Origin of the sequence: Streptosporangium sp. NPDC000563, from assembly GCF_040299985.1 — a bacterium.
Classification (GTDB): Bacteria; Actinomycetota; Actinomycetes; order Streptosporangiales; family Streptosporangiaceae; genus Streptosporangium.
Window position 1 is genome coordinate 400,613 of the sequence record NZ_JBEPDA010000003.1, and the last position, 84,344, is coordinate 484,956.

Here is an 84,344-nt window from a genome sequence, read left to right on the forward strand (position 1 = left end):
GAAACGCGTTCTGACGGAACAGGGACCCGCCGGGACGTGATCGCTCGCCTCCCCTCACCTCCGCCTCCGACGGCGGGCGACCCGCTGGGGCGGAAGACGTGGGACCACGCGAGGGAAGACGATCACCCTCCGTACCGCCTCGGGAGGCCCTGGAGCTGTGGCGGGGACCCGCGCTCGCCGACGCCGCGGACGCCACCTCCGTGCGGGCCCTGGTCCCGCGACCGGAGGAGCGCGGGCTCGGCGCCCCGGAGGACCGCATCGAGGCCGACCCTTCAGCGGGGCGAGCACCGGGCCGCGGTGCCCGAACCGCGGGAACCGGCCCCCGCGGGCGGCGACCACCGCGCATGGCCTCCTCGTACGAGTACGAGGAGGCCATGCGCGAGTACGCGGCGGGATGCCGGGGGCGGGCGACGGGGTGGGCAGGTGGGTGGTCCCCCGAGAGCCGGCTCATGGCCTGGTTCGTCGGCCAGAACCACAAGCTTCCGCCCTGCGTGCCGTGGAAGGGCCTGATCGCCAAGGGCATCCGGCGGACGGCGAACGCCATCACCCCGAAGGACTACGAGCGCCGACCCGGCCGGACCACGCACCGCCGCGAACATTTCCGTTCGCGATGGACTCCGGCCGGGTGAGCCGCTCCGGGATCGTGCGGCGGCAGTGTGGCCTCGTCAGGAGGCGGTGGCGCGGGCGGCGGCGTCGATGAGGTCGGCGACGGCGGCGGGCTGGGAGACGGTGACGGCGTGGGAGGCGTCGATCTCGACGGTCGTCGACCCCGCCCTCTTGGCCATGAAGCGCATGGATTCGGCGGGAATGGCCAGGTCCTGGGTGGTGACCATGGTCCAGGACGGGATGGTCTTCCAGGCAGCCCTGGTCGCCTTGTCCGCCAGCGCGTTCGCTTCGATGGGCCGCTGCGTGGCCGCCATCAGCGCGGCCGTCCCCGGGTCGACGTCGGCGGCGAACACCTCGCGGAACCCGTCCTGCCGGATGTAGAGGTCGGTCCCGGTGCCCCCACCGGCCGCCGGGTACGGCACCTGGTACAGGGCGGGGCCGAGCTCACCGCCGGGGAACCTGGCCGCCAGCTCGCCGGTGCTCTCGCCGACCTCGAGGTTGAAGCTGGCGATGTAGACGAGCGCGACGACGCCGTCGGCGCCGTCGGCGGCCTCGCTCATCACCGATCCGCCGTACGAGTGGCCGGCGATCACGATCGGGCCGGTGAGGCTGTCGAGCACGCTGCGCAGGTAGGCGGCGTCCTCCCGCAGTCCGCGCAGCGGGTTGGCGACGGCGATGACCGGATAGCCGCGGCGCCGGAGGTCGGCCACCACGCCGTTCCAGCTCGCGGACTCGGCGAAGGCGCCGTGGACCAGGACGACGGTGGGCTCGCGGGACGTGGTGCTCATCGGGATTTCCTCTCGATAAGGGGGCGACGGCTGCCGCTCATGAGGGAAATATGCAATATATTGCTAGCACCGTCAACCTCGCGGCCCGGTTTGAAGTTTCCCGCTCGGTGTGCGCAATATATTGCATGCCCATCCCGCACAACACGCCCGCCATCGACCGGCATCTCCTGCGTGACAACGTCTACCAGCGCCTGCGCGACGCCATCGTCGACGGCAGCCTCGCGCCGGGCGAGCAGTTACGCGACGTCGAGCTGGCGGCCTGGCTCGGGGTCAGCCGCACCCCTGTCCGCGAGGCGCTGCTGCGGCTCGCGGAGGCCGGGCTGGTCGTGGCCCAGCCGGGACGCTCCACGACGGTGAGCTCGCTGAACCTGCGCGACATCCGTGAGGCCCGCGACGTGGTGGCGGCGATGCACGAACTCGCCGTCCGTGAGGCGGTGGGCGGTCTCACCGAAGCCGACCTCGACGCGATGCGCGAGGCCAACGACCGGTTCCGCGCGGCGATCGAGCAGGGCGACATCGAGGCGGCCCTGCTCGCCGACGACGAACTGCACGGCATCCCCGTGCGGGTGGCCTCGAACCGGGCCCTGACCTCGGTCCTCGACCAGTTCACGCCGGTGCTGCGCCGCGCCGAGCGGCTGCGCTTCTCCTCGCTGGGCGGGCGTGCATCCCTCACCCGGCACGACAACCTCATCCGGCTCTGTGCCGCCGGAGACGCGGACCAGGCGGCGGCGATCGCCTTCGACACCTGGCACACGCTGCCCGCCACCGAGGAGTGAACATGCCCCTGTCCGATTTCCCCGCCACCGTGGAGCGAGCATGACCCTGTCCGATTTCCCCCGCCACCGGCTGACCTTCGGGCCGAGTCCCGTCCATCCGCTGCCGCGGCTCACCCGGCATCTCGGCGGGGCGTCCATCTGGGCGAAGCGCGAGGACTGCAACTCCGGGCTCGCGTACGGCGGCAACAAGACCCGCAAGCTCGAGTACATCGTCCCCGACGCGCTCGCCCATGGTGCCGACACACTGGTGTCGATCGGCGGATACCAGTCCAACCACACCCGCCAGGTCGCCGCCGTCGCCGCGTCGCTGGGGTTGAAGGCGGTGCTGGTGCAGGAGAACTGGGTCGACTGGCCCGACTCCGTCAACGACCGGGTCGGCAACATCATGCTGAGCCGGATCATGGGCGCCGAGGTCAGGCTCGACCCGGCCGGCTTCGGCATCGGCTTCAAGGACTCGTGGAACCGGGCGATCGAGGACGTGAAGGCGCGCGGCGGCACGCCGTACCCGATCCCGGCGGGCGCCTCCGACCACCGGCTCGGCGGACTCGGGTTCGCGAACTGGGCGTACGAGGTGGCGGAGCAGGAACGCGAGCTGGGCGTCTTCTTCGACACCGTCGTGGTCTGCGCGGTCACCGGCTCGACCCAGGCCGGCATGATCGCCGGGTTCGCCGCCCTGGAGGAGGCCGGCGGCCGGCCACGCCGGGTGATCGGGATCGACGCGAGCGCGAAGCTCGAGGAGACCCGCGACCAGGTGGCCCGGATCGCGAGGGCCACCGCCGAGCTCATCGGCGTCGGCCGCCCCCTGAGAGAGGACGAGATCACCATCCTCGACGGGTGGGCGGGCGACCTGTACGGGATCCCCGTCCGGTCGACCCTGGACGCGATCCGGCTCACCGGTGAGCTGGAAGGCGTGATCATCGACCCGGTCTACGAGGGCAAGTCGATGGCCGGCCTGATCGACCTCGTCACCGGCGGGGAGATCCCCCGTGACTCCACCGTCCTGTACGCCCACCTGGGCGGCCAGCCGGCGCTGAACGCCTACAGCGCCCTGTTCACCCACACGGGCCCGGTCACCTGACCCCGCTCACGGCTCGCGCTCGGACGTCTCCTCGACGTCGTGGACCGCGCGGCTCAGCTGAGGCCGCCGTTGGCCTGGAGGTTCTGGCCGGTGAGCCAGCGGCCGTCGGGTCCCACCAGAAAGGCCACGACGTCCGCGATGTCCGAGGGCGCGCCGAGGCGGGAGAGCGGGGTGAGCGCGGCGATCTCGGTCAGGACCTTCTCCGGGTTGGTACCGCGCAGCAGGTCGGTGTCCGTCGCGCCCGGGGAGACCGTGTTGACGGTGATGCCCCGCCCGCCGAGCTCGCGGGCCGCGACGGCGGTCAGCTGTTCGAGCGCGCCCTTGCTCGCCGCGTAGGGGGCGATACCGGCTGCGGGGCGGACGGTGTTGAGAGTGGAGATGTTGACGATGCGGCCGCCGTCGCGCATGTGCCTCGCGGCGTACCGGATGGTGAGGAAGGCGGCCTTGGCGTTGACCGCCATGGCGCGGTCGTACAGTTTCTCGCTGGTCTCCGCGATGGAGATCGGGGTGAAGCTCAGCGCGGCGTTGTTCACCAGGATGTCGAGGCCGCCGAGGACCTGCCCGGCGGTCTCCATCAGCCACTCCGCGGCGCCGCGCCTGGCGAGGTCCACCTGGACGGCGCGGGCGCTGCCGCCCGCCTCCTTGACGGTCTCCTCTACCTCGCTCGCGGACACGGCGGCGTTCGCGTAGCCGAAGACGACGTCCGCCCCGTCGCGGGCGAGGCGCTCCACGATCGCCCGGCCGATGCCCCTGGACCCCCCGGTGACCACCGCCGTCCTGCCTTCGAGCACCGCCATACCGGCCTCCGCCTCTCCCGTGAACTCCACGACCGTGCCTTCGCGTCCGCTCCCCGTCCGCGCCCCTCGGCTTCCCGCGAATCTATGATCAACCGGCGTGCCTGTCGATGTCTCTCCGCCTTTCGGACAGCCGTGCCGGAGCCCGCGCACCGGATGGGAGCGGGAGCGGTTCCCTGGCGCGTTCCAGATCCGTAATACTCCGGCCCTGGCGGAATTTCGGTCCCGCGACCTAATCTGCCCACCATGACCACCGATGGGCGCTCGGCGCGCATTCTCGACGTCCTCATCACCGAGTTCGGTGACTCCATGAAGCGCGACCCCGCCGCCTTCCGGCGCAAGTTCCGGAAGATGGCCGCCTCGCCCTTCGCCTTCTACCGGGGCAGCGCCTGCCTGTTCTACGCGGACATGACCGGCGAGTTCGCCGACGACACCTTCCTCGACGACCAGACGCGACGCGTCTGGATCCACGGCGACCTGCACGCCGAGAACTTCGGCACCTACATGAACGCCTCGGGCGTCCTGGTGTTCAACGTCAACGACTTCGACGAGGCCTACGTCGGCCCGTACATCTGGGACCTGCGGCGGTTCGCGGCCAGCGTCGCGCTCATCGGGTACGCCAAGGCGCTGTCGGACGACGTCATCGGTGAGCTGGTGACCGGGTTCGCCCACTCCTACCTCTCCGAGTTGCACGGCATCTCGGAGGGCGGGGACGACGCGATCGGCTCGCTCACCCTGGAGACCACCACCGGCGTGCTGCACCGGGTGCTGCAGCACGCACGGCTGAACACCCGGGTGGCGCTGCTGGAGCTGGAGACCACCATCGAGAACTTCGACCGCAGGTTCGCCGTCATGGACGGCCGCTACCCGGTGGACCAGGAGACTCGCGAGGCGGTGGAGGTGGCCTTCCGCGACTATCTGACGACCCTTCCCACGGTCTCCGAGATCGAGCACACGATCAAGGACTTCGCGCTGCGCACCGGCATCGGGATCGGCTCGGCCGGGCTGCCCTCGTACAACATGCTTCTTGAGGGCCACACCCAGGCCCTGGAGAACGACGTCATCCTCTACATGAAGCAGGCCCAGGTGCCGGCCGTCGCGCGGTACATCACCGACGAGAAGGTGCACGGCTACTTCAAACACCAGGGCCACCGCACCGCGGAGTCACAGCGGGCCCTGCAGGCGTACGCCGACCCGTGGCTCGGCTACACCACGCTGAACGGCGTCGGCCAGATGGTCGCCGAGGTCTCCCCCTACTCCGCCGACCTGGACTGGGGCGACGTCAACGAGCCGGACGAACTGTCCTCGGTCATCCGCGACCTGGGCCGGGCCGTGGCCAGGATGCACTCGGTGGCCGACGACGAGTCCAGCCACGACCTGGTCGACTTCTCCACCGAGGACGCGATCGTGGCCGTGATCGACGGCGACACCGAAGGCTTCACCCGCGGCCTCGTCGAGTTCGCCCACACCTACGGGGCGCGGGCGAGGGCCGACCACGGTCTCTTCGTCGACCTGTTCAGGAACGGCCGCCTCCCCGGTCTGTGACCTCTCCCGGTCACCGTCTCCCGTTTTCGACCTCCACCCCTCGGCGGGCCTCGGCGTGGTGGCAGGCGACCTGGGCCTCGGCCGAGGAGGGCAGGACGGGCAGCGGCCGTGACGCGCACAACCCGTCGACCCCCGCCTCGGCCGCCGCGCCCGAGGCGAGGACCTGGCAGCGCGGATGGAAGCGGCAGCCCGGCGGGACGCGGGTCGGGTCCGGTGGCTCGCCGCCCAGCACCACGGGTGACGGCGACTCCGGCAGGACCGAGAGCAACGCCTGGGTGTACGGGTGCGACGGCGCGGTGAGGATCCGTTCCACGGGTCCGGCCTCGACGATCCTGCCGAGATACATCACCGCGACGCGGTCGGCGATGTTCCAGGCGAGCCCGAGATCGTGGGTGACGACCAGCGCCGACAGGCCGAACTCGTCGCGGAGGCGGAGCAGCAGGGCGAGGATCTCGCCGCGCACCGACGCGTCCAGCGAGGCCACCGGCTCGTCGGCGACCAGCACCCTGGGCTCCAGCGCGAGGGCTCCCGCGATGACGACGCGCTGGCGCTGGCCGCCGGACAGCTCGTGCGGGTAGCGGCCGAAGAACCGTTCGGGGGGTCGCAGCCCGGCGCGCGACAGCGCGGAGGCGACCCGGTCCGCCTCCGCGGGCAGCCGGTGGATGCGCGGCCCCTCGGCCACCGCCTCGTAGACGGTGTGCCGGGGGTTGAGCGATCCCGTGGGGTCCTGGAGAACGAGTTGCACCTCGCGCCGATGGGCCCGCAGCGCGCGTGAGGAGTAGGCGAGCGGCGTCCCGCCGTACCGGACCGACCCCGAGGCGGGCCGCTCCAGGCCGAGCAGGGTGCGGGCCAGCGTCGTCTTGCCGCAGCCGGACTCGCCGACCAGCGCGACGATCTCCCCCTCGCCCACGGCGAGGTTCACCCCGTCCACCGCGCGGGCGCGGCGCCCGCGCGAGGCGAACTCCACGCGCAGGTCCCGCGCTTCGAGCAGGGTCATCGGGCCTCCTCGGGAACGCCGTGGACACACGCGTCGCGCGGGATCATCGGGCCTCCTCGGGAACACGGGACGCGGACGAAGAACTCCGCGCCCCGCGTTTCCGGCGGGGTCATCGGGTCTCCTCGGGGACGTGGACGCACGCGGCGGTGTGCGGCACCTCGGCGCCACCCGGTCCGGTACGGCCCACGACCCTGAGCTCGACCGGCTCCGACGCGCACGAGACGAGCGAGACCGGGCAGCGGGGATGGAAGGAGCACCCCGCGGGCAGGTGGGCCGGGTCGGGCGGGTCACCGCCCAGCCCTCTCGGCGCCATCCTGGAGGCGGGGTCGCCGACGGTGGGGAACGCCTCGGCCAGCGCGTGGCCGTAGGGGTGCCTCGCGTCCAGGAAGACCTCGCGCGAGGGACCGGACTCGACCACGCGGCCCGCGTACATCACCGCCAGCCGGTCGCACGTCGCGGCGAGGACCGAGAGGTCGTGGGAGATCATGATGAGGCCGATCCCGTGTTCGGCGATGAGCGAGCGGATGAGCGAGAGCACCTGCGCCTGGATCATCACGTCCAGCGCCGTGGTCGGCTCGTCGGCGACGATCAGGCGCGGGGAGCAGGCGAGCGCCATGGCGATCATCACGCGCTGGCGCTGCCCGCCGGACAGCTCGTGCGGGTAGCCGCGCGCCCGCCAGGCGGGCAGGCCGACCTGTTCCAGCAGTTCCGTCGTCCTGCGCCGCGCCGCCGCGCCGGTCGCCATGCCGTGCACCCGCAGCGGCTCGGCGATCTGGTCGCCGATCCTGCGCACCGGGTTCAGGGCGTGCTGTGCCCCCTGGAAGACCAGGGAGGCCGACGCCCACCGGACCGCGCGCAGCCGCCCCCAGCTCATCGTGAGCACGTCCTCGCCGTCCAGCAGGATCTCCCCGGACACCAGCGCGTTCTTCGGCAGCAGCCGCAGCAGCGACATGGCGAGCGTCGACTTGCCAGAACCCGACTCACCCGCCACGCCGAGGGCCTCGCCCTCCGCCAGTCCGAGCGAGACCCCGCGCACCGCGGGGACGTCTCCGGTCGCGCTCCGGTAGGTCACCGCCACGTCGCGCAGTTCGAGCAGGCTCACGAGACCTCCGGAGACCATCGGTCGAGTACGGTCACGAGACCCCCCGAAGACGTGGGTTGAGTACGGTCTCCAGAGCGCGCCCGCAGAGGGTGAACGCCAGGACGACCAGGATGATGCACAGACCCGGCGGCAGCACGTACCACCAGGCGCCCGAGGTGGCCGCGCCCCAGTCGTAGGAGGCGCGCAGCATGCCGCCCCACGACACCTGGCCGGAGTCGGCGCCGAGGAAGGCGAGGGTGGACTCGGTGACGATCGCGCCGGCGACCGTGAGGGTGGTGTTCGCCAGGACCAGCGGGGCGACGTTCGGCAGCACGTGCCGGGTCATCACGTGCCAGTGCCCGGCGCCCAGCGCCCTGGACCTCTCGATGTAGGGCCTCGCCTCGACCGCGAGCGTCTGCGCCCGGATCAGCCTCGCCGTGGAGGCCCACGAGGTCACCCCGATCGCCAGGATGATCGTGGAGGTGCCGCCGCCGAGTACGGCCGCGAGCACCAGGGCGAGGACCAGGGCGGGCAGCACCAGGAACCAGTCGGTGACACGCATCAGCACGGCCGAGACCCAGCCGCGGAAGTGCCCGGACGCGATGCCGAAGACCGTACCGATCACCATGCTGAGCAGCGCGGACATGAACCCGATGAGCAGCGAGACCCGCGCGCCCCACAGGAGCATGAGCAGGACCGAGCGACCGGACTCGTCGGTGCCGAGCGGGAAGCCCGCGCTCGGCGGAGCCATCTTGGCGCCCGTCGCCCTGGTCACGTCCAGGCCGGACGGGTCGGTGACCAGCGGCGTGACGAGGGCCGCCAGGACGGCGACCAGCAGGATCGCCGCGCCGTACAACCCGGCCCTGTCGCGGCCGTACGCGCGGCGGAACCGCGCGAACGCGGCGCGGCGGCGCGTCCTGGCGATCGCGCGCCGAGTCGCGGAGTCGTCATCGGCGGTTCGCGACGTCATGGCGGCTCCCTCGGCGGTTACCGGTGAGGCCGCCTCGCCTGCCCGCTTGCCGCTCGTGTCCCTCGTGTCCTCCTTTTTCGTGCTCACGCCGACCTCACCCTCGGATCCAGGACGTGGTAGACCACGTCGGCCAGCGTGTTCATGACGATCACCGCGACGCAGACGAGCATGAAGGTCCCCTGCATGACCGCGTAGTCGGGTCCCCTGATCGCCTCGACGAACAGCAGGCCGAGACCGGGCCAGGAGTAGACGAACTCCACCGAGACCGCGCCGCCGACCACGAAGCCGATCTGCATGAACACCAGGGTCACCGTCGGCAGCAGCGCGTTCGGCACCGCGTGGCGCCGCCGCACGTCGTCGTCGCGCAACCCCTTGGCGCGGGCGGTGGTCACGTAGTCCTGGCCGATCTCGTCCAGCAGCGAGGAGCGCATGACCAGCAGGTACTGCGCGTAGACGACGGCGACCAGGGTGAGGCACGGCAGCACCAGGTGGTGGGCGACGTGCAGGAGGTAGAGCGGCCCGTCGGGCGCGTCGACGTCCCGCATGCCCCGGGTGGGGAACAGGCCGGGTATCGGGCCCGCCCCCGCGGCGAGGACCATGAGCAGCAGCAGCCCCAGCCAGAAGGTCGGCACCGACCACAGGGTGAGCGCGGTTCCCGTGGAGAGGCGGTCGAACCGCCCTCCGTGCCGCCAGGCGGCCCTCGTGCCCTGCCACATGCCCAGGCCGACCGCGACGGCGAGCCCGGTGCCCACCAGCAGCAGTGTGGGCCCCACCCGCTCGCCGATGAGTTCGGCGACCGGCCTGCGGTACTCGTACGAGGTGCCGAGGTCCAGCCGCAGGGTTCGCAGCACGAAGTCCAGGAACTGCTCGCCCAGCGGCCGGTCCAGGCCCATCTGCCGTCTGAGCAGGGCGAGCTGGTCGGGGGTGACGGGCACGTCGCGGGTGTAGGCGATGGTCGGGTCGCCGGGGATCAGGCGGAACAGGAAGAACGTCGCGACGATCACCAGCCCGATGCCGAGCAGCGCCCCGCCGAGCTTGCCCAGCGCGTAGCGGACCACGGCCCGGCGGGCACCGCCCTCCTCGATGCCGTCCCTCATCCCCTGCGGTGTTGTGAGCATCGGCCGCTACTCGCGGTCGTCGACGGAGGCTCGGCGGCGCCGCAGGAGGAAAACCCCGGCGCCGAGAGCCAGTACGACGGCCGCCGCGACGGCCACCACGGTGCCGGTTCCCGAACCGCTCCCTGCCGGGGCGGCGACGCGCTCCACCGCACGCAGCGAGTAGACCGGCCAGTAGCTGCTCCCGCCGTACAGGATGCCCCTGTCCTCGGGGATCGGGGTGATGGCGGCGATCCGGTCCTTGCGGTAGCCCTCCAGGTTGTTGGGATAGTAGAGCGCGACGACGGGGGCCTCGGTGTAGAGCCGCTCCTGCATCCGCTTGATCAGCTCGACCCTGGCGGCCCGATCGAGTTCGGCCAGCTGGGCCTGGTAGAGCCGCTCGTACTCCTTGTCACAGAAGAACGACTCGGTGCCGCCGCCCTGGCCGCTCGCGGTGGGCCTGCGGCTGCACAGGTGGGTGGCGAGGACCTCCTCCGGGTCCGGGTTGACCGACCAGCCGCTGATCGCGATGTCGTAGAGGGCCGTGCTGCCCGTCTCCTCGGTGAACTTGTTGGAGTCGAGCTTGCGGGTGGTGACCTGAATGCCGATGTCCTTCAGCCAGCCGGTGAGGAACTGGGCGATCTTGTCCTCGACGGGTTCGTCGGTGTGGATGCTGAAGCGCATCTCCAGCCTGCGTCCGCCGTCGGGCATGGTGCGGATGCCGTCCGCGCCCTTGGGGTAGCCGGCTTCGTCGAGGATGCGGTTGGCCTCCGCCAGGTCGAAGGCGACGGCCGCCTCGCCCTCGGCCTTCCAGAAGAACTCCTGGTACATCGGCGGGACGATCGAACCGTCCGCGGGTACGGCGAGACCGTTCTGCGCCTGCTCGACGAGGGTCTTCTTGTCGATCGCGTGGTGGATGGCCCGGCGCACCCTGACGTCCTTCAGCGCGGGGTGCCCGTCGCCGATCGGCTCGCCGTCGGCCGTCGCGGCGCCCGGGTTGAACTGCAGGTAGGCGGCCCGGCGGCCCTGGGTGTTCCACTGCGTGATGTTCGCGTCGTTCGCGAGGGCCTGGAACTGCGGGCCCTGCAGGCGGCCGATCCAGTCGATGTCGCCCTTCTTCAGACCGGCGATCGCCGCCTCGGGATTCTCGTAGAAGACGACGTGCAGCTCGTCGATGCCGGGAGCGCCGCGCCAGTACGACGGGTTGGCCTTGAGCCTCACATAGGCGTTCTTCCTGTGCTCGACGGCGATGTAGGGGCCGCTGCCGACGGCGGGATAGGTCTCGTTCTCGTAGGTGCCGATGTCGGGGACGCTCTCCCAGACGTGCTTGGGCATGATCGGGATCGGCAGCTCCAGCATCGATGCCTGAGGCTTTTTGGTGGTGATGACCAGGGTCCGGTCGTCGGACGCGGTCACGGTGTCGAAGTTCTCCACGGCGGGGCCGTTGGCCGTCTTGGCCCCGTCATCCGTCATGATCTTGTTGAAGGTCCACGCGGCGTCCTGGGCGGTGACGGGCCTGCCGTCCGACCAGGTGGCTCCGGCACGCATGGTGAAGGTCCAGGTCAGCTTGTCCGGTGAGGTCTCCCACGACTCGGCGAGGTCCGGGCTGGGCTTCAGGGTCTTGGAGTCGGGCACCGTGAGGAAGCCGTACATCCAGCGGTGAATCGACGTGGAGACCACCCGGACCGCCAGGAACGGGTTCATCGAGTCCACGCTCTGCGTCGCGCCCAGCCGGACGATCCTCTTCTGCGGCTGTGGCTGCGACTGCGACGCCCGCGCGGCGGAGAGAGTGAGGGGCTGGGGAGAGGGAGGGCGTTCAGGAGGTGGGGGGAAGTGCCTTGGAGACGACGGGAGGTGCACCGGGAGTTCCGGGGGTTCCGGGGGTGAGGCGTGCGCCATGGGAAGTGCCGTTGTCGAGAGTGCCATTGACAGTCCCAGGCTCAGCGCCGCCAGGCGCGCACCCCTTCTGAGCATGCCGTACCCACCTCCGGATCGGTGACTCCCTGACAACGAAGGCACACCATACAAACAGTGCGTGTCAACGGGCGGTGGAAGATTGTTTCACTCTCGTTTTATTTGGCGACATTATTTTTCAGATTCCCTGGGACGAATGCCGACAAAAGGGATTTTCATTCGAGAAAAGGGCGGCCGATGCGCTGCACCGACCGGCTGGTATGGACGAGGTCGGCGGGGTACGGCATGCTGCGGAACATGACTCTGTTCTCGGTGGAAGGCAAGACGGTCGTCGTCACCGGCGGATCCCGGGGAATCGGCCGGATGATCGCGTCCGGGTTCGTCGACGCGGGGGCCACGGTCTACATCTCCTCGCGCAAGGCGGCCGAGGTCGGCAAGACGGCCGCCGAGCTGGGGTGCACCGCGATATCCGCCGACCTGTCCACGCAGGAGGGGGTGTCCACGCTGTTCGAGGCGGTCGCGGAGCGGGAGTCGCGGCTCGACGTGCTGGTCAACAACGCCGGGGCGACCTGGGGAGCGCCGCTGGAGGAGTATCCCGAGCACGCCTTCGACAAGCTCTGGGGGATCAACGTCAAGGGCGTGTTCCACCTCACCCAGCGGTTCCTGCCGCTGCTGCGCGCCGCCGCGAGCCCGGAGGACCCGGCCAGGGTCATCAACATCGGCTCGGTGGACGGGCTCCGGGTCCCGGCGATGGAGAACTACGCCTACTCTGCGGCGAAGGCGGCCGTGCACATGCTCACCCGGCACCTGGCCCAGCGGCTCGCGGGAGAGTCGATCACGGTCAACGCGATCGCTCCCGGGCCGTTCGAGTCGAAGATGATGGCCTTCGCGCTCGACGACCCGGCGATGCGCGCGGCCGTCGCCTCGCACGTCCCGCTGGGCAGGATCGGCAGCCCGGAGGACATGGCCGGCACCGCGATCTTCCTGTCCTCACGCGCCGGCGCCTACCTCACCGGGACCGTGATCCCCGTCGACGGCGGCATCTCCGGCTGCGCGTAGTTTTTGTCAGATCGCCTTGGCCAGGGCGGTCGCCAGGTTCGCGGCGGCGTCGGGCGCGTAGCACAGGAACAGGTAGGGCTCGGCGAGCTCGATCTCGATGAGCGCCGGGCTGCCGTCGGCCAGCCGGACCAGGTCCACCCGGGCGTAGAGCAGTTCGGGAAACTCGCCGAGCACCTGCTCGGCGAGCGCGAACTGATCGGGATCGGGGGTGCGGAGCTCCCCGTGACCGTCGCCCTGTCCCGGCCTGGTGGCGTTCTCGGTCAGCATCGGGCTGCGCCGGACGGCGTGGCTGAACCGGCCGCCGAAGTAGAGCAGCGAGGTCTCCCCCTCGCCCTCGACCATGTCCAGGTACGGCTGGATCATCGCGGTCCGGCCGTTGGCGGCCAGCTTGGCGGCATGCTCCTCGGCCAGTGCACGGTCCGTGGTCCTGATCGTGTCGCGGGCTCCGGCCGAGATCGACGGCTTGACCACGTACTCGTCGAGGTGCGGGAGGTCCGCGGTCTCGCCGGGCGCGACCCAGGAGGTGGGGATGATCGGCGCCTTCAGGTCTTTCAGATAGACCTTGTCGGTGTTGCGTTCCAGCACGGCGGCCGGGTTGAGCAGCCGGGTGACGGACTCCACGTGGCGCGCCCAGTCGAGGAATTCCGTACGCCTCGTCACGTAGTCCCAGGCGGTGCGGACCACGACGGCGTCGAACGCGGCCCAGTCGACCTCGGGGTCGTCCCAGCGCACGATGTGACCGGTGATCCCTTGATCGGCCCAGGCGGCGACGGCGATTCCCTTCTCGTCATCGACCTTGTCCGGATCCGTGAAGGTCACGTACGCCACGGAAGCAGGCATGGGGTATCCCCTTATGTCAGTATCAATTGGACATAAGGCACCTTACCTATGGCCGTGTTGTCGGCTGCGGGCCGGTCTGGGTCGTGTTCTTGGGTGGCGGGTGGGTTGGGTGTGCGCTGCGGCTGTTTTCCGGCTGATCCGAGGTGCGCGCTCCGGTGGGCGGGTGCTCCGGCCGGCCGTCTCAGTTGCTCCCCGGTGTTTCAGGCCTCCGGCCTGCTCGGGCGCGACGGTTGCGGGCTTTTATACGCCGGCCGGAGCACCCACCCACCTCCGCGCTCCCCCACCCCGCCGTACCGCGTGCGGACCGTAGTCGCTCACTCTCCGGCCGCCCAGTGCCCTCTCCGATGCTGAAGCCCTCACGACGGGACCACCCAGAGTCGACCGCCGTAGCTGACGCGTGTCTCACGCACCACTTCAGGGTCGATCAGGTACGGGCAACATGGTCGATGTCGTCGGAGCAGGCGAAAGACGCAGACCGGACCGGCCCGCTGTGGAACTTTGGTTGCGCTATGGCCTACGCGCCGTTTTTCAGGTCGGTCACGAATGCCGCCCAGGTGTTACGGGCGAAGACGAGCTTGGGGCCTTCGTGGTCCTTGGAATCCCTGACGGCCACTGCATCACCCAGGTCCGCGACTTCGACGCAGTCTCCGTTGCCTCCGCTGAGCGAACTCTTTCGCCACACGGCTTTGGTCGGGTCTACCGGGTCGGACATCGCACGGCCCTTCCGCTGGACACTCACACCAGGTTGTTTGACGCGTTCATCAGCATAACCGCCGTATCCGCCGGACTGAGTGCCGCTGCTCTGAGGTAGTCGAACACCCCGACGTAGCGCCGGGTTCCCCCGGTAGTCCGGCAGGCAATGCGCCGTCGAGTCCGGCGCTCGTGCCCCTTGTGAGGCAAGGGGCACGTCTTGCGGGGGCGCCGACTGCGGTCCCTGGCCGGGCTAACCCGCAGGCGATGTCTGTCCTCCGAACCGGCCTGTCCCTAGAGCCGGTCTCGGTAACCGCTCGAATCACGGATTGGCCCGGACTCAGGCGCCGGCGCCGCCGTCCACCGGCACGATCGCGCCGGTCACCATCGAGGCCCGGTCGCTGAGCAGCCACGCCGCCACCTCGGCGACCTCGCGAGGCTCGGCCATCCGGCCGAGCGGGATGCTCGCGTTGATGCGCTCGACGACACCCGGGGACACCGCCTCCCACTCGTCGATCATCTGCGTCGCGGTGCCGCCGGGGGTGATGCCGTTCACGCGGACCCCCTGCCGTCCCCAGGTCACGGCGGCGGTCTCGGTGATGCTGTTGAGCGCGCGCTTCATCGCGCCGTACGCGGGGAGTTCCGGGTTCGCGCGGCGGCTGCCGATGCTCGATGTGTTGACGATCGCCCCGCCACCGCCCCGGCGCATGAGCGTGGCCTCGGCTGTCATCGCGGTCCAGTGCGCGCGGAAGTTCACCGCGAACTGTTCCTCGATGTCCTCGTCGCTCGTCGTGTCGAGCGGTCCAGGCTGCTGGATCGCCGCGCCGTTGTTGAACGCGCCGTCGAGCCGGCCGTGCAGCTTCTCGACGTGGTCGACCGCCGCGCGGATGCTCGCCCGGTCGGCGAGGTCCACTGTCACGGCGTCCGCGACGCCGCCGTCGGCGCGGACCTCGGTGACGATCCGCTGGAGGGCATCGGCGCTGCGGGCGGCGAGCACGACGGCGGCCCCCTCGGAGGCGAAGAGCCGGGCCGCGGCCGCCCCGATGCCGCGGCTGGCGCCGGTGATGAACACGACCTTGCCGGTGAGCAGGCCGATGGGTGCGATGTCGATGGTGTTCGTCATGACGGCAGTGTCAGGTCGGCCACCAGGTCGGATACAGGCACAGGCAGTACCAGGATCGGCCGCCGCGCGGCGTGCAGACTGGGAGTCATGGACAAGCAGGAGCTCGGAGCCTTCCTCCGGAGCCGCCGCGAGCGACTCCAGCCGCGTGACGTCGGCCTGCCCTCGGGCTCGCGACGCCGGACACCGGGTCTTCGCCGCGAGGAGGTGGCGGTCCTCGCGCACATCTCCACGGAGTACTACGTCCGGCTTGAGCAGGGCAGGGCACCGCGCCCGTCCGGCGAGGTCCTCTCCGGGATCGCCGGCGCGCTGCGGCTGACCGACGCCGAGTCCGATCACCTTCACGTCCTGGCGGGCACCGCGCCAAGCCGTAGCGGACTGCACCGGCGCGACGTCCGCCCGAGCATCCTCGCGCTCCTCGAACGGCTGCCGCAGACGGCCGCTTTCGTGACATCCGCCGTGTTCGAGGTACTCGCGTGGAACGACCTCATGGCCGCGCTCATGGAGGACTTCTCCGCGCTCGACCCCAAGGACCGCAACCTCGCGCGCAAGGCGTTTTTCGGATCGGCGCGCGCCGACGCGGCGCTGTACGGGGTCTCCGACGCCACGGAGTTCCGGCACCACGTCGTCATGGGACTTCGATCCGCCCTCGCCCGGTACCCGTCCGACCCCGCGGTGATCGAACTCGTCGACGAGCTCCGCGACGGCAGCCCCGAGTTCGCCCGGCTCTGGGAGCGGCACGACGTGCAGGCCGCGCCGACGCTCACGAAGACCTTCCGGCACCCGGTCGTCGGAGAGGTCACCGTCGACTGCGACTCGCTCACGCTCGCCGACCGTGACCAGAACCTCGTGCTCTACAGCGCGCCGCCGGGATCCCGTGACGCCGAGATTCTCGCCCTTCTGAATGTATTGGGAGCCGAGAGCTTCAACGCGAGCAGATAGCGCAGATGACTCTGACGAAGCCGGAAGTCCAGGCGTTCGTTCGGTGTGCACGGTCGACCTCCTGTCAGCTCTTGGGAGGAGGCGCGGCGTCTGGTCGAGGCTCGCCGATTCCCGCTCGACAAAGGTCGGGTGTCACGGCTCCAGGTGGGTGCGGTCGAGGTCGGCCAGCCGGTCGGGGTCGGAGAGGATGTCGATCGCGGCGATCCTGCCGTCGGAGACGGTGAAGCTCATAACGGAGATCAACCGGTCGTCGATGGTGTTGACCAGGCCTGCGAGGCCGTTGACGAGGACGGGATGAGTGGCGGCGCTGGTGGCCATGCGTTGGAAGGTGGCGAGTTGTCCGGCCACGGCCGCGACGCCGCGGATGACCTTCATGCCGGTGAGCGGGCCGGCGTCGGCGCGAAGCACCACGTCGGGGTCGAGGATGGACACCAGCGCGGTGAAGTCGCCGCCACGTGCGGCGGCGAGGAAGGCGTCCACCACTCGTCGCTGACCGCTCAGGTCGGGGTCGGGCTTCGGGGCCGTGTCACGAACGCGCCGGCGGGCGCGGCTGGCGAGCTTCTTGGCCGTCGCCGGCGTACGGTCCACGATGGGCGCGATCTGCTCGAACGGCAGCCCGAAGACGTCGTGGAGCACGAACGCGAGCCGTTCGGCCGGGGTGAGGGACTCCAGCACGACCAGCAGCGCCAGGCCCACCGAGTCGGCCAGCAGCACTTCCCGCTCCGGGTCGGCGGCATCCGCGCGGCTGATCACCGGATCGGGCATACGCCCCTCCAGCGACTCCTCACGCCGGGACCTGCGGGCGCGGAGCATGTCCAGGCAGACACGGCCGACCACCGTGGTCAGCCAGCCACCGAGATTGCCGATGTCACCCGAGTCGGAACGCGCCAGCCTCAGCCATGCCTCCTGGACCGCGTCCTCGGCCTCGCTCAGCGAGCCGAGCATCCGGTAGGCGACCGCCTTCAGGTGAGGGCGGTGCTCCTGGAACCGGTCGGCCAGAAATTCATGGGGAGTCATGGTCGTGTTCCTCTCGTCTCGGTCATGTCAGATCGCTGACGCGGCGGAGCGGTGAAAGGTGACCGCGAACGTACCCGGTCACCTTCGCCCCGTGCGATCCGTCAGAGCGGCGTTCCACCATTCGAATCCGGAAGGAAAGCCCACTGTGACCACCGAGTCGCGTCTGCCCAACCCCGTCCTGCTCGTTCCCGAACTCAAGGACGTCGGCGGCGCCCTGTACAGGGCGATCGGGAACGGCACGGTCCCGCCGACCACCATCGGCCTGGTGCAGCTGCGCGTCGGCCAGATCGTCGGCAGCACGTACCTGACCGTCCTGCACACCGGCAACCTCCGCGAGACCGGCGCCACCGAGGAGAGCATCGCCGCCGTGGCCTCCTGGCGGGACGCCCTCTGTTTCACCGATGCCGAACGCGTCGCGCTGGAACTGGCCGAATCCGTGCTCACCCCGAACCTGTCGGGTGAGCGCGTCTCCGACGAGCTGTACGCCCGGGCGTCCGAGCAGTATGACGACAAGGCGCTCGCCACGCTCATCATGGCCATCGGCCAGGTCTGCTTCTTCCTCCCCCTCGCCCTCATCGGCAAGCCGCTGCCGGGGGTGTCCGCGGCGGAGCAGTGGAGGCGGTGAGGGCCGATCCCGCGTCTATCCGGTGCTGAAACCGGTTGCGCGGGACGGGTGGGCCGGGGTCGGTGTGTCCGCGGTGGACGAGCCTCCGTCAGCTCCGATCGTCGGCCCTGGCCGTCAGCCCACGGTCAGTCCTCGGGAGGCGAGGATCAGGGCGGCCTGGGTAGGGCTGACGATCGCTCCGCGCAGTGATCGGAGCCGGGTGTCGTCGACCTCGCCGAGGTCGGCGCCGCGCAGGTCCGTCTTGGTGAAGACCGTCTCGACGGTGCGGGCGCCGATCATGCGGCAGTCCTCGAACACGCTCTTGGTGAAGTCACAGCCCGACAGGTTGGCGTCGTCGAAGCGGACGCCCCGCAGGTGGAGACCTCGCATCGAGCAGCCGGTGAGGTCGGCCAGCGCCAGGTTGGAGCCGTCGAACCGGTAGCCGGTGCCCCGGCAGGAGGAGAGCACCGCGCCGATCATGCGGCAACCGGTGAAGGTGACGTCGGTGAGCAGGGCCAGCTCGAAGCGCGCGCCCGACAGGTCGACGTCGGTGAAGGTCGCGTCGACCAGCTCGGCGTTCGTGAACCTGAGCCCCGCTCCCCCACCGCCGGAGAAGCGCGCCCCGTCCAGGTCCGCACGGCGGAAGTCGGCCCGCTCCAGCACGCACTTCTCGAACGAGGCCTCCACCAGCGACGCCCCGGCGAGGTCCGCGCCGGTGAGATCGCACTCCCTGAACACGTAGGGTCCTTCACCGGTCAGATGATCGCTGAGCGAGAGCCCCGCCAGATCGACCCCGTGGATCTCGCGTTGCTCTGTCAGCAACCGTGCCGCATTCATGCCGCGATTCAAGCAGCCCCCACCGACAGAATTCTCCCCACCGTCTGGGAGACCACCACGCTCCCGAATACCTCATGCTCCGGGAGGCCGCTGTGGTCCAGGAGACCCCGCGAGTCCGGGGTCCCCGCGTTCCGTTCCGGGGCCGTCGTGGTCGGTGGGAGCGCTCCCGCTCAGGCCGTGCCTGGATCCCCGGCGAGGAGTTCGGCGGCGGCCTGGCCGCAGACGCGGGAGGCGCCGTGGGTCGCGATGTGGACGGCGCCGAGGTCGGAGCGGCCCGGCAGTCCCATCTCGACCACGACCGCGTCGGCGCGGGCGGCCAGCAGGTGCAGGAGCGCGTCGGCCTGCCAGGGGTGGCGGTGGGCGTCGCGGACGACCACGACGAGGGGGCGCTCGGCCGCCGCGGCGAGTGCGGCCTCGACGGCGCCTCCGGTGGCGCCGGAGGCGGTGAGCCGGGTGACCGTGGTGCCGGGGAGGAGCTTGCCGAGCGGCTCCCCGACGCCCCACGGGGTGTCCTTCTCGATGGCGAGGTTCATCTCGGGGGCGAGCTCGACGACGTGCGGCGGTGCGGACAGGGGGATGGGCGCGGTCGCGGAGCGGCGGGTGATCCGCAGGGCTCGCCGGGCGGCGGTCAGGCCGATCGACGGGGTGCCGGAGCCCGCCGACGCGCTCCGGTGGGCGGCCGTGGTCCAGAGGGCGAGTTCGCAGACGCGCCGGGAGGCGTCGGCGAGCCGCTCCTCGGAGAGCCTGCCCTCGATCACGGCGTCCACGATCGCGTCGCGGATCCCGATCGCGGTCTCCTCGTCGGCGTGCTCGCCGCCCACGCAGATCGCGTCGGCACCCGCGGCGACGGCGAGGACCGAGGCGCCGCCGATGCCGTAGGGGCCGGAGACGGCGGCCATCTCGATGCCGTCGGTGACGACGACGCCCTCGAAGCCCAGCTCGACCCTGAGCAGGTCGTGCAGGACCGGGCGGCTGAGGGTGGCGGGCATCGCGGGGTCCAGGGCGGAGACGAGCAGGTGCCCGGTCATGACCGTGCGTACTCCCTGCTCGACGGCGGCACGGAAGGGCCGCAGCGCCACCGCGCGCAGTTCCTCGGGGGTGGCGGCGACGAGCGGCACGCCGTGGTGGGAGTCGACGGAGGTGTCTCCGTGGCCGGGGAAGTGCTTGGCGCAGGCCGCCACTCCCGCCGACTGCATGCCGCGGATCCAGGCCACGGTGTGTCTGGCGACGAGGTCGGGGTCCGCGCCGAAGGAGCGCAGGCCGATGACCGGGTTGTCGGGGTTGGAGTTCACGTCCGCCGAGGGGGCGAAGTTGAGGTTGACGCCGGCGAGGGCGAGGTCGCGGCCGAGGTCGGCGGCGAGTTCCTCGGTGAGGTCGGTGTCGTCGACCACGCCGAGGGCGAAGTTGCCAGGGCGGGTGCTCCCGCCCGTGGCCTCCAGGCGGGTGACCTCGCCGGACTCCTCGTCGATGCCGACGAGGACCTGGGGGTTCTCCCCTCGGAGTACGGCGGTGAGCTCGGCGACCTGGGAGGGGGTGGCGATGTTCCTGGAGAAGAGCACCACTCCGGCCAGTCCCTCGCCGATCCGGCGCCGGATCCAGTCCGGCGGCGATTTGCCCTCGAACCCGGGAAAGACGACCGTCTCCGCCAGACGGAGCAGCTCTGGGCCGCGCTTCATTCACCCCTCCTCGCCTGACGACCGGTCGGCGTTCCTGCCGGGAACGCGCAGGCACCACGTTGTCACCGGACCCCCGGGGAAAGCGCTCCCACGGCGGCTCTGCGCAAATCTAATAGGAAAGTTTCCTAATTGCTAGTGGGCTGACCATAGGGCTTCCGCTCAGGATTTTGCGGATCGCGACGATGGACGAGCCGAAGGTCCGCTGATAGGCGGGCGGAGAACGAGAGGTCCCGCGCCCGGCGGGACCCGTCCGGCGACAAATGCGGTGAGCGTTCGGTCGCGGGAGATAACCGGGATGAGCTGGCGCGTTCCGGTGAACAAGCGATTGCGCAAGGGCTCATAATGGGGGCGTGAACACGCGAAAGAACTCCGGCGGCGCGACCACGACCCCGGTCAGGCGCCAGAGCGGGACCAGACGCGCGGCCACATCGGGCCCCGCCTCGGAGCGCCGTGACCATCTCGTCAAACTCGCCGCCGAGCTCTTCGCCCGCAAGGGCTTCCAGGCGACGACCGTCCGGGAGATCGCGGAAGAGGCGGGCATCCTGTCCGGAAGCCTCTATCACCACTTCGACTCCAAGGAGACGATCGTCGACGAGGTGCTCACCACCTTCCTCGACGACCTCGTCGGCCGCTACCGCGCCGCCCTGGACCGCGACGGCGACCCCCGCACGATCCTCTCAGAGATGGTGCGCATCGGGTTCGGCACGCTGGAGCCCCACCGCGCGGCGATCACCGTCATGCAGAACGACTGGAGTTACCTGAGGTCGCTCCCCGGCGACCGCTTCGACTACCTGGTCAGGGCCGAGGAGGAGGTCGAGCGCATGTGGGTCGGGCAGATCAAGCTCGGCCAGGCCGCCGGCCTGCTCCGCGCGGACGTCGACCCCAAGCTCACCTACCGCATGATCCGCGACACCATCTGGGTGACGGTGCGCTGGTTCCGCCCGGGGGGCCGTCTCAACACCGCGGGCCTCGCCGAGCACTACATCACCATCCTGTTCGACGGCCTGGCGACCGGCGAGCGAAGTAGCCAGAACGAATAACGCCCACGGAACCGGCGCGGCGGGCGGCGCGGCCTGTGAGAATCAAGCGTCCGCGAAGCGAACGGGAAGTGGTGGGCAGCGTGGAGATTCTGCAGAAGGCCGTACGAATGGCGCTCACCGACGTGGCCGATCCCGCCAAGGCTCCGGTGATGCAGACCTACATGAGGTCGTCGATGCCGTTCCTCGGCGTGCAGGCCGCGCCCCGCCGCGCCGCGCTGAAGCGGGTCTTCGCCGACTATCCCGTCGACGAGGCGTCCACATGGCGAGAGGCGACGCTGACCCTGTGGCGCGGGGCCGAATACCGCGAGGAGCGCTACGCGGCGATCGAGCTGACCGGTTTCCGCCTCTACCGCTCCTTCCAGACGCTCGACGCGCTGCCGATGTACGAGGAGATGATCGTCACCGGAGCCTGGTGGGACTACGTCGACGAGCTCGCCGTCCACCGCGTCGGCGGCCTGCTCGCGGCCTTCCCCGACACCATGCGCCCCCTCATGCTCCGCTGGGCCCGCGGCACCGACCTGTGGAAGCGCCGCACGGCCATCCTCAGCCAGAACCGCTTCAAGTCCGCCACCGACACCGGCCTGCTGTACGCCTGCATCGAGCCGAGCCTGTCCGACAACGACTTCTTCGCCCGCAAGGCGATCGGCTGGGCCCTGCGCGAGTACGCCAAGACCAATCCCGACGAGGTCGTCCGCTACGTCGACCACACCCGCATCAGCGGCCTGAGCCGCCGCGAGGCCCTGAAAAACCTCCCCAACCGATAGACCCGATACGCGCTGTCATGGCTCTCCTGGGAAGACCGCGCCCCATGTTGCCCAAGCCCGAATATGCCTGCTTCACGGCAGAACGACGATGTCGATGATCACTTTCGGGGGACCGACCCCTGCGGAAAGAGATCGAGCTTCGACACGAGACGTTCGCAGAAGTCAATGATCTCAGCGGTCCACGCGGTCGCCTCGTCGAGTTCGGCGCCGGTGACCGCCTCGCTGGGCTGGCCGGAGTATTCGAGGACATTCCTTCTTCGCCGCATATGATCGAGTCGACGGAGCGAAGCACCTTCCCTGGTCTGCCCGAACTGGGCCGTGACAGCCTCCCTGAGTGCGATGTGGCCACCGGCAGACGTGGCACGCAGGCCCTGGGCTTGCTGATGCCTTCCTCGCGGCGTCGTAGCAGAGGGTGTAGGCACCGTCGGGATCGGTGTCACGGATCAACTCCACCGATTCGAGATGGCTTCGCGCCGATTCGAGCATCGACTCGGCCATGTGATCGGCCAGGGGAACCCGTTGGAGCTCACGATCGTCGAGAAGCTTGCGGATCGCGGCTTCCCCGATGGTCCACTGCACTGCCGAGTTCCCCCTAGACCTCCACGGTTACCGTCGGCCCGTTCGCGATCTCGCGGAGCAGACCTTCGTCGCCAGACTCCCACGCGGATACGCTCCGTAACACCGGATTCACGGAAATGCCCAGACGGCGCTCGGCTCGCTCCGCCGCGTCATAGACGTCCCCCCGGGAGGGGGAGCCGATGACCAGGAGGTCGACGTCATTGGGCTGAGGGCCGGAGTGTCCGTGATAACGCGCGGCCCAGGAGCCGAAGATGACGAGCCGCTCGATGCCCGCCACCGACGCGAACTCCTCAGCGATGATCGCGGGAGGACCGAAGGTGACGGCCAGCAGTTGCGCCAGTGGCCGTGAGGCGGCGGCCTCGGCGTTGGCTCTGACAAGCCGCGCCCTGCCGATTCTGCGCTCCCTGAGGAGACCGGCGCGCACGAGGCGATGCACCTCCCGCTGGACCGTGGGAAGCGGAGAACCGAGGAGGTCGGCCAGATCGGTGATCGTGAATTCTTCGTCGGCGGCCAGGAACAGGCGTGTCAGAAGGCGGGCCTGAAGAGGTGATCGGAAGATGGGCATGAGTTCGGGAGCTGATGCTCTCATATAGTTGACGATAACTCTCGTTATACGAGAGCGTCAACGATGCCGAAGTGTCACGGAGATGGTTCCTGCGGGAGGCGACCGGGCGTCCTACTTGAGGGCTCCGGCGGTGAGGCCCTTCTGGATCTGGCTCTGGAAGATCGTGTAGACGATCAGCATCGGCAGGATGGCCATGCTGAGGGCGGCGAACAGGGCCGACCAGTCGGCGTCGTAGCCCGCGGCCGTGGAGATGTCGGCGATGCCCTGGGTGAGCACCCACTTGTCCCGGTCGGAGTTGAGCAGGACGAGGGGCAGTTGATACTGGTTCCACTGGCCGAGCACGTTGAAGATGGTCACGCTCACGATGCCCGGCTTGGCCATCGGCAGCATGATCTGGAAGAACACCCGGGCGTGCGAGGCCCCGTCCACGAAGGCCGCCTCGGCCACCGCTCCGGGCAGCGTCCTGAAGAAGGCCGCGAGGAAGAAGACGGTGAAGGGCAGCGAGTAGGCGATGTAGACCAGCACCAGCCCGCCGTGCGTGTTCAGGCCGATGAACGGGCCGATCACCGGGACCGCCCCCATGTTCTGCACGACGAAGAACAGCGGGGTCAGCGCCAGGTAGACCGGGAAGGCGAGGCCGGAGACGAAGAGCAGATAGATCGACCGGTTGCCCCGGAAGCGGTAGCGGGCGAGCACGTACGCGGCCATCGAGCCGAACAGCATCGTGCCCAGGGTGCCGAAGGCCACCACGACGATGCTGTTGATCATGTACTGGCCGATGTGCGCCTGCTCCCAGGCGCGGGCCCAGTTGTCGAGGCGGAGGTGGGCGGGCAGCGACCAGGCGTCGCCGAAGATCTCGTCCTCGCTCTTCACCGACGCGAGGAACGTCCACACGATCGGCACGACGACCAGAACCGTCCAGACGAGCAGCGCGACGTGCGTCAGGGCCGACAGGGGCCCCAGGCGCCGCCTGCGCTCCTCGCGGGCGAACGCCCTGCTCGGGGAAGTCACGACGTCGGTCACTGGAACTCGATCCGCTCACGCCGCGACAGGCGCAGGGCCAGCGCCGCGAACCCGATGGTGAAGAAGAACAGGACCACGCCCATCGCGGAGGCGTAGCCGAACTTGAAGTACTGGAAGGCGGTGCGGTAGATCTCCGCCGCCATCACGGTCGTGGAGTGGTCGGGGCCGCCGTGCTCGGCCGTCATCACCCACACGATGGCGAAGACGTCCAGCGCGGCGATGCCCAGATAGACCCAGCCGACCTGGATGGTGTCCCACAGCAGCGGCAGCGTGACCCGCAGGAACAGCGAGGGCCCTCCGGCGCCGTCGATCGCCGCCGCCTCGAAGAGGTCGCGCGGGATGGAGGCGATGCCCGCGGAGAAGAGCACGACGTAGAAGCCGACCGCCTGCCAGACCAGCACGGCGAGGATCGACCAGAAGGCGACGTCGGTGCTGGACAGGAAACCGATCGGCTCGAAGCCCAGGGCGATGAGCGGCGCGTTGAGCATGCCGCTGCGGTCGGGCCTGAAGACCTGCTGGAACAGTACGGCGACCACGGCGACGGCCAGCACCTGGGGGAAGAAGAACACCACGCGGTAGAACTTCGACCCCCAGATGCCCCCGGTGCCGCCCCGCCCGCCCGCGTTGAGCAGGAAGGCGAAGAAGAGCGCGATCCCGAGCGTGAGGATCGGCAGCAGGAGGAGCAGGACCAGGTTGTGGCTCACCGCCTGCCAGAACACGTTGTCGGCCAGCAGCCGCCGGAAGTTCTCCAGCCCCACCAGGCGCGGGGTCGCGTTCACCCCGCGCCAGTCGGTGAACGCGATGTAGAAGGCCTGCGCGTAGGGCGCGATCACGTAGATCAGGTAGAGCGTCAGCGGGATCGCGAGGAACCCCGCGACGAACCGTGTCCTGCCGTGGTCCATCGCCGGCCTACCGTTTCCCCTGCGTCGTCACACCACCGAGGCAACGGCCCAGGACCGGTGCCCGGTGAGCGACGGGCCGGCCCCCGGGCGCCCCGTCGCCTGCCGCCGTCATCGGCTGAACTTCTTCACCGAGGCGTCCTTCTTGATGGCGTCCGCCTTCTTCTGCGCCCGGTCCGCCCACTGGTCGACGGTGAGTTTGCCCGCCATGAGCTGCCCGGTCGCGGCGGCCACCTCGTCGTGCAGCTCGACGTACCACTTGCGGAACAGGAACCAGACGGCGTTGTCGCCCGCCGCCTCCAGCGCGGCCGAGGCGCTCTTCAGTCCCGGCTGGAGGGTGCGGCCCGCGTCGGCGCCCTTGACGACCGTGAGCGTGGAGACCATCTCCATGAACTTGCCGGCACCCTCCTTGGAGAGCATGGCGCGCATGTACTCAAGGCCCGCGCGGGGGTTGGCCGACTTGGCGGGGACGACGTACTCCTCGCCCGGCTGGGCGTGCAGGGTGCCGTACGGCAGGGCGTCGGAGGTGCCGAAGTCGGGGAGCGCGAACATCGCGTAGTCGAAGCCTTCTGGGGTGGAGTCCTTCTGCTCGTTCTCCAGCCAGGAGCCGCAGGGCAGCATCGCGACCTGGCCCTTGTTGTGCGCCGTCTGGGTCTGCACGTGGTCGAGCCCCGCGGTGCCCTGGAGCAGATACTTCGACCCGAGCTCGACGAAGGCCCCCGCGGCCTGCCTGACCGGCTCGGCCTTCCAGGCGCCGTCCTGGAGGTTGTCGATGTTCTTCAGCACGTCCTTGCCGCCGATCTTCGCGGCGAGCGTGAGGATGGCCTCGTAGATGTAGAACGGGTGCTTGCCCGCGTAGGTGAAGGGCGCCATCTTGCCCGACTTCTTGATGGTCTCGCACAGGGCCAGGAAGTCGGCCCAGGTCTTGGGGACCTGCCAGCCCTCGGCCTCGAAGAGCTTTCGTGAGTACCAGATGCCCCAGACGGTGTTGGCGTAGTTGAGGACGTACGGCGTGCCGTCGTAGCTGCCCAGCTCGATGGCGTTCTGATCGATCGTGTCGCGCACCCTGACGGCGGGGTCGTCCCAGCTCGGCGCGTCGTACAGCGGTGTGAGGTCGGTGAGCTGGCCGTCCTGGACGAGGGCGCCGAAGTCCATCGCGTTGGCGCCGGAGTTGTTGACGAACTCCGGCGGGTCGCCGCCGGCGAAGCGCGGCTGCAGGGTCTTCGCGATCTCCTTGGTGGCGTTGTGACTGATCTCCAGGTTGGGGTGTTTCGTCTTGAGCAGCGGCTCGTGGACGTCCGTGGCGTAGGCGTCGCCGAAACCACCGTCGAAGATCCAGACCTCCAGGGGCCTGTCCTCGACGAGGCCGAGCGGGTTGGCCGCGCTGGTGGCCCCGACGACGGGCGCCGAGGAGGCGGCGCCGCCGTTGCCCGCGGGGGTGGCGCACGCGGACAGGGCCGGCACGGTGAGACCGGCCAGGGCGGCGCCGCGCAGGAGCTCGCGCCTGGATAGCTGGGTCATGCTTCCTCCTGGAAGTGGCCTGGGAGTGAGGGGCGGTGCTCAGGCACCTCGCCGGATCCTTCCGGCGTAGCGGTTCTCAAGGGCGCGGTTGTGCTCGTCACCGCCGGTCACGTTGGCGGAGCGGTAGATCGGCGGGGTGAGGCCCGCCTCGCTCAGGTCGCGCACCACCTCGGCCACGACCATCTGGGCGAGCAGCGCCGAGGTGATGGTGGAGACCGCACCGAACGTGCCGCCGTCCGGGAGCGGCAGGACCGCGTCGCCGTACGGGGCGCGGTTGTCGAGCACCACGTCGGCGAGGTCGAGGAGCTTGCGGCCCGAGGGGTGGCGGGAGGTCATCGCGGTGCTGTGCCGCACCGATGTGAGGGCGATCAGGGGGTGCCCGTGCTCCTTGACGATCGAGGCGAGCTCGACCACCGATCCGTTCACCCCTGAACTGGAGATCAGCACGAACACGTCCTCGGGGCGGACGGGAGCCAGGTCGTAGATCCGCCGGGCGACCGAGGGGTCGCGCTCCAGCTCGCCGGGTGCTCCCAGCAGGGTGGCGACCGGGGCGTCCCCGTACAGGACGACGTCGCGCAGGGCGAGGCGGTTGCTGGGCACCAGGCCGCCCGCGCGTCCGGCGATCTCCATCGCGATCGCCTCGGAGTGCCCGGAGCCGAACGCCTGGATCACACCGCCACCGCGCAGGGACTCGACGATCAGCGCCGCCGCGGCCCCCACCGCCTCCTGCTGGGTGCCGGAAACCTCGTCCACCAGTGCCTTGACCTCGTGAACGTACTCGGCAGCACCGATCCGCACGGTCAGCTCCTCTCCACGCGATGGCTCTCCAGAGCCCTGATCGTCAACTCGAAGGCCTCGTTGGTCTGCTCGTAGGTGCGCTGCGCGACCGCGACATAGACGGTGTCGAGGACGAAGAGCTGGGAGTGGACGGCGGCGAGGCCGCCCAGCCTGAAGGTGGTCTCGCGGCTCGCGGTGGTCAGCACCTGATCCGCCAGCTCGGCGAGCGGGGAACGGGCGAAGGAGGTGACCGCGACGGTGAGCGCGCCGCGGTCCCCCGCCTCGCCGAGGGACTCCAGCACCTCGCGGGTACGGCCCTGGTGGGAGATGCCGATCGCGACGTCGCCCTCGGCGAGCAGCGCGGCGTCGGCGAGCGCCTCGTGCGCGTCGGCGTGGCTCCAGCAGGGGATCCGGATGCGGCGCAGCCGCCCGCCCATCATCACGGCGACCGCCCCGCTGGTGGAGACCCCGAAGATGAGGACGCGGCGGGCCGCGACGATGGCGTCGGCGACCGTGGCGACGGTGCCCACGGCGAGCTGGGCGGCGGTCTCCTGGATGAGCCGGGAGTCGGCGGCGGCCATCACGCCGATCGCCGCGTCGAGCGGATCGGTGGGACCGATCTCGTGGCCCACCCCCGCGTCCCAGTTGGCCTGCGCGGCACGCCCGTTCTCCGTGGCGAGGGCGACGCGCAGCCCGGCGTACCCGGCGAAGCCGAACACCCTGCAGAAGCGGGTCACCGTGGCGGGCGAGCTGCCGCTCCGCTCGGCGAGCGTGATGATCGTCGATCGCGCGGCCTCGGCGGGGTCGGCCAGGATCGCCTCCCCCACCCGGCGCAGCGCCTCGGGCAGCGCGGGTGTCTCGGTCTGTATGCGTCCGAGCGCGCCTGCGGCCACAAGCATTCCTTTCACCAGGGTTCTTCTGGGTGAAAATTATTCTCAAGTCAAGCTCACGTCAAGGCCGTCGAGGGCACCGTCAGGGGCGCCGCACCCGCCCGGCCGGGGTTTCGGGGGAGAAATCGACAACCTCCGCCGCCTTTCGGGCGTCGTTTCTAGCAGAGGTTCCAGAAAAAGGAACCGCGCTGACGGAGGCGAACCCCACGATGACTCCACGTCCGGCCGACACGCCGCACCAGGTTTCCGGCGCGCACGTCCACGACGAGCTCGCCGCCCGGCGCGCCCGGCGCGCCCGGGACCAGAGACTGCGCAACGACCCGCACATCCGGCTGCTGGAGCACGAGCACGGCATCCGCTTCACCACCGAAGAACTCCAGGCCGCGGAGCGCCAGGCCCAGGAGCTGCTGACGTCGCCGCCTCACCAGGAGCCGCTCATCGACGAGGAGACGCGCTCCCTGCAGCTGCTCGTCTGGCGCCGCCTGGGCCCGCGGGGGTTCCAGGGGTTCATGCGGGAGCTTGAGGAGATGGAGACCGAGCTGGCCAGGGCACGGCACGACGGCTGGGGCGACGAGATCAGCTGAGTCCTCCCACACCGGCCGCGTTCCGACGGATCGGCACGTCCGGCGTACGCGGGCGACCGCGCACCCGCCGGGCCGGCTCGGGAGCCCTGCCCGCCCCGTCGGCGGAAGCCGAAGAACCGCACGTCCGCCGCCCTGGCCGCCCCCCGCGATCTCACCCGTCGCGGTGACGGGACCACCCCCCGGGCAGGCGCCCGCCCTTTCCGGCGCGGGCTAAAGTGGACGTAGATCCACCGTCACGTGTTAGGCGACCATGCTCCACCAGCGACTCCAGCCCTCCACCCCCTACGCGGCCCTGATCTTCGACTGCGACGGGACCCTCGTCGACACCACCTCCGCCAACGAGAGCGCGTGGCGGACCGCGCTGGCCGGGTGGCAGGTCGACCTCGACTCCGCGTGGTACCGGGCGCGCACGGGCCTGTCGTCCGACCGTCTGCTGGCGGAGCTGGAGACCGAGACCGGAGCCGAGCTCGACTACCAGGCGGTGCGGGCGGCGGCGCTCGACGCCTACCAGTGGCTGATCCACACGGTCACCCCGCACCGGCCGGTCAGCGCGGTCGCCGAGGCTCACCGGGGACGGGTGCCGATGGCCGTGGCCTCGGGAGGCGCCCGCCAGGCCGTGGAGGAGACCCTGCGGGTCACCGGCCTGCGCCCCCTCTTCGACATCGTGGTCACCAGGGACGACGTCCGCTACGGCAAGCCCGCCCCCGACGTCTATCTCCTCGCCGCGCGCCTCCTCGACGTCGCCCCGTACACCTGTGTCGTCTACGAGGACACCGACGAGGGAGTGGCCTCCGCCCTCGCCGCGGGGATGACCGTCATCGACGTCCGCCCCTCGCTGCGCTAGCGGCGCCCCCACACTGGCCACCTGTACTATCCAATGATGCGGATATCCGAGCTCAGCACCGCATCGGGCGTACCCATCCCGACGATCAAGTACTACCTGCGTGAGGGCCTGCTTCCCGCGGGTGAGCAGACCTCGGCCACCAGCGCGCGGTACGGCGAGGGCCACGTGCGCAGGCTGCGGCTGATCCGGGCGCTGCTGGAGGTCGGGCGGCTGCCCATCGCCTCCATCGGCAAGGTGGTGGCCGCCGTCGACGACGAGAGCCTGGACCTGCACCACGTCCTCGGCGTCACGCAGTACGCCCTCGCGCCCGAGGCCGAGCCGGACACGCCCGACGAGGAGTGGACGCGTGCCCGCGCCGAGGCCGATGCCATGATCACCAATCTTGGCTGGCAGATCAAGCCAGAAGCCCCGACCCGCGACGAGCTGGCCCAGGCCGTCCTCACCCTCGGCAGGCTCGGCATGCCCGCCGACGGTGAGGCCCTGCGCCCCTACGCCGACGCCGCCCTGCGGCTCGTGACCGAGCACGAGATCGACACCGTCCCGTTCGACGGCCCCCGCGAGGAGGCGGTCGAGGCCCTCGTCCTCGGCACCGTCGTATACGGCAGGGTCCTCGACATCATGCGGCGGCTCGCCCACGAGTCGGTCTCGGCCCGCCTCCTCGACGGCCGATAGCACATGCGACAAAGGTGACGAAAATGACTTGGCGCAATAATCGGCGTCACCTGTGACGGATGTCTCAATCGTTCCAATCGTCCCACGAAAGGGCAGCTCACAGCCCTGGAAACCATCTGTGCGGATTTCAATACAGCCTCTGCCTGCCCATATAGGTCTGAGTAACACTCTGTTCACACATGGGCAACAGATGCGAAATCGCGCCTTGCGAATCTTTGAGAGCAGAAGATCCCTCCATCCTCAAGGACTCCGCCGATGACCTTCAAGGCTGAATACATCTGGATCGACGGCACCGAGCCGACCGCCAAGCTTCGTTCCAAGACCAAGGTGATGGCGGACGGTGCGGAGCTCCCGATCTGGGGCTTCGACGGGTCCAGCACCAACCAGGCCGACGGCTCCTCCTCCGACCGTGTGCTCAAGCCGGTCTTCACCTGCCCGGACCCGATCCGCGGCGGCGCCAACGTGCTGGTGCTGTGCGAGGTGCTCAACATCGACATGAGCCCGCACTCCAGCAACACCCGCGCCGCCCTCGTCGAGGTCGCCGAGAAGTACGCCGGCCAGGAGTCGTGGTTCGGCATCGAGCAGGAATACACCTTCTTCAAGGAGGGCCGCCCGCTCGGCTTCCCGATCGGCGGCTTCCCCGCCCCGCAGGGCGGCTACTACTGCGGCGTCGGCGCCGACGAGGTCTTCGGCCGCGAGATCGTCGAGAAGCACCTCGACTACTGCATCGAGGCGGGCCTGGCCATCTCCGGCATCAACGCCGAGGTCATGCCGGGGCAGTGGGAGTTCCAGATCGGCCCGGCCGGTCCCGTCGAGGCCTCCGACCACATGTGGATCGCCCGCTGGCTGCTCTACCGCACCGCGGAGGACTTCAACGTCGGCGCCACCCTGGACGCCAAGCCGGTGAAGGGCGACTGGAACGGCGCCGGCGCGCACACCAACTTCTCCACCAAGGCGATGCGCGAGGAGTACGACCCGATCGTCACCGCCTGCGAGGCCCTCGCCGCGAACGCCCTGGAGCACGTCAAGCACTACGGCGCCGGCATCGAGGAGCGCCTCACCGGCCTCCACGAGACCGCCCCCTGGAACGAGTTCAGCTACGGCGTCTCCGACCGCGGCGCCTCGGTCCGCATCCCGTGGCAGGTCGAGGTGGAGAAGAAGGGCTACATCGAGGACCGGCGTCCGAACGCCAACGTCGACCCCTACCTCGTCACCCGCCTCATCGTGAACACCTGCTGCTCCGCCCTGGAGAAGGCCGGCCAGGTCTGATCCGACCGCAGACTCGAAGGCCGCGGAAGCCCTGCCGGGGGTCTCCGCGGCCTTCGGCGTTCCGCTCGTCCGCTCACCCACCCCCTTCGGCCGTGTCCGGGGCCTCTCGGGGAGAATCGGCCCGCGAGCGCGGCCGATGCGGCGCGCCGAGCAAGACGATACGTTTCGACTCGTGAAATGATACGTTCGGGCACGTGAAGACCCCGAACCCGGCCCGTCGCAGCGAGCAGTCGCGCCGGGCCATTCTGAGCGCCGCCTTCGACCTGGTCGCCGAGTCCGGATACGCCAAGCTGACGATAGAGGCGATCGCCGCCCGCGCGGGAGTGGGCAAGCAGACGATCTACCGCTGGTGGCCTTCCAAGGGCGCCGTGTTCATCGACGCCTTCCTCTCCAGGACCTCCGACGAGGAGGGGAGCGTCGCACTTCCCGACACCGGCGACCTCGGGGCCGACCTTCGCCTCACCCTGCGGGCCATCGTCGACGAGTACCACGATCCCGAGCTCGACACGATGACCAGGGCACTCACCGTCGAGTCCCTGAACGACCCCGCGATCAGCGCCGAGATCACCGCGCGACTCCTGGGGCCGCACCTGGAGGCGACCAGGGAACGGCTGCGCAGCGCCCAGCGGGCGGGCCAGGTCGCCGAGGACGCGGATCTGAGCGTGGCCGTGGAGCTGCTGTACGGACCGATCTACCACCGCTGGATGCTGCGCACCGCCCCTCTCACCCACGAGTACGCCGACACGCTCGTGGAGTTCGCCCTGCGGGCCCTGAAGCCCGCGTAGCGGAGCGGAGGCGCGGCGGCCGCGACCGAAATTACCGCGCACGCCACCCGAGCGGGACGGGCCCCGGCCCCGCGGCGCTCCCACCCGCGGAGGCCACCGGGACCGGCGGGTCCGGCCCCGGACAGGACCGGGCGGTGCCCCTCGCAGGCAGCTGAGCACGCATGATGACGTCGGCGGCCGGACGAGAGCGAAACGCCTCCCGGTGGAGCGCTCCCACGCTTCGTCGCCCCCGTTCCACGGGTCCGGATGACCTCACGTCACAAAAATCCTACAAAACAGGTGCTTTAGGACAGCGCTAAACGGGTAGTCGGCGCCGTACCATAACTGCGATGCGGGACGTAGTGGAGCAATTACAGCGCTTGGGCATGTCGGGTTACGAGGCCAAGGCGTACGTCACCCTGGTCGGCGCCGGACAGCCCCTCAACGGCTACGAGGTCGCCAAACGTTCGGGGGTGCCGCGCAGCACGGTCTACGAGACGCTTGGCAAGCTGGTGGCCAAGGGCGCGGCCTACGAGCTGCGCGGCTCCGACGACGCCACCGACTATCTGCCGCTACCGCCGCGATCCCTGCTGGAGCGCATGCGCAGGGAGTTCGCCGACTCGATCGGGGCGCTGGAGGTCGCGCTGCCCGCGATCGTGGCGCCTCCCAAGGCATATCTGATCCACAGCCTCAAGGACCCCGTGGCGCTGCTCGACCGGGCGGAGGACGTGGTGGCCGGGGCACGGAGCAACCTGTTCGTGTCGATCTGGCCCGAGGAGATGAAACCGCTCTCCCCGCTGATCAGGTGCGCCGTCGAGCGCGGGGTCGAGACCTCGGTGATGCACTTCGGCGTGGCGCGGGAGCCGGTCGGGAACCTGTACGAGCGCCGTTTCCCCTTCCCCGCGCCCCTGCACGAGGGCGAGGGGAGCGTGAAGGAGGACCAGGACCACCGGCTGCTCGTCGTCGCGGGGGACCGGCGGGAGGCCCTCGTCGGCGGTTTCGCCGGCGGCACCGCGTGGGGCGTCTACACCGAGGACCCGGCCGTCGTCGCGATGGCGGTCGAGTACGTCAGGCAGGACATCGCCCTGCAGATCGTCGCCGACCGGGTCGGGCACGAGGCCATGCGCGAGATCTGGACGACCGACTCCGAACTCAGACGCTTCCTCAGCGACCGCGACCGCCCGGCCGTCCTGCTGCGCGCCGCCGGGATGCCCGGTCACCGTCTCCACGGTTCCCTCGCGCCCCCCGCGACTCCCACCCCTCATGACCACGCCTGATCAATGCTGGCTTTAACACGGATGTGACATCCTTCGGAGAGATTGTCCTTAATATCGGCTATCTCCATCTCGGGGGAAGGCAGGACATGGAAAAACCGGTCATCATGACGGTCGACGACGATCCTGGCGTGTCCCGTTCCATCGCCCGCGACCTGCGGCGCCGCTACGGCCACGCCTATCGCGTCATCCGGGCCGACACCGCGGTCGAGGGCATGGCCAGTGTCCGCGAGCTGCGGCTCAGGGGCGACGACGTGGCGGCGATCCTCGCCGACTACCGGATGCCCCAGATGAACGGCGTGGAGTTCCTGGAGCAGGCGATGGACCTGTATCCCTACGCGCGCCGCGTACTGCTGACCGCCTACGCCGACACCGATGCCGCGATCCAGGCGATCAACGTGGTCGATCTCGACCACTACCTGCTCAAGCCGTGGGACCCGCCGGAGGAGAAGTTCTACCCGGTGCTGGACGCCCAGCTCGACGCCTGGCAGCGGACGGATCGGCGCGAGTCCGACGAGCTGCGGGTGGTGGGCGCGCGCTGGTCGGCCCCGTCGTACGAGGTCAGAGAGTTCCTGGCACGTAACCAGGTGCCCTACCGCTGGATGCTCGCCGACTCCTCCGAGGGCGCCGAGCTGCTCGCGGCGGCCGCGGAGGCCGGGGAGAAGGGGGCCGCCGGCCCGGCCAGGCTGCCGCTGGTCATCACCGGCGACGGCACGAAGCTCACCGCGCCGAGCACCTCGGAGCTGGCCGAGGCCGTGGGGTTGTCCACCGCCCCGGCCACCGACTTCTACGACCTGATCGTGATCGGGGGCGGTCCCGGCGGCCTGGGGGCCGCGGTCTACGGCGCCTCGGAGGGGCTGCGCACGGTGATGGTCGAGCAGCACGCCTCGGGCGGGCAGGCGGGCCAGAGCTCCAGGATCGAGAACTACCTGGGCTTCCCCGACGGCGTCTCCGGCGCGCAACTCGCCGATCGCGCCAGGCGCCAGGCGCTGAAATTCGGCGCCGAGCTGCTCACCGCCCGCACGGTCACCAGCCTTGAGGTCAAGGGCCAGGCCCGGGTGGTCGGCTTCGCCGACGGCGGCTCGATCGCCGCGCACACCGTCATCCTCGCCACCGGCGTCTCCTACCGGCGGCTGAACGCCCCCGGCCTCGACGACTTCATCGGCTCCGGCTGCTACTACGGCGCGGCCCTCACCGAGGCGCCCGAGTGCGCGAACCGCGAGGTCTACATCGTCGGCGCCGCCAACTCGGCGGGCCAGGGCGCGGTCTACCTGTCGGGGTACGCCAGCAAGGTCCACCTGATCGTGAGGGGCGACGGGCTGGAGAGGACCATGTCGCACTACCTGATCGAGCAGATCTCCCAGATCCCGAACATCGAGGTGCACACCGAGACCGAGGTGGTCGGCGCCGAGGGCGAGGGCCACATGGAGCGGATCACGCTGAAGGGTCCCGAGGGCGAGCGCACCGTCGAGGCCGAGTGGCTGTTCGTCTTCATCGGCGCCCAGCCGTTCACCGACTGGCTCGGCGACACCGTCGAACGCGACGCGAAGGGCTTCGTCCTCACCGGTCCCGACCTGACCGCCGACGAGAACAGGCCGCGCAACTGGCCGCTCCGGCGCGGGCCGTACCACCTGGAGACGAACGTGCCGGGGGTGTTCGCCGCCGGCGACGTCCGTGCCGACTCGATCAAGCGGGTCGCCTCCGCGGTCGGTGAGGGCGCGATGGCCGTGGCCCTCGTCCACCGCTACCTGGAGAAGACGTGAGTGCCCCCGACGAGGTCTCCTGCGGCGCTCACGAAGGAGGTCACATGATCGACATCGAGGTGCTCCGCGGGCTGTTCCTCTTCGAGAAGCTCGACGACGACAAGCTCCGGTGGCTCGCGAGGTACGGGGACGAGGAGGAGTACGAGGCGGGCGACCCGATCGTCAAGCAGGGGGATCCCGCCGACTGCTTCGCCGTGCTCGTCGAGGGCGAGGTGGTGATGGTCACCGAGACCACCGCCGGGCCCGTCACGATGACCCCCACCTCGCAGCCCGGCGCCTACGGCGGCGCGGTCCTCGCCTACCTCGGAGACCGCGCCCCGGCCACCTACGCCCACACGCTGCGCGCCACCAAGCCGACCCGCATGTTCATGCTCCCCGCCAGGAAGTACGGCATGATCATGGCCGAGTGGTTCCCGATGGCGGTGCACCTTCTGGACGGGGCCCGTCTGGGCGGGATGGCACAGCGGGAGCTCATCGACCGGCGGCAGCGGCTGACCGCGCTCGGCACGATCACCGCCGGACTCACCCACGAACTCAACAACCCGGCCGCGGCGGCGGTGCGGGCCGTCGACGACCTGCGGGTCCGGATGAAGACCTCGCGCAGGCGGCTGGCCGTGCTGGCCGAGGACGGCATCGAGCCCCACCGGCTGAGCGCCCTGGTCGACCTGCAGGAGGCGTGCGCCGCCGGCCTCGCGGAGATGCCGCCCCGCTCCCCGATGGAGATCTCCGACGCCGAGGACGAGTTGTCCGACGCCATGGAGGACGCGGGGGTGGAGGACCCCTGGGAGATCGCCTCGCCCCTGGTGGCGGCCGGCTTCAAGCCGGAGAAACTGGACAAGATCCGCGAGGCGCTGGGCGAACGGTACCTGTCCGGGGCGATGCACTGGCTGGCGGAGGCCATCGAGATCACCCAGATGCTGAACGAGGTGACCGACGCGACCGAGCGGATCTCCTCGCTGATCGCCTCCGCCAAGCAGTACTCCCAGATGGACCGGGCGCCGTACCAGACGGTGGACGTGCGGGAACTCCTGGACAGCACCCTCACCATGTTCCGCGGCAAGATCCCGCCGGGCATCAGCATCGTCACCGACTACGACCCGGACCTGCCGCCCATCCCGGCCTACGCCGGGGAGCTCAACCAGGTGTGGACCAACCTGATCCACAACGCGCTGGACGCGATGGCCGGCACCGGCGTCCTGACCGTCCGCACCCGCCTCGAGCACGACACGATCGCGCTGATCGAGATCTGTGACAGCGGCCCCGGCGTCCCCGAGGCCCTGCGCGAGCGGATCTTCGAGCCGTTCTTCACCACGAAGGCGGTCGGCGAGGGCACGGGGCTCGGCCTGGACATCTCCTTCCGCATCGTCGCCGGCCGGCACGGCGGCGACCTGCGCGTGGAGTCCAAGCCCGGCGACACCCGCTTCGAGGTGCGTCTGCCCCTCACCGAGACGGCCGCTCCCGCCTGACACCGGAACGTGGAGCCCTCCCCCGCCCGGCGGCGGGAGGACTCCACGGCCTCCATGGCGTCCGGCCGGTTACCGCGGTCCGGGAGGCCTGGGCGTTCGGTTCGGGAGGCGCGGGTGCTCAGGAGCCGTGGCCGCTCAGCGGTCATGAGCGCTCAGGAGCCGTGGGCACCACCCGCGATCTCCATCAGGCGGGCGAGGACCTTGCCGCCGGAGACCCTGACACCGTCGTGCTCCCACTCGTTGGTCACCCAGGTCCGCACGCTGCCCACCGCCTTCGCGGTGCGCATGGACAGGCCCTGATCGACGTACATGTCGTCGTAGTAGACGGCGGCGGTCACCGGAACCCGGTTGGCGGCCAGCCGGGCGGGATCGTAGAGGGCCGGCCAGTCCGAGACGGTGGCGAGAATCTCGGCGGCGCCCTTGAAGGGGCGGAGCGCGGCGATCTCGTCGAACATCCAGGGATAGATCATCTCTCCGGTGGGCAGGATCGGTCCGGCGTCCTCGCGGAACTCCTCGGGCAGCAGCCGGTGCGCGGCCCAGCCGGTGGCGGCACCCTGGGCGTAGATCGACTCGTGCAGGACCGCGTAGAGCGGGTTGCCGACGAAGCCGGTGGCCATCATGACCTCGTACAGGAACAGGTCGGAGAGCCTGCCGCCGCTCCAGGCCTCCTCCAGCACCCAGTGCAGGTATTCGGCCCCGTCGCTCATGCCCAGGCACATGCCGAGGGTCTGCAGGCGGCGCACGGTCAGCACGTCGCCGTCGGGCAGGAGCACCTCGCGAAGGCGCAGGTGGGCCGCGATCGCGTCCAGGCGCTCGGAGTCGTGCGGGTAGCGGGCGAAGTAGCGGTTCACCTTGTCGCGGACCCGCGGGTAGGTGCGGGAGTAGACGTCGTCGGCGGTGGCGTCGAGCCCGACCAGGCCACCGGTCACGTAGCAGGCCGCCAGGCCCTCGGGAGCCCGGGAGAGGTAGGTCAGCGTGATGAAACCGCCGTAGCTCTGACCGAGGGTCTCCCACGGCCGGTCACCGGAGAGCTCGCGCCGGATCAGCTCGGCGTCGGCCACGATCGAGTCGGCCCGGAAGTGCGCGAGGCGGGCGGCGAGCTCGGCGTCCGTGCCGCGTACGGTCTGCGCGGTGATGGGGGTGCTGCGGCCGGTCCCCCGCTGGTCGAGCAGCAGGACCCGGTGGGTCTTCAGCGCGTGTCCCAGCCATCCGTCGGCGGAGGCCGGGCGAGGCGACTTGCCTCCGGGGCCGCCCTGCAGGAACAGCAGCCACGGGAGGTCCTCCCCCCGTCGTTCCGGGGCCACCGCCTCACGGGCGAAGACCTCGATCGTCTCGCCACCGGGGTCGGCGTGGTCGAGGGGAACGGTGAACACGTGGTCGGTGAGCGCCACACCGGGCAGAAGGACAGTCACCCACGGAAAGCTATCGGACCCGTACGCCCGTTCTCACTTTCGCGTGCCGCCCGGGGCACGGCCTCACTGCGCCGGTTCAGCCGGACACGTGTCCCGCCGGGGCTGGGGCGGGGGGCGCGACGCGGCCCGCCGGGCGCACCGCGTGGCTGCGCAGCAGGAAGTCCTCGACGACCAGGGTGGCCGCGCCCAGGGCGACCGCCTCGGCGCCGAGCCTTCCCAGCTCGATCGACGTCTGTGAGAAGGGCAGCGGCAGGGCGTACCGGGAGGCCGCGGCGCGGATCTCGGGGAGGAACCTCTGCCCGAGGAGGGACCCGGCCCAGCCACCGAGGATGACGCGCTCGGGGTTGAGGAGGTTGATGAGGTTGGCCAGCCCGGCCCCCAGGGAGCCGATGGCCTCCTCCAGCGCGGGCCGCGCGAGCGGGTCGGCGAGGAACTCGGCGAAGACGCTCTCCTCGTCGTCACCTCCCAGGTCCCTGCCCGCGCCGGCGAGTATCGCCTCGGCCCCGACGTAGGCCTCCAGGCAACCCTGGCCGCCGCATCGGCAGGGACGCCCGTCAAGAACAATCTTGGTGTGTCCCCACTCACCGGCACCGTTCGCCGTTCCCCGGTAGGTGACGCCGCCGTTGACGACGCTCGCCCCGGCCCCCGTGCCGATGAAGGCCATGACCAGGTGCTGGGCACCCTTGCCCGCGCCGAACCAGAGCTCGGCCTGGCCCGTCGTCTTGACCCCGTTGTCGGCGAAGACCGGCAGCGAGGTGCCCCCGCGGATGAGCGCGCCCAGGGGAACACCGTCCCAGCCGAACGCGCGGGCGTGGATGAGCAGGTCAGGCCCCTGCTCGGCGACGCCGGGTACACCGAGGCCCATGCCCAGCACCTCGGACTCGGTGGCTCCGGCGTCGGACAGGACCGCCTCAAGACCGTCGAGGACGTGACGGGCCACCACCGCCGGCTCGTGGTGGCCCGGGTCGAGGGCGAACTCCTTTTTCGCCCGCTCCCGCAACGCCAGGTCGTACAGCTCCACGCGGACGCGTGTCTCTCCGACGCCCACCCCGACCACGTATCCGTACGAGGGATCCACCCTGAGCATGATCCGTGGCCGCCCGCCGTCCGAGTCGACGGAACCCGTCTCCACCACGATGCCGTCCGTGATGAGGTCGCCGATGACGTTGCTGACCGTGGCCGCGCTGAGCCCGGTCAGCCGGGCGAGATCGTGCCTGCTCAACTCGTCTGCGAAGTACAGCGTCCACAGGACCACGGACCGGTTGCCCTTGCGCACGTCACGAAGGGTCCCCCGCTGTGGACGGCTCATACTTCTCCCCCGGGGAATTAATTTCAGATGTTAGTACAACTATTCTAGTCACTGCCGGTCCAGGCTTTCCCGCCGCGCCCACCTGTCCTGGAACGGTCCGCTCGCCTCGGGTACCGCGCGGGTTTCCCAGGCCGCGACCAGGCGTCCGCCGTTCCCGGCGATTCCCCGACCGAGAACCTCCGCGACTCCCTTTTCAGAACTCGCATGACTCATTAATCTCATAAGCCACTAAATCGGCTACCGGCCATTATTCCAACGTCACTCTCCGCCAAAGTTGACCAATCGTGACAACCAACCGCAGGGGTGAGACCGTCGAACAAGTCGACGGCGCTCGGAAGGGGACGGGATGGTTCCGGGATACCGCGAGGTTCGGGAACTCGGCATCGGCGGAGGCGGGCGCGTGGTGCTGGCCACGTACGCCCCCACCGGCGCCTACGTGGCCATCAAATACCTCAACGCGACCCTCAAGGACGATCGTCGCTTCCTGGCGCGCTTTCGCGCGGAGGCGCGCGTCATGGTGGAGTTGCAGGACCCGAACGTGGTCCAGCTCTACGAGTACTACGAGGACGTCCTCGAAGCCGCGATCGTGATGGAGCTGGTCGACGGGGTCGCGCTCAGGCGGATCCTGTCCGAGCACGGCAGTACGAGCCCGGAGGCGGCGCTGGCCGTGCTCAAGGGCTCGCTGCTCGGTCTGGCCTTCGCGCACACCGCCGGCATCGTGCACCGCGACTACAAGCCGGAGAACGTGCTGATCCAGGCCGACGGCGGCAGCAAGCTCGCCGACTTCGGCATCGCGGCCCACGTCGGGGAGGCGGGGGTGACCGCGGGCACTCCCGCCTACATGGCCCCCGAGCAGTGGGAGGGGGCGCCGGCGAGCGCGGCGAGCGACGTCTACGCGGCCACGTGCGTCTTCTTCGAGTGCCTCACGGGCCACCGGCCGTACGCGGCCGATCACCGCGTCGTGATGATGCACCGGCACCGGCACGCGCCGATCCCGGCGGAGGAGGTGCCGGCGTCGGTACGCGGGCTGGTCACGCGAGGTCTGGCCAAGAACCCGGCGGACCGGCCGCGGAGCGCGCGGGCGTTCCTGGAGGAGCTGGAGACGGCCGCGCGGGCGGCGTACGGACCGGACTGGGAGCAGCGCGGGCGGCGGCACCTCGCCGAGCTCGCCACGCTGCTGGCGCTGGCGTTCCCGCTGGCCAAGCCCACCCCGAAGGCCGGCTCCTCGGTCGCCCGGACGGTGCTCGGCCGGGTGGGACGGGCGCGCCGCCCCCGGCTGGGCCCCCGGACCCTCGCCGGGCTGGGAGTGATCACCGTCGCGATGACCGCCGGTGTGATCGCGGCCAACCGGCCGCAGGACCGGCTCTCCGCGGACACGATCTTCACCCCGCCGCCCAGCTCCGCGATCATCCAGGAGACCCCCGCGCAGCGGCGGCAGAGCCGGGTATCGGCACCGCCGGACCTCTCCCCTGAACCCGACACCCCCTCGCGAAGCGCCGCCGTCAAAAAGCCCGTCTCCCCCTCGGGTGGCGCGAACCCCGGCCAGGCCACCTCGCGCCCCTCCCTGGTCCCGGCCCCCACCCGGACGGTGGTCGCCCCACCCTCCCCACCCCCCACACCGACCGCTTCGCAGCCACCGCCCCCGCCGCCCACCTCCACGCCCACACCCGCCCCCGAGCCCACGCCAACGGCGACACCGGGGCCCGCGCACGCGGTGAGCGGCCTGAAGGTCGTGGGAATCGACGCGCACGGGACCACGGTCGGCTTCCGCGCCTCCACGACCGGGAACGTCGCGGTGACCGTCACCTTCGCCGAGGGACCCGACCGTGACCGGCTCGTCCGGGCGTCCTCGCGCACCTCCGTGATCGGCGGGCTGAAGACCTACTCCCACACCGTCCCGCACGCCTTCACCGTCCCCGCCTGCGGGCAGACCCTCTACCGTCGCGTCACCGTCTCCACCGTGCCCCGTCCCACGGGCGGGACGGCCGGCCGCACGGAGCGGGTCCACGGCGAGCCGTGCGCGCCACCCGCCGTCTCGATCACCTCCTTCGACGGCACCACGGTCAGGTTCCGGGTGCGGACCCCCACCACCTCGGCGGTGACCGTGCGGCTCGGGTTCGCCCAGAGGGCCGGGGGCACGCGTGGGACCCCGACCGGCGGCGTGCGGGAGCTGGAGCTGTCCGGCGCCACCGAGTACGAGCGGGAGGTGACCGGGGAGTTCCCCGACCTGCCCGAGTGCGGGGGGTACGTCACCCGGCTGGTGACGATCACCACCTCTCCCGAGGGGGACACCCCCTCCCGGACGGCCAGGATCGACCTGCCCTCCTGCACCCCCGATCCGGGCACCGGCCAGGACCAGGACACGGGCGCGAGCCCGGGTTCACGAGAGCCGCGGAACTCCGAGAACCCGGGTCCACGGGAACCGCGGGACTCCGAGGGACCCACAGGGAACGAGCCCGGCCTGATCGACCTGGACGTAGACCTCGACCTGGGCGGCATCCTGTGAGCCGACCACGCCCGCGCCGCGTGGTGGTCGGCCGCCGAAGTGATCGGCCGCCGCCCCCTCAGGACCGCCCCGGCCCGTGACGCGTCGCCCACCGGCTCCCCACCGGGGAGGGCGGGCCAGTGCCTCGGCGAGCCTCGGGGCGCCACGCCCACCGTACGCGAACGGGTCCCCGTCGGCGGGCCACCGCCCCGTTGGGTGCCCGCCCGGCCACGGGTGCGCGCGGGGAACGGCGTGCGCATAGGGTGGATTACGCCCACCAGATCCGGACATAAAGCGATTTAATTGATAAAACCGGCGTGAGGGTTGATGGGAGAGGTGGCATCGGCCACCTCGAAGCGGTGGCAGGCGACGAACCTGCCCCCCGAGGTGACCAGTTTCGTGGGGCGTCGGCATGAGATGGCCGAGGTCAAACGCCTGTTGTCCGGGGCACCCGTGGTGACCCTCACCGGTCCCGGCGGCGTCGGCAAGACCCGGCTGGCCCTGCGCGTCGCCGCCGACGTCCAGCGGGCGTTCCCCGACGGGGTGTGGCTGGCCGAGCTCGCCGGGCTGGAGAATCCCGAGCTGCTCGCCGCGTCGTTGAACGAGGCCATGGAGATCAGGGACGTCTCCCACCGGTCTCCCCTGGATGTGCTCGTCGACCACCTGCGGGAGAAGCGGGCGCTGCTGATCCTCGACAACTGCGAGCATCTCCTGCGACCCTGCGCCGTACTGGTGGGCGCCCTCGTACGCTCGGCCCCCTCCCTGCGGGTCCTCGCCACCAGCAGGCAGGCGCTGGGCATCTCCGGCGAGCAGACGCTGGTCGTCCCCACGCTGCCGCTGCCGCCGGACCCCGATCTCCCCAGGCTGTCCACAGAGGTGCCGGCGTTGTCGGAGGCGGTACGCCTGTTCACCGAACGGGCCACCGCCGTCCTGCCGGATTTCACCCTCACCGAGGCCAACCGGTCCGCCGTGGAACAGATCTGCCGCCGCCTGGACGGCATCCCGCTCGCGATCGAGCTGGCGGCGGTGCGGCTGCGCGCCCTCTCCCCCGAAGAGCTGCTGTCCAGGCTGGACCACCGGTTCCGGCTGCTCACCGGCGGCTCCCCCGCGGCGCTGCCCCGCCAGCAGACGCTACGCGCGCTGATCGACTGGAGCTACGCCCTGTGCGGCGAGGAGGAGCGGCTGCTGTGGCAGCGCGCCTCGGTGTTCGCCGACGGCCTGGACCTCGAAGCCGCCGAGGCGGTCTGCTCGGGGAACGGCATCGAGCGCGAGGACGTGGTCGACCTGGTGATCGGACTCGTGGGCAAGTCGATCCTGATCCGGGAGGACCCTCCTTCGGCCTCCACCGCGACCCGCTACCGGCTCCTGGAGACGATCAGGCAGTACGGGAGGGAGAGACTCGCGGCCTCGGGGCAGGAGGACGCCCTGCAGCGGCTGCACCGCGACCACTACCGGCGGCTCGCGGCGGAGGCGTACGCGCAGCGGTTCGGCCCGCTGCAGGTGTTCTGGTTCGGCAGGCTGAAGCTCGACCACGCCAACCTGCGCACCGCCCTGGAGTACTGCCTCGCCGACCCCGAGGAGACCCCCGTCGCGCTGGAGATGGCCGCCGACCTGCTCTATCACTGGATCACCAGCCACTATGTCAGGGAGGGACGCCGCTGGATGGACCTGAGCCTGCTCGGCGGCACAGGACCCGACGAGAGCCGGGGTCGTGCGCTGTGGTCCGACAGCTGGCTGGCGATCATCCAGGCCGATGTCGTCGCCGCCACGAGGATGCTGGAGGAGGCGAGGGAGATCGGAGAACGCCCCGGGTGCGAGCGGATCCTGGCCTACGTCGCGCTCTACTCGGGGATGATCGCCATGTTCCGTGGAGACGTCGATCGCGCGATCGGCCTGTACGAGGACGCGTCGGCGCGCCACCGCGCCGACGACGACCCGACCGGCCAGGCCCTGGCGCTCATTCGTCTCTGTCTCGCCCACTCCTTCCGGGGGGACTGGTCGAGCGCCGTCGCCGCGGGCGAGGAGTGCATCGCGCTGTGCGACGCCCACGAGGAGGGCTGGCACCGGGCGTACGCGATGATGGCGCTCGGCCTCGGGGTCTGGTGCCAGGGCGACGCCCGGCGCGCCACCGAGTTGGAGAAGGAGAGCCTGAGGTTCAACCGCTCACTCGACGATCTTCTGGGCATCGGCGTGAACCTGGAGGTGCTGGCCTGGATCGCCGCCGCGGAGGACGACCACCGGCGGGCCGCCAGGTTGCTGGGGATCCTGGAGCAGGTCTGGCAGGTGATCGGAGCGCCGCTGTCCGGTTTCGGGCACCTGAGGCGCTACCACGACGAGTGCGAGGAGCGTACGCGCGAGGCTCTCGGAAGGCAGACCTTCGACACCGTGCTCAGACAGGGCTCGAAGATGCGGTGCGACGAGGCGATCGCCTTCGCCCTTGAGGAGAGCGTGCCCCTCGGCGAGCCCTCGGGCGAGGCCGAGGAGCCTTCGCCACTGACCCGCAGGGAGACGGAGATCGCCAGGCTCGTCGCCCAGGGACTGAGCAACAAGGAGATCGCGGCCTCGCTCACGATCTCCCAGCGCACCGCGGAGGGTCACATCGAGCACATCATGACCAAGCTCGGTTTCCACTCGCGGGCCCAGATCGCCGTATGGACCGGCGAGCACATCCTGAACGTGGACGGGGAGCGCCCGCCCGGCACCTGACGGACGGGGCGGAGAGGCCGGAGAAGCCGGGACGCCGGAGCCGACGAGTGCGATGATCTCGTCGGCTCCGGCGTCCTGCCGAGGCCGGGTCGGGGGACCCGGCTCCGGCGCTCGGCCGAGGTCGAGTCGGGGGACTCGGCGTCGGCCCTTCGGAGATGGTCTGTGTGGCCGGCTCCCGAAGGAGCCTCACGGGAGGGCTTCCTCGCCCGGCGCTCCGGGAGGTCTCGCGGTCAGGCCGCGAGCGCGCCCGCCGTCGTGAGCTCGAACCAGACGGCCTTGCCCTCGGTCGTGCGGGCACTGCCCCAGCAGCAGGCGAGGAGTTCGATCAGGTGAAGCCCTCGTCCCCGCTCCTCGTCGTCGCGTGCCCGGCACGCGCGGGGCAGGAAGGGGTCGGCGTCCTCGACCTCGCAGCGCAGCAGACCGTCCCGGAAGGAGAGGAGGAGCCCGATGCTCCCCCGCGAGTGGCGCAGCGCGTTGGTGACCAGCTCGCTGACGAGCAGTTCGGCGACCGCGCTGTGCTCGTCCAGCCCCCAGTCCGCCAGGTGGGCGCGAGTCAGGTGGCGAGCACGGGGCACCGACGCCGGCTCGGGCGCGAAGGAGTACGACGTCTCCCGGCCGTCCAGCTCTTCCTGCTCGTACGGCTTTTCGAGGAGTGGGTTCATTGTCCACCTCCCTGGTCGTCGGTCGCCTCGATCGGATGCGGATCGCACGCGCGTCCCCCGCCGGAGACCATCGGCCGCCGCGGAACCACTCGTCCGCGTGGCGCGTTCGGTCCCGGCACGGCGGGCGCGCGGCGCGAGATCACGCCGCCTGGCCCAGGGTGACCCGGTGGAGCGGGAGCGGCATGGCGTGGACGGGAGTGCTGCGGCCGTCAGGCATGAGCGCTCCGGTGTCGTCGAAGACCACCACACCGTTGCAGAGCAGACCCCACCCCTGCTCGGGGTGGAAGGCCACGAGCGACGCGGCTTCGTGGTCGGGCGCGCTGGCGACTGGGCATCTCGGCTGGTGCTGACACATGGCTCGTACCTTTTTTAACCTTCTCTGACTGCTGCTGAGCCTTACCTGGTGTGACCAGCATCTCCCGTGACCACTACCTACATATCGGGAGAAATACCCCCATGTCTACCCATTTCCCCGAAAGGTAAAGAAATCGGGCGTCGAGGCAAAGGGGGATCGACAAGATCGAACGGCGCGGCCACGGAGGTCCCGGCCTCCGCCCGCGACCTCCGGTAGATCCTTTTCGTGGGCGCTTTACCACTGAAGATCACCCAGAGACGCCCTGACGTCGCCTTTTGTCCGTCTATGCGACGTTGATCGACTTGACGCGCCCTTTAGTGTGTCTTGACCTATCCTTGGGGGCGGGTAACCTCCCTCGTCACGGAAGACAACCGGTCAGTGGTGCCGCCACACGCGTCCCTCCTCACCCCTCGGCGGGTTCGCGTGAACGCGCCGTCGCTCAACCTCGTCTCCCGATAGCCAGGTCGCGAGGTGGAGCGACCATGCCCGCACGGCCACCGGGAGCCCCCCTGAAATCCTCTATGACACCTGAGATGCGCAAGTTCATCGAGCTGCTGGAGAGCCAGCTCGGCTACTCCGAGAAGAGCGGCGGCTACACCAAGTTCGGTGACTGGTACGGCAAGAACGTCGAGTTCGACGCCGACTACACCTCGGCCCCCTGGTGCGACATGTATCTGTCGTGGGCGGCGGAGAAGCTGGGCTACCAGGAGTGGATCGGCCAGTTCGCCTACACCGTCCACCACGCCCAGTGGTTCCGGCAGCAGGACGCCTGGGGCACCGTTCCCAAGCCGGGCGCCATCGTCTTCTTCGACTGGCGCGGCTCGGACAAGATCAGCCACATCGACCACGTGGGGATCGTCACCAGGGTCGAGGGAAACAGGATCCACACGATCGAGGGCAACATCGACGGCGGGGTCGCCAAGCGCAAGGAGCGCGACACCGGCAAGGTCGTCGGTTACGGATACCCGGAGAAGATCAAGGCCCGGCTCGACCGGGAGGCCACCGAGAAGCAGACCATCCTCACGCCCGCCACGGCCGGGGACAACGCGGTGGTGATCGGCCCCGGGCCCAACCTGATCGCGATGGTCCCCGCCCCCGTGCCGACGCCGGAGACCTCGGCCTCCACGGGGCCGGGCAGGAATTCCGAGGGAGTGACGAGCAAGCCGGCTCCCGGGCGCACCGCCGCGACGGCGAAGGGGAAGGGGAAGGCCGCTCCGGGCGACGCCCACGCCGTGTCCGGCGGGAACCCCGCCGCGAACACCCAGCGGAGCGACCGTACGACCACGAGCGACCGTACGACCACGAAGGCGCCCGGCGAAACCCAGGCGCCGGCCACCGGCCGTACCTCGCCGGGAAAGCACGCCAAGGCCTCCACCGCCGACACCAGCGCGCTCGCCGTCACCCCCACCGCCACCGCCCGCGACCTCGCCACGCCCGTCCCCGGTTTCGACTCCCCCGCCGTACTCGCCCCGGTCCTGCTCGCCGCGGCCGCGATCCTCGCCCACGGCAAGGCGAGGCAGTCGAGGGTACGGCTCCTCGCGTCCGCCTCGGGGCGCGCCGCGGTGGCCCCCGCCTCCTCGTCCCGCCGCGCCCCGGGCCGTCGCCGCGCCCCGGGCCGTCGTCGCATGCCCAGGAACGCCTCCGCCCGCGACCTCTCGTACGCGCCGACCCCGGCCGGCACCCCGGAGAACACCCTCGCCTCCCGCGACCTCTCGTACCTGCCCACCCCGGCCGGCACCCCGGAGCACACGCCCGTCTTCCCCGGCCTCGGGAACGCGCCGATTTCGTCCGGCACCCCGGAGAACACCCTCGCCTCCCGCGATCTCCGGTACGCGCCGATCCCGGCCGACGCCTCGGAGCACACGCCCGTCGCCCCCGACCTCTGGGACGCGTTCCTCCCCTCCCGCGGGGCCACGAGTCCCAGGGAGAGCGTTCCGGAGAGCACGTTCGCCCCGACCGCCACCACCGGGTTCCCCTCGGTCACGACCTCCGTCGCCCACGTCGAGGAGCCCTCGGGGCGCCCTGCCGCGCTCTCCCCCGTACCGCGCCCTCGCGACGACCGCCCCCGGGCCCCCTACCGGGGCAGGCGTCGCCTGCAGGAGCAGGCCGTGGCAGAGTCGTCGATGTCGTCGATATCGTCGATGTCGTCGATGTCGTCGACCTGGGTCCAGGACTCCCCGCCGCGCGGACGCCGTCACCGCCGGGCCGACCCCGTGGTCACCACCGCCCCGGCCACCCCGACGCGCCCCGCCCGTCCTGTCCGCCCCATCGCCCCCACCCGGTCCACCACGTCCGCCTGCCCGGTCCCCGGACCGAGAACGGCCGTTCCGGTCTCGACGGTACGGACCGGCCGGGGCGAACCCGCCGTCCCCGCCGGTTCCGCCACGCTTCTCGCGGAGCCGGGCGACATCCTGGTCCACAGCGGCTACCGGGGGCGGCGCCGGGCGAGGACACCGGTCTAGGCGACGTCGCCGAAGTGGCGGCCGAGTCTCGTGGCGCCTCTGCCACGCCACCGCGCACCGCGCCTGGGAGGAGGGCTGGATCTAGGTCTGGCCCGCCGCGTCGCGGTGGACACGTCGCCCTGGGGACCCCTCCGCCCAGGTGAGGCGGTGGTCTCTCCTGGGCCGGGAGACGGGTCGGTCCCCGCCGGCGTGACACCGGCGGGGACCGCGTTCACCAGGGCCCGGAGGCCGGGCCCTCGGCGCGTCCGGGAGGGCGCGCTCAACGCTGCTCGGGCGGGCGCTGCCCCATCGAGCGGCGCAGCTGCTCCAGCTCGGCCTCCAGACCGGCGATCCGGGTGTTGGCCCCCGGGCCCCCCGCGCTCCCGGCGCCACCGGGGCCGGGCTGGGGGTTCGGCGGGCCGTAGGGCGAGTGCGGCCGGACCGCCCGGGTCTCCTCCGGCGCGGCCGGGAGCGGATAGGGTGCCCGCTGCTGGTACTGCTGCGGCGCGCCGTACGGCTGCCCCTGCTGTCCGTACTGCGGCTGCCCGTACGCGGCACCGCCGTGCACCTGCGCCGCGTAGCCGGGCTGCGCACCGTAGGGGGTGGGCGGGAACGGGGCCGGTCCCCTGGAACGGCGCCTGCCCCTCGCGACCGCCGTGATCGTACCGATCACGAACAGGACTGCCAGGCCGCCGCCACCCCACAGCAGCCACGGCAGGATCGGCGTGCCGCTCTCGTCCTTGCCCGCGGTGATGGCCTGCTGGGAGTCGCTGATGTACTTGGCGACGTACGGGTGGTTCGGCTGCAGCGCCTGCACCTCGCGGAACCTGGGCAGCGCGTCGGAGTACCTGTTCTGGAAGAACAGGTCGAGCGCCTCGTTGTAGGCCTTCGTCGTCGTCGACTCGACCGGCTTGATGTTCTTCTCGTTCAGCTTCTCCTTGACGATGCTGACCGGCAGCACGAAGCTCTCCGCCTCGGTGGAGCCGCCGTCCTGCTGGACCAGGCCGCCGACGAGGACACCGATCACCTTGCCGTTCTTGGCGAACACCGGTCCGCCCGAGTTGCCGGGATAGGAGGGCGCCTGGGTCTGGATGTACGGCACCCCTTCCGGGGTCTGGCGGGCGGCGTTGTAGGGCCCCTCGGTGAAGGCCGGATCGAGCTTGGACTCCAGGTTGAAGATCGAGGTCTGCGTCACCGTGCCGGGGAACCCGCTGATGTAGAGGGTGTCGCCGACGCGCACGTCGGAGTCCTCCCCCAGTGGCACGGTCGGCAGATTGCTCTGCCCGTTGGCCTTGAGGATCGCGACGTCCTTGCCCGGGTAGACCGTCCCCTTGGCGACGAGCTCGATCGGCACCGTCTTGGTGGTCTTGTCGACGCCGCCGCCCGGCAGGCTCTGCAGCAGCGAGAGCGAGCTCTGCACGTTTCGGATCTTGATGTTGTCCGCGTTCCAGATCTGGAAGATCTTCGTCGCCGTCCTGAGGATCTCCTCGTCGGAGGCGACGTCCCCGAGCTCGGCGACCAGGTCGGCCGCGTCCTTCTCGTTGATCTTCGTGAGTGCCTGGGCCGCGAAGGTCTGCGCCAGTTCGGTCTCCTCCTGGCCGACGCAGTGCGCCGCGGTCACCATGTAGCCGTCCGGCGTGACCCACCAGCCGGTGCACAGCCCGCCCGCCGTCGCCTCGACGACCCGCTCACGCCCGCCGGGCGAGAAGTAGCGGCCGGGGTCCTTCGCCATCTGCTGGACGACCCAGCGGTAGATGCTGTTCTCGTCGGAGGAGATCTTGCCGCTCTGCACGGCGTTCACCCCCTGCTGGGTGAGGACCCTGATCGCCTCCAGGTTCGCCTCGGGCGTCGGCACGGCCACGTCGGCCGTGTAGGACACCGAGGTCAGCTGGACGGCCGGGTGCGTCCTGGCGGCCAGCCACGTCCCGACGGGAACGTCGACCTCCTTGGGTTTCGCCACCGCGGTGCCCGGCAGCGCCAGCGTGCTCGCCAGCACCAGGCCGGCGACGGCGCTGATTCTTCCCAACATCTTCGTACTCTCCCCAAAACTCGCTTCCCAGGCGAGAGCATGGCGGAGGCCACTTGGGGAGGACTTGGAAGCGACTGGGACGGCGTTCCGCCCCTCAGCCGCGACCGGCGCCGACGAGTTCCCTGTCCGGCTCCTCCGCCTCCTCGTCCTCCTCGTGACCTTCGACGGAGAGGTTGGGCAGGATGCGGTCCAGCCAGGCGGGGCACCACCAGTTGGCCCTGCCGAGCAGGGCCATGGTCGCCGGGACGAGCAGTCCCCGGATGATCGTGGCGTCCACCGCGATGGCCACCGCCAGTCCGACACCGAAGATCTTGACCATCGGGTCGGGGTAGGCGATGAACGCGACGAAGACCGCGACCATGATCAGGGCGGCGGAGGTGATGACCCTACCGGTCGACCCCAGCCCTTCGGCCACCGCCCTGCGGTTGTCGCCGTGCCTCAGGTACGCCTGCCGCACGGCCGTGAGCAGGAAGACCTCGTAGTCCATCGACAGGCCGAACAGGATCGCGAACAGCATCAGCGGGATGTAGCTGTCGATCGGCACCGTGAAGAACACCGTGCTCAGGTACGAGTCGTCCGCGCTGACCGGCGTGTCCATGCCCACCAGGCGGCTGCCCAGCCCCAGGGAGAAGACCAGCGAGAGCGCGCCGAACGCGGCGCCGAGGGAGATCAGGTTCATCAGCGCGGCCTTGATCGCGACGACCGGCGAGCGGAACGCCAGCAGCAGCAACAGCGCGCTCAGCAGCACCACGACGCCGACGACCATCGGCGTGCGTCCGGCGATCCTGTCGCCGGCGTCGGCCATGCCGGCGACCTGACCGCCCACGTGCACCTGGGCGCCCTCGACGTCGAGGGCGCGTACCGCCCTGACCACGTCGAGCGCCCGGGGGTCACTCGGAGCGTAGTCGGGGATCGCCTGCACCAGCGCCGCCGTACCGTCCTCGTTGAGTACGGGATCGCCGACGTGGGCCACTCCCTCGACGTCCGCGACGCGATCCTTCAGGTCGCGCAGCACGGCCGGGGTCGGCTCCCGGTCGACGACCTTCGTGTCCAGGTCGGCCACCACGACGAGCGGGCCGTTCATGCCGGGCCCGAAACCGGCCTGCAGGAGTTCGTAGGAGCGTCGCGCGTCGGTGCCGCGGTCGGCGTAGCCGTTGTCGACCGAGCCCAATTTGATGGCGAGGGCGGGTGCCGCCAGCGCGCCCAGCAGGACGACGCTGAGCGCGAGCACGCTCCACGGCCGCCTGGCCACCCAGTCGCCCAGCGAGGCCCAGCCCGACGAGCCGTGGCTGCCCTGCCGTCCCATGAACGGCAGGCGCAGCGCGTTGACCCGGTGCCCGAGCAGGCCGAGCAGCGCGGGGACCAGCGTGACCGAGGTGAGCACCGCGCAGACCACCGAGATGCCGGTGATCCAGCCGAGCGTCTGCAGCATGGGGAAGCCCGCGAGCATGAGCGCGCTGAGCGCGATGATCACTGTGGCTCCGGCGAACACCACCGCGCCGCCGGAGCTCGCGACGACCCTGCGGACCGCATCCTGAGGCGGCAGGCCGTCGGCCAGCAGCTTGCGGTGCCTGCTGAGCAGGAAGAGCGCGTAGTCGATGCCGACGCCGAGACCGATCATCGTCGCCATGATCGACGCCTGCTTGGGCACGTCCACGACGTGGCCGAGCAGGCTGACCACGCCGAGCCCGGTCGCGATGCTGACCAGCGCGGTGAAGATCGGGATCATCGCGGCGACCAGGGTGCCGAACGCCAGCAGCAGTACCAGCAGCGCACAGATCACACCGATGATCTCGCTCGTCCCGGTCTTGATCTCCTTGTCCGCCGGGTTGGCCGAGGTCACGGGCACCGCCTCGATGCCCGCCGCCCGTGCGGGCTCGGCCGCCTCGGAGAGGAGTTTGGTGGTCTCGGCCAGCTTGGTGGTGTCGTTCCCTTCCAGTTTGACGGTGATGATGCCGATTGCCAGGCTGGAGGCGAGACCACCTCCCTGATGGGGGGACTTCACCTCCACCACGTGCGGCACCTCGCGGATCCGGTCCACGGCGCGCTCCACCGCGCGCTTCCTGGTCTCGGTGATGAGAGAGCCGTCGGGCGAGTAGAGGACGATCTGTGCCGAGCCGCCGGCTCCGTAGCCGGGGCCGAAGCCGTCCTTCATCAGGTCGACGGCACGCTGGGCGTCAGTGCCGGGAATGCTGACGTTGTTGCTGACCGGTCCCGGGAAGAACACCGAGCCCGCTGTCAGCGACACCGCCGCGATCACCCACAGGGCCAGCACGGCCTTGCCGTGTCGCGCGCACCAACTTCCGAGCCGCCCCAGCAAACCAGACATCGGTGACCGCCCCGCTTTTGGAGTATCAAACACCCTGAAAAACCGTACTGTACGCTCGTACAATACCTACGGTAGAGCGTAGGAGGATAAATCGGTAAATGCTGTAAGCAGCGTGGGACTGAGACGATGACCACACCTGAGCACGGGCACGAAACGCGGGAGCGAATCCTCGACGCCGCCCGTCAACTGTTCGCCGAGCGCGGTTACGCCGCGACCTCGCTGGCCGACATCGCCTCCGTCGTCGGCCTGACGAAGACGGCCGTCGCCTACCACTTCCATCCCAAGGACCGTCTGGCCACGGAGCTGATCGCACCCGCCGGCCAGGAGATCGTGGCCCTGATCGAGGACGACTTCGCCGACGACCGCGCCTTCGTCGAGGCTCTGGTGACCTTCACGGTGAGGCATCGGGCGATCATTCGGCTCATCATGGAGGACATCCACTGCGCCGACGACGCGCCCCCCGGCTCCCCCGGCGAGGCCATCCGCGCCTTCCGCGACGCGATCTACAGCCGTCTGGCCGGACCCGACCCCGGCCCCGCCCGCCAGGTCTGGGCGTGGGCCACGCTCGGCTCGCTCCAGTCGGTGATCAAGACGATCGACCTCCCCCAGGAGGAGGTCAGGAAGACCCTCCTCGCCACCGTCCTCGCCTCCCTGGACGCCCCGGGCACGGCGCCGAACGCCATTCCTCCCGGCCCCGGTCTCACCGGACGGCACTGAACTCTCCGCGCCGGCCTCCGAAGGTCCCGCCCTCCGGTCGCCTCACACCGGGCCGGGACGGCGAACCCGCACCGCTTTCGACCGCCCTTCGGGTGTGTCCGGCCGAAGAAGCGCCTCACCCGGAAGGAGCGGCCTCCCCGGGAACGGGCGTCGGCGGGACCGTGGGGTCGGGGGGCTCGACGGTCTCCCCCGGGTCCGGCCCAGGTCCCGGTCCCGGGCCGCTCTGCCCCTCGACACCGACCGTGAGCACGATCGTCGCGCCGGGCCTCGCGCAGGTGCCGGGCGCCACGCTCTGCGCCAGCACCACCCCGTCCTGGGCCTCGTTGGTGACCAGACGCGCCCGCGTGCGCACGGCGAAGCCCGCCCCGCCGAGGGTGTTGGAGGCGTCGGTCGCGCCCTGACCGGTGACCGGAGGCACCGGGACACCGTACCTGGAGACGACGAGCGCCACCGCGCTCCCCGGAGAGACGCGCCTGCCCGCGCCGGGAGTGCTCGCGAGCACCCGCCCGGCCGGCTGCTCCGAGCAGCGCGTGCTGACCCCGCCGGAGACCAGCCCGGCCTGGGCGAGCGCCGCCTCGGCGCCTCCCCTGGCGAGACCGACCAGCGTGGGCACCTGGATGCCACCGGAGACCTGCAGATCGACCCTGCCCTTCTTCGGCAGGGCCGTCCCCGGCGCCGGGCTGCTCGCGAGCACCTCCCCGAGCGGCCGGGTGGAGTCGACCGCCCTCACGGCCCCCGCGACCAGTCCGGCCCGTTTGATCAGGCGCGCCGCGTCGGAACGATCCAGCCCGATGAGCGCGGGCACGACCACCGTGGCGGCGGGGGGCGGCAGCGGGGAGGACTTGACGCCCTCCGCTCGTGGGGGCCCGGCCGGGACGGTCGGCACGACCGGGAGCGGTTTGATCGGAGCGCTCGCCCTGCCCTCGTGCGACGTGGTGCCGCCCTGGGCCGTGGTCTCCACCAGGGGGACGATCGGCGGCGCGGGCGCGCCTCCGGGCGTCACACCGCTCAGCGCCGGGACCAGCACCCCCACCAGCACGGCGGCACTGACGAGCAGCGCGCCGGAGACCGCGACCGAGGCCCTGGTCGCCGCACGCCCCGGGTGGGTCCGGGGCTCGTCGAACTTCTCACCCTCCGCGGGAAACGCGCGCCCGCCGGACCTCGCGCCCGCCGAGGACGCACCGCCCGATTCGCCGGACCCGCCGCCCCCGGCCCGCCAGGCGGACCCGGAGTCGCTCCATCGGCCGGAAGCGCCCGTGAGACCGGTCCGTCCCGAGAAGAGCGAGGGGCCGGAGGCGTCGGGCCCGCCGAGCACGGCCGGGAACCCCGGCACCGGCGAGGAGCGGGACCCGGCCACCGAGCGGCCCCCGTCGTCGCCGAGCAGCGCGAGCAGCAACTCCCGGCTGGTGGGGCGGTTGCGGGGATTCTTGTCCAGGCAGTCGACCACCAGCGCGCCGAGCAGCCCGTCCAAACGGCCCAGTCGCGGAGCCGCGGTGAGGATCCGGTTCAGCACGGCCGCGATCGAGTCCTGCCCGAAGGGAGCCTGGGCGTTGGCGGCGAAGCACATCGTGGCGCCCCAGGCGAAGACGTCGGCCGCCGGGTCGATCTCGGCGCCCTCCACCTGCTCGGGCGCCATGTAGGCGGGCGTGCCCGCGCCGCGCCCGCTCTGGGTGGCCGCGGCGTCCAGCGCCCTGGCCAGCCCGAAGTCGATCACCCTCGGCCCGTCGGGACCGAGCAGCACGTTCTGGGGCTTGAAGTCGCGGTGCACGATCCCGGCCCGGTGGATGGCCGCCAGCGCGGTCGCCGTGCCGATGGCCAGGCGCTCCAGCCTGCCTCCCTCACGGGGCCCGCTCACCGCGACCTCCCGGTGCAGCGACGGGCCGTCGACGTACTCGCTGACGATGTAGGGCCGGTCACCGTCCAGCCCGGCGTCGATCACCTGGGCCGTGCAGAACCTGGCGACCTGCTTCGCCAGCTCGACCTCGCGCAGGAAGACCTCGGGATCCTCCCCCACCGAACCGTGCAGAAGCTTGACCGCGTAGGGCTCGGAGCCGGTGCCGGGGCGCACCCCGACATAGACCACCCCCTGCCCACCCTCGCCGAGACGCCCGATGATCTCGTACTCACCGAGCCGTGCCGGATCCCCCGTTTTGAGCGGCTGCGCATACGGCACGCGAGCCTCCCCTCGCCGCCACCCTTCTCACTCAAGAAGAAGCATCGCCGACAGTCAACGGGGCTGAAGGTCTTGTCTTCCTCACCGTGACACTCATGTGATGCTCAGGTCAGGGCAAGACACAACACATCCCCCGAATACGCGGCCGCCTTTGTTCTCCCTTCCCGCCGTCTGCCCGCCGTGTCGTTCCGCGGGCCGGCCGGTAGCCTGGCGAGGTGCTTGAAGCGATCAAAGCCACTCGTTATGTGACACCGCTGCGTGAGGGGGGGTCGCTGCCCGGGATCATGGAGGCGGACGACCTCGGCACCCACGTCGTGAAGTTCCGCGGCGCGGGGCAGGGCCGCCGGGTTCTCGTCGCGGAGATCGTGGCCGCCGGGCTGGCCCGGCGCCTGGGGTTCCGTACGCCCGAGCTGAAGGTGATCGACGTCGATCCGCAGCTCGGCGCCCGCGAGCCCGACGAGGAGATCCAGGACCTGCTCAGGGCGAGCGAGGGCAACAACCTGGCGGTCGACTTCCTGCCGGGCGCGCTGGGCTTCGAGCCGCTCGCCTGGCCCCCCGAGCCGGGGTTCGCCTCCCGCCTGCTCTGGTTCGACGCGCTGATCCACAACGTGGACCGCAGTTGGCGCAACCCGAACCTGCTCCTGTGGCACGGCGACACCTGGCTCATCGACCACGGCGCCGCGCTCTGGTTCCACCACAACTGGCCCTCGGCCAACCCGCTGCGCGACTTCGACGCGAGCGACCACGTGATGGCGCCCTTCGCCACCCTGATGCCCGAGGCCGACGCCGAGTTCAGCGAGATGATCACCAGGGACCTGCTCGACGGTGTGGTGGACGAGGTCCCCGACGAGTGGCTGGAGGACGAACCGGGGTTCGACGGGGCGCAGGCGGTGCGGCAGGCGTACGTCGAGCATCTGCTGGCCCGCGCCCAGGGGCCACGCACCTGGCTGCCGGGTCCCGCGGTCCAGGAGACACCGCAGGACCAGGAGAGGAAGACCGGCTCGGTGGGCGCGTTCTGGAGGGACAACCGGTGAAGGACGTCTACGAGTACGCGATCATCCGGGTCATCCCCCGCGTGGAACGCGGCGAGCTGATCAACGCCGGGGTGCTGCTCTACTGCCAGCCCCGCGAATACCTGTGCGCCCGGGTGGAGCTGGACGAGGCGCGCCTGCGCGCCCTCGACGACAGCGTCGACCTCGAAGGGGTACGGCACGCCCTCGGCGCCTACCAGCGCTCCTGCGGCAGCGACTCGGGACCCCTGACCAGGGAGCCGCTGGGCGGCCGCTTCCGCTGGCTGACCGCCCCGCGCAGCACGATCGTGCAGACCGGCCCGGTCCACGCCGGTCTCACCGATGACCCGGAGACGGAGCTGGAGCGCCTCGTGGCCCGGCTGGTCCGCAGCCCCTGACCGGTCCGAGATGTCCGGCCCCAGAGGTTCGGCGTTGGTTCGAGGCCGCCCGGGCCACCCGGTCTCGGGAGCTCGGCGCCGCTCGCCGACGTGATCGCCACATCCCGGCCGGGCGCCCCTGGGCGGCCCAGATGGTCCGGCCTCGGAAAACAGAGGGCCGCTCCTGGGAGGGCACCGACGTGTCCGGGGGCGGGTTTCAGAAGAGCACGGACATGAAGGTGCCCACCTCGACGAAACCCGCCCTGCGGTAGGCGGCCCTGGCGGGGGCGTTGTAGTCGTTGACGTACAGCGAGACCACCGGAGCGAAGTAGTCGAGCGCGTGCTTGACCACCGCGGCCATCCCCGCCACCGCGTGGCCGCGGCCGCGCAGGTCGGGGTGGACCCAGACACCCTGGATCTGACAGGCGTGCGGCGTCACCGCGCCGATCTCGGCCTTGAAGACGACCCTGCCGCCCTCGATGCGGGCGTAGGACCTGCCGATCCTGATCAGCTCGGCGACCCTGGAGCGGTAGAGGGCGCCGCCGTCGCCCGCCTCGGGGGAGACGCCCACCTCCTCGGTGAACATCGCCACGCAGGCCGGGAGCAGGATGTCGAACTCGTCGGGCCGGACGCGCCGCACCAGCGGGTCGGCGGGCACGGGCGACGGCTCGGCGATCACCATGACCGGCTGCGCCCAGCGGATCGCGCGGGCGGTCCCCCAGTGCGGCTCCAGCCGCTCCCACAGCAACTCCACCGCGTCCGCGGGGCCGACGATCGAGGAGCAGCGGCGGCCCTGCTTGCGCGCGCGATCGGCGAAGGCGTGGACGGCGTCCGTACCGGCGTTGACTGGAACCAGGTTCGCACCGGCGTAACAGATGGAGGTCAGGCCGCCGCGCGGCCCGAACCCCCACATCTGGCCACCGAGCCTGGCCGGATTGAGCCCGACCGAACGGACCCTGGAGGCGACGAAGACATTGCCGACGGGATCGGTGTCGAGAAGCGCCAGGACCTCGTCTCGATCGTTGTCGTCGAGCACGCGCGACGCCGTTGTGCGCAGCATCACGTGCTCAGCCTACGCGACCCCCTCGATTTTGGCAGGAACCAACACAGAGCCTCTCATCTACCTGCTTTGGCCATCTCTTTCCACCGGGCGCCTCACCATGTGCCTCACCACATGACCCGTCACGCGACCCGCCGCGTGACCGGCGGGGACACGGACGGTCGGCGGGGCGGCCACCGGCACGGGCGCGGGGACTCCCGGGCACCGGGCGTCAGGGGCGTCCGAGGTCTGGCGGGTGCCGGGAAGGGTGCCGTCCCTGAGGTAGGCGGCGAGACGCCGGTCGACGCAGGCGTTCCCGTTGAGCGCGATCCCGTGGTTGCCGCCGGGCACGGCCAGCAGCCGGGAGCGGGAGAACAGGGCGCGCATCCGCACCGCCCCGGCGTACGGGGTGGCGGCGTCGCGCTGCCCCTGGATCAGCAGGATCGGCGGCAGCTTGGCGTCGTCGTGAATCCGCACCGGAGTCCCGGCCGGCTGGGGCCAGAAGGCGCACGGCGCGTTGTACCAGGCGTTGGGCCAGGTGAGGAAGGGCGCCCTGGTGTGGACCCTGGTCATGTCGGTCCGCCAGTGTGCCCAGTCGCGCGGCCACGCGGCGTCGCGGCACTGCACCGCGAGATAGACCGCGTAGTTGTTCTCGTCCTTGTCGTCGTTCACCGCGTGCTTGCGGTAGGCGTTGACCAGGGGAGTCGCCTCCCCCTTCTTGACGTAGGCGGAGAACGCCCTGGCCAGCTGCGGCCAGATGACGTCCGAATAGCCGCCCAGGGTGTAGACGTCGTCGAGCTCACTCGGGCCGACCACCCCTCCGGCCGGGCGGCCGGCCAGCCGGGTCCGCATGGCGTCCCAGGCGAAGGAGACCGCCTTCTCCGTGGCGCCGAGCCGGTAGACCGGATTGTGGCGGGCGACCCACTTCAGGAAGTCCTCGTGCCTGTCCTGGAAGGCGATGCTCTGGTCGAGGTTCGAGCGATACCAGATGCCGCGCGGATCGACCACGCTGTCCAGGACGAGCCGCCTGAGCCGGTCAGGGAAGAGCGTCGCGTAGACGGCCCCGAGATAGGTCCCGTACGAGTAACCCAGGAAGCTGATCTTCGACTCGCCGAGGGCCGCCCTGATCGCGTCCATGTCCCTGGCGGAGTTCTCGGTGGTCATGTGCGGCAGCATCCAGCTCCAGCGCTCGCCGCACGCCTCGGCGTACCTGCGGGCCCGGCCGATCAGCACGTTCTCGTCGCGCCTGGTGACCGGCACCTGGTCGGGACGCGGCGCCTCGTAGTACTTCTTGGGATCGACGCACTTCAGCGCGGGGTCGCTCGCCCCCACCCCGCGCGGGTCGAACCCGATCACGTCGAACCGGTCGGCCAGGCCGTCGGGAAGCCCGGCCACCACGGTCCTGACCAGGTCGCGGCCGGACGCCCCGGGACCGCCCGGGTTGACCAGCAGCGCGCCGAGACGGTCGTGAACGGCCTTCCCCCTGATCCGGTTCAGGGCGATGCCGATGGTCCGCTGCGGGTTGGCGTAGTCGAGCGGCACCCTCAGGGTGGCGCACTCCATCGGGTTGTCCCCCGCTCCGGTGGACGCCGCCCCGGTCACCGGAACCCCGCCCTCGCAGGAGCCCCAGACCAGCCCCTCCCTCGCCTGTCTCTCCTGGGCCACCGCCCCCTGCGGCACCCCCATCGCCACGGCCAGCATCGCGATGCTCGCGGCGATCCCGACAACCCTCTTCTTCACTGTGTGATCCCCCTACTCGTACGGCAGAGGCGATGGTCTCCCGAGCGCGGCACGGTCATCCGGAACACAGCCGAACACCTGGCAAAGTGTAGTCAGATAATTGCTAACTGTAATGACCGCAGGTGGGATGGGCCGATCGAGGAGCCGTGAACGCCGACAGCGGTCATCGGGGCCCCCGACCGCCCCGGCGACCCGCCCGCGCCGCGGTACGGGTACGGCGAGGACAGCGAGGTGCGGCGCCCGTAGGACCGGCGAGCGCCCGCCTCCGGCCGCGCCCGCAGGCGAGACGGCGCGAGGCTGAACGCCAAAGGAAACCGCCCGCCCCGGCGCGAACGCGATCTCGGGGACGGGCGGAAGGGAACTCCACGGCAGGGCGGCCGTCGGCCCGGTTCTCCGCAGGTGCCGCACCGCTCTCCGCACCTTCGTCAGCGGCCGCGTCCGACGCGAGGAGGGATCACCCCGGGGGCGGACGGGAGCAGGCGCGGGACGCGGGGTCAGCCGCCGACGACGACCTGGGGTCCGGGGGCGTCGTCGTCGAGATCGACCTCCACGCCCATCTCCTCCGCGAGGCGTAGGGCCTCCTCGATCAGGGTCTCGACGATCTGCGACTCGGGGACGGTCTTGATGACCTCGCCCTTGACGAAGATCTGGCCCTTGCCGTTGCCGCTCGCGACGCCGAGGTCGGCCTCGCGTGCCTCGCCGGGACCGTTGACGACGCAGCCCATCACCGCGACGCGCAGCGGCACCTTCAGCCCTTCGAGCCCTGCCTGGACCTGGTCGGCGAGGGTGTAGACGTCGACCTGGGCACGTCCGCAGGAGGGGCAGGAGACGATCTCCAGGCCACGCTCGCGCAGGTTGAGCGACTCCAGGATCTGGTTGCCGACCTTGACCTCCTCGACCGGAGGGGCCGACAGCGACACGCGGATGGTGTCGCCGATGCCCTCGGCGAGCAGGGCGCCGAAGGCGACCGCGGACTTGATCGTGCCCTGGAAGGCCGGACCGGCCTCGGTGACGCCGAGGTGGAGCGGGTAGTCGCACCGGGCGGCGAGCAGGCGATACGCCTGGACCATCACGACCGGGTCGTTGTGCTTGACGGAGATCTTGATGTCACGGAAGCCGTGCTCCTCGAACAGCGAGCACTCCCAGAGCGCCGACTCCACCAGCGCCTCGGGGGTGGCCTTGCCGTACTTCTGGAGCAGGCGGGGGTCGAGCGAGCCGGCGTTGACGCCGATCCTGATCGGCACGCCGCGCTCGGCCGCCGCTCGGGCGATCTCACCGACCTTGTCGTCGAACTTCTTGATGTTGCCGGGGTTGACCCGGACCGCCGCGCAGCCCGCCTCGATCGCGGCGAAGACGTACTTCGGCTGGAAGTGGATGTCGGCGATCACCGGGATCTGCGACTTCCTCGCGATGATCGGCAGCGCGTCGGCGTCGTCCTGGGAGGGGACCGCGACCCGCACGATCTGACAGCCCGAGGCGGTCAGCTCGGCGATCTGCTGGAGCGTCGCGTTGACGTCGGCGGTGACCGTGGTGGTCATCGACTGGACGGAGACCGGCGCGTCCCCGCCCACGGGGACGGAGCCGACCATGATCTGACGGGATACGCGTCGCTCGGCGATCGGCCTGGTCCTGACGGACGGGATTCCGAGAGCAACAGAAGTCATTTTCAGCCCTTGAAGAGTCGACGACACCCATCAGTCTAGGCAGTCCCAGTGAGCTCGCGTGCCCGTATCCTCGCCCAGGAGTCGGCGTCGAGCACCTCGGCGACGGAGGCGGCCTCGGTCACCTCGTGCTCGCAGAGCACCGCCTCCACGGTGTCGACGATGCCGGGGAACGGCAGGCGCCCGGCCATGAAGGCCTCGACACAGACCTCGTTCGCGGCGTTGTAGACGGCGGGGGCGGTGCCGCCGGCCTTGCCGACCTGCCTGGCCAGCGCGACGGCGGGGAAGGCCTCTTCGTCGAGCGGCTCGAACGTCCAGGTGTGCGCCGCGGTCCAGTCGACCGCGGCGGAGGCGTCGGCGACCCGCTCCGGCCAGCCGAGGGCGAGGGCGATGGGCAGGCGCATGTCCGGCGGGCTGGCCTGGGCGATGGTCGAGCCGTCGACGAACTCGACCATCGAGTGGATGACCGACTGCGGGTGGACGACGACCTCGATGCGGTCGAAGCCGATGTCGAAGAGCAGGTGGGCCTCGATGACCTCAAGGCCCTTGTTGACGAGTGTGGCGGAATTCACCGTGATGACCGGCCCCATCGACCAGGTGGGGTGGGCGAGGGCCTGCTCGGGGGTCACGTCCGCGAGGTCCGCGCGCGACCTGCCGCGGAAGGGGCCGCCGCTCGCGGTGACGACCAGGCGGCGCACGGCGGAGGCGTCGGGGCCGGCGGGGCCCGCCGCCCACAGGCACTGGGCCAGCGCGGAGTGCTCGGAGTCGACGGGGATCAGCTGGCCGGGTTTGGCCAGGCGTTTCACCAGCGGCCCGCCGACGATCAGCGACTCCTTGTTGGCGAGCGCGAGCACCCGGCCCGCCTCGAGCGCGGCCAGCGTGGAGGTGAGCCCCAGAGCCCCGGTGATGCCGTTGAGTACGACGTCGGCGGGCCAGGCGGCGGCCTCGGCCACCCCCTCGGGGCCGGCCAGCACCCGCGAGCCCACCCCGTGCGCGGCCAGGGCCTCCCGCAGCCGCGGCAGCGCGGAGGGGTCGGCGACGGCGACCACGTCGGGCCGGAACTCGGCCGCCTGCCTGGCCAGCAGGTCGATCCGGCCACCGTAGGCGGCCAGCGCGGCCACCCGGAACCTGCCGGGGTTGCGGGCGATGACGTCGAGGGACTGGGTCCCGATGGACCCGGTCGAGCCGAGCAGGACGACGGAGCGAACGGTGTCTGGCTGCACCGCCCCATTCTCCCGGCTCGGACCGCGCTGTCGAATCGGTCGCACCGGGGTGAATCCCCCTGTCCGCGATCCAACGCCCGGGGGATCGTCGAATCGGCCGTACCAGGATTGATCAATCCGGATCGGCGTACGCCGGTGTTGATCAGGCAGGATCGCGGCGAAAAACTGTTAGCCGTGGAGCACACGATAAAAGGCAGTATTTAAGTCCGAATTTCGTCATATCAATAGTTGTAAAGCCTGAGAAATGCATACGTACAGCGCACTAGCTTCCCGGAGCAGTGACAGGCCCTCGGGAGGTACATATGCGGCGCACGGCACGACTCATCCCTGTTCTCACCGCCATCGCGGGAAGCACACTGCTCTCCGCGACGGTCGCGCACGGCGCCACCGTGGAGGCCACGACGGATGCCACGACGGGTGCCAGGCTGGACACCCCGGCGGGCGCGGCGGGCAGGAGCGGGGGCGGCGTCACCCCGGCGCGGGCCGTTCCCCAACCGGTCGAGGAGGAGGCGGCCGACACCAAGAAGGAACAGCAGACCGTCCAGCGCTACTGGACCGAGGCGAAGATGGAGGCGGCCAAGCCGCTCGCCGCCCTCGTCCCCGAGAAGGACGGCGCCCGGCTCACCGCGGGGGCGATCGCGGCCCAGACCGCGGCCGACCCCGTCTCCGTCCCCGCGACCGAGCCCGACGGCGACGCCGTCACGGTCACCAAGGGCTCGGCGGCGGCCCGCGCCTCCACCGGCGCGGCGTGGACCCGTCGCGGGGCGATCGTCAAGACCGCGGGCCGGGTCTTCTTCACCTACCAGGGCCGCAACGCCTCGTGCTCGGCGAGCGCGGTGACCAGTGAGAACAAGAGCACCGTGATCACAGCGGGGCACTGCGTGAGGATGGGCGGCGCCTTCCACGGCAACTGGGTCTTCGTGCCCGGCTACCAGAACGGCGACCGGCCTTACGGCACGTGGGTGGCGACCACCCTCTACACCACCCCGCAGTGGAACAACAGCGAGGACATCAACTACGACGTGGCCTCGGCCGTGGTGGCCCCGCTGAACGGCAAATCGCTGACCGACGTGGTCGGCGGCCAGGGCGTCTCCTTCAACCAGGCGCGACGCCGGCAGATGCACTCCTTCGGCTACCCGGCCGCCGCCCCGTACGACGGTTCCAAACTGGTCTACTGCTCCGGGCGCGCGTTCGACGACTTCCTGATGTCCCGCGACATCGGGCTGAACTGCGACATGACCGGCGGGTCGAGCGGCGGGCCCTGGTTCCTCGACTTCAACGAGAGCACCGGCCTCGGCACCCTGAACTCGGTGAACAGCTTCAAGTACGGCTTCGCCGAGGGCTGGATGTTCGGCCCCTACTTCGGGGCCGAGGCGCGGGCCGTCTACGAGGCGGCCCAGACCACCGGCACCCCCTGATATTGACCAAAAGTAATCACAGGAACACCACACGTAGTGCAAACTCGGGTTTCATGACCTCAAGCCTCCCCCTGCTTGCGGCCGCCTCGCTCCTCGCCGGGTCGCTGAGCGCCCCGGCGCCCGGCGCGACGGCCACCTGGCAGGCGGTCACCGAGTTCGGGAAACGGTCCGCGAAGCCCTCCGACCACCCCTCCGCGGAGACGGCGGAGAAGGCCGGGACGACGGAGACGACGGGGAAACCCGCGACGGTCGCGGCGTCCGGCATGCCGGACGTCGTCGAGCACGCGCCCGCTCCCACCGCGTCGGAGCGGGAGCGCCTGCTCGGCTACTGGACCCCCCGCCGGATGGCCTCCGCGACCCCCTTCGACCGGCTCGACAGGGTCACCGGAACGCTCGGGCGGCTCTCCGCCACCGGTCGGGGGGTCGTCCCCCGCCAGAGATCGCGCGGCGCCGTGTCCCGCACCGCCGGCGCCCGGTGGACCTCCGGCGGGGCGGTGGCACGCACCACGGGACGGGTGTTCCTCACCATCAAGGGCAGCGACTTCGTGTGCTCGGCGAGCTCGGTCAGGAGCGCCAACAAGGATCTGGTGGTGACCGCCGGCCACTGCGTCAAGGACGGCACCGGCGCCTGGGCCGACAACTGGACCTTCGTCCCCGGCTACAGCCAGGGCCGCCGCCCGTACGGGCAGTACACCGCGCGCCGCATGTTCGTCGCGGGCCCCTGGTCGCGTGAGGGCGACGACAGCCACGACATCGGCATGGTGGCGGTCGCCACCAGCGGCGGCAGGCACCTCGGCGACGTCGTCGGCGGCCAGGACATCGCCTTCGGCGTTCCCAGGGGGCGCCTCGCGAGCGGTTTCGGCTTTCCCGCCGACGCGCCCTACGACGGCGAGCACCTGGTCTACTGCGCGGGCCCGCTCCGCGACGACCCGAACGGGCAGACCCGCGACCAGGGCATGCGCTGCGACATGACCGCCGGATCCAGCGGGGGTCCCTGGCTGAGCGGCTTCGACGCCTCCACCGGCCGGGGCACGATCGTCTCGGTCAGCAGTTTCAAGTACAGCGACGACCGCCGCACCATGTACGGCCCCTACTTCGGTGACTCGGCCAAGGCCCTCTACGCCACGGCCTCGGCGTCGTGACCTCGGCGTCGTGACCTCGGCGTCGTGACCTCGGCGCGGAGACCGCGCCGAGAGCGTCGCAAGGCCGCTTCGACGGCACCGAGAGCCGGAACCGGCCGCGGAAGACCGGGCCCGTGGCGCCGGGACCGGCCCGTCGAAAGTTCGGGCCGGTGCCCCTGATGAGCCTCGAAAGGGCGGATCGACGGCGCGCGGGTCGGGCCCCGGCCCGTCAGAGGGTGAGGCCGGTGAGGACCATCACCTTCTCGTAGGTGAAGTCCGCGATCGCCGAGCGAAGTCCCTCGCGGCCGACACCCGAGTCCTTGACCCCTCCGTACGGCATCTGGTCGGCGCGGTACGACGGCACGTCACCGATGATCACACCGCCGACCTCCAGCTCCCGGTTGGCGCGAAAGGCGTGGTCGAGGTCGCGGGTGAACACCCCCGCCTGAAGGCCGTACCTGGAGTCGTTGACCGCGGCGAACGCCTCGTCCACACCGGACACCTTCTGCACGACCATCACCGGGCCGAAGACCTCCTCGCGGGAGACCTTGGCGTCGGCCGGCACGTCGGCGAGCACGGTCGGCGCGAACGTGGCGCCGTCGCGGGTGCCGCCGGTCAGCAGGCGGGCGCCCGCGGAGACGGCCTCGCCGACCCACTGCTCCACGCGCTCGGCGGCCTCGGCCGACACGAGGGGACCGACCTGCGTCTTCTCGTCGGCGGGGTCACCGGTGACCAGGGCCTCGACGGCCGGGACGAGCCGGGCCACGAAGTCGTCGTGGACCGACGCCTCGACGATCACCCGCTGTACGGCGATGCAGCTCTGACCGGCCTGGTAGTTGGAGAACAGCGCGATCCGCGAGGCGGCCCAGTCGAGGTCGGCGTCGGCGAGCACGACCGCGGCGGCGTTGCCGCCGAGTTCCAGGGTCACGTGCTTGCGCGGGACCCGGTCGATGATCGCGTACCCCACGGGGGCCGAACCCGTGAAGGAGACGACCGGCAGGCGCGGGTCCTCGACCAGGGCACCGGCGCGGTCGTTGGACACGGGGAGCACGGAGAACATGCCCTCCGGCAGGTCGGTCTCGGCCAGGATCTCGCCCAGGACCAGCGAGGAGACCGGCGTCGCCGGTGCGGGCTTGAGGACGATCGGGGCACCGACGGCGATGGCCGGGGCCACCTTGTGCGCGACCAGGTTGAGCGGGAAGTTGAACGGGCTGATGCCCAGGATCGGGCCGTGCGGGACCCGGGAGACGTAGGCGAGGCGGCCCGCGGAGGCGGCCTCGGTGTCCAGGCGCACGGTCTCGCCGCCGAGACGGCGGGTCTCCTCGGCCGCGAACCTGAAGGTGGAGATCGCCCGGCCGACCTCGCCGCGGGCCCAGAAGATCGGCTTGCCGTTCTCGGCGGTGATCAGGGCGGCGATCTCGTCGGCGCGCTCGGCGAGGCGACGCGAGACGTGCGCGAGGGCCTCGGCCCGTACGTGGATCGGGAGCGCGGCGGCCTGTTTCCGCACGGCCGCCGCGGCGGCCACGGCCTCCTCGACCTGGCCGTCGGTCGGCACGGAGCAGACGGCGACGACGCGACCGTCATGCGGGTTGGTCACGGTGAGCTCGGTCTCGCCCTTGGCGGGGCGTCCGGCGAGCCAGAAGGGGCGCACGTCCATATCCAGACGCTATGTCACCGGCATGGGAGCGGCCTTACTCCACTCCGCACAACAGCCTCGCGACGGCACGCCGTTCCGCATAAAACCGCCCGCCCGTGCCCTGTAACGAAAACAGGGGTAATCGGGGATATTCCTTACAAGGCACCGGTTTGAATGATCTTCACCGTGGCTAAGTCACCGGATGACGATGAGAGCGGAAGGGCGTGGGCGCATGACCTCCTCGGCGCCGCGCGGCCTTCAGGGCGCCTACCTTGTCGGTGAGCGGGCATCTCAGGACGAGCTTCGTGCCAGGTTGCTCGACGTCGCCAGCCAGTTGCTGGTCACCATCGGGCCGGAGAGCCTCTCGATGCGCCGCATCGCCACCGAGGCGGGATGCTCGACGACCGTCGTCTACACCATGTTCGGCAGCAAGGAGGGCCTCGCCGAGGCGCTGTACCTGGAAGGCTTCGAACGCTTCCGGCGCCGTCTGGAGGCCGTGCCCTCGCGCAAGGACGCCCTGGAGCACCTCATCGCGCTGGGTCCCGTCTACCGGGAGGCCGCGCTGGACGAGTCCGGTTACTACGCCCTGATGTTCGAGCGCGCGATCCCCGGCTTCGTGCCGAGCGAGCGGGCCAGGACCCTCGCCCGCGCGGCGCTGAACATCGTCGATCGGGTGATCGCGGACTGCATCTCGGCGGGATACATCGTCCCCACCCAGCCCAGGAAGATCGCCGACGCCGTGTGGGCCGCGGCCCAGGGCGCGATCGGCTTGGAACGTGCCGGGCACCTGCGCGACAGCGCCACCTACGAAACGGTCACCTATGCCGTCATCTCCCGCTATCTGGTCGTCGACCGCGACTGATCCCGCCCTCACCTGGCGACGGCGAGGGCGACCCAGAGTTCGGCGCGGACGGCGGGGTCCTCAAGGTCACGTCCGACCAGTTCCGCCACCCGCCGCATGCGGTAGCGCAGAGTGTGGCGGTGCACCCCGAGCCGCTGCGCCGCCGCGTCCCAGTGACCGTTGCAGTCCAGGTAGACGCGCAGGGACCCGAGCAGATCCGCACGCGAGCCGTACTCCCTGAGCGGGGCGAGCAGCGCGGCGGAGAACGCCTCCGCCACGCCGGGGTCGAGCAGGGAGAGCAGCCCCTGCCCCGCCAGGTCGGCGAAGCGCGCCACCGGCGCGGTGCCGCGCCCGGCCGCGGCGAGCGCCCGGTCGGCCTGCTCCAGTCCCTCGCGCAGGTCGTCGAGACCCACCGGTTCTCCGACCCCGACGGGGCCGTACTCGCCGAGCGTCGCGGCCACGGCGTCGGCCCGCGCGGGCGGGACCAGCAGGACCACCCTGTCGCCGTCGGCCGCCGCGAACTCGGCCCCCGCGGCCTCGAGCACCGCCTCCGGCTCACCGGCGCAGGCGATCGCCACCAGCGGCTCGCCGGCGAGCCGCTCCCCCAGCCGCTCCAACGTCTCGCGCCCGGCCTCCGGCTGCCCGGCCAGCAGCAGCCGCAGCACCGCGGAGCGGACCCGGCGTTCGGCGGCCAGGTGCTCCACGCCGTGCTCGACGGCGAGTGTGAGCAGGGACGCGGCGGCGTTGACCACGGTGTGCGCGACCGGGGTGAAGGACCGGCCGATGCCGACGGCGAGGAATCCCCTCACCCGACGGGCTCCCAGTGGCCGCACGATGACGTGTTCCTCGGGTGAGGAGAGGGCGACGCTCGCGGGAGCGCCCTGACTCGTGATCCTTCTCAGCCGTTCCAGCTCGGGGCCGAGGTCTCCGGCCGCCGCGGCGGCGCCTCTGCCCGCCAGATGTCGTACGGCCCCCGCCTCGTCGAGCAGGATCGCCCAGCCGCCCAGCTCGCGGGCGAGGCGGTCGATCACCGCGCGAGGGCCCTCCGGGCGCAGCGCGGCACGGGTGAGGCGGCCCTGGGCGGCGAAGGCGCTGCTGAGCTCGTCGTACTGCTCGGCGGCGATCAGCTCGCTCACCGCCTTGCCGATGGCGACGAACGGGGTGTCGCGCGGCACCTCGACGAGCGGCAGCCCGGCCCGCGTGGCGGCCTCGACCAGCGCCTCGGGGATCGTCTCGTGCCCGAGTCCGACGCCGAACCCGAGTCCGGCGACGTCTCTGGCGACCAGGCGCTCGACGTAGGGTCCGGCGTTGCGGGCGTCCAGGCGCATGCCCGTGGTCAGAACCAGTTCGCCGCCCTCGAGGAACGGGGTGGGATCTTCCAGCTCGCTGACCGCCACCCAGCGCACCGGCCGGTCGAGCGCCTCCCGCCCGGTGAGGACCACGAGCCCGAGGGCGAGTCGCCGTACGACGGTGTTCAGCGTCGGCGCCATCCCCACCCCCTTTTTTGTACGTTATGTCTATTCTGCTCTTCGCAATTTTGCCATAGTGCATCATCGGCACACCGGCATCGGCGACATAGCTTCACATCATGAGCACCGTCACCGAGGGCGGCCCCTCGCTTCCGCAGGAGCGCCGCCTCGTCACCGAGATTCCCGGCCCGAGGTCCCGCGAACTGCTCGCGCGCAAGCAGGCCGCCGTACCACCGGGCATCGGCACCACGCTGCCCGTCTTCGTGACGCACGCCGGGGGCGGTGTCGTCGTCGACGCCGACGGCAACTCTCTGATCGACTTCGGGTCCGGCATCGCGGTGACCGGTGTCGGCAACTCCGCCCCGCGCGTCGTCGAGCGGGTGAGCAGGCAGGTGGCGGACTTCACCCACACCTGCTTCATGATCACGCCGTACGAGTCGTACGTGCGGGTCGCCGAGAAACTCAACGAGATCACCCCCGGTGACCACGAGAAGCGCACCTTCCTGCTCAACAGCGGCGCCGAGGCGGTGGAGAACGCGGTCAAGGTCGCCCGCCACGCCACCGGCCGCCAGGCGGTCGTCGTCTTCGAGCACGGCTACCACGGCCGGACCCTGCTGACGATGACGCTGACGGCCAAGAACATGCCCTACAAGCACCGCTTCGGCCCGTTCGCGCCCGAGGTCTACCGGGTACCGCTCGCCTACCCGTTCCGCTGGCCCACCGGCCCGGAGAACTGCGCCGAGGAGGCCGCGGCCCAGGCGATCGACCAGATCACCAAGGAGATCGGCGCCGAGAACGTCGCCGCCGTGGTGATCGAGCCGATCGCGGGCGAGGGCGGCTTCATCGAGCCCGCCAAGGGCTTCCTGCCGAGGATCCTGGAGTTCTGCCGCGAGAACGGCATCGTCTTCGTCGCCGACGAGGTGCAGACCGGCTTCTGCCGTACCGGCCACCTGTTCGCCTGCGAGGACGAGGGCATCGTGCCCGACATCATCGTCACCGCGAAGGGCATCGCGGGCGGCCTGCCGCTCGCCGCCGTCACCGGCCGCGCCGAGATCCTCGACAAGGTCCACGTCGGCGGGCTGGGCGGCACCTACGGCGGCAACCCGCTCGCCTGCGAGGCCGCGCTGGGCGTGATGGAGACCATCGAGGCCGACGACCTGATCGGGAAGGCCCGCCGCATCGGCGAGACCATGCTTCCGCGGCTGCGCGCCATGGCGAGGAGAAACCCGATCATCGGCGACGTACGCGGCCGGGGCGCCATGATCGCCATCGAGCTGGTCGTGCCCGGCACCGGCGAGCCCCACCCCACGGCGGCGGGCGAGATCGCGAAAAGGTGTCACGCGGAGGGTCTGCTCGTGCTGACCGCGGGCACCTACGGCAACGTGCTGCGCTTCCTGCCGCCACTGGTCATCCCCGATCACCTCCTGGAGGAGGGGCTCGCGATCCTGGAGAAGGCCGTGAACGAGGCCTGACTGTTTAGAACGCACCAAAAGGGGCACCCGGCTTGATGCCGAGTGTCCCTTTTGCCGCTATACGGCCCGCATGTAGGCCGTGATTTAACCACCGCTTGACATCCGCCACAGCGATCACGGGTCGTGACCGCGTTATAACGGTTCCGATATGAAAGTACGCGATCAAGACAGGAAACGTGCCGACGTCCTCCTCGCGGCCGAGCCACGGGAGAGAACAAGAAGTCACCACGCTGGAGGAATGTGATCGGCTTCCTCCCCACGACCGAAGCCAGGGGATTCCAACCCGCACGGGGTGGGTCTCCCGCTTCACCGCCAGTTGCCCGCCAGGAGAGAAATTCTCCCCTCTGAGGTCCTACCCCGGCTCCACAGGCGTTTTCTCTCGCCGCCGGCCCGGCGGCGAGGGTGGTGCGGGTATGCGCAGGCGGCTCGGCCATCGCCACCGCACGCGCATACCACCAACCCGTACGGCGCCTTGCCGCGTTTCCTTCCCACGCCTCAAGGCGGGGTCTCCGCGCTGAAAGGAACACGATGAACTGGAGGCCGCCCAGCACGGCACACGCCACGATGACCTTCGATCCCGACGGACTGACCCGCACCCAGCGTGAGGGCGACGCCTGCGTGGCCTGCCACAAGAAGTGGCCTCGCCCGCGGACCAGGATCGGCCGCCTCCCCGACGGCACGGCCCTCTTCGCCTGCCCGGAGTGCGCCGACGCGCTGCTGCCGCAGCAGGACGACGCCCGCTCCCGGCCCCGGCGCGTGGCCTTCTTCTGAGCTCTTCTCGACAACCGGTGCGAGTCCGCGGCCCCGCACCGGTTGATCACCGGTACGGCCGCGGCCTCCGTCGGCACTTTGATCACCCTCGCGAAGCCGATGCGGCCGGAATCCCCGGAACGCCTTTACCAAGTAAGCCAAGGAGACGGCGGGGAGGCCCTCAGGCGGACAGGAGCGTCTCGGCGCTCTCGGCGCTCTCGTCGCGCATGCCCCACGGCGAGCCGTAGGCGTTGAGCAACTCCAGGAAGGGCACCGCGTCGAACGCCTCGGGGCCGAGCACGCCACTGCCCGACCAGGCACCGGTGGCCAGCAGCTCCAGGGCGACCACCGGGTGCACGGCCGTCTGCCAGACCACGGCCTGGCAGCCGTACTCCCGCATCGACCACTCGTTGTCGACCACGTGGTAGAGATACACCTCGCGCGGCCGGCCGTCCTTGCCCACACCCTTCACCCAGGTCCCGGCGCAGGTCTTGCCGCGCATCCGGTCGCCGAGGGTGGCCGGGTCGGGCAGGCTGGCCGCGACCACGTCGCGCGGCGAGGCCTCGACTCCCCCCACCTTGATCTTGTCCGCGTTGTCCAGGCCGAGCTTGTGCAGGGTCTTCAGGACCCCGATGAACTCCTCACCCAGGCCGTACTTGAACGTCACCCGCTTGGCGTCGATGTAGCGGGGCACGAGGAGCACCTCCTCGTGCTCGACGTTGACGCACTCGACCGGCCCGATCCCCTCGGGGAAGTCGAACACCTCGGGCTCGCTGAACGGCTCGGTGGTGTGCCAGCCGCCGTTCTCCCAGATCACCGGCGGGTTGAGGCACTCCTCGATCGTCGTCCAGATGGAGAACGTCGGCGCGAAGTCGTAGCCGTCGACCACCAGGTTGGAGCCGTCGCGGATGCCGATCTCCTCGATGCTCCGGAACAGGTGCTCGGCGGCGTAGCGCGCGAACACGTCGGCGAGCCCCGGCTCCACCCCCATCCCCACCAGCGCCAGGCCGCCCTTCCGCCGCCAGGCCTCGGCGAGGGCGAACTGCTCGTCGCCGAGTTTCACCCCGGTCAGCTCGTACGGCCTGCGCGGGTGCGGTCGCGACAACGACATCGCCATGTCGAGGTAGTGCGCCCCGGCGTTGAGCGCCGCCTCGAACAGGGACATGGTGAAGCGGGGATCCACGGCGTTGAAGAGCACGTCGCAGCGATGCTCGGCGAGGGCGGCCTCGACCGCCGCCCGGTCGGAGGCGTCCAGTCCGATGGCACTGAAGCGCGGGTCCGCGATCCTGGCCACGACGGCGGTGGCCCGGTCCTGTTGGGAGTCGGCGACCACGATGTGTTCGAAGAAATCTCGGCGTGCGGCGATCGGCACGACGGCGGAACCGACGCCGCCCGCTCCAACAAGAAGGATTCTCATGGCGACCAGACTACCCACTGACTGGTCAACCAGTCGATATCGAGACCATGATTTTCCCACCGAATCCATCGCCAAACACGATCACGACAACGAAAAGCGCGGCCAAACGCGAGATATGCGGGCATGGCTGGAGACGAGTGTCACGAGGAGGGAAGGACGGGCCCGCGGCCCTTCACGCTCGGACCGGCGGGAAACCGATCACTTCAGGAGCTGCTTCCAGCGCTCCGCCCACTCGGTGTAATCGGTGCATTCCCCACCACGACCCCCGCAATCGCGCGTCGGGCGGGCGGCGAAGACGACATCGCGCAGCCACCGGCTGTCTCGCACGTGGTAGATCTCGCACATCCGGCGGGCGTGACCGCCACACGCCTCCGGATTGGCCGGGGCCAGCCCGGTCCAGGCCGCGGCGGGGCGCTGCGCCGACGCCGAACTCACCCAGTTCAGCCACCGGTAGCCGCAGTTGGGGCTGGCGGGCTTCGCCGCGAGCATCCACGAGTCGACCCACCCGGTCATCGGCACCCCCTCCAGCGCCTTCATCGGCCGGCCCGCGCGCCGGAAGAGGTCCAGGTGGTACGGGAGGGCCTGGGCGATCCGCACCGGTCCCGCCGACAGGGCCCTGACCAGGTCGAGCGAGCCGTCCCAGTAAACCCGGCCGGGACCCTCGCCCTCGGCGAGGAGCCTCAGGGCGGCGTCGAGCTGCGCGGAAGTGAGCTGGAACGGATCCTCGGTCTTCGACCCGGGACGCCTCCCGCCGAGGGCGAGCGCGGCGTCGGCGATGCTCAGCGGGCTGTTCCTGATCGCCGCGGAGGACGTTTCGTAGAGCGCCGACGGCCCTTCGGGCCTGCCCTCCTCGTAGAGGACCCGGTTGACCCCCCACAGGTAGGGGATGCCGTAGACCTTGCCGTCCTCGCGCAGGCCGGGCAGCTCGCGCAGCCGCCTGGGGATCCGCCGGTAGTCGTCGACCAACGCCGTCTCCAGCGGCGCCACCTTCCCCTGCGCCACCAGCAGCCCCGCCAGGTCGGGGGCGGGTGAGACGGCGTCGTAGGCGCCGGTGGCGAACCTGACGGCCATCTCCTCGCTCGTACGGACCCGGTCGAGCTTGACGACGCAGCCGCTCTCCCGCTCGAAGGGCGTGAGCCAGTTGACCTGCGAACTGGTCCCGCCGTACTCGACGTACCCCTGGAAGGTGAGCACCCGCAGCGTGCCCTCGCCCTCGCCGATGGACGGCGAAGGCGTCGGGCTCGGAGTGGCCGCACGGGTCGCGGCGGTGGGCGTCGCGGAGGGGGTGACGGGTGTCGCGGAGGACGAGGGGCCGCGCATCGGCCTCGCCGTGGTCGTGGCCCCCGCCTGGGCGCAGGCGGCGAGCGCGAGCACGCCCACTCCGAGCAGCGCTCCCAGCCGCGCCAGGCGAAGCCTGTCCCTGCCCACGAGGCCCACGAGGTCTCCTCCCGACATCGCCACCGACCTGCCCGGGAGCCTACCGGCCCGCGCCCGTCCCGGGTGTCCGCATGTCGCACCGGGAAAGGGGCGGGAAGAAGACGCGAGGCCCACGCCCCGGCAGGAGGGGCGCGGGCCTCGCGGGTCGGAGGCTACCCGTTGGTCGGGAAGCCGAGGTTGACGCCACCGTGGCTCGGGTCGAGCCATCGGGAGGTGACGACCTTGCCCCGGGTGTAGAAGTGCACGCCCTCGGCCCCGTGGACGTGGGTGTCCCCGAAGAGCGACGCCTTCCAGCCACCGAAGCTGTAGAAGGCCATCGGCACCGGGATCGGCACATTGATGCCGATCATGCCGACCTCCACCTCGTTCTGGAAACGCCGGGCCGCGCCGCCGTCGTTGGTGAAGATCGCGGTGCCGTTGCCGAACTCACCACCGTTGATCAGCTCCAGACCCTCCTCGTACGAGGAGACGCGGACGATCGACAGGACCGGGCCGAAGATCTCCTCCCGGTGGACCCGGGAGCCGGCGGCCACGTGGTCGAGGACCGTGGGGCCGAGCCAGAATCCGGCCGTGTCCTGGGCGGCACCGCCCCCGAGGACGGGGGTCAGGCGGCCGTCCACGACGAGCTTCGCGCCTTCGGAAACACCCAGGTCGAGGTAGGAGACGACCTTGTCGCGGTGGGCCCCGGTGACGAGAGGCCCCATCTGGGAGGACGGGTCGCCGCCGGGACCGACGGTGAGCGCGGAGACCCGAGAGACGATCTTGTCGACCAGCTCGTCCCCGACCGGGTCCACGGCGAGCACGACGGAGATCGCCATGCAGCGCTCCCCCGCCGAGCCGAAACCGGCCGACACCGCCGCGTCGGCGACGAGGTCGAGGTCGGCGTCGGGCAGGACGAGCATGTGGTTCTTGGCGCCGCCGAGCGCCTGGACCCGCTTGCCGTGGGAGGTGCCGGTCTCGTAGACGTACCTCGCGATGGGCGTGGACCCGACGAACGAGACCGCGCGCACGTCCGGGTGCTCCAGCAGCCGGTCCACCGCCACCTTGTCGCCCTGGACGACGTTGAAGACGCCGTCGGGCAGCCCGGCCTCCTTCCACAGCGCGGCCATCAGCAGCGACGCCGAGGGGTCCTTCTCCGACGGCTTGAGGACGAAGGCGTTGCCCGCGGCGATCGCGATCGGGAACATCCACATCGGCACCATCGCCGGGAAGTTGAACGGGGTGATCCCGGCCACGACGCCCAGCGGCTGCCGGATCGAGTAGGAGTCGACCCGGGTGGAGACGCCCTCGGAGAAACCGCCCTTGAGCAGGTGCGGGATGCCACAGGCGAACTCCACGACCTCCAGGCCCCTCGCGACCTCGCCCAGCGCGTCGGAGTGGACCTTGCCGTGCTCCTCGGAGATGAGGCGGGCCAGCTCGTCGCGGTTGGCGTACATCAGCTCCCTGAAGCGGAACAGCACCTGCGAGCGCTTGACCAGCGAGGCGTCCCGCCACGCGGGCCATGCCTCGACGGCGGCGGCCACGGCCGCGTCCACCTCGCCCACGGACGCGAGGTGGACGCGGCCCGCGACCTCCCCTGTCGCGGGGTCGAAGATCTCCGAAGTACGGTCGGAGCCTTCGACGGGGCCTCCGCCGATCCAGTGGGTGACGTTCTTCACGAGACGACCTCGGCGTTGATGGTTTCGAGCGCGCTGACGATGATCCCGAGGCCGTCCGCGGCCTCGTCGAGGGAGAGGGTGAGCGGCGGGGCCATCCGGAGCACGTTGCCCTTCAGGCCGCCCTTGCCCGCGAGCAGGCCGGACTTCCTGGTCTCCTCCATGAACCGGGTGGCGAGGGCCGGCGAGGGTTCGCCGGTCGCCGGGTCGACCAGCTCGACGGCGAACATCAGGCCCTTGCCGCGGACGTCGCCGACGATCGGCAGCCTCGGCGCCGCCGCACGGAGCCCGTCGATGATCAGGGCGCCGGTCCTCGCGGCGTTCGCCTGCAGGTCGTGGTCGAGGACGTAGTCCAGGGTGGCGTTGGCGGCGGCCATGGAGATCGGGTTGCCGCCGAAGGTGGCCAGTCCCACGGCGTGGAGGTTGTCCATCAGGTCGCCGCGGGCGACGACGCCACCGACCGCGAAGCCGTTGCCCAGCCCCTTGGCGAAGGTCATCATGTCGGGCGTGACGCCGTGGTTCTGGATGCCGAAGAAGGCCGAGCCGGTGCGCCCCCAGCCGGTCTGCACCTCGTCGGAGATGAACAGGATGCCCTCGGCGTCGAGGACCTCCTGGTAGGCGGCGAACAGCCCGTCGGGAGGCATGGTGAAACCGCCCACCCCCTGGATCGGCTCGGCGATCAGCGCCGCCACGTCCCCGGCGACGGCGGTGGAGAGCACGTGGCGCAGGTCGTCGACGCACGCCGCGATGTAGTCGGCGTCGGACAGGCCGCGGAACCGGGTGAGATGCCGGTCGGCGCCGTGCAGGAAGTGCACGTTCAGCGGTGACAGCGAGTTGTTCTTCCACGCGCGGTTGCTCGTGACGCTGACCGCTCCGAAGGAACGGCCGTGGTAGCTCTGCCGCATGGCGAACACCTGGTCGGACTTACGCGCGTAGGTCGCCAGCAGCAGGGCGGTCTCGTTCGCCTCGGTGCCGGAGTTGGTGAAGAAGACCTTCGCGTCCGGAATGCCGGAGAGCCTCGCGATCTTCTCGGCCAGCTCCACCTGGCCGCGCAGCAGGTAGACCGTGGAGGTGTGCACCACACCGGTGGCGATCTGCCGCTCGACGGCCTCGCGCACCTCGGGCACGTCGTACCCGATCATGTTGGTCAGGATGCCCGCGAAGAAGTCGAGATAGCTCTTGCCCGACGCGTCGACGACGCGGTTTCCCTTGCCCGAGACGATCTCGATGGGCTCGTCGTAGTAAAGGGCCAGCCAGTTGGGCATTACCGCGCGATGGCGCGCAAGGAGGTCCGACATACATCGAGTATCGCCTCTCAGGGCCATCGCTCATACCTACAATATGTCGGCATATCGCCACCAAACCCTGCACACTGTCAGGCTCGGCCCGTGAGGATCACCCTCACCGGGGCAGCGGGGTCGCGCGGGACACAGAAGGGCACTGAATGGCACAGAAGGCGGTCGTCCGCTTCGCCGGGAAAAGGTCCCTGACGCGGTCGTGCGGCACGGGGAACCCGTGCGGCTCACATCCCACGGCGACCTCGCATCCCGCGGCGGAGCCCGTCCGGCTCGCGTCCCACGCCGGAGCGCGGGCGACCTGAGCCCCGTCCCGGCCCCCGGCGGCTCGCGCCGTCCTCGGCGTGGCGCGAGCCGCACGGGGCCGACGGCCTGGACGACCTCTCAGCTCCCCGACTTCACCAGTCCCTCCTCCGTACCGGCCCCGGACACGGGCGCGGGGCGCAGCACCAGGAACGCCAGCGTGGCGGCGGCGAGGGTGAAGCCGACCCCCACCCAGGAGCCGAACGACATGGCCGAGACGAACGCCTCGCGCGCGGTCTCGATCACTCCCCCGTCCCCCAGTCGCAGCGCCTCACCGATCGACTCGCGCGCGGCGGCCGGGGCGTCGTCGGGCATCGACGCGGTGTAGACCCCGGCCAGCACGCTGCCGAGCACGGCGACGCTCAGCGCCATGCCGACCTGCTGGACGGTGTCGTTGAGCGCCGACCCGACACCGGCGTGCGCGGGCGGTACCGCCCCCATCAGCGTCGCGTAGGCCGCGGGTCCCGCGAGGCCCCCGCCGACCCCCATGAGCATGAGACCGGTGATCAGCAGGCCGTACCCGGTGTCGGCGGTCATGACGGCGAGCACCCCGAACCCGCCGGCCATCACGGCGAGGCCGACGGCTACCAGCATCCGGTTGCTGACCTTCTGCCCCAGCGCGGCGCCGACCCCGTTGAACACCGCGGCGGCCACGGCGTACGGCAGCAGCGCGAGACCGGCGCGCATCGGACTGTAGCCCAGCACGAACTGCAGGTACTGGGTGAGCATCAGCAGCAGCGCTCCCGTGCCGAACGACATCAGCACGATCGAGAACGACGCCCCGCTGAAGTTCCGGTCGCGGAACAGCTCCAGCGGGAGCATCGGGTGCTCCGTTCTGAGCTCCCAGATCACGAACGCCCCCAGCGCCGCCACCGCCAGCCCTGCGGCGACCAGCGACTCCGCCGAGGTCCAGCCCGCGGTCGGCGCGGAGATGACCACGTAGACGAGGGCGCTCATGCCGGTCGTGGACAGCACGACACCGACCGGGTCGAGCCTTCTCGCCGGACCGCGCGACTCGGGCATCAGCAGCGCCGCGGCGATCACGGCGACGATCGCGACCGGCACGTTGAGCAGGAAGATCGATCCCCACCAGTAGTGTTCGAGCAGGAAGCCGCCCAGCGTGGGACCGGCGATCACGCCGACCATCGCCACCGCGCTCCACGCGGCGATCGCCTTGCGGCGCTCCTCGTCGTCGAAGACGGTGATCAGGATCGACAGGGTGCTCGGCATCAGGATGGAGCCGCCGACGCCCATCAGCGCGCGGGCGCCGATCAGGTGCCAGGGCTCGGTGACCAGCACGGCGAGCAGCGAGGCGCCGCCGAACAACACCAGACCGATGATCAGGAAGCGCTTGCGACCGTAGCGGTCCGACAGGCTGCCGGAGGTGAGCAGCAGCCCCGCGAAGACCAGGACATAGGCATCGATGATCCACTGGATGTCGGCCGGGCTCGCCCCCAGATCGACCATGAGGGCGGGGATCGCCAGATTCAGGACGGTGTTGTCCACCACGAGGACAAGCAGGCTCAGACAGAGCACTCCGAGGATCCACCAGCGCCTCGGATCACGTTCGACTCGTACAGCGTTCGATTCCACTCGCACACCGTACGATAAACTCGAACAGCGTGCCACAAGATTTATGCTTGAGGAGTGGAACAGCAATTCAGCTCCGTCTGGACCCGCGAGCGGCGCACCGCGAAGAGTCCCACCCTCAGCCGCACGCAGATCGTGCGCACGGCGATGGAGCTGCTCGACGCCGAAGGGCTGGACGCACTGAGCATGCGCCGCCTGGGCGCCAAGCTCGGCTCGGGGACGACCAGCATCTACTGGCACGTGGCGAACAAGGACGAGTTGCTCGAACTGGTCCTCGACGAGGTCTACGGCGAGTTCGACATCCCGGACGTCCGGGAGACCACCTGGCGCAACGTCGCCTCCTCCTTCGCGTACTCCATCCGCCAGGCGCTCTTCGCACACCCCTGGGTCATCAGCTACATCGGGACCACCCCCGCCATCGGCCCCAACGCGATGCGGATGATGAGCCGGCTCGTCGCCACCTTCGACCACGCCGGGTTCCGCGGCCTCGACCAGGACCACGCCGCCTCGACGCTTCTGGCGTACGTGCTCGGGGTCACCGCGCCCGAAATCTCTTGGCGGGCGATGACCGCCAAGGCGGGCCTCGACTCCAACGAACTGAACGAGGCCCTGCAGCCCGTGGTGGAGAAGGCGGCGGCCGACTACCCCGAGCTGGCCGCCCGCTACGCCGAGTACCGGTGCGTGGACGTCGACTCCGCCAGGGCGCTCAACTTCGAGTTCGGCCTGACCTGCCTCCTCGACGGACTGGAGGCCCGCCTGAACCGCGCCACCCCGCCTCTGGCGCCGCGGAGCCACTCGGCACCCGGCGCGGACATCGAGGAAACCAGGGAGTCGCGCCGGTAGGCACGCAAGAGCGGGTGAGGGGTGGCGATGGAGTAAGGGCCGCCGCGGCACGGGTCTTCGATCCTTGGACCGCCCCCACAGGAGCCGAGCGGTGACCGCGCTCGCGGGGGAAAGCAGGTGGCGGGGAGGGTGGGGCAAACAGGCTGTAAAGCGTGACCCCCTCGCGCTTACATGCTGATCGGATATTCTCGACACGTGCTCCCTACCGTCGCCGACGTCCTCGCCCTGGACACCGTCCGTCGGGGCAATCCACGGGTCGTGGCGGGGGCCGACCGGCTGGACAGCCGGGTGCGCTGGGTGCACGTGGGCGAGGTGACCGACATCGCGCACCTGCTGCGCGGAGGCGAGCTCGTGCTCACCACCGGCATCGCCCTGCCCGACGATCCCCGCAAGCTCGCCGACTACATCGCCGAGCTCGTCGCCGTGGGCGCCTCGGGACTGATCGTGGAACTGGGCCGCAAGTTCATCGGGGAGTTGCCCGGCGCCGTGGTCCGCGCCGCCGAGGAGCACGGCCTGCCTCTGGTCACCCTGGCCAGGGAGACACCGTTCGTGCAGATCACCGAGTCGGTGCACGCCCGGATCATCGACATCCAGCTGGAGGAGCTCCGCGCCTCCGAGCAGCTGCACGAGGTCTTCACCGAGCTGTCGGTCGAGGGCGCCTCTCCGGCCGATGTCCTGGGCCAGGTGACGAGGCTGTCCGGGCGCCCCGCATTGCTGGAGAACCTCGCCCACCAGGTGCTGGCCTGCGAGACCGCCGGCCGCGACACCGGCTCCCTGCTCGCGGGCTGGGAGACCCGCTCCCGCGCGGTCGCGCCCGACCTGCGCACCGCCTACGACGCCGCCTCCGGCTGGCTGGTCACCATGGTCGGCGCACGCGGCCAGGACTGGGGGCGCCTGATCATCCTCTGCGACACGGAGCCAGGGCCGCGCGACATCGTGCTCGCCGAGCGCGCCGCGACCACCCTCGCCCTGGGCCGCCTGCTGGAGCGCCACCAGGAGTCACTGGAACGTCAGGCGCACGGCACGATCATCACCGGAATCCTCACCCACGCGTACGCCGACCCCGAGGAGGCCGCGGCACGCGCCCGCGCGGTCGGTGTGTCGCTCACCGGACGCAAGCTCATCAGCGTGGTGCTCCGCCTGGCCGAGCCCGCGGACAAGCCGCTGGAGGGCCAGGAGCAGCTCATCCAACTCGGCGAGCTGGCGGACGCGGCCGCCGCCGCCTGCCGCGAGGCCCGCCTTCCCGCCCTCGTCGGCGCCCTGGACCAGAATCGGGTCGGCGTCCTGCTCCCCCTTCCGCCGCGCGTCCTCCCCGAGGCCGCGCTGACCACGCTCGCCGATCACCTGCGCGCGGCCTTCACCGTCCCCTTCGTCCTCGCCGCCGGCTCTCTGGTCGAGTCGATCCGCGACGTACGGAGAAGTTTCCTGGAGGCCGAGCAGGTCTCCGACGTGGCCGTCAGACACCCCGACGGCCGCGCCTTCTACCGGCTGCCCGACCTTCGCCTGAGAGGACTGCTCCATCTTCTGCGCGACGACGCCCGGCTGCAGACCTTCGCGGAGCGCGAGCTCGGACCGCTGCTCGCCCACGACGCCCAGCGCGGCGGCGACCTCACCGGGATCCTGCGGGTCTATCTCGACTCGGGTCGCAACAAGGCCGTCGCCGCCCAGAGAGCCCATCTGTCCAGACCCGCCTTCTACGACCGTCTCCGCAGGTTGGAGCGCGTCCTCGACACCGATCTGGACGATGTCGAATCCTGTCTCTCCCTCCACGTCGCCCTCCTGGCCCTGGAGTCCTTCCGGAGAGACAGTCCCCGTTCCTGAAAGGTCCCCATGCCCGAGATCTTCGTTCCCGAGACCGCCGATCTGACCCGGATGGTCGCCGCCGCCGGGGCGTTCTCCGTCCCCACCGACGACGTGCGGCTGTCACCGGAAGAGCTGGAGCCCCACCAGATCCTGGCGGGTTCTCCGCGCGTCTCGTCGATCGAGCTGTGGTCCTCACCGGACGGCAGGCAGAGCCGGGGCATCTGGGAGATCACACCGGGCACGGTCGTCGATGTGGAACGTGACGAGATGTTCGTGGTCCTGTCCGGCCGCGCCACACTGGAAGTCGACGGCGGCGCCACCCTGGAGCTCGTGCCCGGATCGGTCTGCCTGCTCGCCGAGGGTGCCAAGACCGTCTGGATCGTCCACGAGACGCTGCGCAAGGTGTACCACTGCGTGGGCTGACGGAATCAGGTACGCGGGACCTCCAGCGTGAGCAACAACACTTTCTTGGGATGTTTCACCCGTTTGCCTCCCCTTGACCCGTAGATCTCGGCACGATGGTTCACGAAATCGGAGACCAACGGGGAGAGATGCACATGTCGCGACACCTTGTCGCCGGATTGATGACCCTGACACTCACCGCCGTGGCGGTTCCCGCCGAGGCGAAACAGGCGAGTGTCGGGTTTCCCTCCTCCGCGTTCCCGCTGGGTGTGAGCATGGCGCCGGTGAAGCAGCAGCAGAGCGTGGCACCGGGAATTACCCTTTTTAGTGTGAAACACGGCAAATCCACCCAAGGGTGGACAGTTTCCGCTCTTATGCCCAACGGGCATGACGCCGGTTCCCTGGTCACCGCACAGACGGTGGCCCAGGCGATGGAGGACGCCGGATTCGCCCCTGAAATTCTGAGAATCGTGCAGCCCGCCGCCTCGGACGCTCCCGCCGTGGAGCGTTACATGGTGAGGACCGGCCTGTGGTCGTTCGGCCAGCGGGCCAAGGCCGACAAGGTCGTGAAGGAGCTCAAGGCAGCCGGTGTCCGGGCCAAGACCGACTATCTCGGCGACGACGGCACAGACACCACCGGCCCCTGGGACATGCGCGTGCTGATGGTCAACCCGAAGCTGTTCAAGGGATCCTTCAAGACGAGCGTCGGCAAGAGCGTGGCCAAGCGCGAGAGCACCAGCTCGATGTCGAAGCTGGCCGGCGCCATCGCCGGGGTCAACGGCGGCTTCTTCAACATCCACACGGCCAAGGCTCTCCAGGGCGACCCGGTCGGTGTGTCCGTCGTGGGCGGCAGGCTCCTCAGCGAGGCCGTGCCGGGCCGCAGCGGTCTCGTCATCACCCAGGGCCGCAAGGCGCGGATCACCGAACTGAAGACCACGGTCACCGCGATCTCCTCCGACGGAACGAAGGCCGAGATCAACGGCATCAACCGGGCCGCCGGGGCCGAAGAGCTCGTCCTCTACACCGAGGAGTTCGGCGGCAAGACAGCAGCCGACGGCGGCATCGAGGTCGTCGTCAACGCCGCCGACGGCAGGGTCATCAAGGTCCGTCAGGCCGGCGGCATCGTCGCCCGGGGCACCTACCTGCTCCACGGCACCGGCCTGGCGGCCGTCTGGCTCCAGGAGCACGGGCAGGGAACCTGGATGAAGGTGGACGGGAAGGTCATCGACCTGCGCACGCAGCGGGCCATACCGCTCACCCCGGAGACACACATCATGGGCGGCGGGGTCGGGCTGGTCAGGAACGGCCGGGTGCGCATCACCGCGGCGGCCGACGGGCACGCCTCGATCAACATGATGCTCCGGCGTCACCCACGCACGATGGTCGGCGTCGACAAGTCGGGCGGGCTCATCCTGGCCACGGTCGACGGACGCAACCCCGGAGTCAGCGTGGGCGCCTCGATGGTGGAGGCCGCCCAGCTGATGCGGTGGCTGGGAGCCAAGCAGGCCATCAACTTCGACGGCGGCGGCTCCAGTGTGATGGTCGTCAACCACAAGCCCGTGAACCGGCCTTCGGACGGCGCGGAGCGAACCGTGGGTGACGGTCTCTTCATCACCCCCTGACGGGAAACAGCAGTGTGACGGAGAAGCCCCGGTCCTGGAAGGCCGGGGCTTCTCCGTTATTCGGGATCTGTTGAAAAGAAAGGACCCCTGGAAAGCACGAAAGGCCCCCACCAACGGTGAGGGCCCTACGTGAAAGATTGTCCGGCGGTGACCTACTCTCCCACACCGTCCCCGGTGCAGTACCATCGGCGCTGAAGAGCTTAACTTCCGGGTTCGGAATGTAACCGGGTGTTTCCCCTTCGCCATAACCGCCGTAACCCTATGAAACACACAAACACTACCGTTTGTTGTCTCAGAATTGCCTAGTGGACGCGGGCACAATCCCTGGCCTGGCGCTGCTCCGGACCCGGCGAAGGGACAGAGCGCTGCAACAGACCAAGCACAATGCTTTGTGGTCAAGTCCTCGGCCTATTAGTACTGGTCAGCTCCACACATTACTGCGCTTCCACTTCCAGCCTATCAACCCGGTCGTCTACCGGG

70 protein-coding genes and 2 rRNA genes are annotated in these 84,344 nt (G+C 70.5%); 32 read left to right on the top strand and 40 right to left on the bottom strand.

Translation table 11 applies throughout. From position 1 onward, the window contains the following. Nucleotides 1-98: 98 nt before the first annotated feature. Nucleotides 99-629 carry a BTAD domain-containing putative transcriptional regulator gene (locus tag ABT352_RS12485; RefSeq protein ID WP_350944729.1) on the top strand — a complete coding sequence of 177 codons (531 nt, stop codon included), beginning with the start codon at nt 99-101 and terminating at the stop codon, nt 627-629. A 36-nt stretch (nt 630-665) separates the two neighbouring features. Here ABT352_RS12485 and ABT352_RS12490 read toward each other — a convergent pair whose 3' ends face one another. Then, nucleotides 666-1,394 carry an alpha/beta fold hydrolase gene (locus tag ABT352_RS12490; RefSeq protein WP_350944731.1) on the bottom strand — a complete coding sequence of 243 codons (729 nt, stop codon included), beginning with the start codon at nt 1,392-1,394 and terminating at the stop codon, nt 666-668. Nucleotides 1,395-1,519: 125 nt separating this feature from the next. Here ABT352_RS12490 and ABT352_RS12495 point away from each other — a divergent pair, with 125 nt between their 5' ends. Both ABT352_RS12495 and ABT352_RS12500 read left to right on the top strand, forming a co-directional pair. Continuing rightward, nucleotides 1,520-2,170 (top strand): GntR family transcriptional regulator, encoded by a 651-nt coding sequence (locus tag ABT352_RS12495; protein ID WP_350944733.1) that lies wholly within the window; start codon nt 1,520-1,522, stop codon nt 2,168-2,170. Nucleotides 2,171-2,210: 40 nt separating this feature from the next. Then, entirely contained in the window at nt 2,211-3,248 is a 1,038-nt protein-coding gene (locus tag ABT352_RS12500; RefSeq protein ID WP_350944735.1) for a 1-aminocyclopropane-1-carboxylate deaminase, read from the top strand. Between the two features lie 53 nt (nt 3,249-3,301). On the opposite strand, the gene ABT352_RS12505 is transcribed toward ABT352_RS12500, so the two are convergent. Next, nucleotides 3,302-4,075: an SDR family oxidoreductase gene (locus ABT352_RS12505; protein ID WP_350944737.1), complete on the bottom strand. Its 774-nt coding sequence runs from the start codon at nt 4,073-4,075 to the stop codon at nt 3,302-3,304. A gap of 213 nt (nt 4,076-4,288) precedes the next feature. Between ABT352_RS12505 and ABT352_RS12510 the strand changes: the two genes are divergently transcribed. Next, a complete protein-coding gene (locus ABT352_RS12510) occupies nt 4,289-5,587 on the top strand; it encodes a DUF2252 domain-containing protein (RefSeq protein ID WP_350944739.1) in 1,299 nt (432 codons plus the stop codon). A gap of 10 nt (nt 5,588-5,597) precedes the next feature. Here the strand turns inward: ABT352_RS12510 and ABT352_RS12515 are convergent, their stop codons facing one another. The 5 genes from ABT352_RS12515 to ABT352_RS12535 all read right to left on the bottom strand — a co-directional run bounded on the left by ABT352_RS12515 (nt 5,598) and on the right by ABT352_RS12535 (nt 11,433). After that, entirely contained in the window at nt 5,598-6,584 is a 987-nt protein-coding gene (locus tag ABT352_RS12515; RefSeq protein WP_350944741.1) for an ABC transporter ATP-binding protein, read from the bottom strand. A gap of 109 nt (nt 6,585-6,693) precedes the next feature. Continuing rightward, a complete protein-coding gene (locus ABT352_RS12520; protein WP_350944742.1) occupies nt 6,694-7,704 on the bottom strand; it encodes an ABC transporter ATP-binding protein in 1,011 nt (336 codons plus the stop codon). Between the two features lie 13 nt (nt 7,705-7,717). Next, nucleotides 7,718-8,635 carry an ABC transporter permease gene (locus ABT352_RS12525; RefSeq protein ID WP_350944743.1) on the bottom strand — a complete coding sequence of 306 codons (918 nt, stop codon included), beginning with the start codon at nt 8,633-8,635 and terminating at the stop codon, nt 7,718-7,720. Between the two features lie 83 nt (nt 8,636-8,718). Continuing rightward, nucleotides 8,719-9,753 carry an ABC transporter permease gene (locus ABT352_RS12530; RefSeq protein ID WP_350944745.1) on the bottom strand — a complete coding sequence of 345 codons (1,035 nt, stop codon included), beginning with the start codon at nt 9,751-9,753 and terminating at the stop codon, nt 8,719-8,721. Nucleotides 9,754-9,759: 6 nt separating this feature from the next. Continuing rightward, nucleotides 9,760-11,433 (bottom strand): ABC transporter substrate-binding protein, encoded by a 1,674-nt coding sequence (locus tag ABT352_RS12535; RefSeq protein WP_350944746.1) that lies wholly within the window; start codon nt 11,431-11,433, stop codon nt 9,760-9,762. Between the two features lie 507 nt (nt 11,434-11,940). Here ABT352_RS12535 and ABT352_RS12540 point away from each other — a divergent pair. Continuing rightward, entirely contained in the window at nt 11,941-12,702 is a 762-nt protein-coding gene (locus tag ABT352_RS12540) for an SDR family oxidoreductase (protein ID WP_350944748.1), read from the top strand. 6 nt (nt 12,703-12,708) lie between these two features. Here ABT352_RS12540 and ABT352_RS12545 read toward each other — a convergent pair whose 3' ends face one another. The 3 genes from ABT352_RS12545 to ABT352_RS12555 all read right to left on the bottom strand — a co-directional run bounded on the left by ABT352_RS12545 (nt 12,709) and on the right by ABT352_RS12555 (nt 15,355). Continuing rightward, the gene (locus ABT352_RS12545) at nt 12,709-13,542 is read right to left on the bottom strand and encodes an ATP-grasp domain-containing protein (protein WP_350944749.1); all 834 of its coding nucleotides are present in this window, start codon (nt 13,540-13,542) and stop codon (nt 12,709-12,711) included. Nucleotides 13,543-14,056: 514 nt separating this feature from the next. Continuing rightward, a complete protein-coding gene (locus tag ABT352_RS12550) occupies nt 14,057-14,254 on the bottom strand; it encodes a DUF397 domain-containing protein (protein ID WP_350944751.1) in 198 nt (65 codons plus the stop codon). Between the two features lie 318 nt (nt 14,255-14,572). Further along, nucleotides 14,573-15,355: an SDR family NAD(P)-dependent oxidoreductase gene (locus ABT352_RS12555; RefSeq protein WP_350944753.1), complete on the bottom strand. Its 783-nt coding sequence runs from the start codon at nt 15,353-15,355 to the stop codon at nt 14,573-14,575. Between the two features lie 87 nt (nt 15,356-15,442). Here ABT352_RS12555 and ABT352_RS12560 point away from each other — a divergent pair, with 87 nt between their 5' ends. Beyond that, a complete protein-coding gene (locus tag ABT352_RS12560; protein WP_350944754.1) occupies nt 15,443-16,294 on the top strand; it encodes a helix-turn-helix transcriptional regulator in 852 nt (283 codons plus the stop codon). 132 nt (nt 16,295-16,426) lie between these two features. Here ABT352_RS12560 and sigJ read toward each other — a convergent pair whose 3' ends face one another. Continuing rightward, entirely contained in the window at nt 16,427-17,311 is an 885-nt protein-coding gene (sigJ, locus tag ABT352_RS12565; protein WP_350944755.1) for an RNA polymerase sigma factor SigJ, read from the bottom strand. Nucleotides 17,312-17,456: 145 nt separating this feature from the next. Here sigJ and ABT352_RS12570 point away from each other — a divergent pair, with 145 nt between their 5' ends. Then, nucleotides 17,457-17,936 carry a carboxymuconolactone decarboxylase family protein gene (locus ABT352_RS12570; RefSeq protein WP_350944757.1) on the top strand — a complete coding sequence of 160 codons (480 nt, stop codon included), beginning with the start codon at nt 17,457-17,459 and terminating at the stop codon, nt 17,934-17,936. A 114-nt stretch (nt 17,937-18,050) separates the two neighbouring features. Here ABT352_RS12570 and ABT352_RS12575 read toward each other — a convergent pair whose 3' ends face one another. Next, a complete protein-coding gene (locus tag ABT352_RS12575; RefSeq protein ID WP_350944759.1) occupies nt 18,051-18,752 on the bottom strand; it encodes a pentapeptide repeat-containing protein in 702 nt (233 codons plus the stop codon). 170 nt (nt 18,753-18,922) lie between these two features. Then, nucleotides 18,923-20,428 (bottom strand): glycoside hydrolase family 3 protein, encoded by a 1,506-nt coding sequence (locus ABT352_RS12580; protein ID WP_350944760.1) that lies wholly within the window; start codon nt 20,426-20,428, stop codon nt 18,923-18,925. A gap of 350 nt (nt 20,429-20,778) precedes the next feature. On the opposite strand from ABT352_RS12580, the gene ABT352_RS12585 reads away from it, so the two are divergent. Together ABT352_RS12585 and ABT352_RS12590 are read left to right on the top strand one after the other, a co-directional pair. Beyond that, the gene (locus ABT352_RS12585) at nt 20,779-21,468 is read left to right on the top strand and encodes a TetR/AcrR family transcriptional regulator (RefSeq protein WP_350944762.1); all 690 of its coding nucleotides are present in this window, start codon (nt 20,779-20,781) and stop codon (nt 21,466-21,468) included. An 80-nt stretch (nt 21,469-21,548) separates the two neighbouring features. Next, nucleotides 21,549-22,232 carry a DNA alkylation repair protein gene (locus ABT352_RS12590; RefSeq protein ID WP_350944764.1) on the top strand — a complete coding sequence of 228 codons (684 nt, stop codon included), beginning with the start codon at nt 21,549-21,551 and terminating at the stop codon, nt 22,230-22,232. A gap of 98 nt (nt 22,233-22,330) precedes the next feature. Here ABT352_RS12590 and ABT352_RS12595 read toward each other — a convergent pair whose 3' ends face one another. The 7 genes from ABT352_RS12595 to ABT352_RS12625 all read right to left on the bottom strand — a co-directional run bounded on the left by ABT352_RS12595 (nt 22,331) and on the right by ABT352_RS12625 (nt 28,495). Next, a complete protein-coding gene (locus ABT352_RS12595; protein WP_350944765.1) occupies nt 22,331-22,498 on the bottom strand; it encodes a hypothetical protein in 168 nt (55 codons plus the stop codon). Between the two features lie 326 nt (nt 22,499-22,824). Then, nucleotides 22,825-23,400: a helix-turn-helix domain-containing protein gene (locus tag ABT352_RS12600; protein WP_350944766.1), complete on the bottom strand. Its 576-nt coding sequence runs from the start codon at nt 23,398-23,400 to the stop codon at nt 22,825-22,827. Between the two features lie 87 nt (nt 23,401-23,487). Continuing rightward, nucleotides 23,488-24,399, bottom strand: coding sequence for a carbohydrate ABC transporter permease (locus ABT352_RS12605; RefSeq protein ID WP_350944767.1), 912 nt, complete (start codon nt 24,397-24,399; stop codon nt 23,488-23,490). After that, entirely contained in the window at nt 24,396-25,301 is a 906-nt protein-coding gene (locus ABT352_RS12610; protein ID WP_350944769.1) for a carbohydrate ABC transporter permease, read from the bottom strand. The genes ABT352_RS12605 and ABT352_RS12610 overlap by 4 nt, the downstream gene beginning before the upstream one ends. A 108-nt stretch (nt 25,302-25,409) precedes the next feature. Beyond that, nucleotides 25,410-26,819, bottom strand: a complete 1,410-nt coding sequence (gene ngcE / locus ABT352_RS12615; RefSeq protein WP_350944770.1) for an N-acetylglucosamine/diacetylchitobiose ABC transporter substrate-binding protein — start codon at nt 26,817-26,819, stop codon at nt 25,410-25,412. A gap of 39 nt (nt 26,820-26,858) precedes the next feature. Then, nucleotides 26,859-27,617 carry a sugar isomerase domain-containing protein gene (locus ABT352_RS12620; RefSeq protein WP_350944771.1) on the bottom strand — a complete coding sequence of 253 codons (759 nt, stop codon included), beginning with the start codon at nt 27,615-27,617 and terminating at the stop codon, nt 26,859-26,861. Nucleotides 27,618-27,619: 2 nt separating this feature from the next. Next, complete coding sequence (locus ABT352_RS12625) at nt 27,620-28,495, bottom strand: MurR/RpiR family transcriptional regulator (protein WP_350944852.1); 876 nt, start codon at nt 28,493-28,495, stop codon at nt 27,620-27,622. Nucleotides 28,496-28,695: 200 nt separating this feature from the next. Here ABT352_RS12625 and ABT352_RS12630 point away from each other — a divergent pair, with 200 nt between their 5' ends. The 8 genes from ABT352_RS12630 to ABT352_RS12665 all read left to right on the top strand — a co-directional run bounded on the left by ABT352_RS12630 (nt 28,696) and on the right by ABT352_RS12665 (nt 37,122). Beyond that, complete coding sequence (locus ABT352_RS12630) at nt 28,696-29,070, top strand: hypothetical protein (protein ID WP_350944772.1); 375 nt, start codon at nt 28,696-28,698, stop codon at nt 29,068-29,070. Nucleotides 29,071-29,320: 250 nt separating this feature from the next. After that, nucleotides 29,321-29,914, top strand: a complete 594-nt coding sequence (locus ABT352_RS12635) for an HAD family hydrolase (RefSeq protein ID WP_350944773.1) — start codon at nt 29,321-29,323, stop codon at nt 29,912-29,914. A gap of 36 nt (nt 29,915-29,950) precedes the next feature. Continuing rightward, nucleotides 29,951-30,586, top strand: coding sequence for a MerR family transcriptional regulator (locus tag ABT352_RS12640; protein WP_350944774.1), 636 nt, complete (start codon nt 29,951-29,953; stop codon nt 30,584-30,586). A gap of 255 nt (nt 30,587-30,841) precedes the next feature. After that, nucleotides 30,842-31,855, top strand: coding sequence for a glutamine synthetase (glnII, locus tag ABT352_RS12645; RefSeq protein WP_350944775.1), 1,014 nt, complete (start codon nt 30,842-30,844; stop codon nt 31,853-31,855). 194 nt (nt 31,856-32,049) lie between these two features. Beyond that, a complete protein-coding gene (locus tag ABT352_RS12650) occupies nt 32,050-32,640 on the top strand; it encodes a TetR/AcrR family transcriptional regulator (protein WP_350944776.1) in 591 nt (196 codons plus the stop codon). A gap of 329 nt (nt 32,641-32,969) precedes the next feature. After that, complete coding sequence (locus tag ABT352_RS12655; protein WP_350944777.1) at nt 32,970-33,896, top strand: TrmB family transcriptional regulator; 927 nt, start codon at nt 32,970-32,972, stop codon at nt 33,894-33,896. Between the two features lie 86 nt (nt 33,897-33,982). Continuing rightward, nucleotides 33,983-35,656 carry an NAD(P)/FAD-dependent oxidoreductase gene (locus ABT352_RS12660; protein WP_350944778.1) on the top strand — a complete coding sequence of 558 codons (1,674 nt, stop codon included), beginning with the start codon at nt 33,983-33,985 and terminating at the stop codon, nt 35,654-35,656. A gap of 44 nt (nt 35,657-35,700) precedes the next feature. Further along, nucleotides 35,701-37,122, top strand: a complete 1,422-nt coding sequence (locus ABT352_RS12665; RefSeq protein WP_350944780.1) for an ATP-binding protein — start codon at nt 35,701-35,703, stop codon at nt 37,120-37,122. 152 nt (nt 37,123-37,274) lie between these two features. Here the strand turns inward: ABT352_RS12665 and ABT352_RS12670 are convergent, their stop codons facing one another. Both ABT352_RS12670 and ABT352_RS12675 read right to left on the bottom strand, forming a co-directional pair. Then, the gene (locus ABT352_RS12670) at nt 37,275-38,534 is read right to left on the bottom strand and encodes an alpha/beta fold hydrolase (protein WP_350944782.1); all 1,260 of its coding nucleotides are present in this window, start codon (nt 38,532-38,534) and stop codon (nt 37,275-37,277) included. Nucleotides 38,535-38,610: 76 nt separating this feature from the next. Continuing rightward, nucleotides 38,611-39,843, bottom strand: a complete 1,233-nt coding sequence (locus ABT352_RS12675) for an ROK family transcriptional regulator (RefSeq protein ID WP_350944783.1) — start codon at nt 39,841-39,843, stop codon at nt 38,611-38,613. A 346-nt stretch (nt 39,844-40,189) separates the two neighbouring features. Between ABT352_RS12675 and ABT352_RS12680 the strand changes: the two genes are divergently transcribed. Both ABT352_RS12680 and ABT352_RS12685 read left to right on the top strand, forming a co-directional pair. After that, nucleotides 40,190-42,349, top strand: a complete 2,160-nt coding sequence (locus ABT352_RS12680) for a serine/threonine-protein kinase (RefSeq protein ID WP_350944784.1) — start codon at nt 40,190-40,192, stop codon at nt 42,347-42,349. Nucleotides 42,350-42,655: 306 nt separating this feature from the next. Then, complete coding sequence (locus tag ABT352_RS12685) at nt 42,656-45,034, top strand: LuxR C-terminal-related transcriptional regulator (RefSeq protein ID WP_350944785.1); 2,379 nt, start codon at nt 42,656-42,658, stop codon at nt 45,032-45,034. A 230-nt stretch (nt 45,035-45,264) separates the two neighbouring features. On the opposite strand, the gene ABT352_RS12690 is transcribed toward ABT352_RS12685, so the two are convergent. Further along, nucleotides 45,265-45,696 carry an ATP-binding protein gene (locus ABT352_RS12690; protein ID WP_350944787.1) on the bottom strand — a complete coding sequence of 144 codons (432 nt, stop codon included), beginning with the start codon at nt 45,694-45,696 and terminating at the stop codon, nt 45,265-45,267. 139 nt (nt 45,697-45,835) lie between these two features. Next, a complete protein-coding gene (locus tag ABT352_RS12695; RefSeq protein WP_350944788.1) occupies nt 45,836-46,051 on the bottom strand; it encodes a DUF5999 family protein in 216 nt (71 codons plus the stop codon). Between the two features lie 533 nt (nt 46,052-46,584). Here ABT352_RS12695 and ABT352_RS12700 point away from each other — a divergent pair. Continuing rightward, a complete protein-coding gene (locus ABT352_RS12700) occupies nt 46,585-48,513 on the top strand; it encodes a CHAP domain-containing protein (protein WP_350944790.1) in 1,929 nt (642 codons plus the stop codon). Nucleotides 48,514-48,772: 259 nt separating this feature from the next. Here ABT352_RS12700 and ABT352_RS12705 read toward each other — a convergent pair whose 3' ends face one another. After that, on the bottom strand, nt 48,773-50,521 hold the full coding sequence (locus ABT352_RS12705) for a trypsin-like peptidase domain-containing protein (RefSeq protein WP_350944792.1): 1,749 nt from the start codon (nt 50,519-50,521) through the stop codon (nt 48,773-48,775). Nucleotides 50,522-50,615: 94 nt separating this feature from the next. Further along, nucleotides 50,616-52,850, bottom strand: coding sequence for an MMPL family transporter (locus tag ABT352_RS12710; protein WP_350944793.1), 2,235 nt, complete (start codon nt 52,848-52,850; stop codon nt 50,616-50,618). A 126-nt stretch (nt 52,851-52,976) separates the two neighbouring features. On the opposite strand from ABT352_RS12710, the gene ABT352_RS12715 reads away from it, so the two are divergent. After that, on the top strand, nt 52,977-53,567 hold the full coding sequence (locus ABT352_RS12715; protein WP_350944794.1) for a TetR/AcrR family transcriptional regulator: 591 nt from the start codon (nt 52,977-52,979) through the stop codon (nt 53,565-53,567). Between the two features lie 115 nt (nt 53,568-53,682). On the opposite strand, the gene ABT352_RS12720 is transcribed toward ABT352_RS12715, so the two are convergent. Continuing rightward, a complete protein-coding gene (locus ABT352_RS12720; protein ID WP_350944795.1) occupies nt 53,683-55,740 on the bottom strand; it encodes a protein kinase domain-containing protein in 2,058 nt (685 codons plus the stop codon). A gap of 215 nt (nt 55,741-55,955) precedes the next feature. On the opposite strand from ABT352_RS12720, the gene ABT352_RS12725 reads away from it, so the two are divergent. Further along, nucleotides 55,956-56,774: a HipA family kinase gene (locus ABT352_RS12725; protein ID WP_350944797.1), complete on the top strand. Its 819-nt coding sequence runs from the start codon at nt 55,956-55,958 to the stop codon at nt 56,772-56,774. Further along, nucleotides 56,771-57,148 (top strand): DUF3037 domain-containing protein, encoded by a 378-nt coding sequence (locus ABT352_RS12730; protein ID WP_350944798.1) that lies wholly within the window; start codon nt 56,771-56,773, stop codon nt 57,146-57,148. Before ABT352_RS12725 ends, ABT352_RS12730 begins: the two co-directional genes overlap by 4 nt. 196 nt (nt 57,149-57,344) lie before the next feature. Here the strand turns inward: ABT352_RS12730 and ABT352_RS12735 are convergent, their stop codons facing one another. The 4 genes from ABT352_RS12735 to dxr form a co-directional block, all read right to left on the bottom strand. Continuing rightward, complete coding sequence (locus ABT352_RS12735; protein ID WP_350944854.1) at nt 57,345-58,187, bottom strand: GNAT family N-acetyltransferase; 843 nt, start codon at nt 58,185-58,187, stop codon at nt 57,345-57,347. 60 nt (nt 58,188-58,247) lie between these two features. After that, on the bottom strand, nt 58,248-59,906 hold the full coding sequence (locus ABT352_RS12740; protein WP_350944800.1) for an alpha/beta hydrolase: 1,659 nt from the start codon (nt 59,904-59,906) through the stop codon (nt 58,248-58,250). A 494-nt stretch (nt 59,907-60,400) separates the two neighbouring features. Continuing rightward, nucleotides 60,401-61,570 (bottom strand): flavodoxin-dependent (E)-4-hydroxy-3-methylbut-2-enyl-diphosphate synthase, encoded by a 1,170-nt coding sequence (gene ispG / locus ABT352_RS12745; RefSeq protein WP_350944802.1) that lies wholly within the window; start codon nt 61,568-61,570, stop codon nt 60,401-60,403. 35 nt (nt 61,571-61,605) lie between these two features. Then, on the bottom strand, nt 61,606-62,790 hold the full coding sequence (gene dxr / locus ABT352_RS12750) for a 1-deoxy-D-xylulose-5-phosphate reductoisomerase (RefSeq protein ID WP_350944803.1): 1,185 nt from the start codon (nt 62,788-62,790) through the stop codon (nt 61,606-61,608). A gap of 302 nt (nt 62,791-63,092) precedes the next feature. Here dxr and ABT352_RS12755 point away from each other — a divergent pair, with 302 nt between their 5' ends. Then, nucleotides 63,093-64,208 (top strand): trypsin-like serine peptidase, encoded by a 1,116-nt coding sequence (locus tag ABT352_RS12755; RefSeq protein WP_350944804.1) that lies wholly within the window; start codon nt 63,093-63,095, stop codon nt 64,206-64,208. 53 nt (nt 64,209-64,261) lie between these two features. Beyond that, nucleotides 64,262-65,350 carry a trypsin-like serine peptidase gene (locus tag ABT352_RS12760; RefSeq protein WP_350944805.1) on the top strand — a complete coding sequence of 363 codons (1,089 nt, stop codon included), beginning with the start codon at nt 64,262-64,264 and terminating at the stop codon, nt 65,348-65,350. Nucleotides 65,351-65,558: 208 nt separating this feature from the next. Here ABT352_RS12760 and ABT352_RS12765 read toward each other — a convergent pair whose 3' ends face one another. After that, on the bottom strand, nt 65,559-66,986 hold the full coding sequence (locus ABT352_RS12765) for an aldehyde dehydrogenase family protein (RefSeq protein WP_350944806.1): 1,428 nt from the start codon (nt 66,984-66,986) through the stop codon (nt 65,559-65,561). Between the two features lie 211 nt (nt 66,987-67,197). Between ABT352_RS12765 and ABT352_RS12770 the strand changes: the two genes are divergently transcribed. Continuing rightward, nucleotides 67,198-67,827: a TetR/AcrR family transcriptional regulator gene (locus ABT352_RS12770; protein ID WP_350944807.1), complete on the top strand. Its 630-nt coding sequence runs from the start codon at nt 67,198-67,200 to the stop codon at nt 67,825-67,827. An 8-nt stretch (nt 67,828-67,835) separates the two neighbouring features. On the opposite strand, the gene ABT352_RS12775 is transcribed toward ABT352_RS12770, so the two are convergent. Continuing rightward, complete coding sequence (locus ABT352_RS12775; protein WP_350944808.1) at nt 67,836-69,296, bottom strand: PucR family transcriptional regulator; 1,461 nt, start codon at nt 69,294-69,296, stop codon at nt 67,836-67,838. 98 nt (nt 69,297-69,394) lie between these two features. On the opposite strand from ABT352_RS12775, the gene gabT reads away from it, so the two are divergent. Beyond that, on the top strand, nt 69,395-70,747 hold the full coding sequence (gene gabT, locus ABT352_RS12780; protein WP_350944809.1) for a 4-aminobutyrate--2-oxoglutarate transaminase: 1,353 nt from the start codon (nt 69,395-69,397) through the stop codon (nt 70,745-70,747). A 528-nt stretch (nt 70,748-71,275) separates the two neighbouring features. Continuing rightward, complete coding sequence (locus tag ABT352_RS12785; protein ID WP_350944810.1) at nt 71,276-71,518, top strand: hypothetical protein; 243 nt, start codon at nt 71,276-71,278, stop codon at nt 71,516-71,518. Between the two features lie 160 nt (nt 71,519-71,678). Here the strand turns inward: ABT352_RS12785 and ABT352_RS12790 are convergent, their stop codons facing one another. From ABT352_RS12790 to ABT352_RS12810, 5 genes are all read right to left on the bottom strand, one after another. Then, nucleotides 71,679-72,914: a saccharopine dehydrogenase family protein gene (locus ABT352_RS12790; protein WP_350944811.1), complete on the bottom strand. Its 1,236-nt coding sequence runs from the start codon at nt 72,912-72,914 to the stop codon at nt 71,679-71,681. Nucleotides 72,915-73,112: 198 nt separating this feature from the next. Continuing rightward, the gene (locus ABT352_RS12795) at nt 73,113-74,351 is read right to left on the bottom strand and encodes a type 2 periplasmic-binding domain-containing protein (protein ID WP_350944813.1); all 1,239 of its coding nucleotides are present in this window, start codon (nt 74,349-74,351) and stop codon (nt 73,113-73,115) included. A 152-nt stretch (nt 74,352-74,503) separates the two neighbouring features. Next, complete coding sequence (locus tag ABT352_RS12800) at nt 74,504-76,009, bottom strand: CoA-acylating methylmalonate-semialdehyde dehydrogenase (RefSeq protein WP_350944815.1); 1,506 nt, start codon at nt 76,007-76,009, stop codon at nt 74,504-74,506. Then, entirely contained in the window at nt 76,006-77,304 is a 1,299-nt protein-coding gene (locus tag ABT352_RS12805) for an aspartate aminotransferase family protein (RefSeq protein WP_350944816.1), read from the bottom strand. The genes ABT352_RS12800 and ABT352_RS12805 overlap by 4 nt, the downstream gene beginning before the upstream one ends. 381 nt (nt 77,305-77,685) lie before the next feature. Further along, nucleotides 77,686-79,197, bottom strand: coding sequence for an MFS transporter (locus tag ABT352_RS12810; protein WP_350944817.1), 1,512 nt, complete (start codon nt 79,195-79,197; stop codon nt 77,686-77,688). Nucleotides 79,198-79,251: 54 nt separating this feature from the next. Between ABT352_RS12810 and ABT352_RS12815 the strand changes: the two genes are divergently transcribed. The 4 genes from ABT352_RS12815 to ABT352_RS12830 all read left to right on the top strand — a co-directional run bounded on the left by ABT352_RS12815 (nt 79,252) and on the right by ABT352_RS12830 (nt 83,864). Then, nucleotides 79,252-80,037: a TetR/AcrR family transcriptional regulator gene (locus ABT352_RS12815; protein ID WP_350944819.1), complete on the top strand. Its 786-nt coding sequence runs from the start codon at nt 79,252-79,254 to the stop codon at nt 80,035-80,037. Nucleotides 80,038-80,232: 195 nt separating this feature from the next. Beyond that, on the top strand, nt 80,233-81,858 hold the full coding sequence (locus ABT352_RS12820; RefSeq protein ID WP_350944821.1) for a PucR family transcriptional regulator: 1,626 nt from the start codon (nt 80,233-80,235) through the stop codon (nt 81,856-81,858). Between the two features lie 9 nt (nt 81,859-81,867). Beyond that, the gene (locus tag ABT352_RS12825) at nt 81,868-82,263 is read left to right on the top strand and encodes a cupin domain-containing protein (RefSeq protein WP_350944822.1); all 396 of its coding nucleotides are present in this window, start codon (nt 81,868-81,870) and stop codon (nt 82,261-82,263) included. Between the two features lie 353 nt (nt 82,264-82,616). After that, complete coding sequence (locus tag ABT352_RS12830) at nt 82,617-83,864, top strand: phosphodiester glycosidase family protein (protein ID WP_350944823.1); 1,248 nt, start codon at nt 82,617-82,619, stop codon at nt 83,862-83,864. Nucleotides 83,865-84,003: 139 nt separating this feature from the next. Here the strand turns inward: ABT352_RS12830 and rrf are convergent. Together rrf and ABT352_RS12840 are read right to left on the bottom strand one after the other, a co-directional pair. After that, nucleotides 84,004-84,120: ribosomal RNA gene (rrf, locus tag ABT352_RS12835) — 5S ribosomal RNA — on the bottom strand. A gap of 135 nt (nt 84,121-84,255) precedes the next feature. Then, nucleotides 84,256-84,344: ribosomal RNA gene (locus ABT352_RS12840) — 23S ribosomal RNA — on the bottom strand; the annotation flags it as partial.

Coding starts and splice junctions, on each gene's coding strand:
- ABT352_RS12580 (WP_350944760.1), bottom strand. CDS start 20,428: ATGAAGCGCGGCCCAGAGCTGCTCCGTCTGGCGGAGACGGTCGTCTTT.
- ABT352_RS12545 (WP_350944749.1), bottom strand. CDS start 13,542: ATGCCTGCTTCCGTGGCGTACGTGACCTTCACGGATCCGGACAAGGTC.
- ABT352_RS12550 (WP_350944751.1), bottom strand. CDS start 14,254: ATGTCCGACCCGGTAGACCCGACCAAAGCCGTGTGGCGAAAGAGTTCG.
- ABT352_RS12500 (WP_350944735.1), top strand. CDS start 2,211: ATGACCCTGTCCGATTTCCCCCGCCACCGGCTGACCTTCGGGCCGAGT.
- ABT352_RS12515 (WP_350944741.1), bottom strand. CDS start 6,584: ATGACCCTGCTCGAAGCGCGGGACCTGCGCGTGGAGTTCGCCTCGCGC.
- ABT352_RS12700 (WP_350944790.1), top strand. CDS start 46,585: ATGCGCAAGTTCATCGAGCTGCTGGAGAGCCAGCTCGGCTACTCCGAG.
- ABT352_RS12710 (WP_350944793.1), bottom strand. CDS start 52,850: ATGTCTGGTTTGCTGGGGCGGCTCGGAAGTTGGTGCGCGCGACACGGC.
- ABT352_RS12790 (WP_350944811.1), bottom strand. CDS start 72,914: ATGAGAATCCTTCTTGTTGGAGCGGGCGGCGTCGGTTCCGCCGTCGTG.
- ABT352_RS12755 (WP_350944804.1), top strand. CDS start 63,093: ATGCGGCGCACGGCACGACTCATCCCTGTTCTCACCGCCATCGCGGGA.
- ABT352_RS12680 (WP_350944784.1), top strand. CDS start 40,190: ATGGTTCCGGGATACCGCGAGGTTCGGGAACTCGGCATCGGCGGAGGC.
- gabT (WP_350944809.1), top strand. CDS start 69,395: ATGAGCACCGTCACCGAGGGCGGCCCCTCGCTTCCGCAGGAGCGCCGC.
- ABT352_RS12600 (WP_350944766.1), bottom strand. CDS start 23,400: ATGAGAGCATCAGCTCCCGAACTCATGCCCATCTTCCGATCACCTCTT.
- ABT352_RS12535 (WP_350944746.1), bottom strand. CDS start 11,433: ATGAACCCGTTCCTGGCGGTCCGGGTGGTCTCCACGTCGATTCACCGC.
- ABT352_RS12525 (WP_350944743.1), bottom strand. CDS start 8,635: ATGACGTCGCGAACCGCCGATGACGACTCCGCGACTCGGCGCGCGATC.
- ABT352_RS12825 (WP_350944822.1), top strand. CDS start 81,868: ATGCCCGAGATCTTCGTTCCCGAGACCGCCGATCTGACCCGGATGGTC.
- ABT352_RS12665 (WP_350944780.1), top strand. CDS start 35,701: ATGATCGACATCGAGGTGCTCCGCGGGCTGTTCCTCTTCGAGAAGCTC.
- ABT352_RS12775 (WP_350944808.1), bottom strand. CDS start 69,296: ATGGCGCCGACGCTGAACACCGTCGTACGGCGACTCGCCCTCGGGCTC.
- ABT352_RS12640 (WP_350944774.1), top strand. CDS start 29,951: ATGCGGATATCCGAGCTCAGCACCGCATCGGGCGTACCCATCCCGACG.
- ABT352_RS12540 (WP_350944748.1), top strand. CDS start 11,941: ATGACTCTGTTCTCGGTGGAAGGCAAGACGGTCGTCGTCACCGGCGGA.
- ngcE (WP_350944770.1), bottom strand. CDS start 26,819: ATGACCCAGCTATCCAGGCGCGAGCTCCTGCGCGGCGCCGCCCTGGCC.
- ispG (WP_350944802.1), bottom strand. CDS start 61,570: ATGACTTCTGTTGCTCTCGGAATCCCGTCCGTCAGGACCAGGCCGATC.
- ABT352_RS12630 (WP_350944772.1), top strand. CDS start 28,696: ATGACTCCACGTCCGGCCGACACGCCGCACCAGGTTTCCGGCGCGCAC.
- ABT352_RS12830 (WP_350944823.1), top strand. CDS start 82,617: ATGCCCAACGGGCATGACGCCGGTTCCCTGGTCACCGCACAGACGGTG.
- ABT352_RS12685 (WP_350944785.1), top strand. CDS start 42,656: ATGGGAGAGGTGGCATCGGCCACCTCGAAGCGGTGGCAGGCGACGAAC.
- ABT352_RS12785 (WP_350944810.1), top strand. CDS start 71,276: ATGAACTGGAGGCCGCCCAGCACGGCACACGCCACGATGACCTTCGAT.
- glnII (WP_350944775.1), top strand. CDS start 30,842: ATGACCTTCAAGGCTGAATACATCTGGATCGACGGCACCGAGCCGACC.
- ABT352_RS12495 (WP_350944733.1), top strand. CDS start 1,520: ATGCCCATCCCGCACAACACGCCCGCCATCGACCGGCATCTCCTGCGT.
- ABT352_RS12675 (WP_350944783.1), bottom strand. CDS start 39,843: ATGAGCCGTCCACAGCGGGGGACCCTTCGTGACGTGCGCAAGGGCAAC.
- ABT352_RS12555 (WP_350944753.1), bottom strand. CDS start 15,355: ATGACGAACACCATCGACATCGCACCCATCGGCCTGCTCACCGGCAAG.
- ABT352_RS12625 (WP_350944852.1), bottom strand. CDS start 28,495: ATGCTTGTGGCCGCAGGCGCGCTCGGACGCATACAGACCGAGACACCC.
- ABT352_RS12660 (WP_350944778.1), top strand. CDS start 33,983: ATGGAAAAACCGGTCATCATGACGGTCGACGACGATCCTGGCGTGTCC.
- ABT352_RS12690 (WP_350944787.1), bottom strand. CDS start 45,696: ATGAACCCACTCCTCGAAAAGCCGTACGAGCAGGAAGAGCTGGACGGC.
- sigJ (WP_350944755.1), bottom strand. CDS start 17,311: ATGACTCCCCATGAATTTCTGGCCGACCGGTTCCAGGAGCACCGCCCT.
- ABT352_RS12695 (WP_350944788.1), bottom strand. CDS start 46,051: ATGTGTCAGCACCAGCCGAGATGCCCAGTCGCCAGCGCGCCCGACCAC.
- ABT352_RS12635 (WP_350944773.1), top strand. CDS start 29,321: ATGCTCCACCAGCGACTCCAGCCCTCCACCCCCTACGCGGCCCTGATC.
- ABT352_RS12530 (WP_350944745.1), bottom strand. CDS start 9,753: ATGCTCACAACACCGCAGGGGATGAGGGACGGCATCGAGGAGGGCGGT.
- ABT352_RS12510 (WP_350944739.1), top strand. CDS start 4,289: ATGACCACCGATGGGCGCTCGGCGCGCATTCTCGACGTCCTCATCACC.
- ABT352_RS12760 (WP_350944805.1), top strand. CDS start 64,262: ATGACCTCAAGCCTCCCCCTGCTTGCGGCCGCCTCGCTCCTCGCCGGG.
- ABT352_RS12560 (WP_350944754.1), top strand. CDS start 15,443: ATGGACAAGCAGGAGCTCGGAGCCTTCCTCCGGAGCCGCCGCGAGCGA.
- ABT352_RS12610 (WP_350944769.1), bottom strand. CDS start 25,301: ATGGACCACGGCAGGACACGGTTCGTCGCGGGGTTCCTCGCGATCCCG.
- ABT352_RS12765 (WP_350944806.1), bottom strand. CDS start 66,986: ATGGACGTGCGCCCCTTCTGGCTCGCCGGACGCCCCGCCAAGGGCGAG.
- ABT352_RS12805 (WP_350944816.1), bottom strand. CDS start 77,304: ATGTCGGACCTCCTTGCGCGCCATCGCGCGGTAATGCCCAACTGGCTG.
- ABT352_RS12735 (WP_350944854.1), bottom strand. CDS start 58,187: ATGCTGCGCACAACGGCGTCGCGCGTGCTCGACGACAACGATCGAGAC.
- ABT352_RS12705 (WP_350944792.1), bottom strand. CDS start 50,521: ATGTTGGGAAGAATCAGCGCCGTCGCCGGCCTGGTGCTGGCGAGCACG.
- ABT352_RS12715 (WP_350944794.1), top strand. CDS start 52,977: ATGACCACACCTGAGCACGGGCACGAAACGCGGGAGCGAATCCTCGAC.
- ABT352_RS12655 (WP_350944777.1), top strand. CDS start 32,970: ATGCGGGACGTAGTGGAGCAATTACAGCGCTTGGGCATGTCGGGTTAC.
- ABT352_RS12595 (WP_350944765.1), bottom strand. CDS start 22,498: ATGCGGCGAAGAAGGAATGTCCTCGAATACTCCGGCCAGCCCAGCGAG.
- ABT352_RS12575 (WP_350944759.1), bottom strand. CDS start 18,752: ATGAATGCGGCACGGTTGCTGACAGAGCAACGCGAGATCCACGGGGTC.
- ABT352_RS12520 (WP_350944742.1), bottom strand. CDS start 7,704: ATGGTCTCCGGAGGTCTCGTGAGCCTGCTCGAACTGCGCGACGTGGCG.
- ABT352_RS12770 (WP_350944807.1), top strand. CDS start 67,198: ATGACCTCCTCGGCGCCGCGCGGCCTTCAGGGCGCCTACCTTGTCGGT.
- ABT352_RS12490 (WP_350944731.1), bottom strand. CDS start 1,394: ATGAGCACCACGTCCCGCGAGCCCACCGTCGTCCTGGTCCACGGCGCC.